108 protein-coding genes, 1 tRNA gene and 1 pseudogene (2 of these 110 only partly in view) are annotated in these 110,773 nt (G+C 64.0%); 48 read left to right on the forward strand and 62 right to left on the reverse strand.

The features are described 5' to 3' along the window. The 6 genes in view from QAZ47_RS12470 to QAZ47_RS12495 are tightly spaced (at most 19 nt apart) and all read left to right on the forward strand, a layout consistent with a single transcriptional unit that may run on beyond the window. A protein-coding gene (locus QAZ47_RS12470; RefSeq protein WP_278233442.1) for an SDR family oxidoreductase crosses the window boundary here: on the forward strand, window positions 1-564 show its 3' portion. Its footprint begins 222 nt before the window's first position; the window shows 564 of its 786 coding nt (coding positions 223-786); its start codon lies beyond the left edge, outside the window; the stop codon is at window positions 562-564. Between the two features lie 19 nt (window positions 565-583). Continuing rightward, window positions 584-1,789, forward strand: coding sequence for a CaiB/BaiF CoA-transferase family protein (locus QAZ47_RS12475; RefSeq protein WP_278233443.1), 1,206 nt, complete (start codon window positions 584-586; stop codon window positions 1,787-1,789). Between the two features lie 2 nt (window positions 1,790-1,791). Beyond that, the gene (locus tag QAZ47_RS12480; protein WP_278233444.1) at window positions 1,792-2,574 is read left to right on the forward strand and encodes an enoyl-CoA hydratase/isomerase family protein; all 783 of its coding nucleotides are present in this window, start codon (window positions 1,792-1,794) and stop codon (window positions 2,572-2,574) included. After that, window positions 2,571-3,584, forward strand: coding sequence for a hypothetical protein (locus QAZ47_RS12485; RefSeq protein WP_278233445.1), 1,014 nt, complete (start codon window positions 2,571-2,573; stop codon window positions 3,582-3,584). Before QAZ47_RS12480 ends, QAZ47_RS12485 begins: the two co-directional genes overlap by 4 nt. Next, window positions 3,581-5,368, forward strand: coding sequence for a CoA-transferase (locus QAZ47_RS12490; protein ID WP_278233446.1), 1,788 nt, complete (start codon window positions 3,581-3,583; stop codon window positions 5,366-5,368). Before QAZ47_RS12485 ends, QAZ47_RS12490 begins: the two co-directional genes overlap by 4 nt. Window positions 5,369-5,378: 10 nt before the next feature. Continuing rightward, on the forward strand, window positions 5,379-6,215 hold the full coding sequence (locus QAZ47_RS12495; RefSeq protein ID WP_278233447.1) for an SMP-30/gluconolactonase/LRE family protein: 837 nt from the start codon (window positions 5,379-5,381) through the stop codon (window positions 6,213-6,215). Window positions 6,216-6,337: 122 nt separating this feature from the next. Here the strand turns inward: QAZ47_RS12495 and QAZ47_RS12500 are convergent. Beyond that, window positions 6,338-6,414: transfer RNA gene (locus tag QAZ47_RS12500), tRNA-Met, on the reverse strand. 241 nt (window positions 6,415-6,655) lie between these two features. Here QAZ47_RS12500 and QAZ47_RS12505 point away from each other — a divergent pair. Continuing rightward, complete coding sequence (locus QAZ47_RS12505) at window positions 6,656-7,621, forward strand: Gfo/Idh/MocA family oxidoreductase (protein ID WP_278207054.1); 966 nt, start codon at window positions 6,656-6,658, stop codon at window positions 7,619-7,621. A 55-nt stretch (window positions 7,622-7,676) separates the two neighbouring features. Here the strand turns inward: QAZ47_RS12505 and mnmA are convergent, their stop codons facing one another. Beyond that, window positions 7,677-8,867, reverse strand: a complete 1,191-nt coding sequence (gene mnmA / locus QAZ47_RS12510; RefSeq protein WP_278074397.1) for a tRNA 2-thiouridine(34) synthase MnmA — start codon at window positions 8,865-8,867, stop codon at window positions 7,677-7,679. A gap of 7 nt (window positions 8,868-8,874) precedes the next feature. Beyond that, on the reverse strand, window positions 8,875-9,039 hold the full coding sequence (locus tag QAZ47_RS12515; protein ID WP_278207056.1) for a hypothetical protein: 165 nt from the start codon (window positions 9,037-9,039) through the stop codon (window positions 8,875-8,877). Between the two features lie 98 nt (window positions 9,040-9,137). On the opposite strand from QAZ47_RS12515, the gene QAZ47_RS12520 reads away from it, so the two are divergent. Next, the gene (locus QAZ47_RS12520) at window positions 9,138-9,413 is read left to right on the forward strand and encodes a DUF1153 domain-containing protein (RefSeq protein ID WP_006203587.1); all 276 of its coding nucleotides are present in this window, start codon (window positions 9,138-9,140) and stop codon (window positions 9,411-9,413) included. Window positions 9,414-9,481: 68 nt separating this feature from the next. On the opposite strand, the gene QAZ47_RS12525 is transcribed toward QAZ47_RS12520, so the two are convergent. Then, window positions 9,482-10,408 (reverse strand): NADP-dependent oxidoreductase, encoded by a 927-nt coding sequence (locus tag QAZ47_RS12525; protein ID WP_278233448.1) that lies wholly within the window; start codon window positions 10,406-10,408, stop codon window positions 9,482-9,484. 90 nt (window positions 10,409-10,498) lie between these two features. Between QAZ47_RS12525 and QAZ47_RS12530 the strand changes: the two genes are divergently transcribed. Beyond that, entirely contained in the window at window positions 10,499-10,900 is a 402-nt protein-coding gene (locus QAZ47_RS12530; protein ID WP_347567196.1) for a helix-turn-helix domain-containing protein, read from the forward strand. 83 nt (window positions 10,901-10,983) lie between these two features. Here QAZ47_RS12530 and QAZ47_RS12535 read toward each other — a convergent pair whose 3' ends face one another. Then, window positions 10,984-11,361, reverse strand: coding sequence for a flagellar export protein FliJ (locus QAZ47_RS12535; protein ID WP_278074669.1), 378 nt, complete (start codon window positions 11,359-11,361; stop codon window positions 10,984-10,986). 448 nt (window positions 11,362-11,809) lie between these two features. Here QAZ47_RS12535 and ctrA point away from each other — a divergent pair, with 448 nt between their 5' ends. Then, a complete protein-coding gene (gene ctrA, locus QAZ47_RS12540) occupies window positions 11,810-12,505 on the forward strand; it encodes a cell cycle two-component system response regulator CtrA (RefSeq protein WP_006203583.1) in 696 nt (231 codons plus the stop codon). An 86-nt stretch (window positions 12,506-12,591) separates the two neighbouring features. Here the strand turns inward: ctrA and QAZ47_RS12545 are convergent, their stop codons facing one another. From QAZ47_RS12545 to QAZ47_RS12555, 3 genes are all read right to left on the reverse strand, one after another. Beyond that, window positions 12,592-12,960: a response regulator gene (locus QAZ47_RS12545; RefSeq protein ID WP_278207079.1), complete on the reverse strand. Its 369-nt coding sequence runs from the start codon at window positions 12,958-12,960 to the stop codon at window positions 12,592-12,594. 372 nt (window positions 12,961-13,332) lie between these two features. Next, a complete protein-coding gene (locus QAZ47_RS12550; RefSeq protein WP_278074392.1) occupies window positions 13,333-13,962 on the reverse strand; it encodes a histidine phosphotransferase family protein in 630 nt (209 codons plus the stop codon). Between the two features lie 27 nt (window positions 13,963-13,989). After that, window positions 13,990-14,235: a hypothetical protein gene (locus tag QAZ47_RS12555; RefSeq protein WP_278207080.1), complete on the reverse strand. Its 246-nt coding sequence runs from the start codon at window positions 14,233-14,235 to the stop codon at window positions 13,990-13,992. A gap of 117 nt (window positions 14,236-14,352) precedes the next feature. Here QAZ47_RS12555 and QAZ47_RS12560 point away from each other — a divergent pair, with 117 nt between their 5' ends. Both QAZ47_RS12560 and QAZ47_RS12565 read left to right on the forward strand, forming a co-directional pair. Beyond that, window positions 14,353-14,889 (forward strand): EipA family protein, encoded by a 537-nt coding sequence (locus QAZ47_RS12560; protein ID WP_278074668.1) that lies wholly within the window; start codon window positions 14,353-14,355, stop codon window positions 14,887-14,889. A gap of 140 nt (window positions 14,890-15,029) precedes the next feature. Further along, window positions 15,030-16,178: a hypothetical protein gene (locus QAZ47_RS12565; RefSeq protein WP_278233450.1), complete on the forward strand. Its 1,149-nt coding sequence runs from the start codon at window positions 15,030-15,032 to the stop codon at window positions 16,176-16,178. 42 nt (window positions 16,179-16,220) lie between these two features. Here the strand turns inward: QAZ47_RS12565 and QAZ47_RS12570 are convergent, their stop codons facing one another. From QAZ47_RS12570 to QAZ47_RS12595, 6 genes are all read right to left on the reverse strand, one after another. Continuing rightward, complete coding sequence (locus QAZ47_RS12570) at window positions 16,221-17,018, reverse strand: RNA methyltransferase (RefSeq protein ID WP_278233451.1); 798 nt, start codon at window positions 17,016-17,018, stop codon at window positions 16,221-16,223. A 56-nt stretch (window positions 17,019-17,074) separates the two neighbouring features. Further along, window positions 17,075-17,413 carry a metalloregulator ArsR/SmtB family transcription factor gene (locus tag QAZ47_RS12575; protein WP_278207083.1) on the reverse strand — a complete coding sequence of 113 codons (339 nt, stop codon included), beginning with the start codon at window positions 17,411-17,413 and terminating at the stop codon, window positions 17,075-17,077. A 167-nt stretch (window positions 17,414-17,580) separates the two neighbouring features. Beyond that, window positions 17,581-18,342 carry a HugZ family protein gene (locus QAZ47_RS12580; protein ID WP_278233452.1) on the reverse strand — a complete coding sequence of 254 codons (762 nt, stop codon included), beginning with the start codon at window positions 18,340-18,342 and terminating at the stop codon, window positions 17,581-17,583. Between the two features lie 37 nt (window positions 18,343-18,379). Next, window positions 18,380-19,558, reverse strand: coding sequence for a CaiB/BaiF CoA-transferase family protein (locus QAZ47_RS12585; protein ID WP_278233453.1), 1,179 nt, complete (start codon window positions 19,556-19,558; stop codon window positions 18,380-18,382). Between the two features lie 6 nt (window positions 19,559-19,564). After that, window positions 19,565-20,326 (reverse strand): 3-hydroxyacyl-CoA dehydrogenase, encoded by a 762-nt coding sequence (locus QAZ47_RS12590; RefSeq protein WP_278233454.1) that lies wholly within the window; start codon window positions 20,324-20,326, stop codon window positions 19,565-19,567. A 31-nt stretch (window positions 20,327-20,357) separates the two neighbouring features. Then, the gene (locus QAZ47_RS12595) at window positions 20,358-20,963 is read right to left on the reverse strand and encodes an N-acetyltransferase (RefSeq protein WP_278233455.1); all 606 of its coding nucleotides are present in this window, start codon (window positions 20,961-20,963) and stop codon (window positions 20,358-20,360) included. A gap of 312 nt (window positions 20,964-21,275) precedes the next feature. Here QAZ47_RS12595 and QAZ47_RS12600 point away from each other — a divergent pair, with 312 nt between their 5' ends. Continuing rightward, complete coding sequence (locus QAZ47_RS12600; RefSeq protein WP_278233456.1) at window positions 21,276-22,262, forward strand: glutathione S-transferase family protein; 987 nt, start codon at window positions 21,276-21,278, stop codon at window positions 22,260-22,262. A gap of 99 nt (window positions 22,263-22,361) precedes the next feature. On the opposite strand, the gene QAZ47_RS12605 is transcribed toward QAZ47_RS12600, so the two are convergent. Next, complete coding sequence (locus tag QAZ47_RS12605; protein ID WP_278074383.1) at window positions 22,362-22,865, reverse strand: NUDIX domain-containing protein; 504 nt, start codon at window positions 22,863-22,865, stop codon at window positions 22,362-22,364. A gap of 68 nt (window positions 22,866-22,933) precedes the next feature. Here QAZ47_RS12605 and QAZ47_RS12610 point away from each other — a divergent pair, with 68 nt between their 5' ends. Next, entirely contained in the window at window positions 22,934-23,869 is a 936-nt protein-coding gene (locus QAZ47_RS12610; RefSeq protein ID WP_278207089.1) for a metallophosphoesterase, read from the forward strand. Window positions 23,870-23,874: 5 nt separating this feature from the next. Here the strand turns inward: QAZ47_RS12610 and QAZ47_RS12615 are convergent, their stop codons facing one another. The 4 genes from QAZ47_RS12615 to leuA form a co-directional block, all read right to left on the reverse strand. Continuing rightward, entirely contained in the window at window positions 23,875-24,492 is a 618-nt protein-coding gene (locus QAZ47_RS12615; RefSeq protein ID WP_278207090.1) for a hypothetical protein, read from the reverse strand. 68 nt (window positions 24,493-24,560) lie between these two features. Then, window positions 24,561-25,364 carry an alpha/beta fold hydrolase gene (locus tag QAZ47_RS12620; RefSeq protein WP_278233457.1) on the reverse strand — a complete coding sequence of 268 codons (804 nt, stop codon included), beginning with the start codon at window positions 25,362-25,364 and terminating at the stop codon, window positions 24,561-24,563. Window positions 25,365-25,592: 228 nt separating this feature from the next. Continuing rightward, window positions 25,593-27,380 (reverse strand): tetratricopeptide repeat protein, encoded by a 1,788-nt coding sequence (locus tag QAZ47_RS12625; protein ID WP_278233458.1) that lies wholly within the window; start codon window positions 27,378-27,380, stop codon window positions 25,593-25,595. 194 nt (window positions 27,381-27,574) lie between these two features. Further along, window positions 27,575-29,251 (reverse strand): 2-isopropylmalate synthase, encoded by a 1,677-nt coding sequence (gene leuA, locus QAZ47_RS12630; RefSeq protein WP_278207824.1) that lies wholly within the window; start codon window positions 29,249-29,251, stop codon window positions 27,575-27,577. A 526-nt stretch (window positions 29,252-29,777) separates the two neighbouring features. Between leuA and QAZ47_RS12635 the strand changes: the two genes are divergently transcribed. The 4 genes from QAZ47_RS12635 (at window position 29,778) to QAZ47_RS12650 (ending at window position 33,301) form a co-directional block, all read left to right on the forward strand. After that, on the forward strand, window positions 29,778-30,944 hold the full coding sequence (locus tag QAZ47_RS12635) for an ATP-grasp domain-containing protein (RefSeq protein ID WP_278233459.1): 1,167 nt from the start codon (window positions 29,778-29,780) through the stop codon (window positions 30,942-30,944). A gap of 4 nt (window positions 30,945-30,948) precedes the next feature. Beyond that, the gene (locus QAZ47_RS12640) at window positions 30,949-31,725 is read left to right on the forward strand and encodes a hypothetical protein (RefSeq protein WP_278207094.1); all 777 of its coding nucleotides are present in this window, start codon (window positions 30,949-30,951) and stop codon (window positions 31,723-31,725) included. After that, entirely contained in the window at window positions 31,725-32,039 is a 315-nt protein-coding gene (locus tag QAZ47_RS12645; RefSeq protein WP_278233460.1) for a nuclear transport factor 2 family protein, read from the forward strand. The genes QAZ47_RS12640 and QAZ47_RS12645 overlap by 1 nt, the downstream gene beginning before the upstream one ends. A 161-nt stretch (window positions 32,040-32,200) precedes the next feature. Continuing rightward, window positions 32,201-33,301: a siderophore-interacting protein gene (locus tag QAZ47_RS12650; RefSeq protein ID WP_278233461.1), complete on the forward strand. Its 1,101-nt coding sequence runs from the start codon at window positions 32,201-32,203 to the stop codon at window positions 33,299-33,301. A 46-nt stretch (window positions 33,302-33,347) separates the two neighbouring features. Here the strand turns inward: QAZ47_RS12650 and QAZ47_RS12655 are convergent, their stop codons facing one another. Both QAZ47_RS12655 and QAZ47_RS12660 read right to left on the reverse strand, forming a co-directional pair. After that, window positions 33,348-35,420 (reverse strand): TonB-dependent siderophore receptor, encoded by a 2,073-nt coding sequence (locus tag QAZ47_RS12655; protein ID WP_278233462.1) that lies wholly within the window; start codon window positions 35,418-35,420, stop codon window positions 33,348-33,350. A gap of 239 nt (window positions 35,421-35,659) precedes the next feature. Further along, on the reverse strand, window positions 35,660-37,195 hold the full coding sequence (locus QAZ47_RS12660; protein WP_278233463.1) for an MFS transporter: 1,536 nt from the start codon (window positions 37,193-37,195) through the stop codon (window positions 35,660-35,662). A 147-nt stretch (window positions 37,196-37,342) separates the two neighbouring features. Between QAZ47_RS12660 and QAZ47_RS12665 the strand changes: the two genes are divergently transcribed. Then, a complete protein-coding gene (locus tag QAZ47_RS12665) occupies window positions 37,343-38,230 on the forward strand; it encodes a LysR family transcriptional regulator (RefSeq protein ID WP_278207099.1) in 888 nt (295 codons plus the stop codon). A gap of 29 nt (window positions 38,231-38,259) precedes the next feature. Here QAZ47_RS12665 and QAZ47_RS12670 read toward each other — a convergent pair whose 3' ends face one another. The 5 genes from QAZ47_RS12670 to QAZ47_RS12690 all read right to left on the reverse strand — a co-directional run bounded on the left by QAZ47_RS12670 (window position 38,260) and on the right by QAZ47_RS12690 (window position 41,958). Then, window positions 38,260-39,012 carry an SDR family NAD(P)-dependent oxidoreductase gene (locus tag QAZ47_RS12670; RefSeq protein ID WP_278233800.1) on the reverse strand — a complete coding sequence of 251 codons (753 nt, stop codon included), beginning with the start codon at window positions 39,010-39,012 and terminating at the stop codon, window positions 38,260-38,262. A gap of 46 nt (window positions 39,013-39,058) precedes the next feature. Next, window positions 39,059-40,147 carry an AbrB family transcriptional regulator gene (locus QAZ47_RS12675; protein ID WP_278233464.1) on the reverse strand — a complete coding sequence of 363 codons (1,089 nt, stop codon included), beginning with the start codon at window positions 40,145-40,147 and terminating at the stop codon, window positions 39,059-39,061. 68 nt (window positions 40,148-40,215) lie between these two features. Beyond that, window positions 40,216-40,527, reverse strand: coding sequence for a putative quinol monooxygenase (locus tag QAZ47_RS12680; protein ID WP_278207101.1), 312 nt, complete (start codon window positions 40,525-40,527; stop codon window positions 40,216-40,218). A gap of 139 nt (window positions 40,528-40,666) precedes the next feature. Next, complete coding sequence (locus QAZ47_RS12685) at window positions 40,667-41,452, reverse strand: SDR family oxidoreductase (RefSeq protein ID WP_278207102.1); 786 nt, start codon at window positions 41,450-41,452, stop codon at window positions 40,667-40,669. 71 nt (window positions 41,453-41,523) lie between these two features. Beyond that, complete coding sequence (locus QAZ47_RS12690) at window positions 41,524-41,958, reverse strand: DsrE family protein (protein ID WP_278233465.1); 435 nt, start codon at window positions 41,956-41,958, stop codon at window positions 41,524-41,526. 221 nt (window positions 41,959-42,179) lie between these two features. Here QAZ47_RS12690 and QAZ47_RS12695 point away from each other — a divergent pair, with 221 nt between their 5' ends. The 3 genes from QAZ47_RS12695 (at window position 42,180) to QAZ47_RS12705 (ending at window position 43,958) form a co-directional block, all read left to right on the forward strand. Next, window positions 42,180-43,250, forward strand: a complete 1,071-nt coding sequence (locus tag QAZ47_RS12695; RefSeq protein WP_347566953.1) for a hypothetical protein — start codon at window positions 42,180-42,182, stop codon at window positions 43,248-43,250. Between the two features lie 79 nt (window positions 43,251-43,329). After that, the gene (gene vapB, locus QAZ47_RS12700) at window positions 43,330-43,575 is read left to right on the forward strand and encodes a type II toxin-antitoxin system VapB family antitoxin (protein WP_126098270.1); all 246 of its coding nucleotides are present in this window, start codon (window positions 43,330-43,332) and stop codon (window positions 43,573-43,575) included. Beyond that, window positions 43,572-43,958 (forward strand): type II toxin-antitoxin system VapC family toxin, encoded by a 387-nt coding sequence (locus QAZ47_RS12705; protein ID WP_278233466.1) that lies wholly within the window; start codon window positions 43,572-43,574, stop codon window positions 43,956-43,958. Before vapB ends, QAZ47_RS12705 begins: the two co-directional genes overlap by 4 nt. Before the next feature lie 2 nt (window positions 43,959-43,960). Here the strand turns inward: QAZ47_RS12705 and QAZ47_RS12710 are convergent, their stop codons facing one another. The 5 genes from QAZ47_RS12710 to QAZ47_RS12730 form a co-directional block, all read right to left on the reverse strand. Further along, window positions 43,961-44,908: a cation diffusion facilitator family transporter gene (locus QAZ47_RS12710; RefSeq protein WP_278207107.1), complete on the reverse strand. Its 948-nt coding sequence runs from the start codon at window positions 44,906-44,908 to the stop codon at window positions 43,961-43,963. 5 nt (window positions 44,909-44,913) lie between these two features. Next, window positions 44,914-47,103, reverse strand: coding sequence for an anthranilate synthase (locus QAZ47_RS12715; RefSeq protein WP_278233467.1), 2,190 nt, complete (start codon window positions 47,101-47,103; stop codon window positions 44,914-44,916). 291 nt (window positions 47,104-47,394) lie between these two features. After that, a complete protein-coding gene (locus QAZ47_RS12720) occupies window positions 47,395-48,450 on the reverse strand; it encodes a succinylglutamate desuccinylase/aspartoacylase family protein (RefSeq protein ID WP_278233468.1) in 1,056 nt (351 codons plus the stop codon). 168 nt (window positions 48,451-48,618) lie between these two features. Next, window positions 48,619-49,995 carry an FAD-containing oxidoreductase gene (locus QAZ47_RS12725; RefSeq protein ID WP_278233469.1) on the reverse strand — a complete coding sequence of 459 codons (1,377 nt, stop codon included), beginning with the start codon at window positions 49,993-49,995 and terminating at the stop codon, window positions 48,619-48,621. Next, complete coding sequence (locus QAZ47_RS12730) at window positions 49,992-50,453, reverse strand: DUF4126 domain-containing protein (protein ID WP_278233470.1); 462 nt, start codon at window positions 50,451-50,453, stop codon at window positions 49,992-49,994. The genes QAZ47_RS12725 and QAZ47_RS12730 overlap by 4 nt, the downstream gene beginning before the upstream one ends. A gap of 231 nt (window positions 50,454-50,684) precedes the next feature. Between QAZ47_RS12730 and QAZ47_RS12735 the strand changes: the two are divergent. Then, window positions 50,685-51,240, forward strand: a pseudogene (locus tag QAZ47_RS12735) (sugar O-acetyltransferase). On the opposite strand, the gene QAZ47_RS12740 reads toward QAZ47_RS12735, so the two are convergent. Next, window positions 51,227-52,213, reverse strand: a complete 987-nt coding sequence (locus QAZ47_RS12740; RefSeq protein ID WP_278074363.1) for a helix-turn-helix domain-containing protein — start codon at window positions 52,211-52,213, stop codon at window positions 51,227-51,229. The pseudogene QAZ47_RS12735 and the gene QAZ47_RS12740 sit on opposite strands and share 14 nt — an antisense overlap. Window positions 52,214-52,339: 126 nt before the next feature. On the opposite strand from QAZ47_RS12740, the gene QAZ47_RS12745 reads away from it, so the two are divergent. Together QAZ47_RS12745 and QAZ47_RS12750 are read left to right on the forward strand one after the other, a co-directional pair. Then, window positions 52,340-52,981: a cysteine hydrolase family protein gene (locus tag QAZ47_RS12745; RefSeq protein WP_278233471.1), complete on the forward strand. Its 642-nt coding sequence runs from the start codon at window positions 52,340-52,342 to the stop codon at window positions 52,979-52,981. Between the two features lie 463 nt (window positions 52,982-53,444). Then, a complete protein-coding gene (locus tag QAZ47_RS12750) occupies window positions 53,445-54,764 on the forward strand; it encodes a hypothetical protein (RefSeq protein ID WP_278233472.1) in 1,320 nt (439 codons plus the stop codon). A gap of 70 nt (window positions 54,765-54,834) precedes the next feature. On the opposite strand, the gene QAZ47_RS12755 is transcribed toward QAZ47_RS12750, so the two are convergent. The 8 genes from QAZ47_RS12755 to QAZ47_RS12790 all read right to left on the reverse strand — a co-directional run bounded on the left by QAZ47_RS12755 (window position 54,835) and on the right by QAZ47_RS12790 (window position 65,108). After that, entirely contained in the window at window positions 54,835-56,514 is a 1,680-nt protein-coding gene (locus tag QAZ47_RS12755) for a formate--tetrahydrofolate ligase (RefSeq protein ID WP_278233473.1), read from the reverse strand. Between the two features lie 311 nt (window positions 56,515-56,825). Further along, on the reverse strand, window positions 56,826-57,950 hold the full coding sequence (locus tag QAZ47_RS12760) for a DUF2333 family protein (protein ID WP_278207116.1): 1,125 nt from the start codon (window positions 57,948-57,950) through the stop codon (window positions 56,826-56,828). A gap of 15 nt (window positions 57,951-57,965) precedes the next feature. After that, the gene (locus QAZ47_RS12765; protein ID WP_278233474.1) at window positions 57,966-59,270 is read right to left on the reverse strand and encodes a DUF6638 family protein; all 1,305 of its coding nucleotides are present in this window, start codon (window positions 59,268-59,270) and stop codon (window positions 57,966-57,968) included. A 115-nt stretch (window positions 59,271-59,385) separates the two neighbouring features. Then, window positions 59,386-59,802 (reverse strand): DUF559 domain-containing protein, encoded by a 417-nt coding sequence (locus tag QAZ47_RS12770; RefSeq protein ID WP_278233475.1) that lies wholly within the window; start codon window positions 59,800-59,802, stop codon window positions 59,386-59,388. A gap of 101 nt (window positions 59,803-59,903) precedes the next feature. After that, window positions 59,904-61,814, reverse strand: a complete 1,911-nt coding sequence (locus tag QAZ47_RS12775; RefSeq protein ID WP_278233476.1) for an ATP-binding protein — start codon at window positions 61,812-61,814, stop codon at window positions 59,904-59,906. Window positions 61,815-61,836: 22 nt separating this feature from the next. Continuing rightward, window positions 61,837-62,982 (reverse strand): hypothetical protein, encoded by a 1,146-nt coding sequence (locus tag QAZ47_RS12780; protein ID WP_278233477.1) that lies wholly within the window; start codon window positions 62,980-62,982, stop codon window positions 61,837-61,839. Between the two features lie 34 nt (window positions 62,983-63,016). After that, entirely contained in the window at window positions 63,017-64,105 is a 1,089-nt protein-coding gene (locus QAZ47_RS12785; RefSeq protein WP_278074354.1) for a hypothetical protein, read from the reverse strand. A gap of 391 nt (window positions 64,106-64,496) precedes the next feature. Beyond that, on the reverse strand, window positions 64,497-65,108 hold the full coding sequence (locus QAZ47_RS12790) for a thymidine kinase (protein ID WP_278233478.1): 612 nt from the start codon (window positions 65,106-65,108) through the stop codon (window positions 64,497-64,499). 232 nt (window positions 65,109-65,340) lie between these two features. On the opposite strand from QAZ47_RS12790, the gene choX reads away from it, so the two are divergent. The 5 genes from choX to QAZ47_RS12815 all read left to right on the forward strand — a co-directional run bounded on the left by choX (window position 65,341) and on the right by QAZ47_RS12815 (window position 71,881). Further along, window positions 65,341-66,276, forward strand: coding sequence for a choline ABC transporter substrate-binding protein (gene choX / locus QAZ47_RS12795; RefSeq protein ID WP_278233479.1), 936 nt, complete (start codon window positions 65,341-65,343; stop codon window positions 66,274-66,276). A gap of 220 nt (window positions 66,277-66,496) precedes the next feature. Next, complete coding sequence (gene choW, locus QAZ47_RS12800) at window positions 66,497-67,351, forward strand: choline ABC transporter permease subunit (protein ID WP_278207125.1); 855 nt, start codon at window positions 66,497-66,499, stop codon at window positions 67,349-67,351. Then, entirely contained in the window at window positions 67,348-68,529 is a 1,182-nt protein-coding gene (choV, locus tag QAZ47_RS12805) for a choline ABC transporter ATP-binding protein (protein ID WP_278074349.1), read from the forward strand. Before choW ends, choV begins: the two co-directional genes overlap by 4 nt. A gap of 1,271 nt (window positions 68,530-69,800) precedes the next feature. Next, window positions 69,801-70,670 carry an autotransporter outer membrane beta-barrel domain-containing protein gene (locus tag QAZ47_RS12810; RefSeq protein WP_278233801.1) on the forward strand — a complete coding sequence of 290 codons (870 nt, stop codon included), beginning with the start codon at window positions 69,801-69,803 and terminating at the stop codon, window positions 70,668-70,670. A gap of 173 nt (window positions 70,671-70,843) precedes the next feature. Further along, on the forward strand, window positions 70,844-71,881 hold the full coding sequence (locus QAZ47_RS12815; protein WP_278207126.1) for an MBL fold metallo-hydrolase: 1,038 nt from the start codon (window positions 70,844-70,846) through the stop codon (window positions 71,879-71,881). Window positions 71,882-72,066: 185 nt separating this feature from the next. Here the strand turns inward: QAZ47_RS12815 and QAZ47_RS12820 are convergent, their stop codons facing one another. Further along, window positions 72,067-74,136, reverse strand: a complete 2,070-nt coding sequence (locus QAZ47_RS12820) for a transcriptional regulator (protein ID WP_278233480.1) — start codon at window positions 74,134-74,136, stop codon at window positions 72,067-72,069. A gap of 168 nt (window positions 74,137-74,304) precedes the next feature. On the opposite strand from QAZ47_RS12820, the gene QAZ47_RS12825 reads away from it, so the two are divergent. Both QAZ47_RS12825 and QAZ47_RS12830 read left to right on the forward strand, forming a co-directional pair. After that, window positions 74,305-75,390 (forward strand): pyridoxal-phosphate dependent enzyme, encoded by a 1,086-nt coding sequence (locus QAZ47_RS12825; RefSeq protein ID WP_278074995.1) that lies wholly within the window; start codon window positions 74,305-74,307, stop codon window positions 75,388-75,390. A gap of 83 nt (window positions 75,391-75,473) precedes the next feature. Then, window positions 75,474-76,955, forward strand: coding sequence for an aspartate aminotransferase family protein (locus QAZ47_RS12830; RefSeq protein WP_278233481.1), 1,482 nt, complete (start codon window positions 75,474-75,476; stop codon window positions 76,953-76,955). 22 nt (window positions 76,956-76,977) lie between these two features. Here the strand turns inward: QAZ47_RS12830 and QAZ47_RS12835 are convergent, their stop codons facing one another. The 3 genes from QAZ47_RS12835 to QAZ47_RS12845 all read right to left on the reverse strand — a co-directional run bounded on the left by QAZ47_RS12835 (window position 76,978) and on the right by QAZ47_RS12845 (window position 79,685). Then, the gene (locus QAZ47_RS12835) at window positions 76,978-77,352 is read right to left on the reverse strand and encodes a YciI family protein (protein ID WP_278233802.1); all 375 of its coding nucleotides are present in this window, start codon (window positions 77,350-77,352) and stop codon (window positions 76,978-76,980) included. A 210-nt stretch (window positions 77,353-77,562) separates the two neighbouring features. Continuing rightward, window positions 77,563-78,972: an ATP-binding protein gene (locus QAZ47_RS12840; protein ID WP_278233482.1), complete on the reverse strand. Its 1,410-nt coding sequence runs from the start codon at window positions 78,970-78,972 to the stop codon at window positions 77,563-77,565. Further along, entirely contained in the window at window positions 78,969-79,685 is a 717-nt protein-coding gene (locus QAZ47_RS12845; RefSeq protein WP_278233803.1) for a response regulator transcription factor, read from the reverse strand. The genes QAZ47_RS12840 and QAZ47_RS12845 overlap by 4 nt, the downstream gene beginning before the upstream one ends. 237 nt (window positions 79,686-79,922) lie before the next feature. Between QAZ47_RS12845 and QAZ47_RS12850 the strand changes: the two genes are divergently transcribed. From QAZ47_RS12850 to clpS, 4 genes are all read left to right on the forward strand, one after another. Next, window positions 79,923-80,225: a hypothetical protein gene (locus QAZ47_RS12850; protein ID WP_278074991.1), complete on the forward strand. Its 303-nt coding sequence runs from the start codon at window positions 79,923-79,925 to the stop codon at window positions 80,223-80,225. A gap of 40 nt (window positions 80,226-80,265) precedes the next feature. Then, a complete protein-coding gene (locus tag QAZ47_RS12855) occupies window positions 80,266-80,535 on the forward strand; it encodes a hypothetical protein (RefSeq protein WP_278233483.1) in 270 nt (89 codons plus the stop codon). Window positions 80,536-80,686: 151 nt separating this feature from the next. Beyond that, window positions 80,687-81,016, forward strand: coding sequence for a hypothetical protein (locus QAZ47_RS12860; RefSeq protein ID WP_278233484.1), 330 nt, complete (start codon window positions 80,687-80,689; stop codon window positions 81,014-81,016). Window positions 81,017-81,193: 177 nt separating this feature from the next. After that, window positions 81,194-81,499: an ATP-dependent Clp protease adapter ClpS gene (gene clpS, locus QAZ47_RS12865; RefSeq protein ID WP_040989718.1), complete on the forward strand. Its 306-nt coding sequence runs from the start codon at window positions 81,194-81,196 to the stop codon at window positions 81,497-81,499. 171 nt (window positions 81,500-81,670) lie between these two features. Here clpS and QAZ47_RS12870 read toward each other — a convergent pair whose 3' ends face one another. The 4 genes from QAZ47_RS12870 to QAZ47_RS12885 are packed head-to-tail and all read right to left on the reverse strand — an operon-like array spanning window position 81,671 to window position 88,574. Beyond that, entirely contained in the window at window positions 81,671-83,758 is a 2,088-nt protein-coding gene (locus QAZ47_RS12870) for a hypothetical protein (protein ID WP_278233485.1), read from the reverse strand. A gap of 3 nt (window positions 83,759-83,761) precedes the next feature. Continuing rightward, a complete protein-coding gene (locus QAZ47_RS12875) occupies window positions 83,762-86,578 on the reverse strand; it encodes a DUF4159 domain-containing protein (protein WP_278233486.1) in 2,817 nt (938 codons plus the stop codon). Further along, window positions 86,575-87,570, reverse strand: a complete 996-nt coding sequence (locus tag QAZ47_RS12880; protein ID WP_278233487.1) for a DUF58 domain-containing protein — start codon at window positions 87,568-87,570, stop codon at window positions 86,575-86,577. The genes QAZ47_RS12875 and QAZ47_RS12880 overlap by 4 nt, the downstream gene beginning before the upstream one ends. After that, complete coding sequence (locus tag QAZ47_RS12885; RefSeq protein WP_278207138.1) at window positions 87,570-88,574, reverse strand: MoxR family ATPase; 1,005 nt, start codon at window positions 88,572-88,574, stop codon at window positions 87,570-87,572. Before QAZ47_RS12885 ends, QAZ47_RS12880 begins: the two co-directional genes overlap by 1 nt. 145 nt (window positions 88,575-88,719) lie before the next feature. Here QAZ47_RS12885 and QAZ47_RS12890 point away from each other — a divergent pair, with 145 nt between their 5' ends. From QAZ47_RS12890 to QAZ47_RS12900, 3 genes are read left to right on the forward strand one after another with little or no spacing between them, the layout of a single operon-like run. After that, complete coding sequence (locus QAZ47_RS12890; RefSeq protein WP_278233804.1) at window positions 88,720-89,349, forward strand: DUF1285 domain-containing protein; 630 nt, start codon at window positions 88,720-88,722, stop codon at window positions 89,347-89,349. Continuing rightward, a complete protein-coding gene (locus QAZ47_RS12895) occupies window positions 89,349-89,981 on the forward strand; it encodes a CoA pyrophosphatase (RefSeq protein ID WP_278233805.1) in 633 nt (210 codons plus the stop codon). The genes QAZ47_RS12890 and QAZ47_RS12895 overlap by 1 nt, the downstream gene beginning before the upstream one ends. Continuing rightward, window positions 89,978-91,246 carry a CCA tRNA nucleotidyltransferase gene (locus tag QAZ47_RS12900; protein WP_278233488.1) on the forward strand — a complete coding sequence of 423 codons (1,269 nt, stop codon included), beginning with the start codon at window positions 89,978-89,980 and terminating at the stop codon, window positions 91,244-91,246. Before QAZ47_RS12895 ends, QAZ47_RS12900 begins: the two co-directional genes overlap by 4 nt. Window positions 91,247-91,273: 27 nt before the next feature. Here QAZ47_RS12900 and QAZ47_RS12905 read toward each other — a convergent pair whose 3' ends face one another. The 5 genes from QAZ47_RS12905 to hemF form a co-directional block, all read right to left on the reverse strand. Continuing rightward, entirely contained in the window at window positions 91,274-92,257 is a 984-nt protein-coding gene (locus QAZ47_RS12905; protein WP_278233489.1) for a S8 family serine peptidase, read from the reverse strand. Window positions 92,258-92,359: 102 nt separating this feature from the next. Further along, entirely contained in the window at window positions 92,360-93,040 is a 681-nt protein-coding gene (locus QAZ47_RS12910; protein WP_278233490.1) for a hypothetical protein, read from the reverse strand. A 168-nt stretch (window positions 93,041-93,208) separates the two neighbouring features. Then, a complete protein-coding gene (locus QAZ47_RS12915; protein WP_059188453.1) occupies window positions 93,209-93,394 on the reverse strand; it encodes a DUF1059 domain-containing protein in 186 nt (61 codons plus the stop codon). 392 nt (window positions 93,395-93,786) lie between these two features. After that, entirely contained in the window at window positions 93,787-94,239 is a 453-nt protein-coding gene (locus QAZ47_RS12920; RefSeq protein WP_278233491.1) for a DUF1344 domain-containing protein, read from the reverse strand. A 50-nt stretch (window positions 94,240-94,289) separates the two neighbouring features. Next, the gene (gene hemF, locus QAZ47_RS12925; protein ID WP_278233492.1) at window positions 94,290-95,204 is read right to left on the reverse strand and encodes an oxygen-dependent coproporphyrinogen oxidase; all 915 of its coding nucleotides are present in this window, start codon (window positions 95,202-95,204) and stop codon (window positions 94,290-94,292) included. 120 nt (window positions 95,205-95,324) lie between these two features. Between hemF and QAZ47_RS12930 the strand changes: the two genes are divergently transcribed. Further along, window positions 95,325-95,582, forward strand: a complete 258-nt coding sequence (locus QAZ47_RS12930) for a hypothetical protein (RefSeq protein WP_278207144.1) — start codon at window positions 95,325-95,327, stop codon at window positions 95,580-95,582. A gap of 8 nt (window positions 95,583-95,590) precedes the next feature. Here QAZ47_RS12930 and soxR read toward each other — a convergent pair whose 3' ends face one another. Continuing rightward, a complete protein-coding gene (soxR, locus tag QAZ47_RS12935; RefSeq protein ID WP_278233493.1) occupies window positions 95,591-96,034 on the reverse strand; it encodes a redox-sensitive transcriptional activator SoxR in 444 nt (147 codons plus the stop codon). Window positions 96,035-96,281: 247 nt separating this feature from the next. Then, window positions 96,282-96,740, reverse strand: coding sequence for a tRNA (cytidine(34)-2'-O)-methyltransferase (locus QAZ47_RS12940; RefSeq protein WP_278233494.1), 459 nt, complete (start codon window positions 96,738-96,740; stop codon window positions 96,282-96,284). Between the two features lie 460 nt (window positions 96,741-97,200). On the opposite strand from QAZ47_RS12940, the gene QAZ47_RS12945 reads away from it, so the two are divergent. From QAZ47_RS12945 to QAZ47_RS12960, 4 genes are read left to right on the forward strand one after another with little or no spacing between them, the layout of a single operon-like run. After that, a complete protein-coding gene (locus QAZ47_RS12945) occupies window positions 97,201-97,617 on the forward strand; it encodes a hypothetical protein (protein WP_278233495.1) in 417 nt (138 codons plus the stop codon). A gap of 25 nt (window positions 97,618-97,642) precedes the next feature. After that, the gene (locus QAZ47_RS12950; RefSeq protein ID WP_278233496.1) at window positions 97,643-99,538 is read left to right on the forward strand and encodes an ABC transporter ATP-binding protein; all 1,896 of its coding nucleotides are present in this window, start codon (window positions 97,643-97,645) and stop codon (window positions 99,536-99,538) included. After that, window positions 99,535-101,418, forward strand: coding sequence for an ABC transporter ATP-binding protein (locus tag QAZ47_RS12955; protein ID WP_278233497.1), 1,884 nt, complete (start codon window positions 99,535-99,537; stop codon window positions 101,416-101,418). The genes QAZ47_RS12950 and QAZ47_RS12955 overlap by 4 nt, the downstream gene beginning before the upstream one ends. Before the next feature lie 9 nt (window positions 101,419-101,427). After that, a complete protein-coding gene (locus QAZ47_RS12960; RefSeq protein WP_278207149.1) occupies window positions 101,428-101,739 on the forward strand; it encodes a DUF6665 family protein in 312 nt (103 codons plus the stop codon). 46 nt (window positions 101,740-101,785) lie between these two features. On the opposite strand, the gene QAZ47_RS12965 is transcribed toward QAZ47_RS12960, so the two are convergent. Then, on the reverse strand, window positions 101,786-102,130 hold the full coding sequence (locus QAZ47_RS12965) for a cupin domain-containing protein (protein WP_278233806.1): 345 nt from the start codon (window positions 102,128-102,130) through the stop codon (window positions 101,786-101,788). Window positions 102,131-102,442: 312 nt separating this feature from the next. Between QAZ47_RS12965 and petA the strand changes: the two genes are divergently transcribed. The 4 genes from petA (at window position 102,443) to QAZ47_RS12985 (ending at window position 105,853) form a co-directional block, all read left to right on the forward strand. Further along, window positions 102,443-103,003: a ubiquinol-cytochrome c reductase iron-sulfur subunit gene (petA, locus tag QAZ47_RS12970; RefSeq protein WP_278207150.1), complete on the forward strand. Its 561-nt coding sequence runs from the start codon at window positions 102,443-102,445 to the stop codon at window positions 103,001-103,003. Between the two features lie 16 nt (window positions 103,004-103,019). Beyond that, entirely contained in the window at window positions 103,020-104,324 is a 1,305-nt protein-coding gene (locus QAZ47_RS12975) for a cytochrome b N-terminal domain-containing protein (RefSeq protein ID WP_278233498.1), read from the forward strand. Between the two features lie 29 nt (window positions 104,325-104,353). Further along, entirely contained in the window at window positions 104,354-105,211 is an 858-nt protein-coding gene (locus tag QAZ47_RS12980) for a cytochrome c1 (protein ID WP_278233499.1), read from the forward strand. 96 nt (window positions 105,212-105,307) lie between these two features. Beyond that, entirely contained in the window at window positions 105,308-105,853 is a 546-nt protein-coding gene (locus tag QAZ47_RS12985; RefSeq protein ID WP_278233500.1) for an adenine phosphoribosyltransferase, read from the forward strand. A gap of 162 nt (window positions 105,854-106,015) precedes the next feature. Here the strand turns inward: QAZ47_RS12985 and QAZ47_RS12990 are convergent, their stop codons facing one another. The 6 genes from QAZ47_RS12990 to QAZ47_RS13015 form a co-directional block, all read right to left on the reverse strand. Then, window positions 106,016-106,486 carry a MaoC family dehydratase gene (locus tag QAZ47_RS12990; RefSeq protein ID WP_278233501.1) on the reverse strand — a complete coding sequence of 157 codons (471 nt, stop codon included), beginning with the start codon at window positions 106,484-106,486 and terminating at the stop codon, window positions 106,016-106,018. After that, on the reverse strand, window positions 106,483-106,944 hold the full coding sequence (locus QAZ47_RS12995) for a MaoC family dehydratase (RefSeq protein WP_278233502.1): 462 nt from the start codon (window positions 106,942-106,944) through the stop codon (window positions 106,483-106,485). Before QAZ47_RS12995 ends, QAZ47_RS12990 begins: the two co-directional genes overlap by 4 nt. A gap of 130 nt (window positions 106,945-107,074) precedes the next feature. After that, window positions 107,075-108,049: a magnesium/cobalt transporter CorA gene (gene corA / locus QAZ47_RS13000; protein ID WP_278233503.1), complete on the reverse strand. Its 975-nt coding sequence runs from the start codon at window positions 108,047-108,049 to the stop codon at window positions 107,075-107,077. A gap of 164 nt (window positions 108,050-108,213) precedes the next feature. Continuing rightward, window positions 108,214-109,317, reverse strand: a complete 1,104-nt coding sequence (gene ychF, locus QAZ47_RS13005) for a redox-regulated ATPase YchF (protein WP_278233504.1) — start codon at window positions 109,315-109,317, stop codon at window positions 108,214-108,216. Window positions 109,318-109,504: 187 nt separating this feature from the next. Further along, entirely contained in the window at window positions 109,505-110,227 is a 723-nt protein-coding gene (pth, locus tag QAZ47_RS13010) for an aminoacyl-tRNA hydrolase (RefSeq protein ID WP_278233505.1), read from the reverse strand. Between the two features lie 24 nt (window positions 110,228-110,251). Further along, window positions 110,252-110,773: the 3' portion of a 50S ribosomal protein L25/general stress protein Ctc gene (locus QAZ47_RS13015; RefSeq protein WP_278233506.1), read on the reverse strand. Its footprint extends 123 nt past the window's final position; only the last 522 of its 645 coding nucleotides appear in the window; its start codon lies beyond the right edge, outside the window; it ends in the stop codon at window positions 110,252-110,254.

The raw sequence follows: 110,773 nt of genomic DNA on the forward strand, positions 1-110,773 counted from the left end.
GATGCGGCCGTCAGGAAGACCGGGCACCTCGACGTCCTGGTCAACAACGCCGCCATCGCCATCGGCGGCATGCCGGTGCACGAGATGACCGACGAGCAATGGCACCGGCTGATCGCGGTCAACCTGACCAGCGTGTTCCGCGGCTGCAAATACGCGCTGCCGCACATGATCGCGCAGAAGGCGGGCTCGATCATCAACATGGCCTCCGCGCAGGGCCATATCGGCCTCGACGGCTGGACCGCCTATGCCGGCGCCAAGGGCGCGGTGATGGCGATGACGCGCCAGATGGCGGTCGAGTTCGGCCCGGTGAACGTCCGCGTCAACTCGATCTCGCCCGGCACCATCAACACGCCGATGAACGACAGGCTGATCAAGGAGATCGGCGGCAATCTCGCCAAGGCCTGGGTCAAGATGCATCCGCTCGGCCGCATCGGCGAGCCTTCCGAGGTGGCCGAGGCCGCCGTCTATCTCGGCTCGGATGCGGCCGGCTTCACCACCGGCACCGACCTGCGCGTCGATGGCGGGCTGACCGCCGCGCCGCGCTACGTCCCCGAACTGCTCTGAACACGAAACGAGACATCAAATGAACAAGGCCCTCGAAGGCGTCCGCATCCTCGATTTCAGCCATCTGCTGCAGGGGCCGTTCGCCACGCAGCTGCTCGGCGACATGGGCGCCGATGTCATCAAGATCGAGCGGGCCGGCGCCGGCGACATGTTCCGCGGCATGACCTTCTTCGCCAAATGGGTCGGCGGTTCCGAGAGCCCGAACTTCCTCGCCTGGAACCGCAACAAGCGCTCGATCGCGCTCAACCTGAAAAGCCGCAAGGTGCATGCCGTCATCATGGAGATGGCGAAGAGCGCCGACGTGGTGGTGCAGAACTTCCGCCCCGGCGTGCTCGCCAAGCTCGGCTACGGCTACGAGGATTTCAAGGCCGTCAATGCGCGCATCATCTACTGCTCGGGTTCGGGCTATGGCGAGGAGGGCCCTTATGTCGAGCGCCCCGGCCAGGACATGTTGATCCAGGGGCTCGCCGGGCTGATCGCCAACACCGGCCGCGGCGACCAGGCTCCGGTTCCCGCCGGCGCCGGTCTCGCCGACCAGATCGGCGCCATGAACATGGTCTACGGCATATTGTCGGCGCTCTACTATCGCGAGAAGACCGGCAAGGGCCAGAAGATCGAGGTCAATCTGCTGGCCGGGCTGCTCGCGCATCTCAACCAGGAATATGTCGCCGTGCTCAATCTCGGCGAGGATTTCGTGCGGCCGAATTCCGGCATCGGCCACCCCGGCATGCAGGCGCCGTTCGGCATCTACGAGACGAGCGACGGCGGCTACGTGTCGATCGCCATGAGCCCGTTCAAGACGCTTTACGAGATGCTGGGGGCGCCGCAGCTCGCCGTCTACGACGACCTGAAGACGCTGTTCGACAAACGCGACGAGGTCTTCGAGAAGGTCAATGCCGAGACCAAGAAATTCGCCACGCAGGATCTTTTGGCACGGCTTCTTGCGGCCGACATCTGGTGCGCCGAGGTAAAGGACATCCGCCGCGCGGCGGAAGACCCGCAGGTCACGCATATGGGCATGATCACCAGCTACGATCATCCGCGGGGCGGCAAGGTGCGGGTGGTGGCGCCCGCGGTCAAGATGAGCGAGACGCCCGCGACCATCGAACGGCCGGCCCCGCTGGTCGGCCAGCATGGGCGCGAGATCCTGGCCGAGTTCGGCCTGTCGAAGGACGAGATCGCCGCACTCGAGGCGTCCGGCGACATGACCGTGGAAGCGGCCTGACGATGGGCACCTACCGGACACTCACGGTCGAAATCTCCGGCCGCGTCGCTGTCGTCACCTTCCGGCGCGCCGATCAGCTCAACGCCATGAACCGGCTGATGCAGGGCGAGATCACCGAGGCCTTCGAGGCGCTGTCCGCCGATGCGGACGTCGGCGCGATCGTGGTCACCGGCGAGGGGCGCGGCTTCATGGCCGGCGCCGACATCAAGGAATATGCCGCGCAGACGGCGCCCGAGTTCGACACGTTCCAGGCTGCCGGCATGCGCATGTACGCGGCGATCGAGAGCAACCGCAAACCGGTGATCGCCGCGGTCAATGGCTTCGCCTTGGGCGGCGGCATGGAGCTCGTGCTGTGCTGCGACATCGTGATCGCCAACCAGTTCGCCAAACTCGGCCTGCCGGAGATCAAGCTCGGGCTGATCCCCGGCGGCGGCGGCACGCAACGCAGCGTCGTCAAGCTCGGCCGCAACCGCGCCAATCTTCTGCTGATGACGGGTGCGATCGTGCCGGCTTCCGAATTCGTCGGTGCCGGCCTGGTCAACGAGATCGTCGATGTCGACGCCCTGATGCCGCGCGCGCTGGAATTGGCCGAGATGATCGCCGCCGAGCCTGCCGCCGCGATCGAAGGCCTGAAGGCCCTGACGGCGCATGCGGTGTCGGGCGAACCGGCCGATGGCCTTGCCATGGAGCGCGACATACTGGGCGGCCTCTATCGCAGCGAGATCGGCCAGCGGCGCGTCAAGGAGTTCGCCGAGAGAAGTGTTGCGAAGAAGGCCAGCCCATGAAGGGTGACGATTATCGCGGCCTCGGCTGGGCGCATGGCGCGCTAACCGTCCAGCGGCTCGGCGCGATGCTGGCGCCGGTCACGTTCGTGCTCGCCGACGGGCGTCAGGTTTCGCCGATGCATGTCGCGCCCTGGTCGAACGAACGACAAGCGGAGGCGCTGCCGGGCATTCTGCGCAAGCTGCGTGGCGAATGGCCCTGCGTGCCTTTCGGCTATTCGGTGCCTGCCGAGGGGTGGCCCGAGGCCTGGACGCGTGTCATGGGACCTCCGACGCCGAACGAAGAAATCCATGGCCATAGCTCCAATCATGACTGGACATGGCGCGACAGCGAGCCCGGGTCATTGTCGCTGTCGCTTTCCTACCCCAAGGGGAGTCCGGTCGAGCGCGTCGAGCGAACGGTGAGGCCTGATCCGTCGGCGCCGGCCGTCGACATCGAATTCAGGATCGTCGTCCGCCACGCCTGTCGCCTGCCGATCGGCCTGCATCCGGTGTTCCGGCTGCCGTTCGAGACGGGCGCCGCCACACTGGAGCTCGCCGGCTTCGATGAGGGCCGCACCTATCCGCACGATGTCCAACCCGGCGCGGCACTGTTTGCCAGGAACAAGACCTTCTTCGAGCTGGTAGCGGTGCCGGCGCGCGCCGGGGGGATGATCGACGCCTCCCGTTTGCCCTTGGCCGCCGACACGGAAGAGCTGCTGCAGATCGAAGGCGTCGACGGTATCGCCGCGCTCGCCAACCACGAGGATGGCTACAGGGTGCAGCTATCCTGGCAAAAGGAGCATTTCCCAAGCCTTTTGCTCTGGTACTCCAATCGCGGCCGCAAGGCAGCGCCTTGGAACGGGCGCCACATCGCCATCGGCATCGAGCCGGTCTGCTCGCCCTTCGGGCTCGGCCCCGCGACCGCGCTTGCCGGCAACCCCATCGCGCAATCCGGCATCACGACGGCGCTGGAATTCTCGCCCGAAAAGCCGTTCGTGACCCGCTACCGCATCGAGGCATCCGCGCTGTGACGGATTTCAGGTCGATCTCCCTGGTCAAGTCGAACCGGCCGCAATTCACCGATATCGAGGGGCTGGCGGCGATGGTCGGCCAGGGCGATGCCTTCGGCGTCGGCGGTCATCATTTCGCCCGGCTGCCGGTCGCATTGCTGCGCGCGATCGCCGGGTCCGGCATCAAGGACCTGCGCTACGTCTCCTGGGCCGGCGGGTTGCCGCTCGAGCTGCTGCTCGAAGTGGATGCGGTGGCGGAAATCGACCTCTGCTTTTCCAGCCTCGATATCTTCGGGCTGCCGCCGAGGTTCCGCGCGGTTGCCGAGAGCGGTGCGATCCCCGTTCGCGACTGGACGGCCCTGGCCATGATCCAGGCGCTGCGGGCGGCGCAGCAGAACCTGCCGTCGATGCCGTTCCAGCTTCCTCAAGGGTCCGACATGCTGGCGCGCATGCCGGGTGCGATCGCCAGGCCCGATCCGGTTGCCGGGACCGATACCGGATTTGTTCCGCCGCTGAGGCTCGATACGTTCGTCGTTCACGCCCAGCGCGCCGATGAAAGCGGCAATGTCGAGATCATCGGGCCGCGGGCGCTGGATTTCGCCATGGCGGGCGCTGCGCGGCAAGTGCTGGTCACGGTCGAGGAGATCGTACCGGTCGGGGCGCTGCGGCAGGACGGCCGCCAGAGCATCCTCACCCGCAATCAGGTTTCGGCGATTGCCCTGGCGCCGGGCGGCGCCTACCCGGCCTCGTGCCTGCCATTCTACGTCACGGACTATCAGGCGCTGTCGGAGGCATTCGCGGCCAAGGAGGCTGCCTTGTCGGACAGGCTCCGCCCGCCTTTGGACGGCCCGCCGGAGCGGCTTCGAAAAGCGGCGAAAGTCAGCGCCGAGACAGTGCTGGCGATGCCGGCGCTCGCTCAGGGCAATAGACAAGCATCTGTCGACGAGATCATTGCCGCGCGCATCGCCGCCGAACTCGACAATGAGAGCTTTGCCAGCGCCGGCGCGGTATCGCCGCTCGCCAACGTCGCCTATCGTCTGGCCAAGGCGACGCATGCTCCGGACATGATCGTCGCGACGATGAGCTGCGGCCATCTCGACATTGCGCCGAGCCCGATGGTGCTGTCGCTGATCGAAAGCCTCGATTGCGAGACGGCGGTTGCGCATGCCGGCGGCGACGACACCTACTTGACCTACTACCAGGCGGGCGCGGTGACGCATGAGATCGTCGGCGCGGCACAGGTCGACCGGCGCGGGCGCGTCAACAGCATCGCGCTGCGCAAACCGAGCGGGGGCCCGCTGCGGCTGCCAGGGCAAGGCGGCATGGCCGACGTCGCCAACATGCATCGCGACTACCTGCTCTACGTTCCCCGTCACTCGGTCCAGTCGTTGGTCGATGAGGTCGAGATCGCGAGCTCGGCCCGCGGGCTGCTCACGCCTGCAGAACGCGACCCGATGGGTTATCGCACCGGCAAGGCGCTGGTCTTTACCGATCTCTGCGTCTTCAGGCTCGACCAGATATCGCGGGAATTGATCGTCATCGAAACCATGCCGGGCGTTACGCGCCAGCAGGTCTGCGACGCCACCGGATTTGCCGTGACCTTCGATGCCGATTGCCGCGAGGTGCCGATGCCGTCCAGCGATACGCTCGTTGCCTTGCGAAACCGCGTCGACCCGCTTGGTCTGCGCCGTCTCGAATTCGTCAGTGCGAAGGAGCGCGGCGCGCTGATCGCCGAGATCCTCGCCGCCGATCGCGCCATGGTCGATCGCTGCATCGCCGCGCAGCGATCGCCCGCCGCGAGCTGAGGAGCGTTTCATGGCCAAACCGTTGCTCGACATGTCCGCCGCGCGCGTCTTCTTCGACGGCATCTTCAGCAATCCGCGCGTCGCCCATCCGGAGGGTGTGGCCGTCCACCGCGATGGCTCGATCTGGTGCGGCACCGAAACCGGCGATCTCCTGCGGTTCGCCGCCGATGGCAGTTCGGTCGAGCGCATGGGCGGCACGGACGGCTTTCTGCTCGGCATCGCCTTCGACAGTGCCGGCAACTGTTTTGCCTGCGATCTCAGGCATGCCGCGATCTTTCGTTGGGACGCCGCGACGGGTCGAATGGAACGTTTCGCTGCCGCGGGCATCCGCGTGCCCAACTATCCGGTTGTCGATGAGGCGAGAGGCTGGCTCTTCGTTTCCGACAGTGTCGGCGAGGACAACCGCTCGGGCATCTTCCGCTACGACCTCGAGACGGGCGAGGGCGGTCTGTGGTGCCGGGAGGCCATGTCCTTCGCCAACGGCATGGCCATGGCGCCGGACGGCAACGGCCTTTACGTGGTGGAAAGCGACGCGCCCTGCATCAGTCATGTGCCGATCCTCGGCGACGGCAGCGCAGGGGCTCGGCGGGTCGTCGTCGAAGACGTGCGCAATGTTCCGGACGGCGTCGCCTTCGCGCCTGACGGCTCGCTGTTCATCTCATGTTATGAGCCAAGCCGGATCTATCGCTGGCGACAGGATCGAGGTCTCGAAGTGCTGATCGAGGATCCGGCGGCGACCACGCTGGCGCACCCCACCAACATCGCCTTCAAGGGCGACAAGCTCTACACCGCAAATCTCGGCCGCTGGCACATCACCGAGATCGATCTCACCGCAGTTCCAGGCTGAGCGGCCGGATTAACGTTGAGCCAGCAACCTATTTGAGATCGCGGAGAGAGTTTTGGTGGCGGAGGACCATTCTGGCCAAGACCCACACCAGACAAGATAATCAAATTCGGTGTGGGACGTGATGGTAGCGGAGGAGGGACTTGAACCCCCGACCCCAGGATTATGATTCCCGTGCTCTAACCAACTGAGCTACTCCGCCAGGAGTGACGAAGAGGCTCGAAGAACCGCCCGGGATCGGGCAATTTCGAGGCATTCGCCAAGGTCGCGCGGATATAAGGTTGGCAGGGCAAACCTGTCAAGCTTGGATACGGCCGGCAAGTCGGCATAATCTCGTGCCCGAAAAAAGCTTTGCCTGACAGACACTCAAGCGCATGCGTCGGGGTTGAGTTCGACGGGGCACGTCGTTATGTCTCGGCCATGAAATTCTAGAGTTTGAACGAATGAAGCCGCGCATCGCAGTCCTCGGTTGCGGATACTGGGGCAGCAACCACATCCGCACCCTTAAGGCGCTCGGCGCGCTCCATGCCGTTTCCGACGTCAATCGCGCCCGCGCCGAAGGCTTTGCCAGCGAGCAGGACTGTGAGGCGATCGAGCCGGACAAGCTGTTCGAGCGCGCCGATGTCGACGCCATCGTCATGGCGCTGCCGCCGCAATTCCATGCCGACATGGCGGTGCGCGCCGTCGAGAGCGGCAAGGACGTGCTGGTGGAGAAGCCCATCGCGCTGACGGTCGCGGATGCCGAGCGCTCGGTGAAGGCTGCCGGGAAAAATGGCCGCGTCTTCATGGTCGGCCACGTACTGCGCTTCCATCCCGCCTTCGAGACGCTGAAAGCGCTGATCGACAACGGCGAACTCGGCGAGGTGCGCTATATCCATTCGCACCGGCTCGGCCTCGGCAAGTTCCACACCGAGAACGACGCGCTGTGGGACCTGGCGCCGCACGACCTCTCGATGATTCTCGCCATCACCGGCACCGAGCCGATCGAGGTCAGGGGCGAAGGCGCAGCGCTTCTCGACAATCTCAGCGACTTCGCGCATCTGCACATGCGTTTTCCAAACGGCGTGCGCAGTCATCTCTTCGCCTCGCGGCTCAATCCCTATCGCGAGCGCCGGCTCACCGTGGTCGGCACCAAGGCGATGGCGGTGTTCGACGACGTCGAGCCCTGGGAGCGCAAGCTTGCCGTCTACCGCCACGCCGTCTGGCAGGACAGCGGCCAGTGGGCCTTCACCGCCAACGAGCCTTCTTACGTGGCGGTCGGCGAAGGCATGCCGCTGACACGCGAGCTCGCGCATTTCATGCAATGCATCGAGACACGCGCGGAACCGCGCACCGACGGCGAGGAAGCGATCCGGGTGCTGCGCATTCTCACCGCGGGCACGGTGACGCATAGCGGCTCGCCGGACTGAGCAATCCGCAAGGACAATCCTGACCTGAAGCGCCCGATTGGTCGAAGGGTACCGGCTACTCGGCGGGGATGCGCGCGGGCCGTTGCGCAAGCCTGGACAGCATCGCCTCGGCCTCGGCGCCGCGCTCGGAGCGCTCGATGAAGCCGCCGCCGTAGACTCGCGCCTCGTTGCCGTCGTCGGAATAGAGCACGCAGGCCTGTCCGGGCGCGATGCCGGATTCGCCGTCGACCAGCTCGACCGAGGTCACGCCGTCGTGGTGATGCAGCACGGCAGGGCGCGGCGGCCTGGTCGAACGGACTTTCGCGAAAAGCTCGATCCCGCCTTCAGGGACGTCCGAGAGGGGGCCGTCGCCAAGCCAATTCATGTTGCGCAGATAAATCTTGTGCGTCTCCAGCGCCTCGCGCGGGCCGACCACCACGCGCGCCCGGTCGGCGTCGAGATGGACGACATAAAGCGGCTCGCCGGAGGCGATGCCGATGCCGCGGCGCTGGCCGATCGTATAGCGCAGGATGCCTTCATGGCGGCCGAGCACGCGGCCGTCGATATGGACGATGTCGCCCGGATTGGCGGCCGCCGGCTTCAGCTTGGCGATGATGTCGGAATACTTGCCCTGCGGCACGAAGCAGATGTCCTGGCTGTCCTGCTTGGCGGCGACGGTCAGCCCCATCTCCTCGGCGATCGCCCGCACCTGCGGCTTGGAGAGACCGCCGAGCGGGAAGCGCAGATAGTCGATCTGCGCCTGTGTGGTGGCAAACAGGAAATAGCTCTGGTCGCGGTCGGCGTCGACCGGCCGGTAGAGCGCGCGATGCGCACCATTGGCGCGCGAGCGGATGTAGTGGCCGGTGGCCAAAGCGTCGGCGCCGAGATCCTGCGCGGTGGCCAAAAGGTCGGCGAACTTGACCGTCTGGTTGCAGGAGACGCAGGGGATGGGCGTTTCGCCGGCGACATAGCTCTCGGCGAAGGGATCGATGACCGCCTTGCGGAAGCGCTCTTCATAGTCGAGCACGTAGTGCGGGATGCCGAGCGTCTCGGAAACGCGGCGGGCATCGTCGATGTCCTGGCCGGCGCAGCAGGAGCCGGCCCGGTGCGTCGCCGCGCCATGGTCGTAAAGCTGCAGGGTAACGCCGACGACGTCATAGCCTTCGCGCTTCAGGATGCCGGCAACGACCGACGAATCAACACCGCCCGACATGGCGACGACGACGCGGGTGTTTTCTGGGCGTCCGGGGAGATCGAGGCTGTTCATGGTTCTTTCAATCTGCGTGGCGCTGGCTGCCAATGGCCGGAATATAGGTCAAGCGCACCGGCTGCGCCAGCTTGCCTCCCCAAGCGATCTTTTCGGCGATTTTTCCCGGCAAAATCAGGGCCGGTACCGCGATTGTTTCAAATGCCGAGCAAAAACCTAACGTGACGTTCACGATCCTTACCTAGTCATTAGGGTTCGCTTAGGCAATTTTTAAAGCTGTGGCGGTACTGTGGCGGGGATTGGGTCTTTGAGTTTTTAGTAGAGAGTACGATGACCGATCTGGTTAGACCTAGAGTCAAATACGTTATCGGGCCTGACGGCAGCCCTCTCACGATAGCCGATCTGCCGCCGACGAATACACGGCGCTGGGTTATCCGGCGCAAGGCGGAAGTGGTAGCGGCGGTTCGCGGCGGACTGCTCAGCCTGGAAGAGGCCTGCCAGCGCTACAAGCTCACCACCGAGGAATTTCTCTCCTGGCAGGCATCGATCGACGAATATGGCCTCGCCGGGCTGCGCACGACGCGGATCCAGCAATACCGGCACTAGACACCGGCTGTCGGAGACAGAAAGGGCGCGGAATTCCGCGCCCTTTCATTTTCCGGAGAGTCCTTCGCTCAGACCGTGAGCACGACCTTGCCGATCGGTCGGGTGGCGAGAAAGGCGTGGGCGGCGCCCGCCTGATCGAGCGGGAAAGCCTTCGCGACGTGGGGCGACAGCTTCTTGGCGTCGACCAGCCTGGCGAGTTCGACAAGGCCTTCGCGGTCGGGCGTCACCGACATCCGCTCGACGCGGATGTTGCGCTCCTTTGCCTTCGCTCTCGCGGCATCGGGCACATTGAGCAGCGACACCAGCACGCCGCCATCTCGCAGCACTTTCAGCGACGCTTCGGCATGATCGCCGCCGACGGTCTCCAGCACCAGGTCGAAATTGCCGACCGCCCCGGTGAAATCCTTGCTGGTGTAGTCGATCACCTCGTCGGCACCGAGCGAGCGAACGAAATCAAGCTTGTCCGGACTGGCGGTCGAGACGACATGAGCGCCAAGCGCCTTGGCGATCTGCACCGCCAGATGGCCCACGCCGCCGGCGCCGGCATGGATCAGCGCGCGCTGGCCGGACTGAATGCGGCCGTGGCGAACAAGGCCTTGCCAAGCGGTGAGGCCGGCGAGCGGCAGCGCTGCCGCATGGACATGATCGATGCCGGCGGGCTTGATGGCGATCTCGGCCGCTGGTGCTGCCGCGAGTTCGGCATAGGCTCCGGCCTGTTTGGGAAAGCGCGGCATACCGAACACCTCGTCGCCGGCCTCGAAGGCGCTCACGCCGGCGCCCACTGCCTCGACGGTTCCGGAAATGTCCCAGCCGAGAATGAAAGGCGGCTCGCCAAGCAGCGGATAAAAGCCGCCGCGCACGGCGCCGTCGACAGGGTTTATACCGGCTGCCTTGACGCGAACCAGCACTTCGCCAGCCGCCGGCCAGGGATCGGGCTGTCCGGCGACGAAAAGGACGTCGGGTCCACCGACGGAGTTCTGGATAACGGCACGCATAAAGACCTCCTGTTCGATTGATGTGTCGCTATCATTTGGAGAGTAATATTCCCTTGTCCAGTATGTACCTTTTCGATATATAGGCACCTTATGGATAGTAAAGACGCTCCCTTTGGCTATGACGCCTTCCGGCGCACCTGCCCGTCGCATACCGTGCTCGAGATGCTGGCCAGCAAATGGGTCTACCTAACCGTTTGCGCGCTCCGGCGCGGCCGGATGCGCAATGGCGAGCTGGCGCGCAAGCTCGAAGGCATCACGCCGAAGATGCTGACCCAGACGTTGCGTGTACTGGAGCGCGACGGCCTTGTCCGGCGCGAGATCTATGCGGTCATTCCGCCGCGGGTCGAGTATGAGCTGACCGAACTTGGCCAAAACCTGGCGGGATCGCTCAGTCAGATCCGCTCCTGGGCGGAAGAGCATGCGCCCGACATCAAGGATGCCCGTGCCAGGGCATCGGCGAATCATCGGGACGATATGGCGATTCAGCCTTGAATTGAGAGCGCGGGCAGGATCTGTCCTGGCGCGGCTTCAGGGGCGATGCCGGAGGACCCCGGCGATAGCGGTACGCGCTCGGCTCAGCCGATCATGGCGCTGCGGCCGCCCGCTTCCGCGTCGCGGATCTTGCTGTCGCGCGATTCCAGCATCTCCGCCTTGGAAAGCTCCGCTTCAGCTTCGCCGAGTAATGATTCGGCCATGGTTCGCTGCTGGGCAAGGTCGCCCTGCGAATTCCTGAGGTTGTCGCGGCGCAGGCGTGCCGCCTTGGCGAAGGTCGGATAGGCAAAATGATTGATGTCGGTGATGCCGGCTTTTTTCTCTTCGGCGACGATCTGCGCCTCCAACTCGACGGCCATGCGTTCGAACTCGGCGATCATCATGTCCAGCTGCAACAGCTGGCGCCGCTTCTCATTCACCTGAAACTGCTTCAGTCGAACGAGGTTTTCACGTGACTTCATGACTCGGTACTCCGCAAAACGCACACCTGCATATCGTCCCATCGGCCTTGAAAGGCCCAAGCGTCGCCCGTTTCCCCCGGCTTTCCCCCTACTATAGGAAACAAAGCCCTAAAGATTTTTGCCGGCGGTAACCATTCGTTTACGGGCATTGTTAATCATACGGGCGAGGACTTAAGGCCGGGTAAAAATTCCGGCTGCGGCGGGAAGCGCGGCCTGCGAGTCTCTGGAGTCACTTAGGCTGGCTTATTAATGTGGTACATGAGCGATTTGGGTCCGTGATTCGTTATTAGATTCAAGTGGGTGTAGAAAGGGGTTAAAAAATCTGATATCGTGGTCGGCACGAAATTAGGATTTGTTAACCAGTCGGTGGCACCTTCTGTTCAGGCAATCACTGCTCCGGGTTCCGGACGGGTCGTGACGCGGTCCGGCAGCAGAAAAGGGGAATGAAATGCGTGTTCTGCTGATTGAAGACGACAGTGCAACCGCACAAAGCATCGAGCTGATGCTGAAATCGGAAAGCTTCAACGTCTATACGACCGATCTCGGCGAAGAAGGGGTCGATCTCGGCAAGCTCTACGACTACGACATCATCCTTCTCGATCTCAATCTTCCCGACATGTCGGGCTACGAGGTGCTACGCACGCTTCGCCTCTCCAAGGTCAAGACGCCGATCCTGATCCTCTCGGGCATGGCAGGCATCGAGGACAAGGTGCGCGGTCTCGGCTTCGGCGCCGACGACTATATGACCAAGCCTTTCCACAAGGACGAGCTGGTGGCGCGCATCCACGCCATCGTGCGCCGCTCCAAGGGCCATGCCCAGTCTGTCATCACCACCGGCGACCTGGTGGTCAATCTCGACGCCAAGACCGTCGAGGTCGGCGGCCAGCGTGTGCACCTGACCGGCAAGGAATATCAGATGCTGGAGCTGCTTTCGCTGCGCAAGGGCACGACACTGACCAAGGAAATGTTCCTCAACCACCTCTACGGCGGCATGGACGAGCCGGAACTGAAGATCATCGACGTCTTCATCTGCAAGCTGCGCAAGAAGCTCGACGCCGCGTCCGGCGGCCAGAACTACATCGAGACGGTATGGGGCCGCGGCTACGTGCTGCGCGAGCCGGAAGACATCCGCGTCAGCGCCTGACCTGCGGCAAAACGGTTCGTATAAAAAAGTAATTCAAAACAAAAACCCGGCTCCGGCCGGGTTTTTCGTTTCCGACATCGAAAAGCTCAAGCCGCGGTCTTCAGGAAGCGGAAGCTCTCGAGCAGCTGCGCCCGGTTGAAGGGCTTCAGCAGATAGCCCTGGGCGCCGGCACGTTTCGCCCGCATGATCGAGCCGACGTCGACTTCGACGAGCGAAACCAGGATCTGCGGCTTTACGGGGCTTTCGATGGCGCGGATGCGGCGAATGAGGTCGACCGCCTGCATGTCCGGCAGGCCCCCGTCGACAACGACGACATCGGGCATGTCGGCGGAGCAGATCTCGACCGCATCAAGCCCGGTGGCCGCTTCGGTGACCACGATGTCCGAGCCGCCAAGGATACGCTTGGCGACCTTCCTGATGACGCTCGAATCGTCCACGAACAGGCAGCGCTTCATTTCCGGGTCCTCTTTGCCATCTGCCGAACCGGCAACCTCCGGTAACCGTGGGGCACCATAGAGCAATCTGGTAAAGAAGCCGAAAAGCGGTTAGGTAAAGTTTTTCCAAAGAGGCGCGGCGGACGGGTTCTTCACCGTCAAGCCAATGCTCCGGAAATCGCCGACATTGCTTCATCCGCACTGCAAGCGACAATATCGGCGGAAATTAATACTTGGTCTGCTCTTGGTCGCTGCCTAAAGCGCGTTGCGTTGAAACGGATTCAGGCGGCGCGCTTAAAGCGCGTCGCGATCCCTCGCTCCGTGCGCTTTAAATCTTTGTTTTATGCATGTCCGTTTTTCGCAAAACCGCTGCGCACTTTTGCGCGACATGCATTAGACCGCCGACAGCACGATCTCTTCGGCGGTCGCATGGATCGAGATGGTCATGTTGGCCTCGCGAGCCAGAAGCAGCGTGTAGTAGGGCTGGACCGAATGGGCGTCGATCGGTTCCTCAGGCTTGTGGCCGGAATGCAGCTCGAGGAATTTCGGCGGCACGCGCAGCATCGGGCCGCTGGCCGACAGCGAAAAACGCGGCTCCGTCTCGAGGTTCTCCAGCGTGACCACCAGCTTGCCGCCGCGCGGTATGGCCGCGTTGGCGACGAGAATGAGATTGAGCAGCAGCTTGACCTTATTCTTGGGCAGCAGCGCGCGGGCTCCGTTCCAGACCAGCTCCGGCTTCTCGTTCTTCAAAAAGGCAATGGCCACGGCCTCGGCGTCGCCGGTGTCGATCATCATGCCGGCCGAGCCGGCGGCGCCGAAAGCGATACGGGCAAACTGCAGACGCGCCGAGGCGTTCCTGGCGCTCTGTCGAATCAGTTTCATGGCATCTTCGTCGGCGCCGCCTTCATCGAGCAGTTCGAGGCCGTTGTTTATGGCGCCGACCGGCGAGATAATGTCATGGCATACGCGACTGCACAGAAGCGCCGCCAGATCGGGGGCGGAGAGGGTGAAGAGCTCGGCCATCGGAGAAATCCCTGCTAGTTCACATATTCATGGCCGAGCGACCGATTTTCGCGCCGCCACGCGAATCACGCTCTTTTCCAAGGCCTTCTGAATACACAGCGCCCGCCCGCGCATCAACAAATCCGCGGCCGCGGACGGCAAAAACGGTGCATTCACGCCGGGAAACCGGGGCGAAAGAGGCCGTGTCGGGCCGCCAGCCTTCGAACCGCCATCTTCCTGCGCCAGTTTAATGGTTGAAAAAGGATTACGGCATAGTTTGCCCGTGATAGTCATCTCGAAGCGGCCGCCAAGAGCCGTAGGGGTACGAGGCGTCGGCGAAAGTGCTCCCTGACGGAGATTGGAAGCATGTTTTCCCGATTCTATGACCGGACTCTCGTCCGCGTCCTTGCCATGACGATCGCCCTCATAGGTGCTGTCATCTTCTCAACCTCCGCGTCGCGGGCCCAGGAATATACCGCGCAGGAGATCATCGATTCCGGCCACAAGTTCTTCGGCGCGACGTCAGGCGGTCTCGCCACCGTGGTCGAAAAGATCTTCGCGTCCTACGGCCTGCCAAACGGCTATCTGCTCGGCGAGGAAGGATCCGGAGCGCTGATTGGCGGCCTGACCTATGGCGAAGGCACGCTCTACACCAAGAACGCCGGCGACCATAAGGTGTTCTGGCAAGGCCCGTCGCTCGGCTGGGACTTCGGCGGCGAAGGGTCGCGCGTGATGATGCTGGTCTACAACCTCGACGACATCAGCAGCCTCTACAACCGCTTCGGCGGCGTCGCCGGCTCCGCCTATGTCGTGGCAGGCGTCGGCTTCAACGTGCTGCAGAGCAACAGGGTGCTCATCGTTCCGATCCGCACCGGCGTCGGCGCTCGGCTCGGCGTCAATCTCGGCTATCTGAAGCTTACGGAACGGGCGACCTGGAATCCGTTCTGACCGGGCAGGATTGCCACATCCGTTCGGATAAGCCTGACCGCGACGCGGCATGCTCTTGCCGCGGCGCTGGATTTCCGCCATGCCAAGGTGGCACAGTCGGGCATTGGCGGGTTGCCGCCTCGCATATCGGGTAGTCCACCTTGGTCCAGTCGATCCTGTTCTTCGCACTCGGCTTCCTCTGCGCCGTCTTTCTGGTCTCGCTGATCGCGCCGGCCGTGTGGCGGCGGGCCGTCATGCTGACGCGCAGGCGCCTCGAGGCCTCGATGCCGCTGACGCCCGCCGAGATCCTGGCTGAAAAGGACCGGGTGCGCGCCGAGTTCGCCATGAACACGCGCCGGCTCGAGATGAACATCAAGAGCCTCAAGGAGAAGGTGGCTGAGCAACTGGTCGAGATCGGCCGCGGCCATGAGGCCCTGAAGGGACTGGCGGTCGAGACGAAGGACAAGAACCAGGCGCTTTCCGATCTGCAGGCCAAGAACGCGGAGCTCAGGCAGCGCGAGCAGGAACTGCACAACCTGACGGAAAAGCTGGCGCAGGCTGAGCGCTCCCTGGAGAAGCGGGCGCTGGAGCTGCAAAAGCTCGAGCAGATGTATGACGACGCCAGCTTCTCATCCAGCAACCGCCAGATCGAGCTGGTGGCCCGCGAATCGGAACTGGACAAGCTCGCCAGCGACATTGCGGTGCTGCGCAGCCAGCGCAAGGAGGCGGACCGGCGCAGTCAGGAGCTGGCCGCGGAGGGCAAGGCGGCCAGGGATGCGCTCAAGGCGGAAAAGAAGCGGACAGCCGAGCTGGACAAGAAGGTCGAGCGGCTGCTTGCGACCCTTGCCGACCGCGAGGAAAAGCTCGACAGGCGCGAGAAGGAGCTTGCCCGGATGCGCGAACGCCCAAAGCAAGGCCCCGCGGCAAATGGCGGAACGCACCATGCCGGCGAAGCCGAGGGCATCGACAAGGCCATCGCCAAGCTGGAAGGCGATCGGGAGCGGCTGGAGGCGAGGCTGGCGGCGCTCGCTCACGAGAACAAGCGGCTCAAGACCGATCTTGCCGCGTTCGAAACGGCAAAGCCCGAACAGGCAGGCGACGTGCGCCGCACCGGTGCAGCGCTTCGCGAGCAGATGAACGAACTGGCGGCCGAGGTCGTCAACCTGACGATGAAGCTGGACGGGCCGGATTCGCCGATTGCCAAGGCCTTGGCAGCTTCTCGCGATGGGCGACAGGATGCCGGCGAGCGCGGCATCAGCCTCGCGGATCGTGTAAGGGCCCTGCAGAAGGCCGGCTCGACCGCCAGTTGAGCCAAAGACAGCCAGCGAGCGGAACGACTTGGTCGTTGGCTGCTATCGTCTCGAGAAGTGATGCAGGGCGATGGCCGAAGCGGCGGCAACGTTCAGGCTGTCGAATCCCTCCGCCATGCCGATCCGTACTGTCCGCAGACGGTTGAGCAGGGCGTCAGGCAGGCCTTCGCCTTCCGTGCCGAGATAGAGCGCCAGCCGTGAAGTTCTTTCCGCGGCCCGGATGTCCGTTTGGCCGCGCGGCGAGAGCGCGAACTGGCTGAAGCCCAGCCTGTCGAGCGTTGCAATCAAGCTCGTGGTATCGCCGAAGGAGGCGAAAGGAACCTTCAGCGCCGCGCCGACCGAAACGCGGATCGCCTTGCGATAGAGCGGATCGCAGCAGGTGGAATCGAGAAGCACGGCGTCCGCGCCGAAGGCCGCGGCGTTGCGGAAGATCGAGCCCATATTATCGTGATTGGATATGCCGACCAGAACCACGACCAGCGCGCTTGCCGGCAAGGTTTCAAGCAAAACCTCCGTCGGTCGAGGAGCGCCCCGAACGCCGATCGCCAATATTCCGCGATGCATGTGGAAACCGGCGATCCGGTCCATGACCTCGCCGCCGGCGACATAGACCGGCAAGTCCGCCGGCGCCTTGCGCAAGACGCCTTCCAGGCCCGCCAGCCTGTTTTCCAGAATGAGGGCCGATTCTGCGGAGAAGCGTCCGGCCGACAACAGAAGATCCAGCACCACCTTGCCTTCCGCGACGAAGCGCCCGTGGCGGCCGACGAGATCGCGCTCGCGGATGTGGAGATAGGCGGCGACACGCGGATCCTGCGGGTCGTCGATGGGAATGAAGTTCATGCAGACCTCGCCGGCGAACGATCGTCAGCGAGGTAAGGGGCTTTGGATAGCGCGGGTCAAGCCCCGGCGCGGCGCAACCGATAGGCCATCTGGGACAGATCGCCGTCGCCGAAAATACCTTCCAGCATACGAAGCAATTCGCGCACCGCATCGGACTTGCAGGAATAGTAGATCATCTGGCGATCGCGGCGCGTCTCGACGAGATCGAGCGCTCTCAGCTTGGCCAGATGCTGCGAGAGAGCGGACTGGCTCAACTGGACTTTATCGGCGATGGCACCGACGGACATTTCGCCGTCGATCAGATAGCTGACGATCAGAAGCCGCTTTTCATTGCCCATGAGCGTCAGAAACGCGGCAGCCGATTCGGCGTTGGCGACTAGCTTGCTCGAGATCATAGATGCCCCATGTTTTCTGGCTCATCCAGCCGCCATGGGGGCAATGGTGGCTGATTCCATAGTGTTCAGGTCAGAAAGCGCCGCTGAATCAGCGCTGCAACAAAGGGTAGATCATTTTATCTAAATCTCAAGAGTTGCTTTCGATCTGAGGCGATTAACTTTCGCTACTATGCCTTGCCGGCGGCGCGTCCGGTCTTTGCCATCTCGACCAGCACGGACCGCAACTCGCTGGCGGCGCAGAGGGGTTGAGGGAAGAAGACCCTGCAGACGGCGTCCGCAGAAGCCAGGTCCATGCCGTCGCGATCGAAACCCGTGGCGATCCAGCCATCGCCGTCGGCCCCGCCGAAATGGCGCGCATAGATGCAAAGCGCATCGCGATGGTCGGTGTTCATATGGTCCAGCGCCGACTGTTCACTGGCAGCAAGCTCTTCGACGATCGCGCCGCCGGTGATCAGGTCGGCGCGATCCAGAAGATATGCCTTGCCGAAACCGCCATTTAGACTGGCGCGTTCAGGCTCGAGCCGGAATATCGAGAAGTCGCCAAGCCCGGCATAGAGCTTTGCCTTCGGATTGCGGTTGAGGTAGCGCCGTTCGGCGCCGGCGTGCTCGGCCGAGCCACGCTCCAGCCGCAGCGCCCGGCACACAAGCGTGATGCGCGGATGCGCGAGCGGATCGCCCTTGCCGGGTTCGCCGACGAGCAGCGAGCAGCGCGGGTCGGCGAGAAGCGCGCCGGTATGCGCGGACAGCATCGAGACCAGGATCAGCGGCGCGCCGTCGATGTCGGTCGCCACGCCGACCCGGCTTGCCAGCGGCGCGCCGGTGCCAGGCTCGATCACCGCCAGCGCGCCGAAACGGGCCGAGCGGATCAGCGTCCTCGCCAGCCTGACGGCCTCGGCGTCGGTCTCGCGGATGACATCCTTCCTGGTCAAAGCGCTCCCTGCGATAAGTTGATTTATGCTCTCCGGTTTATTGGCCAAACAGGCCGGACCTGACAAGGGCTTCGATTTCACTTTCACTGATGCCGAAGCGTGCCAACACGCTTGCCGGCTGACGGTCTGCAGCGGTTGGCGCCGAGGCAAGGGTTTGGGAGGCCTGCGAGAAACGTGGCGAAGGGGCCGGCCGCTCGAGCCGGCCGGACCTCACGAAGCTTTGCCTTGCGCGATTGTGAGCGTGATTCCCGGCTTCGGCTAGCGACAGGACCGGAGCGACGCAGGCATCGGTCGGGCCAAAGACGTCGGCCCACTCGTCGCACGTCCTATCTCTGATCTTCGCGGCAATGGCGGCGCGCATCTCGGGCCACGATGTCCTGTCATATTGACTGCCGACAAAACGCCGGTCGAGCGGCAGAAGTTCGGCGAACTCGGCAAAGAATTGCGGCTCGAGGCAGCCGACGGCGACATGCCGGCCGTCCGCGGTCTCATAGGTGTCGTAGAAGGGCGCCCCGGAATCGAGCAGGTTTTCGCCGCGCCGGTCGTTCCAGAGTCCTGCCGCCATGTAGGCATGGATCGGAGCCGCGAGCATCGATGCGCCCTCGACCATCGCGGCGTCGATCACCTGGCCCTTGCCGGTGCGCGAGCGCTGGAAGAGGGCGGCCAGCACGCCGGTGATCAACATCATGGCGCCGCCACCCTGGTCGGCGACGAGGTTGAGCGGCGGCACTGGCGGCGTTCCCTGCCTGCCGATGGCATGCAACAGGCCGGCATAGGCGAGATAGGTGATGTCATGGCCAGCGCGGCGCGCAAGCGGCCCGTCCTGGCCGAAGCCCGTCAGGCGGCCATAGATCAGCGCCGAATTGCGTTCGAGCACGACGTCGGGTCCGAGGCCCAGCCTTTCCATGACGCCTGGGCGAAAGCCCTCGACGAGGATGTCGGCCTTTTCCGCGAGGCGCAGCAGAAGCTCCGCGCCATCCGGACGTTTCAGGTCGAGCTTGAGGATGGAGCGTCCATGGCGGTCGAGGTCGTAGGCTTCCGGCAAGGACAGAAGCGGCTCCCGGGCGTCCGCCCGCTCGATGCGCAGCACCTCGGCGCTCATTTCCGACAGCATCAGGGCTGCGAGCGGCACCGGGCCGAGGCCCGCCATCTCGATCACCGTCAGGCCAGCCAGCGGTCCTGCCTTGGGGGTGGCGCCTGCCTGCGAGGTGGTCATTGCCTTCTATTTCGGCGCCATGCGGATCGCGCCATCGAGGCGAATCGTCTCGCCGTTCAGCATCTGGTTCTCGATGATGTGCAGCGCCAGCGCCGCATATTCCGAGGGCTCGCCGAGACGGGGTGGGAAGGGCACCGAGGCGCCGAGCGAATGCTGCACCTCCTGCGGCATGCCGGCCATCATCGGCGTCTTGAAGATGCCCGGGGCGATGGTGCAGACGCGGATGCCGGAGCGCGCAAGGTCGCGCGCCACAGGCAGCGTCATGCCGACGACGCCGCCCTTGGATGCCGAATAGGCGGCCTGGCCGATCTGACCGTCATAGGCGGCGACCGATGCCGTGTTGACGATGACGCCGCGCTCGCCGCCATCGAGCGGGTCGAGTTTCGCCGCCCGATCGGCGACGAGGCGGATCATGTTGAAAGTGCCGATCAGGTTGATCTCGATCACCTTGCGGTACTGGTCGAGCGGGTGGGGACCATCCTTGCCGATCGTCTTCACACCGATGGCGATGCCGGCGCAGTTGACCAGGATGCGCGGCTCGCCAAGCCTTTTGGCCACCTCGGCAATGGCGGCGGTACCGCTGTCGCCGCTGCTGACATCGCACTGAACGGCGATGCCGCCGATATCGGCGGCAACCTTGGCCGCGCGCTCGATGCCGACATCGAGTATCGCAACCCTGGCGCCCCTGGCGGCAAGGGCGCGCGCCGTCGCTTCGCCAAGACCTGAGCCACCGCCGGCGACGATCGCGATCTGGCCGTTGGGGTTCATGCGGGCATCCTCCGAGAAATTTCAGGTCATGCTACGAAGCACGCTGCTGGGGCGCAACCTGAATGACCGGATCGATCGAGACCTGCGGATTGGCCGGCGCCCGGACCGCGGCCGCAGCCAAGTCCGCGACCCGCGCCGTGTCCGCATGGCAGACCTCGCCGACAAAGCGGGCCACCGCGCCCGGCTTGATTTCGTGGTGAAGAAGCCTGTCGAGATCGACCGGGCGCGGCATGATGATCTGGCCGCGCGGAAAGCGCTTGAAGCCGAGCGGACCGTAGTAAGGCTCGTCGCCGACCAGCATCACGGCCGGAGCGCCAGCCTTCGCCGCGGCTTCGAGAGCGATCGCGACCAGCCGGCGGCCGATGCCGAGATTCTTGAAGGCAGGACGCACGGCAAGCGGGCCAAGCATCATGGCGCGTCCCGCGCCGGCGGCAACGCGCGTCATGCGCACCGAGGCGATCACCGTGTCGTCCTTGACGGCGACAAAGGACATCGAGCGGTCGTGTCCGCCGGATTCGCGGATCTTGTAGGCGGCAAGCACGAAACGGCCGGGCCCGAAGGCCTCATCGTTGATGGCTTCGATTTCAGGATCATGCGCCGGGGTTTCCGGCAGGTATTTCACGTCGGCAAGGCTCATGGTCTTTGCGTTCCGGTATGCGAGGAAAGGTTGCTGCAAGCGGCAGCGTTCGCCAGTCAGCGCTTCATCAAGCGCGGGCGCCCTTTCGTCGTCGGTCGAACCGGATCGAGGCAAAGTCGAACATGGGCGCCTCCGCTAGCATCAATTTTTCCCCGCTGCAATCGGCGCCTTTCACCTTTCTTTTCACTGCTTGACGATCTGGTTCGTCATTTGACGAACTGGTTCGTCGTTTGACGAACTGTTCAGCGGCTGAGGGCTTCGACATTCCGGCCGTTCGCCTAAATGATGTTGGAACCCGCAGGGAGATTTCGCATGGGATTGCTGATCGAGGGCAAGTGGCAGGACCGGTCGACCGTTGCCGACAGCAGCGGCAGGTTCGTGCGCGCGGAAGCGCAATGGCGCGACTGGGTGACGCGCGACGGCACGCCGGCGGAAGGCCGCAAGCGCGGCTTCAAGGCAGAGCCCGGCCGCTATCATCTTTACGTTTCGCTCGCCTGCCCATGGGCGCACCGGACACTGATCTTCCGCTCCCTGAAGAAGCTGGAAGACATCATCTCCGTCTCCGTGGTGCACCACTTCATGGGTGAGAACGGCTGGACCTTCAAGGCGGAGGACGGTGCCACCGGCGACACGCTCTACGGCCTCGAATACCTGCACCAGATCTATGCCAAGGCCGATCCCGCCTATTCGGGACGGGTGTCCGTGCCGGTGCTGTGGGACAAAAAGCAGGAAACGATCGTCAACAACGAGTCTTCCGAGATCATCCGGATGCTCAATTCCGCCTTCGACGAATGGGGCGATGCGAGCCTCGACTTCTATCCCCCGTCGCTGCGGGCGGAGATCGACAAGATCAATGCGCTGGTCTATCCGGCGATCAACAACGGCGTCTATCGCGCCGGCTTCGCCACCACGCAATCCGCCTACGAGGAAGCATTCGGCGAATTGTTCTCAGCGCTCGACACGATCGAAGACCGACTTTCCAAGCAGCGCTATCTGGTCGGCGAACGCATCACCGAGGCCGACTGGAGACTGTTCACCACGCTGGTCCGCTTCGATCCGGTCTATGTCGGCCACTTCAAATGCAATCTGCGCCGCATCGCCGACTATCCGAACCTGTCGAATTATCTGCGCGACCTCTACCAGGTGCCCGGCGTCTCAGGCACGGTCAACCTGCACCACATCAAGGCGCATTATTACGGCAGCCACAAATCGATCAATCCGACCGGAATCGTTCCGGTGGGGCCGGAGCTGGACTATGCCGCGCCGCATGATCGCGGCAGGTTCAGGAAGGCGGCTTAGCGCGGTTCAGTGTTTGATAGAATCGCTGAACCGCTCTAAGTGTTTTTTACGCAATTCCGGACGGAAAACCGCTGCGCACTTTTCCTGGAATTGCTCTAGCTACCAGTAAGCTGAAACGTGCTCGCCGCCGAAAATTTCGGCAATCCGCCGTCGCGTCGCGGGCGTCGTATCTTCCGGCAAACGGTCGAGCGGAAAGAACGCCGCCTCGGCGATCTCATGGTCGGGCTGCTTCGGCCCGGTCTGGCTGAAGGCTTCGATCAGATAGAAGCCGACATGGTCACGGCTGCTGGCGCGACGGTTGAAATGCATCGATTTCAGCACCGGCGAGGCGGTCAGGGCGATATTTCCTTCCTCAGCCAGTTCCCGCGCCAGCGCTTCGATAAGCGTCTCACCCATCTCCACGCCGCCGCCCGGCAGTTGCCAGCCCGGAACGTAGGTATGGCGGATGAGGAAGACGGAATTTGACACCTGGTCATAGACGAGGCCACGCACGCCGAGCGTCATCGGGCGCCGCAGCAGGAAATAGAGGTGGAACAGCCTCGCCCGTAGTCCCGGCCAACCGGTCTGACGAAACGTCTCCTCGAGGTCGGGTGAGCCTGTCATCCGGCAATCCGCGGGCGAACAGCAAACGGTGAGTAGAAAGCCCGGACGGGGTCGCTTAAGAAGGGGCTATGCTCAGGCTCGCACATATTTCCGATGTCCATCTGGGGCCGCTGCCCGATGTAACCTATCGCGATCTCGCGTCCAAGCGCGTGCTGGGCTACGTCAACTGGCAGCGCAACCGCCGCCGGCATATGCATGATGCGGTCATCGACACCATCGTCGCCGATATCAAGGCCAGCGCGCCCGACCATCTCGCCGTCACCGGCGATCTCGTCAACCTGGCGCTCGACGGCGAGATCGAGATGGCAAAGCACTGGCTGGAGACGCTTGGTTCTCCGAACGACGTGTCGGTCGTGCCAGGCAACCACGATGCCTATGTGCCCGGCGCCTTCGACAAGGTCTGCCGGTCGTGGGCGCCGTGGATGACGGGAGACGGCGTGGACAGTCCGGTCGATCGCAATTCCTTTCCCTATCTGCGCGTACGCGGCAACGTCGCGCTGATCGGCGTCACGACGGCGCGGGCCACGGCGCCCTTCATGGCCAACGGCTTCTTCATGGAGGGCCAGGCGGAGCGGCTCGCCAAGATCCTCGACGCCACCGCCAAACAGGGGCTGTTTCGCGCCATCATGATCCACCATCCGCCGGTGCGCGGCGCGGTTTCGCAGCATAAGCGGCTGTTCGGCATCTCGCGTTTCCACAAGGTCATTCGCCGGCACGGCGCCGAGCTTGTCCTGCACGGTCACTCGCATCTGCCGTCGCTGTTCACCATCGGCCCGCGCGGCGCCAAGGTGCCGGTGGTCGGCGTAGCCGCCGCCGGCCAGGCGCCGGGCGGCAAGCATCCCGCCGCCCAGTACAATCTGCTCGAGATCGACGGGGAAAAGGGCAACTGGAGCATCCGCCTGACACGGCGCGGCCTGACCGGTCCGGCACTGCCGCCATCAGATCTCCAGGTGATCGAGCTGGGTGCCGACCTGGCGGCGGCCCGTGAGCTCGTCAAAAGCTGAACTGGTCAGAAGCTGATCTTCATCTGGGCGATGCGATCCCAGAACAGCACGAGCGATACCGCCAGGCCCACCAGGGCGCCGGCGGCGATCAGGCCAAGGCCGGCGAAGAAGGTCGTCCAGCCGTTGCGGCGTGCTGCGGATTGCAGCGGCGGCTCTGCCTCCTGAACCTCGGCGCGATGCAGGCCAGGCACGGCGCTCTCGACCGCCCCTTCCATCATCCGCTGCCGCTCGACGACACGCTCGGCCACATAACGTGTCACGGCATCGGCGACGGGCTTCATGTCGGTCGATTCAGCCAGCACCACGCGGCCGATGCGCGTGTCCTTGAGGAAACGGAAGGTGCGGCGATCCCGTCCCATGGCGACATGGCTGACGGCATCGATCCACAGCCGCGGCTGCAGGCCGGAGGAGACGGCGAAGTCGAAATTGTCCATGTCGGTGGGCACACCGGCAAAGACGGGCGCGAGCTCGGTGGCCAGAAGTTCGAGCCGCATGCGGTGTGCCTCGCGCATGTCGACCACCACGTCGTCGCGGTCGGCAAAGGCGTTCTTGACCTCGCGGATCGCGTCCGCGAGCTTCCGTGACGGCTCGATCGGGGTGACTTTGTCGCCTGCATCCTTCATGGCGGCTGCCTCGCTGTTGGTAAACAGCGAGTTAACACAGTCGCCGGCAAAATGCACTGCGAGATGGGTCAGCTTGCTGCCGCGCCGATAACAGGCCGTTGGCCTTTGCGTCGGCGCCGCATGTTGCGGCGCACGACCTCCGCGATCAGGTCGGGCGCCTCCTCGGCCAGCATGTGGCCGGCCTCCAGCACGTGGTGCAGGTGGAAATGCGCCGGCAGGGTTTCGGCCTGGTCGACGGGCAGGACGGGATCGTCCGTTCCCCAAACCACCATCACCGGCATGCTCAAGGTCGCCAGCCGTTCGCCAGGGATGACACCTTGCCGGTCACCCCTGGTCATCACGGCTGCGGTATCGACAAGGGTCTGCAACTGGCCCGGCCGCTCGCGCATAAGCGAAAGCGCCTCCACCACATGTTCCGGGGGCACGCTCCTCGGCCCCGACATGGCGGCAAGGCATGCACGGATCTCATCCCGGTTGGCTGCGGCGGCATAGCGGCGCAGCAGTGGTCCGTTGATCTCCGGGCCGAAGCCGCCCGGCGCCAGCAAGGTCAGCGAGGCCACCCTCCCGGGATCGGCAAGCGCCATCAATGCCGCGATCGCGCCGCCCATGGAATGGCCAACGAGGTGGACTTTGCCCGGCCGGCGGGCGATCAGATCCGCGAGGATGGCCCGTGCCGCCTGCTTGGCGCCGCCATTTCCGTCATATTCCAACGAGTTTCCATGGCCCGGCAGATCGTAGGCCAGCACCCTTGCACTCGGCGCCAATGCAGAAATCACGTCGCGCCATGTCTCATGGCAGCTACCGAAGCCGTGCAGCAACACGATCGTCTTCGGGCCTGCACCGTATTCGGCGACGTTAAGGGATGGCAGCATGAAATTTATCGGTTACGAAGCAAAAACGAGTGGCAATTCCAAATCGTGGCTGGATGCTCCCTGGCCGAGTCGATAGCTAGTAAAATCTTCGCGACTGGGGCGGTCGGCGCCAAACCAACTGCATAAGCATACTCTAATTTTTTCGTCGTCCTCGTGCTATTGTGGCGATCGGGCAGCCAAGGATCGATTCCGTCGTCCGGTCGACGTGGCGGAGACGGGCTTGCGGCCTCAGCTCGGGTTGCCGATTCCCGCAGAGTGCAAGGACTGCACCAGCCGGTCGGTGAGATCGGCGGGATACTTCCTGTCGACAAAGGTCGCGCGCGGATCGGCGGCGAATTTCGGGAACTCGGCCGTCAATTCGTTGGCCAACTGACTCGCGAGCTTGTCGCGGCCTGAAATCTTGGCGCCGATGAGGCGTGCGGCCAGGTAATGCGATTTTGATGCCGTGGTCCGCAGCGATTCGCTGGCAATTGCGGCTCGCTTCGTGTCGCCTTGCATCAAGGCTCCGAGAAACAGGCCGTAATCCCACCAGGTCGGGTGGCCGCTGAATGTTTCGACGGCGTGGCCGAGGATCGGAGTACCTTCCTGATATTTACCGGCGAAGATCAGGCCGTAGCCGTAGGCGGCGGCCATGCCGAGATCGTAAGGGTTGAGTTCATAGGCCTTGCGCATCCAGCGGATCGCTTCGTCCGTATTGCCGAGACGCGAGCTGAGATAGCCATAGGCGCGATGCGCGTGCGGGCTCATCGGCCCCATCTGAACGGCGCGGTGGGCGAACGACATGGCCTTTTCGAGCGTCGCATCGGGCGGGTAGGCATAGTGGCTGGTGACGGCTTCCAGATGCAGCGAAGCGAGTTCCGAGTAGACGAGCGATGATTTGGTGCCTTCGCCGACCAGCTTCTCCAGACAGCGATACGCGGCTTCGTGCGTCTTGGCGCTCTGATCGAGATAGTAGCGATCGTCGAGCACCAGACATCCGATCTGGCTGGTCTGGATGTCGCTCTGGTCGATGTAGCTGTAGATCGCGCCCGAAGCGGGGACGGTCGAAGTCAGGAGGCTGGCGATATTGCTTTCGACCACGCCAGGCGCGCTTTCGGCTGGGGTCAGGTTGCGCGACAGGAGAACCCGCCCCGTCGCGACGCTCTGCAACTCGATCATGACGTCCCCGGTGGCAGGTCCGGGAATAACATCGAAAACGAAGCTGACCGGATCGGCGGAACTATCGCGCGTGGCGCCGGCGTCGCGTCCGATGAAGTCTATGGTATCGAAGCCGGCGAGACCGGCGCGAAGCGAGGAGGCGACACGAGCGGCCTCGGGTCCGTCGGCCTTGATGGCCAAGTAGATCAAAGGCAAGCTGTCGAATGTTTGCGGAGCGACGCTGCCGGTCGCGCCTGCCGTTTCGACCGGCGCGGCCGAGTCGTCGCCGGGAAGAAAGGCATTGCCCTGGCGGACGACAAGGACACCCAGCATGGCGATGACCAGCACCATGGCGGCCCAGAAGAACCGCAATTGGCGCGTCAGCGACGAGGCGGATTCGGGGACCGCGGGTGTCGCCGTCGACGGGACGGCATCGGCGGGCGAGGCACCGGCGGCCGCGCGATTCTCGAAATGCTCGGCCGATGGCGGAGCAGCCTGGCCACTGTCGGCGGGCTTGGCCTCGGCGGGCAGCCGGATGGCATTCAGCTCGTAGGAAGGCACGTAGCCGCCACGCGGGATTGCGATGCGCACCGGCTCGGCAACCCCCTCATTGGCGAAATAATGATCCAGAAGCTCACGCAGCCGTCCGGCCTGGACCCTGACGACCGCATCGGTCGAGGCGTCGAAATCGCCGTCCTTGCCGAAGACGTCCATGGCGATGGAAGTGCCCTTCAGCCTGTCGCCTTCGCCGGCCTGCTCGCGCTCCACGAGATAGCGTAATAGCCTGCGCGCGCGCTCGGACCGTCCGAACGTTTCGCTGGCAAGCAGTCGCTCCAATGTCTCGCGCACTGCGGGGGCGGCAGGCGTGGCAGGCTCCAAGTGTCGAACCCTTCAAAGTCGGCACAGGTTAGGAACCGATCATATATAGCGCTCGCGCCGGCGCACAAGAATGCTTCTGTTATGCGATCGCGTAAGCCACCGCAAATTTCCCTGCCGGTTAATGAATGGCAGGGAAATCGCGTATGTTTTGCGGCATTGCGCGGCTCGTGAGAGGGCCGCGCGAAATCAAGCGGTCAGCCGGCCTTGCGGCCGAGGATGCGGTTGGCGGCCGAAACCACGGCCTCGAGCGAGGCGGCGACGATGTTGGTGTTTATGCCGGCGCCGAACAGCTTGCCGCCCGGATATTCCATCTCGACATAGGAGATGGCCGAGGCGTTCGAGCCGCGCTGCAAGGAATGCTCGGAATAGTCGAGCACCGACATCTCGACGCCGACATGGCGCGAAAGCGCATCGACGAAGCCGTCGATCGGTCCGGTGCCGGTGCCGGTGATCGTCATTTCCTTGCCGTTGTCGAGGATAACCGCCTCCACCACGCGCCGTCCCTTCACCTCGGTGTCGGGATAAGTCTGATGGTCGAGGAATTTCAGTCGCGCGCCGGGCTGGTCGACATAGGCTTCGAGGAAGCGCTCGTGGATGCGCCTGGCCGGCACTTCCTTGCCTTCGGCATCGGTGATCGCCTGGATATCCTGGCTGAATTCGATCTGCAGGTTGCGCGGCAGGTTGAGACCGTAGTCGGCCTGCAGCACATAGGCGATGCCGCCCTTGCCAGACTGCGAGTTGATACGGATGATCGCCTCGTAAGTGCGGCCGACATCGGCCGGGTCGATCGGCAGATAGGGCACTTCCCACAGCGGCGTGTTGGCCTTGCGCAGCGCCTTCATGCCCTTGTTGATGGCATCCTGATGCGAGCCGGAGAAAGCGGTGTAGACCAGCTCGCCGACATAAGGGTGACGTTCCGGGATCTTCAGCTGGTTCGAGTACTCGTAGACGTCCTTCATCCGGTTGATGTCGGAACAGTCCAGCTCGGGATCGATGCCTTGCGTGTACATGTTGAGCGCGAGCGTCACGATGTCGACATTGCCGGTGCGCTCGCCATTGCCGAACAGCGTTCCTTCGACGCGGTCGGCGCCCGCCATCAGGCCGAGCTCGGTGGTGGCGATGCCGGTGCCGCGGTCATTGTGCGGGTGCAGCGAGATGATCAGCTTGTCGCGGTTGTCGAGATTGCGGCACATCCATTCGATGCGGTCGGCATAGACGTTGGGCGTCGACATCTCGACCGTCGAGGGCAGGTTGATGATCAGCTTGTTGTCGGCCGTCGGCTTCACGATCTCGATGACGGCGTTGCAGATTTCCAGCGCGACCTCGAGCTCGGTGCCGGTGAAGCTCTCCGGCGAATATTCGAAACGGTAGCCGCCGCCGGCCTTGGCCGCCATGTCGGTGATCATCTTGGCGGCGTCGGTGGCGATGCGCTTGATGCCGGCGACGTCCTTTTCGAAGACGACGCGGCGCTGCAGCTCGCTGGTCGAGTTGTAGAAATGCACGATCGGCCGGTGCGCGCCCTTCAGCGCATCGAAAGTCCGCGTGATCAGCTCGGGCCGGCACTGCACCAGCACCTGCAGCGACACATCGTTCGGCACGCCGCCCTCCTCAATGCACCAGCGGGCGAAATCGAAGTCGGTCTGCGAGGCTGACGGAAAGCCGATCTCGATCTCCTTGAAACCCATGTCGAGCAGCAGCGCGAACATGCGCGCCTTGCGTTCGTGGCCCATCGGGTCGATCAGGGCCTGGTTGCCGTCGCGCAGGTCGACCGAGCACCAGATCGGCGCCTTCTCGATCGCCTTGGACGGCCAGGTGCGATCGACGAGGTTGACGGTCGGATAGGGCTGATATTTGCGGGCGGCGTCGGGCATGTGCCCGGGCGCTCGCGCGTCCGTTTCGGCCTCGCCGGCGCGGATTGCTTCTCTTCTGTTCATCGTCGTTTCTCCCGGCGGCTCGTGGGACCGCCCTCAGGCGGATTGGTGCCGAGCGGCGCCTTTACCAAAGTTTCGTTCGCTTGATGTGACTTGCCAATCTGGCCAAGGAGCATGCGCCTCGAGCGGCGGTTTTCGACCGCCGGGCGCTCCTTCAGCGGACCCGGCGATCGCCGATAAGGCCGAGAAGAAGCAGGGTCGAAGCAAGCGCGCGCACGGTCTCGCCGGCAAAGCCGGGGCGAGGAGAAGCGACGGAGCGGGTGCGCGTGGTCATGCCGGCTCTCTTACAGGAGCGGGCATCTGGAGGCAAGTGCCGGTTCCGGCTTTAAGTCTTTGGTTTCATGCATGTCGTTTCCCAAAACCGCTGCACATTTTTGGGCGACATGCCATCGGCGCGGCTCTTCCCCGCCCCCGGCAAATGCGCCACACTCGTTCCCGGAGACCTGATCTCAGGGGGAGGCAGTGCATGAATTTCGTGTTCTTCTCGCCGCATTTTCCTGCCAACGGCGCCGATTTCTGCGACCGGCTGAAGAAGGCCGGCGCCACCGTGCTCGGCATCGGCGACGCGCCCTATGAGACGCTGAGTGGGAAGCTCAAGGAAGCACTGTCGGAATATTACCGCGTCGCGGACATGGAAGACTACGATGCCGTGTTCCGGGCGATGGGACATTTCATCCACAAATGGGGTCGCATCGACCGCTTCGAATCGCTCAATGAGCACTGGCTGGAGCTTGAGGCCAACATCCGCACTGACTTCAATATTTTCGGCACCAAGCTTGATTTCGTGAAGAATTTGAAGCGCAAGAGCCGCATGCGCGCCTTCTTCCGCAAGAGCGGCGTCGAAACCATTCCACAGCGCAAATGCTCGGACCGCGCCGGGGCCATGACCTTCATCCGTCGCGTCGGCTACCCGGTGGTGGTGAAGCCGGATTCAGGCTCCGGCGCCTCGAACACGTTCAAGATCTCCAACGCCAGCGAGCTCGACCAGTTCTTCAAGGACAAGCCCGAGGGCGTGACCTTCGTCATGGAGCAGTTCATCGAGGGGCTGGTGGTGACCTTCGACGGCCTCGTCAACCGCGACGGCGAGGTGGTGCTGGCGGCGAGCCATCGCTACGACCAGAGCATCATGGACGCGGTCAACAACGACCGCCATATGAGCTACACCTGCTTCCCGGAGATCAGCCCGGCGGTCGAGGAGGCGGGCCGCAAGATCGTGAAAGCGTTCGACGTGCGCGAGCGCTTCTTCCATATCGAGCTGTTCGAGACCAGGGACAAGCGCATCATCGCGCTCGAGGTCAACATGCGTCCGCCAGGCGCCTGGATGACGGACGCCATCAACTATACCTTCGACATCGATGTCTATGCCGCCTGGGCCGACATGGTGGTGAAGGACGCGGCCGGTGGCCCGTACAAGGGCAAGTACTTCACCGCCTATGCCAGCCGCAAACGCCATATCGACTATTTGCACAGCCATGAGGACGTGCTAGCCGCCCACGGCGACAAGATCGTCCACCACCAGGCCATCGAAGAGGTTTTCAGCCGCGCCATGGGCAACTACGCCTACCAGATGCGTTCCAAGGACCAGAAGGCGTTGCGCCAGGCGGTCGACTACATCCACGCGGAAAAGGCGTGAGGCGATGGACGTTTCCTATCACAAGGGTCATGCCCGCAACCTCGGCCGCGACATGGAATACAAGCGCTACGGCCATGCCGGGCGCCCGGTTGTGGTGTTCCCGACCTCGCAGGGGCGCTTCTACCAGTTCGAGGATTCGGGCGGCGTCGGCGCGCTCGCCGAATTCATCGATACCGGCCGCATCCAGCTGTTCACGCTCGACGGCATCGATTCGGAATCCTTCTTCGACAAGCATGGCGATCCTATCCACCGCATCGCCCGCCACGAGGCCTATTTCCGCTATGTGCGCGAGGAGGCGCTGCCGGAACTGCAGTCGGTTGCTGCCAAGGCCAATGGCGGACGCATGTTAAAGCCGCTGTTCTGCGGCTGCTCGATGGGCGGCTATCATTCCTCGAATTTCGTCTTCCGCTTTCCGGAACTGGCGAGCGGCGTGATCTCGCTGTCCGGCGTCTACTCCACCCGCGACTTCTTCGGCCGGGCGCTGGAGGGCAGCATCTATTTCAACTCGCCGCTCGATTATCTGCCGGGCATCGTCGACCAGCGGCTGCTCGGCCGATTGAGGGCGCTGCGACTGATCTTCTGCTGCGGGCAGGGCGCCTGGGAAGAGCGCATGCTTGTCGAAACGCGCGAACTCGAGCAGGTGCTGCGCGACAAATCCATTCCGGCCTGGGTCGACTATTGGGGCGGCGACGTCAGCCACGACTGGCCGTGGTGGCACAAGCAGCTCGTCTATTTCTTCGGCCGTTGGCTGGACGACGACCTGATGCACAGGATCGATTGATGGCCGCGCCCGAGCCCATCCGCCGTTTTGTCGAAGCCACCAATGCCGGCGACATGGAGGCTTTTCTCGATACCTTCACGGCCGACGCCTTGCTCACCGATTGGGGCCGCTCCTTCCGCGGGCGCGAGGGGATCGCGCGCTGGAACCAGACGGACAATATCGGCGTGCGGTCCTGCCTCGACATAGTGCGCATCGTGCAGTCGGATGGCGCCTACCATGTGCGCATCAAGGTGGCCGGCAACGGCTTCAACGGCGAAGGCGACATGACCTTCAAGCTGGACGGCGACCGGATCGCGAGCCTGGTGATCGCCTGACGTCGCCTTGCGGGTATCCACCGGCGTCCGGCTGCTCAAAATATGACAATTATAGTCATCTTTTTCTGGAAAAGGCCCTGATGCTGTGGCATGCCTGCCAGGACGATGGCGTCGGCCTGTGATGGCCGTATCGCCACAACCCCTTGTCGAAAGGCATGGCGATGGTCCAGCTCAGCGCGCAAACCCATATCCGCAACGATGCCATCCGGGCGGTCATGGACAGGCTGCGCGCCGAGCATGGCGACTGCGAGATCGATGGCGGCGTCGCGGATCAGTGGGAGCTCCGCATGGATTACGGCTCGCTGCGCGCCGCCTTCGAAGACGGCGGCATGCTGATCCGGGTCTCGGCGCGAGACGAGACCTGCCTGTCTTACATGAAGATGATCGTCGCGGGCCATATCGCCGGGCAGCTCGGGACCACCGACGGCCTGCGCTGGCAGGGCGACGGCAACGATGCCGGCACGCCTGTCTTCTTCCGCGAGATCACAGTCAAGTCCTCGACGCGGCTGTCGCCGCATATGCAGCGCGTGCGCTTTTTGGGTCACGACCTCGGCCGCTTTGCCCATGGCGGGCTGCATGTGCGGCTGCTGCTGCCACCCGCCGGACGGCAGCCGGTGTGGCCGGTGATGGGCGCCGACGGCATGATCGTGTGGCCCTCGGGCGAGGATGCGCTCACGGTTCGCGTCTACACGATCCGGGCGCTGGACGTCGCGGCCGGCTGGCTCGACATCGACTTCGTGCTGCATCCCGGCACCGAAACGCCGGCGGCCGCTTTCGCGCAGGGCGCGCGGGCGGGCGACGTCATCGGCATGATTGGCCCCGGCGGCGGCGACGTGCCGGAAGCGCAAAACCTGCTTCTTGTCGGCGACGATACGGCGCTTCCAGCCATCGGCAGGATGCTGGAGGAGCTTGCGCCGTCGATCCGCGCCGAGGTCCTTGTCGAAGTCGATGGTCCGCAAGACCGGATCGCGCTGGCGGGGGACGACAACGTCACCGTCCGCTGGCTTTACCGGCACGGCGGCGAGGCCGGCTGCGCAGGTCTCTTGCCAGCGGCGCTGCGCGAGCGCGGCCGTGTGGCCGACGATCTCTATGTCTGGGCAGGGTGCGAATTCGCCGACTTCCGCGAGATCCGCAGGATCGTGCGCAAGGAGTGGGGCCTGCCGCGCGACCGGCATCTGGTCACCGCCTATTGGCGCCGGAGCTCGCAAGGCGAGGAGGGGGGCGGCGAGGAGGGGGGCGGCGAGGAACGGGACAATACATGAATATGGATTTGTCCTCGCCGCCCGGTTTTCAACAGTCAGCGATGCCTCAGAAGCGGTAGCGCAGGCTGCCGAACAGCGAGCGGCCTTCGTCGCGGTAGCAATAGCCGGCCGAGCAGATCGTCCGCTGGTTGTCGAACAGGTTCTTGGCGTTGACCTGCAGCTTGACGCCCTCGAGCTTCGGATTGCGGTAGCCGAAATCATAGGACAGCGAGGCGTCGACGAAGGCGCGTGCATCGTTCTTGAAGGTGTTGGTGTCGTCGCCGTAGCTTGCCCCGGCAAAGCGCACGCCGGCGCCGAGCCCAAGCCCGGCAAGCATGCCGCTCTCGAACTGATAGTGGCCCCAGAGCGACAGGATGTGGTTCGGCGTCGCCGAAAGCTCCTTGCCGACCGTGCCTTCCGCGCCGCGTTCGATCTTCATGCGCAGATAGGTGTAGGAGGCAATGACGCTGAAGCCGTTGTCGAGCGAGGCATTGGCTTCCAGCTCGACGCCGCGCGAGTTGAGATCGAGCTGACGCTGCTTGTTGATGCCGGTCGAGGCGTCGAAGACGACGCCATCCTTCTGGTCGATGTCGAACAGCGCGGCGCTGACGGTCGCGTTGTAATCGGGGACCTCGTATTTGACGCCGATCTCCTTCTGCGTCGCGATGGTCGGGCGGGCGACATGAGTGACGTCGCTGTCGATGTCGTCATAGACGAAGCCGATGTTGGGCGAGAACGAGGTCGAATAATTGACATAGGGGATGATGCCCCATTCGGTGCGGTAGGAGAGGCCGATGCGGCCGGAGAAGGCGCTGTCCTTCTGCTTCGACCGGCTGAAATCGGCGGCGGTCGAGGTGGTGTCGACCCAATCATAGCGGCCGCTGGTGAACAGGGTGAAATCGTTCCACTCCATCTGGTCGTGCAGGTAGACGCCGAGCTGGTTCATCTGCTGGCCCCCGGAATAGGGAACGGCTGCCGACTTGATGTCCTCGACCGAGACATAGGAGAGCCCGCTGCCGGCGTCGTAGTCCGACCAGGCATAATCGATGCCGCCGACCGCGGTGTGCCGCACCGGGCCGGTGTCGAATTCGAGCTGCGCCATGTTGTCGACGACGAAGTTCTTCATCTTCTCGGTGTAGTGACCCCAGTAGCGCTGCAGCGGCTGGTCGGCGCCGACCAAATAGTGGCCGCTATATTCGATATCGCTGTCGACGGCGTCGTAGCGCAAGTTCTGGCGCACCGTCAGCCAGTCGTTGACGCGGTGCTCGAACTCGTAGCCGATGCGGCCCTGGTCCTGGCTGAAGTCGTTCCAGGCCGGGTCGCCTTCGTAGACGTTCGACAGCACGCCATAGGCCGAGTTGTAGAACGCCGCGGTGCCGCCGGTGACGGACTTCGAATATTCGCCGAGGATCGTCAGCTTGGTGTCCTCGTCCGGCTTGAAGGTGACGGCCGGAGCCAGATAGAGCTTGTCGTCCGGATAGGCGGGCAGGTCGGTATCGCTGAGGCGGCCGAGGCTGGTGAAGCGATAGAGGATGCTGCCGTCATCGTTGACCGGCCCGGAGGCATCCAGCGCCGCCTGGAAGCGGTTGTGCTCGCCCGCCAGCAATTCGATCTCGCGGAACGGCTCGTCCTTGGGCCGCTTGGTGACGACGTTGACGATGCCGCCCGGGCCGCTGACGCCATAAAGCGAGGACGCCGGCCCTTTCAGAATGGTGACGCCCTCGATGCCGTAAGGCTCGGTCTTGAACCAGGCCGAAGGCCCGTTGTACTGGCGCAGCCCGTCGCGGAACATGCCGTTATAGAAGGCCTGGAAGCCGCGCAGGAAGAAGGCGTCGTAGCGAGTGTCGAAGCCGAAGCTGTTGGGATTGGCGCTCGCCGTATAGCCCAGCGCATCGTTCAGCGTGCGCGGCTTCTGGTCCTCGATCTGCTTCTGCGTCACGACCGAGACCGCCTGCGGGATCTTGACGATCGGCGTGTCGACCTTGGTGCCGATGCGGTCCTTCTTGGCGACGTAGCCGTCCTGCACCAGGATCTCGTTGCTTTCGGCGGTCACCTCGATCTTGCCGAGAACAGCGCCGTCTCCATTGTCCTGCGCAGCGGCCGGCGGCGCTTGGCCAAGCACGGCGGAGGCCGCCAGCATTGATATTCCCCAGCGCCATGTAGTCGACCGCTCGCCCATTAACTTGTCTCCGATTCTCATGTTTATTGCGCTCTCGCGCTCTCAAATATGAGTAACTGAGTCAAGTATTTTTTATACCCTAGCCGAACTCGATGACGTCATATGCGTCAGACAGGTCGGTCGTGGTTGCGCCTCCCCATAACGATACAGGTCGGCGCCCGCCGAAGACGACTGGAAGGGCGCCGCATCTTGGGCGGCGGCTAGCCTTCCTGGCAGGCCGGGAGAGGCGCGACGTCTTGTTCCGGCGCCGATCCGCGACGCAGGCCGAGGAAGACGACGATGGCGGTGAGGAAGGTGATTGTCGCCAACACGACGAGCAGCCGGTCGAAAGCCGCCTCGTAGGCATGGATGAGAACGCTGGCGTTAGCCGTCGGCAGATGTTGCGCCGTTTCGCCGATATTGCCGGTTGCAAGCAGCTGCGCCGCCGCAGCCGCCAGGGCGGGCGAAGCCAATCCTTGATTGCCGAGCTGGGTGGCGGTGAAACCCGACAGCGCCGCCATGACGATCGCCAGCGCCACGCCCTCGCTAGCGACGCGGGTGGTGTTGAAGATGCCGACCGCCATGCCCGCGCGCTCCTTCGGCACGACGCTGACGGCAAGACCGTCCATCAGGCCCCAGGGCAAGGCGATGCCGATGCCGATCAAGACCAGCGGGGCCACCAGCGCGCTGTCCACCGCGGGAACACGACTGAGCCAGACGAGGCCGGCGGCTGCGACAAGCAGGCCGATACCGCTGATCGTGGCCGGAGCGACCCAGCGCGCCAACTGGCCGGCAAGCAGCGGCAATATCAGCAGCGGCCCGGAGAGGCAGATCATCAACTGCCCCGCCTTGATCTCGCTCATCCCCTCGATGCCGATGAAGCGGATCGGCAAGAGCACGAGCAGGACGACAAAGGCGTAGGCAGGCGCGGCGGCCAGGAACTGGACGCCGACGAAACGCGGGAAGCGAAACAGGGTCAGGTCCAGCATCGGTCGGCGCACGCGTCGCTCGACAATGACGAAAGCGACAAAGCAGATGGCGGCCATGCCGAGAAGCGCGACGACGACGGGGTCCGTCCAGCCGTTCTGCGGTGCCTGCAGCACGCCATAGGTCAACGCGGCGAGCGCTATGGTGAAGGTGCCAGCTCCCGCCCAGTCGAGCCCGGCCGCATCCGGGTCGCGCGATTCGGCGACGGTGCGCAGGCCGAGGGACGCAGCAGCAACCGCGAGCACCGCCACCAGAAGGAAGATCGCGCGCCAGCCGAAAGCGTCGATGAGCAGGCCGGAGGCAACCGGGCCGAAGGCGAGGCCGATGCCGAAGCTGGTGCCGAGGAAGCTGAAGGCGCGCAGCCGCAACTGGCCGTCGAATTCCTGAGCAAGCGCAGAGGCGCCGCCGGCGAAAGCGGCAGCACCGCCTATGCCTTGCAAAGCCCTGAAAATATCGAACCAGACGATGTCGGGCGCAAGTGTGGCGCCCATCGCGGCAAGGACATAGGTGGCGAGGCCAGCGAGGAAGATCCGCTTGCGGCCATGGTTGTCGGCCAGTGCTCCGGCCGCCATCAGGCTGGCGCCGAAGGTAAGCATGAAGGCATTCGTCACCCAATTGAGTTCGATCGGGCTGCCGCCGAGGTCGGCGGCAATGCGGGAAAGCGCCACGGCGGGGCCGGTGAAGCTCAACGGCATCGTCATGGCGGCGAGACAAACCGACAGCAGCACAAGCCATCTGCCGGCGGAGCCGGTTATGGTCATCGAAGTCATGGATCTTCCTATCTGAGGCGGGATTTTCCGGCACGCCGCGGATTGGCGGCGCCGATCGCAACGACAAGATAGGGCGGCGACATTTCCGGCAAAATAGTATTAAATCTCCGATCATACCGGAATGAAACGCTCGAATGGATTCACGCGATGGATCGCCTCAACGGCCTTCTGGCTTTCGCCCGCACCGCAGAGCTCGGCAGCTTTGTCGCCGCCGGCCGGGCGCTGGGAATCTCGGCATCCGCCGTCGGCAAGAGTGTCGCCCGACTCGAGCAGGAGCTCGGGGTGCGTCTCCTGCAGCGCAGCACGCGACGCATAGGTCTGACCGAGGAGGGCAAGCTGTTCAACGAACGCGTGCGCCGCATCCTCGACGACATCGACGATGCCGAGGCGATGCTGTCGCGGACGCGCGAGACGCCGCATGGGCGGCTGCGCGTTTCGACACCGATCGTCACCTATCATCTGCTTTTGCCGGTGCTTTCGGAATTCATGGCGCGATATCCGGAGATCGAGCTCGATATCGATTTCAACGATCGCATCGTCGACATCATCGAAGAGGGCATCGATGTCGCGATCCGAAGCGGCGAGTTGCCCGATTCACGATTGGTATCGAGGCCGGTTGCGCCCTTTCGCATGATCTTATGCGCGGCCGCTTCCTACCTCGACCGCCATGGCACGCCCGGCACGCCAGCGGATCTCGCAGCGCATTTCGGCATACACTTCCGCTTTCTCAACAGCGGCAGGTTGCTCGACTGGCCGTTCATTACCGGGAGCGCGGCACCACAGATACGCTCGATGCTGACCTGCAACAACATGGAGGCATTGAAGGGCGCCACGATCGCTGGTCTGGGCATCGCCTGCATGCCCGATTTCCTGGTGCGGGGGGCGCTGCATGAGGGAACGCTGCGCACCGTGCTTGACGACCATGTCGACGGTCGCGGCCAGTTCCGCATGCTGTGGCCATCCAATCGCCACCTCTCGCCGAAGGTTCGCGTCTTCGTCGATTTCCTCCCCGAGCGGCTTGCGGCCGGACGGTAGGTTTCGCCGGGCCAAGGCTGCGACGATGGTCAGTAGGTCGCGCGTCCGCCGGAAAGGTCGAAGGTGGCGCCGGTGGTGAAGGAATTCTCGTCCGACAGCATGAAGGCGACCATGGCGGCCGCCTCCTCCACTTCGACGAACCGGCCGCGCGGCACCTTGCCCAGCATGTAGGTCACCTGGGCCTCGGTGAGCTGTTCGAGGATACGGGTGCGGGCGGGCGAGGGCGTCAGCGCGTTGACGGCGATGTCATGTCCGGCGAGTTCCTTGCCGAGCGACTTGCTCAGCGCCAGGACGCCCGCCTTGGCCGCCGAATAGGCGGCTGCGTTGGGATTGCCTTCCTTGCCGGCGACGGACGCGACGTTGACGATGCGGCCGTAGTTTCGGTCGATCATGCCGGGCACCAGGCGCCGGCAGCAGTAGAAGACGCCGTTGAGGTCGATATTGACGATCTGGCGCCAGGCAGCGGGGTCGTAGTCCACCACGGTCGCCGCCGGTCCGGCGATGCCGGCATTGTTGACGAGGAGATCGACGGATCCAAGCGCGCGCTCGGTTTCGGTGGCGGCGCGGTCGACGGCCTCGATCTGCGACTGGTCGCAAATGAAGGTTTCGACGCGGCCAAGCGGTGCAAGCTCGGCGACGGCGCTCTTCATCGCTGGCAGATCGATGTCCCAGATGGCGACGCTTGCGCCCGACGACAGCAGGCGCCGGGCAACCGCAAGGCCGATGCCTTGTGCGCCGCCCGTCACGACGGCGACGCGGCCAGAGAGATCAACGGCGTTCAAACGGCGGTTCATTGGCTTCTTCCTCCCCTTGCGTTGATACTGCGGATCAGTCCTTCACGTTTCGCGCCACCAGCTTGGCGACGCTTGGACCAATGAGCAGCACGACGAGGAAACGGGCCGACTGCAGCGCCATGACGAAGGAGATGTCGACGTTCTGCGCCGCGGCGGCGATGATGGCGACGCTGTCCATGCCGCCGGGGCTGGTCGCGAGATAGGCGGTCAGCGGGTCGATGCCGAGCACGCGGCTGATGACGAATGCCAGCCCGCCGCAGAATGCGATCAGCGCCACGATCGAGGCGATGATCTGCGGCAGGGCGCGCGCCGCATGACGCAGGATCGGCCGGGTGAAGTTCAGTCCGATCGACCAGCCGACCATGGCGTAGCTGATTGCGAGCAGCCAGGGCGGCAGTTGCATCGGCACGCCGAAGCCCAGATGGACGACGGCGCCGAAGATGAAGGTGCCGAGGAAGAAAGGCGAGGGCAGTCTCAGCTGCCTTCCGAGCAGGCCGCCGACGATCGCGATGCCGATGGTGGCGGCGAAGGCCACGGGATCGATCGGCGGAAACCACACGACAGGCGGCACTTCGACACCCGATGTGTCGACCCACATCTTGGCGACCAGCGCCGCCGTCATCGAGACGAAGATGACGCGCAGATATTGCATGAAGGCGACGAGTCGCTGGTCGGCGCCGAAGGCGCCAGCCATCAGCACCATGGCGGTGGCCGCGCCCGGCGAGGAGCCCCAGACGGCGGTGGTGCCGGGCAGGATGCGCCAGCGGCTGATCAGCCAGCCAAGCAGGCTCGAGGCCGCGACGGTGGCGATCACCGCAACGAGGAAGAGCGGCCATTCGACATAGAAGACCGGAAAGATGTCGGCCGAGATCGAATTCGCCACCAGGCAGCCGACCACTGCCTGGGCGGAACCGAGCAGCAGTCGGGGCACACGCACCGTGGCGCCGTTGGTGCCGGCCAGGATCGCGGCCATCATCGGGCCGATCAGCAGCGCCGCCGGCAGGGCGGCCAGCTCCAATGCACCGGCAAAGAGCAGCGAGAACACCACCAGCGCCAGCCACTGCTGTGGCGCGCGCAATCGCGCCATGCGTTCAACGGGTGGTTGCTCTGGTGAAGAGTCCATGTCCGGCTCTTAGACCGGGCGCGGACAAATGCGAACCCGCTTGTCGAAGAAATTCCTTGTCCAGGCCGTCAACTGGACTTTTCCGGTGCAGGAAGGCCGAAGCCGCCGACCGGATGGGTCTCGACCTGGAATTCGAAGCCGGCAATGAAGGGACGCGCCTTGGCGATCGCCGCCTGGACTTCCGGCAATTGCAGCGAGGCCTTGTGGCTCGCCTGGTCGGTCCACACTTCGGTGACCCAGATCGCATCGGCATCCACGGGGTCGGTGGCGATTATGTAGCTCAGGCAACCAGGCAGGGCCACGGTACTTTCACGCAGCACGTCCATGACCGCGTCGCGCTGGCCGCGTGCTGCCCGCATCTTGCCGATCAGTCCGAACATTCCCTGTCTCCCTTTCAGCGCTTGGCGTTTGGCCAAACGCCAATTGCTTCAATCTCATTCATGCATGTCGTTTCCCAAAACCGCTGCGCGCTTTTGGGCGACATGCATTAGGTTGCGCGAAGAGTATGCCGGTCTCGGCTCACTGCATCAACTGGCCGCCATTGACCTCGATCACCTGGCCGATGATGTAACCGCTCAAGAGGTCGGAGGACAGGAACAGATAGGCTCCGACGCAATCCTGCGCCGTTCCGGCACGGCCCTGAGGTATGGTGGCAACCATGGCCTTCATCTGCTCGGCACTCGAATAGCGTTCATGGAACGGCGTCAGGATCGTGCCAGGCGCCACGGCGTTGACGCGGATGCCGAAACCGATCAGCTCCTTGGCCATGCCGCGCGTCACATTCGAGACGAAGGCCTTGGACGAGCCGTAGAGGCCGGCGCCGCCGCCGGCGCCGTTGCGCGCGGCGATCGAGGAGGTGTTGATGATGAAGCCACCCTGGCGCTTCAGCCAAGGGATCGCCTTGCGCGAGGCGGTCAGCACCGATCGCGCGTTGAGATCCATCACCGCGTCATAGTGAGCTTCTGTCTGGTCGGCATAGGCAACGCGGCCGAGCATGCCGCCGGCATTGTTGACGAGCCCGTCGAGCCGGCCGAAATGTTGCGCGCTCTGCTCGACCACGCGCTCGACGTCGGCGGGAACCGAAAAATCGCCCTGGGTCAAAAACACTTCGCCGCCGCCCTCGCGGATGGTCTTGGCCAGCGTTTCGGCTGCTTCCCGGCTCGAATTGTAATGCAGTGCGACGCGGCATCGTTGCGCGGCGTAAGCGAGGGCGAGCGCGGCGCCGATCCCGGTCGAGGCGCCGGTGACCAGCACTGCCTTGCCGGCAAGGTCGGGAATGACAAGTGCGGTCGGGTTGGCTGGCATGTCGATACCTCCGGGATTTGCGCGGGCAATTGGTAGACGCTTGCCGGCCAGGCGTTCAAGTTCAAGCGAGATCAGGGCCGGAGATAGACATAGCCCTGACGCTGCAGCTCCGCGAGTTTGACGACGCCGCCCTTGTCGGCGACCTGGAAGCCTTCGAGCAGATCGGCCAGCGTGATGTCCATACCCTGCATGGTGTTGCCACAGGCCTGCGGCACGAGCCCCTGCTGGACGAGGCCGGCAAACCGGCTGGAGGTCGCGCCGGACGCGCTCTTCGTCTTGAAGGCGGCAAGGGCCGGACCATGCACGACCAGCACGATCTCGACATTGCCGCCGGTGCCCTCATAGTGGTTCTTGATATTGCCGAGGACGAAATTGACCTTGTCGGCGTCGCTGAGGTGATAGGCGACCTTCAGCCGTTCCCCGCCCGTGGCGGCAGTCGCCTGGCGCAGACCGAAAAGGCCGGCCGCTCCGGCAAGACCGGCGCGGAAAATGTCACGGCGCAGCATCCCGTATCCTCCTCTGCCGCCGGCTTGCACGATTGGCGTGGCCGAGGCTGCGGACCTGGAGCGTTTCACCGTTTCAGGGAAACGGCGAACCGCTCTATCCCCTTGTTTCGACGCAATTCCGGACGGAAAACCGTTACACACTTTTCCCTGGAATTGCTCTAGACTAGCATAAATCTCGGTCACGTCCTGTCGGTGCTAGGAGGGATCACATGACGTCGTGGATGGTGGGGGGCGCGGCGCTGGGGGCCGTGTTGTTTCTTGTCGGCGAGGCGACTGCCGACGATGCTCTCAAGCTCACCGAATTGAGCCCAAATGGCGCCGATGCCTGCTTCGGGCGCGTCTATGATGCAGCCCATCTCAAGGCGCATCCGCACCAGAAGGTGGCACGCATCTTCTTCTATTACGGCCACGACCCGGTTAGCCGGCCGAACGAGGAGCCGAGCACCATGTCCGACGCCGCCTATAACGGCTTTCTCACCACCACCGTGCGCGGTGCCAAGAAGCCCGACTGGGCAGCCGGCTGGTGCAACAAGGAGGATCCGAGCGACAAGGCGAGCGGCATCCGCTGCGGCATGGAATGCGACCGCACGCTGGCCTCCCTCAAGGTCGACGACAAGGGCCGGCTGATCCTCTCCAACCTGCAGCCCGACGTGTATCTCGACGCCGGCGCGGAGGAGGATCTCGGCGAAGCGGAGTACAACAAGCAGGCGCTGGGCAGCGAGGACGACAATTTCCGTCTGGATCCGATGCCGGCTGACACCTGCAAGGCGGAGTTCGCGCGCATCGATCCGATCGATCCGGCGCTCGGGCCCCCGCTGCGTGAGCGATTGAAGCCCGACCAGGCCTTCTGCTACGGCCGCGACTACGATGACGCGCATCTGAAATCGCATCCCGGCCAGATGACGCAGTCGATCCGCGTCTTTCGCGGTCCGATCGAGCTCGCTTCCTTCGCCACCGGCGGCGACGCCGCCAACTGGCCCGACGGCGCCGACATCGCCATCTCGGTGACGACCAGGCAGAAGAGCGCCAAGGTCACGCAGACCTATTCCTGCCAGGGCGAGGCCGACCAGTGGCGGTGCTCGGCAAGCTCGAAGATGAGCGACTTTGCCTGCGACATCTCGCAGAAGGAAATTTTTCTCAAGCGCGGCGCCGGCGGCACGATGATGCTGGCCAACCCCAACAATGCGCTTGCCGTCGTTGACCTCTGCTCGAAGGCGGCGGACGGCAAGACCAAGTCCGACGACAAGGTCTATAGGCTCAATCCGATGCCGCAGTCGGCCTGCGCGCCGTGAGACATTTCGGGACGGATCGCCTTGTCCACATCGGTGCGATGATATATATTTTTGCTACATATCATAGGATTTGCTGGCGATGAACAAAGCAAAAATATTCTGGTCAGGCCGCTCGCAGGCTGTACGCCTGCCGAAGGAGTTTCGCTTTGAAACTGACGAGGTTTCGATCCGTCGTCATGGTCAGACTGTCGTTCTTGAACCTCTTCCCCAGGATTGGGCCTGGCTTGATCAGGTGATCGGGACACTTGACGACGATTTTGTCGATGCGGCGGAGGAAAGGGTAGAGGAGCAAAAACGGCCAGCTCTCGGCGACGTCTTCAAGTGATCTATCTGCTCGATACCAATGCTGTCATCGCCGTCATGAAGGGCGATGATGATTTGCTGACAGTGCTCAAGCGAAACAAGCCTCAAGATTTCGCGCTTTCGGCAATTGTCGTGCACGAGCTCTATTATGGGGCTTACAGAGGCCAGCGAACGGAAGAGAATCTCGCACGGCTGGACGCGCTTTTGTTTCCGGTACTCGAATTCGATCGGGAAGACGCGCGGCACGCCGGCGAGATTCGGGCGATGCTGGCGACATCGGGAACTCCAATTGGTCCCTTTGATGTACTTATTGGAGGCCAGGCACGTGCCCGCGGCCTGACGTTGATGACGCGGAATGTTCGCGAGTTCGAACGGATCGGGGGTCTGGCGATCGAGACTTGGTGAGTTCACGCGAAAGGCACCGCGGTGGTGCCCTTCGGCAGCTTCGCCTCGTCGTCCGGCTCGACATGGATGGTAACGCGCACGGAGGGGATCTCGGCCTTCAGCGCATCCTCGATCCGGTCGCAGATGACATGGCTGGCGCCGACCGTCATGTCGGCATCGACGACCAGATGGAACTCGATGAAGGTGGCGCGGCCGGCTATGCGCGTCTTCAGGTCATGCACCTCCATCGCGCCCTTCGAATTGGCCGAGATGATGTCGCGGATCTGCATGTGCTCTTGGGTGTCGACGGCGCGGTCCATCAGTCCATTCATCGACGAGCCGATGACATGCCAGCCCTGCCAGAGGATGTTGAGCGCGACGATCACGGCAAGCGCCGGATCGAGGATCTGCCAGCCGGTGAGGACGGCGCCGACAAGGCCGCCGAACACACCGAGGGACGTCACCACGTCGGTCATGATGTGCTGGCCGTCGGCGACCAGAGCCGGCGACTTCGCGTTCCGGCCTGAGCTGATCAGGATCCATGCCCAGATCGCGTTGATGATCGTCGCCACTCCGTTGACGGCAAGACCCGTCCAGGGCTGTTCCAGCGGGGCGGGGTGCTGCCAGGATCGCCAGACTTCGTTGAGAATCAGGAGGGCAGCGACGACAATCAGCACCCCTTCGAGCACGGCCGAGAAGTATTCGGCCTTGTGGTGGCCGAAGGGATGGTCCTGGTCGGCGGGCTTGTAGCTGACCTGGATCGCCCAGAAGGCGGCGGCCGAGGCGATGACGTTGACGATGGATTCCGCCGCGTCCGAATAGAGCGCGACTGAGCCTGTGATGTACCAGGCGGCGACCTTGAGAGCGAGCACGACGCCGGCGACGACGATCGACCAGAAGGCCAGCCTTGCCACCTTCTGTCTGGTCGCGGCTTTCACCGCGGCTGCCGTCGTGTCTTCCGTTGCGGCCATCGTTGCTAGGCAGCCTTTTCCTTGGCCTTGCGCGGCAGATGCGCAACGATGTTCTCGATGATGCGCATGCCTGCATTGTGGCCGAGCGTCATGATCGATTCCGGATGGAACTGCACGGCGGCGATCGGCTCCTTGCGATGCTCGAACGCCATGATGATGCCGTCCTCGGTCTCGGCCGTGACCACGAAACCGTCGGGCAGGCGCACCGGATCGGCGAAGATCGAATGATAGCGGCCGACCGTCACCTCCTTGGGCAGCCCCGAGAAGATGATGCCGGGCTTGGAGACGCGGACGCGCGACGGCTTGCCATGCATCGGGATATGCAGCTGCCTCAGCTCGCCGCCATAGGCCTCGGCCAGCGCCTGCAGACCGAGGCAGACGCCGAAGATCGGCAGGTCGCGGCTCCTCGCCCTTTTGATGGTAGCCGCGCAGTCGAAATCCCTCGGCGTGCCGGGGCCGGGCGACAGTACGACGAGATCCGGCTTCAGCCGCTCGAAGACCTCCTCCGGCACCGGCGTGCGCACGGTCGAGACATTGGCGCCGGTCTGGCGGAAATAGTTGGCGAGCGTGTGGACGAAAGAGTCCTCATGATCGACGAGCAGAATGTTCACCCCGTCGCCGACGCGCGCGGTGGTGCGTTCGGCGCCGGTGGCGTTGCCGGTCTTGGCGTCGCGGATGGCGGAGAGCATGGCGGATGCCTTCAATTCGGTTTCGGCTTCTTCTTCCTCGGGAACGCTGTCGAAAAGCAATGTGGCGCCGGCGCGCACTTCGGCGATGCCGTCCTTGATGCGTATGGTGCGCAGCGTCAGCCCGGTGTTCATGTCGCCGTTGAAGTTGACCATGCCGATCGCGCCGCCATACCAGGCGCGCGGGCTCTTCTCGTTCTGCTCGATGAAGCGCATGGCCCAGAGTTTCGGGGCGCCGGTGACGGTGACCGCCCAGGCATGCGACAGGAAAGCGTCGAAGGCGTCCATGCCTTCGCGTAAGCGCCCCTCGATGTGGTCGACGGTGTGGATCAGGCGCGAATACATCTCGATCTGGCGGCGGCCGATGACGCGCACCGAGCCGGGCTCGCAGACGCGCGACTTGTCGTTGCGGTCGACGTCCGAGCACATGGTAAGCTCGGACTCGTCCTTTTTCGAATTAAGCAGCTTCAGGATCTGCTCGGAGTCGGAAATAGCGTCGTCGCCGCGCTTGATGGTACCGGAGATCGGGCAGGTCTCGACGCGGCGGCCATTGACGCGCACGAACATCTCCGGCGAGGCGCCGATCAGATATTCGTTTTCGCCGAGATTGATGAAGAAGGAATAGGGGGAGGGGTTGATCGTCTTCAGCTTACGGGAGATGTCGGCGGGCTGGGTTTCGCAGCGTTCGTAAAACATCTGACCGGGCACGACCTCGAAAAGGTCGCCGCGCTTGAAGCTCTCCATGGCCAGGCGCACCAAATTGGCATATTCACCCGGCTCGTGGTCACCGCGCGGCGGGATGCGGTCGGCGGTCCTGAACGGCTCGGCGGCGCCTTCGCGGGTCAAGCCCTCGGTCGAAAAACCCTCGCCGGAATAGTCGTAGCGGTCGGTCCAGGCCCTGGTCGAATAGTGGTCGACGACCAGGATCTCGTCGGGCAGGAACAGCACGAGGTCGCGCTGGCTCTCTCTGCGCTCGAGCTTGTAGTCGACCGGATCGAACTGGAAGGCAAGGTCGTAGCCGAAGGCGCCGTAAAGGCCGAGATTGGCGTCTTCGGCGGTCTTGAAGAGCGCGGTGATGGCGCGCAGGACGGTGAAGACGGACGGAACGCGGCTGCGCTCCTCCTCGGTGAAGACACGGCCGGGCTTGGCGACATCGAGACGGATGAGCCTTTTGGAGCTCTCGGCGATCGACACTTCGCTGAGCTGGCCAAGCGCTTTGCCGATCACCGGCAATAGCACCTCGCCACGGGCGTTCAGCGCCTCGATGCGCATGGCGCGGCCGCGTGCCGAGATCACCAGCGGCGGGTCGATGATGGCCGTGTCCCAGCGCGTGTAGCGGCCCGGATATTCGTAGTTCGAGGAAAACACTGCGCCGCGGCGGGAATTCAGGCCTTCGACATAGGCGTCGATCGCGCCTTCGTAAGGCCTGTCATGGCGCTCGCGGGTGATCGTCACCCCACCCGCGGTGACGAAGCGCTCCGCTCCGTTGTCCAGAACTTTAATCGTCATTGCCGTCTCCATCAGCGTTTTGGGCAACGGACCCGGGAATGGCTTGAAAAAACAAATGGCCGCCCGGACATTCCGTTGCGGCCACCCTCTTCTTTACGCACACGCGTTCGAACTGGCCGCTGTCAGCGAGCCCACCACCAAACGGTCTTGTTCGAACGCATGTTCATGGCGACTCCCATAGCGGCGAATGAAGGCCTGCGCAACTGGATTTCATGCGGATGGTGAAAGCCGCAGGCCTTTGTTTGACGCATGTCGTTCTCCCAAAACCGCTGCGCATTTGGGCGACATGCATCAGTCCTCCAGCGTGCCGGAGCGCGCGTCGGCGCTCTTCTTGTCGCCGGCGAGCTTCAAAAGGTCCTCGCCGGCGCGGATGATGCGGCGGGAACGCCTGGTCAGGATGAAGCCCGATTGCGGCGCGAACACTCCGGTGTGGCCGCCGACTTCGCCAGGCGCATTGACGATCGTCGCCAGCCTGTCACCTTTCTTGACGCGGTCGCCGGGCTTGACGTCGTAAAGGATGGCGCCGGCCTTGGGCGAGGGCATCATGTCGATGTTTTCCAATGGCACGACGGCGCTGCTGAAACTGCTCGCCTTCGGAACGGAAGCATCCTGAATGACGCCGCGCGTCACCAGCAGGCGGTAGAGGCCTGCGGCATCCGACCCGGCCAAGGCGGCGTCGACGTCCAGCATGCCGCGATATTCGACCGTGGTGACGACGCGGCGGTCGAAACGCGCGACGCTCGGCGGCACGTTCTGGTAGGGCATGATCGAGGCGCCCTCGAAGGTGCCGCTGCTGTCCTCGCTCCACAGCACGACGGCATCGGCGCCCATGGCGGCCGCGCAGTCGGCCATATGCGGCCACAGGCTGGTGTGGACGTAAAGATAGGCAAGGCCCTCGTCGTCGCAGTGGAGATCGAGCACTATGTCGTTGCCGAGCGAAAGCTCGACGAGCTGGTTCTTCAGCCGGCGGTCGGCGCCGCCAAGGCTGACGTCCGGCAACAGCTTGGCATCGGGTGCCGCAAGCAGCGGAAAAGAACGATTGAAGTTGGTGCGGGTGCCGAGATTGAAGCGGCCCTGATGCTCGCCGAAATGATACTGGGCGCGGCCGATCGGATTGGCCCACGGCACCACGGTGACGGCGCCCCTGATGCGGCCTTCCGCTTCCGCCTTCGCAAGCATCGGCATCAGAGCGTCGATGGCGACGACGCCCGGCAATTCGCCGGCATGGAGCGCCGCCTGCAGATAGGCCCAGGGTGCTGCCTTGTCCGTGCCGTCGAAGCGGAAAACCGGGAATTCGTATGCAACGCCTTCGCTGTCGCCGGCGATGCGCTCGATCGTCTTTTGCATGAAGTGCCTCCGATGTGAGGCCAGACATGCATGTTTGCGGTTCGGCTGTCGAGTGGTCCAGCAGCGCCGGGCGTCGGCGCAGCGCAGCCGTTCGGCCGGCTGGGTCCGCAGCGCAGTGCGCGGTTGAGCGCCAGCGCAGCCCAGCGGCTTGAAGCGGCTTGTCCAGCCTCAGGCGAGCGGCTTCAGTTCCTGGGCGATGGTCGGCAGAAGTTCCGAGACATTGGGGTGGATGTGCATGGCGCGCGCCAGCGTCGAGATCGGCGCCTTGGCGTACATGAGGTCGAGCACCGAGTGGATCGCCTCGTCGCCGCCCGGGCCGAGGATCGAGCAGCCGAGGATTTCGCCGGTGTCGGCATCGGCCAGGATCTTCATGAAGCCCTGCGTCTCGCCCTTTTCGACGGCGCGGCCGACACGGGTCATCGGCCGCTGGCCGACGAGCGCTCGGCGGCCGGATTTCTTCACCGCGGCCTCGGTCATGCCGCAGCGGCCGAGTGGCGGATCGACATAGAGTGCATAGGCCTCGATGCGGTCGCTCACCCGGCGCGGATCGTTGTCGAGCAGGTTGGCGGCGACGATCTCGTAGTCGTTGTAGGAAGTATGGGTGAAGGCGCCCTTGCCGTTGCAGTCGCCCATCGCCCAGATTCCGGGCACGCTGGTGCGCAGCTGGTCGTCGACGACGACGTAGCCGCGCTGGTCGACTTCGACGCCGGCCTTGTCGAGGCCGAGGTCGTCGGTGTTGGGGACGCGGCCCAAGGCCAGCAGCACATGCGAGCCGACCGCCGGCGGCTTGCCGGCGGAGAAGGTCACGGCGATGCCGTTGCCTATCCTGGCGAAGGCGATGTCGTCGGCGCCGACATGGACGGCAATGCCCTCGTTTTCGAGGATCGACTGGATGGCGGCCGAGACATCCTCGTCCTCGCGGCCGGTCAGCCGCGGCGCTTTTTCGATCACCGTGACCTCGGAACCGAAACGGCGGAACATCTGCGCGAATTCGAGCGAGATGTAGCTGCCGCCGACGACGACGAGATGGCTGGGCAGCACATCGAGATCCATCATCGAGGAATTGGTGAGATAGGGGACGTCGTCGACGCCGGGAAGGTCGGGCACCGATGCGCGCCCGCCGGTGTTGAGGAAGATTTTTGGCGCGGTCAGCAGATCGTCGCCGACGCGCACGGTGTTGGCGGATACGAAGCGCGCATGACCACGGTAGAGCGTGCATTTCTCCATGCCCGCGATCCAGGTCTCCAGCCCAGAGCGGGAAGCGCCCGACACCTTGTCCTTGCGCGCCTTGATTGCCTTGTAGTCGACGCCGACCGGGCCGGAGAGGGTCACGCCATAGTCGGCGGCGCGGCGGGCAAGATGGGCGGCATAGGCGCTCGCCACCATCGTCTTGGTCGGGATGCAGCCGGTGTTGACGCAGGTGCCGCCGACCAGCTTGCGCTCGATCAGCGCTACGCTCATGCCGGCCGCAGTCAAGCGGCCGGCGAGTGGGGTGCCGGCCTGACCTGCACCGATAATGATGGCGTCGAAGACCTTCGCGCTCATGCGACCGCCGCCACGATAAGCAGGCCGCCGATGATCGCGACCGCGTCCTCGATGAAGGCTGCGGGTGGGTCCTTGCCGAACGCGGCTGCCAGTCTCGAACGGGCTTCCGCGCCGCCCAGCGTGCCGATGACCGCGCCGATCGCGCCAGCAATGAGGCCGCCGATGGTCGCGCCGGCGGTCGCGCCGATCACCGCGCCGGTGAAGGCGCCGATGACGATGCGGGCGCCGAACTGCTGCGGCACCTTGCGGCTCGGCGTCGACGGCAACTGGTCGGTGACGAGCTCGACGATCGCCAGGATGGTGAAGATGCCGACAGCGATCCAATGGCCCATGAAGCTCGCCCAGGTGCCGGCGACCGGCAGCCAGCCGAGCCAAGCACCCCACGCGACTGTCGCCGGCGCCGTCATGGCGCGTAGGCCGGCAACCCCGCCAATCAGCAATGCAAGAATGTAAAGCATGATCGACCCCCTCAAATCCGGGACCTCGCACGGCCCCGAGACGTAAGGCTAGCATAGGCCGGGCTTTTGGCCACGGCTTTTCCCTAAAGCGCGTGGCGATCTTTCAGGTTCGCTCCATGCGCTTTAGGTTTTTTGATTTTACGCATGTCTCCGAAACCGGTTCCCACTTTCGGGAGACATGTTTCAGGGGCGAATTGTGCTTTGGCAGCAGGCAGCATCGGAGGAGCGGCCATGACGACAAGCGAGCGCATGAAGATGGCGGCGGGCGAATGGTACACTTGCCTCGACGCGGAGCTGGAGGCCATGCGCGTCGCCGCGCGCGACGCGGTGTTCGAGCACAACGGCCTGTCGCCCCGGCAGCGCGGCGACATAGGCCCGGCCTTGCGGGCGCTGCTGGGCGGCGCGGGCGAGGGCGCGCATCGAGAGAGGATTCCACTGCGCCTACGGCTTCAACCTGTTCCTCGGCGATGGCGTCTTCCTCAACACAGGCTGCACCATTCTCGATACCGCGCCGGTGCGCATCGGCAAGGGAGCCATGCTTGGTCCCAACGTGCAGATCTACTGCGCCGAGCATCATCGGGAGGCCGCTGGGCGGCTTGCCGGACTGGAGATCGCCAAACCGGTGACGATCGGCGACAATGCCTGGATCGGCGGCAGCGCGGTGATCCTCGCCGGCATCAGCATCGGCGAAGGCGCCATCGTCGGAGCGGGCGCGGTGGTGACGCACGACGTGCCGGCCAACATGACAGTGGTCGGCAACCCGGCGCGGGTCGTTACAAGAGGCTGAGTGCGTCCGATACCTGAGCGCTTCGAGAGAACTCGCGCCGATATTGCATCGGCGAGGTCCTGAGCCGCGCGGCGAAATGCTGCCGCAGCGAAGTGGCGCTGCCGAAGCCGGCCTCGAAGGCCACCATATCCATCGACTTGTCCGTCTGTTCCAGCAGCCGCTGCGCCAGCGCCACGCGCTGGCCGGCCAGCCAGTCGCCGAAGCTGGTGCCGGTCGACTTCTGGAAGCGGCGCGTGAAGGTGCGGCGGGTAAGGCCCGCTGCTTCGGCGACGCTGTCCAGGCTGTGCGCGTCGCCGAGCGTCGCCCGCACCTCGTCCAAGGCCTTGGCGAAGCGGTCGGCGGTCGGCGTCGGCGCGAGCGGGCGTTCGATGAACTGGGCCTGTCCGCCTTGCCGATGCGGCGAAAGCACGACGTGGCGGGCAAGCCGAAGCGCCGCCTCGGCGCCATAGCGGGCGCGCACGATGTGCAGGCAGCAGTCCAGCCCGGCGGCGACGCCGGCTGAGGTGACGATGTCGCCGTCGTCGACATAGAGCACGTCGGCGTCGACGGCGATATCGGGATGAAGGGTCTTGAGCTGATCTGTATAGGCCCAGTGCGTGGTCGCCTTGCGTCCCGCCAGCAGTCCGGCGGCGGCAATGGCGAAGGTGCCGAGGCACAGGCCCACGATCAGCGCGCCACGTTCGTGTGCCCGTTCGAGCGCATCCTTGAGCGGAGCGGCCAGAGGCGCGTCGAGATCCTTCCAGCTGGGGATGATGACGATGTCGGCTTCGTCGAGCGCCGAAAGATCATGCGGGACCGAGATGGTCAAACCGGCATCGGTATGAATTGGCCCTTGTTCGGCCGCGCAAACACGGAAGTCGAAGCGCGGCAGGCCGAGCTTGGTACGGTCCGCGCCGAAAACCAGGCATGGCACGGAAAGATGAAAGGGGCTGATGCCGTCGAATGCGACGGCGGCGATGATCGGATTGTGCATGGCAGACACCATTGGGTTGCGGCAACAGTGTCCCAATTCTTTCGAATAATGTCAACTGGGCCACTTTCTGCGAGTGGATATCCGGCCTAGCTTTGCGCCCATCAACCCGTTCGAAAGGAAAAAGCCATGTCAGCATCAGCCACCCAGCCGCGCCGCGCGCTCGTCGTCGTCGATGTCCAGAACGACTATGACGGCTGCAATCTCGCCATCCAGCATCCGCCCTTCGCCGACAGCGTCGCCAATGTGGCGCGCGCCATGGACGCCGCCACTGCTGCCGGCATCAAGATCGTCGTCGTCAAGCAGATGGCGCCGGAATCAGCGCCGTTCTTTGCCAAGGGCAGTCATGGCGGCGAATTGCATCCCGAGATCGCGAGGCGCACGCGCGACCATTATGTCGAAAAGACGCTGCCTTCCGCCTTCACCGGCACGGACCTCGAGGACTGGCTGCGCGCCAACCACATCGATACGATCGCGGTCGTCGGCTACATGACGCATAATTGCGATCTGTCGACCATCATCCATGCCGTGCACATGGGCTTTGCCGTCGAATTCCTCTCGGACGCCAGCGGTTCGGTGCCTTACGCCAACAGCGCCGGCCACGCGTCAGCCGAGGATATCCATCGGGTGGTGAGCGTCGTGCTGCAGTCGCGCTTCGCCGCCGTGCTGAAGACCGCCGAATGGATCGATTGCCTGAAGACCGGCCCCCTGCCGGAACGTGACACCATCTATGCGTCCAACCAGCGGGCGCTGGCACGCAACGCCGCCTAAAGCGCGTCGCGATCTTTCAGATTCGCGCCATGCGCTTTAGGTTTCCGATTTGACGCATGTCTTTGTCCCGAAACCGGTTCAGCAACAGGCGCCGCGGCGATGCGGCGCCTGTTGCTTTGGCATGAAAATTCATGAGGCGCGTGACCCACTTCACAGAAGTCCAGCCGGCACTTCCAGAGAGTGATGCCGCATTGGTAAGCGCGGTTGGCCGGGGGCTGGATTGGAAGCGCGCATTGCACGAACCGTGGTTGTCCTGACGCTTGCCGTCGGAGCCGCGCTGTTGCCGTGGCCCGCCTTCGCGCAAGTTCCTCCACACGCGCCAGGGACCATCTGCTTCACCCAGTTCTTTTGGTGCTGGGCGCAGCCGCCCGGGCCTCCCGGATATCCATGCGGGTGCCCGTCGCAATATGGCTACGTGCCCGGGGTTCTGGGCTAGCGACGCGATGAGTGAGAGCCGACGTCGATGACCGCTCCTGTTGATCCTCTTGTGACCGGGCTGCTGAAAGACGCGAAGCTGGTGGCGGACTATGGTCGCTATGGGGTCTTCAAGGACAATTCGCTGTTCGCGGCCATTGGCGATGCCGAGAAGCTTGGCGATGTGACGGCCAGCCAGCCGGCGGTGGTCAATCTCCAGAAGGTCTTGAACGACTGTTCGGGTGTCGTGCCGTTTTCCACGCTGGCGGCACTTCGTTCCGGGTGGTCGCCTGGCGACACTTCGCGCAGGGCCGCGATAGCAACCTATTTGCTGGTGGCGCTGTCGGTGATCCTGATGGTGATCACAGGCAAGATGACATATGTCTACAACAGGGGCGTCTACTTGAGCGCCGAGCTGCAAGACATAAACAAGGACAATTTCAGCGTTCGCTTCGGCCAGGCGGTGCGCCAGGTCTGGACGACGCAGAAGCAATTGCGATCGGCCGCATCGGGCGGCCTGTCGCAAAGCGACATAAATCTTCTTGAGGATGTCTACTACAACGCCGAGGACAGCCTTCATTTGCTCGACCAGCGGTTCGTCACCCTTTGGGCGAATTCCCAAAGCTTCATGACCCGAGAGGCGCGTTTCCCGATCTGGGGGATGCAATCGGCCTATTGCAAGGTGCAGTCGCTGGTAACCGCGGGCGCGGCGGGCAATGGTGGTCAGACCTACGATCCGCAGCAGGCGATCACAAACCAGCTTTGCAATCAGGAGGTGGCGTCGGCAAAGTCGGAATATGCGGGACCGGTGGGCGGGGCACCGGGAGGGGGAAATCCAGCTTGCGCGCAACCCGGCACTCCCGCTGGCAAGGAGCCTGGCGGCGCCGCGTCGGCAGGCGCAAGCCCCAAGCTCGATGCGAACAGCGAGTATGAGGAGGCCACCCGCAGTCTTCAGTGCAGCGGCGTGATCACCCTTACCCCCAGTTCAATTTACATGATGACCGCGCAGATAGGAGGCCTCAACGCCGTCTTGAGCCCCTATGCGCTCTGGATACTGCCGGCACTTTACGGAAGCCTGGGCGCCATCATGTTTCACATGCGCATGATCCTGAACCCGCTGCTGCCTAACCCGACATTGGCGCGACTGGTTCACAGGGTCGTCCTGGGAGCGCTGGCGGGCATGGTGCTGGCCTGGTTCTTGGGGCCTGACACGAAGCTTGGCGGTCAGGCTTCAGCGATAGGCTTCAGCCTGTTCACCTTCGCCTTCCTGTTCGGCTTCAGCCTGGATATCTTCTTCACCCTCCTCGACCAGTTCGTCAGCACGTCGGTCGCAGGCATCAAGAAGTTCGGTTCCTCGACGGCGGCTTGAGGAATCCGGGCAAGCAAAAAGGGCGCCGCGGCAGCGCGGCGCCCTTGGTCATTCTCAGCTCGAAGAATGTTTAGAACAGACCCTCGATCTGACCCTGTTCGTTGAGGAAGATCTTTTCCGAGGACGGCGCCTTGGGCAGGCCCGGCATGGTCATGATCTCGCCGCAGATGATGACGACGAAGCCGGCGCCGGCCGAAAGCCTCACCTCGCGCACCGGCACGGTGTGGCCGGTCGGCGCGCCGCGCAGGTTCGGGTCGGTCGAGAAAGAGTACTGTGTCTTGGCCATGCAGACCGGCAGGTTGCCGTAGCCGGCCTGCTCCCAGGCATGCAGCTGGTCGCGGATCGACTTGTCGGCGATCGCCTCGTCGCCGCGGTAGATGCGCTTGACGATGGTGTTGACCTTCTCGAACAACGGCATCTCATCGGGATAGAGCGGCGAGAACTGCGAGGCGCCGGATTCGGCGATCTCGACCACCTTCCTCGCCAAATCCTCGATGCCGGCGGAGCCTTGCGCCCAGTGCCTGCACAGGATCGCCTCGGCGCCCTGCGCCTTGACGAAGTCCTTCATCGCCTGGATCTCGGCCTCGGTGTCGGTGGTGAAGTGGTTGATCGCGACCACCGCCGGCACGCCGAACTGCTTCACGTTCTCGATGTGGCGGCCGAGGTTGAGGCAGCCCTTCTTGACCGCCTCGATGTTCTCCTTGCCGAGGTCTTCCTTCTTGACGCCGCCATTCATCTTCATGGCTCGCACGGTGGCGACGATGACGGCGGCGGCCGGCTTGAGGCCTGCCTTACGGCACTTGATGTCGAAGAATTTTTCGGCGCCGAGGTCGGCGCCGAAGCCGGCTTCGGTGACGACATAGTCGGCAAGCTTGAGCGCCGTCGTGGTGGCGACGACCGAGTTGCAGCCATGCGCGATGTTGGCGAACGGACCGCCATGCACGAAGGCCGGGTTGTTCTCAAGGGTCTGCACCAGGTTGGGCTGGATGGCGTCCTTCAGAAGCACGGCCATGGCGCCGTCGGCCTTGAGGTCGCGGGCATAGACTGGCGACTTGTCACGGCGGTAGGCGACGATGATGTCGCCGAGACGCTTCTCGAGGTCCTTGAGGTCGGTGGCCAGGCACAGGATCGCCATCACTTCCGAGGCGACGGTTATGTCGAAGCCTGCCTCGCGCGGGAAGCCGTTGGCGACGCCGCCCAGCGAGCAGATGATCTCGCGCAGCGCCCGGTCGTTCATGTCCATGACGCGGCGCCAGGCCACGCGGCGGATGTCGATGCCGAGCTCGTTGCCCCAATAGATGTGGTTGTCGATCAGCGCCGAAAGCAGGTTATGGGCGGTGGTGATGGCGTGGAAATCGCCGGTGAAGTGGAGGTTCATGTCGTCCATCGGCACCACCTGGGCGAGGCCGCCGCCGGCCGCTCCGCCCTTCATGCCGAAGTTCGGGCCGAGCGAGGCTTCGCGGATGCACACGACTGCCTTCTTGCCGATGCGGTTCAGGCCGTCGCCGAGGCCGACCGTGGTGGTCGTCTTGCCTTCGCCGGCGGGAGTGGGGTTGATGGCGGTGACCAGGATCAGCTTGCCGTCCTTGTTACCCTTCACCGACTTGATGAACTCGGCCGAGATCTTCGCCTTGTCGTGGCCATAGGGCAGCAGGTGCTCGTACGGGATGCCGATCTTGGCGCCGATCTCCTGGATCGGTTTCTTGTTAGCGGCGCGCGCGATCTCGATATCGGACTTCACTTCGGCCATGACGGCTTTCCTCTGAAATGAGCGGTGGAGGGGAGGGCTTCGATCGCTGCATGATCGAAACGCCGCCCGGACGCAAGGGCATGTTCTAACCCTCTCGCTGTCACGGCGTCAACTTTCATGCAACTATGTTTCCTGTGAAGAAAGTTTACTGTTCCCGGGCCGACCTTGCCAGCGTCTTCGGCGCCCGGTCGTTGCGCCGTATAGAAGCCAGAGCGGGTGTCGCTCCGCCGTCTCAAAACAGCCGTGCAATACGCGAAAAGCGACAGAGGCGACGGCGCAAATCCGCCAGCCCCAACTGTCGGCTGGTCAGGCTATTGGGTCAGCACGTTGCTGATCTCGACCATGTTGGAGCGCACGCGCAGGACATAGAAGCCCATGGTCGTCAGATGCGTCGGCAGGAGCCAGCCGTCCTCGCGTCCATTGGCGATGATGAAGGGCTGGATGCGCAGCGCCGAGACGAACTGCGCGTCCATCGTGTCCCATAGGTTCTGCAGGTGCTTTTCCTTGATCACGCCCTCGAAGTCTGCCTGAGCGCCCTTCATCAGCCCGTAATAGGCATAGAGCTGGCCGTAGGCGAACCAGAAGCGATCGTCGGCGCGGAAGTCGAACCAGCCGTCATTGTGGTTCTCGGCGCGCTCCTTGAGGATCGCCGAGGTCGAGCCGATGTCGCTGGCGATACGGTCGATATATTGCTTCAGATTGTCGGCGCGGGCGTCAAACGTCGCCTGGCAGGTGGCCAGCCGCGCATTGAAGGAGCGCAGTTTGCGCACCGCGTCGCGATAATAGCTCGGCGTCGGCGTCTTCGGGCCGAACGGGTTCAAGCCGAAATACCATGTGTATTCGTCGAATTGCAGATTGCCGCGCGCGTCCTGCAGGTCGCTGTCGATCTGCGAGGTCGTGCGCACGCGTCCGAGATTGTCGGCAAGCTCGGTCGCGGTGCGCCGCACCGCCTGGTTGATGCCACGCTGGAAAGAGGCCTTGTTGTCCATCCATGGCGTGTGGTCCCAGTCGATGCCGAACAAGCCGAGCTTGTAGAGGATCATCGACGAGATCCAGGCATTCTGGTTGACATTGAAGTCGGTAAGATCGGCCGCCACCTGGGCGATCGCCGAGTTGCCGCAGGTCTTGGCCGTGTCGGTGCCGGCGCCGGCAGAAACCTGCTCGCCGGCCGACACGTTGCGCGTCTCGAAGGTGTATTTGTCGGGATAGTTCGGCTCGAAATTGTTCCACCACTGGGTGGCATAGAAGAAATTGGCGTAAAGGCCGATCAGCACCAGGATGGCGAGGCCCACCACCGCCTTCAGGATCCAGCCGCGCTGCCCGTACCAGCGGCCGACCCACATGAACGGCCACAGGATGATGCCGACGACGAAGCCGATGCCGCGGCCGATCCATTGGAAAATCTGGGTGAAGAAATTCACGATCGGATCAAGCATGGCTCTCGTCACCCCTCAGTCAGTCAAGCCGTAAAGGCGCGCGCGGAACGCCGCCTTGTCCTTCAAATATGTGGTTTTCAGAACGTCCACAACATGCGATCGCCAGGCGTCGCTGAAGCCGTCGAAGTCCCGGTAGAAGCCCGGTTTGTTGAAGACGTAGCGCGAGACGAAGTCCTGCGGCACGAAATCCGAGATCAGCTGGTTGGTAAGCCAGGCATCGGGATGATCGGGCCTGGCGCGCACGACCAGGAAGCGCTGGCGCGGCGGAACGTCCTCGACCTTGAGATGGCCGAACTGGGCGATTTCGCGCTTGGCGGCGTTGAGGAACGGGAAGTTGCCGTCGCTGGCAATCAGGTCGGCATGGCCGTGGATCCAGGTCTGCAGCCAGACCTTGTCGACATCCGTCAGGTTGCGGTTGGGCTCGGCGTCGCGGATCAGCGCCCGCACCACCATCTCGGCGCGATGCTCGAGATAGCCCGAGGCCTCGATCCAGGAGGCGCGCGGCAAGTCAAGGCGACCGGTGGCGGCGAGGAAACGGAACACCTTGTCGGCGTCGTTGATCGACAGATAGCTCACCTGCCACGGCCGCGAGCGGCGGAAGCCCGGTGCTGCCGGGTCGCAGATCACCGTCGTCATATCGGGATCGACAAAGACGTAGAGCCCGCCGAAATGGCTCGTCCAGTAGGCGTTGTGGCGGAAGATCACCTGGTCGGGGACAAGCGCGTTCTCGCGGATGTCGCCGCAGACCTTGGCGAGATCGACCATGCGCTCGAGCATGGCATTGTTGCGCCAGGCGTCGGGCTCCTGTTTCAGTCGGTCAACAAGCTTGCCGAGCTCGGCCGCCTTGCCCAGCACGTCCTCGGCCGACAGCACCTTGAATTCGACCTGGTTGATCGAAAGCAGATCCTCGATGTCGTTGACCTTGGGAACGGAGTCCTCGATCTCGCCGTAGATGACGTCCTTGATGGTCAGAGCGTCGATGGCGCGCTGGTTCTTGGACATGAATTCGAACATCAGCTGCGAGGTGTTGGAAAAGGCGGTGTGCACCACCGGCAGGTCGATCTGCGACGGCGTCAGGATGATGAAGCGGCGGTTGACCTCGTTGGGATCGAGATAGTCGTAGTCGCCGCATTCCTCGGCCACCTCGGGCGAAAAACCGGTGCGGTCGATCTGGAAGCTCGTCAGCTTGGTGGGCTCGAGACCGAAGGCGACGAGCGCCTTGTTGTAGCGCTGGACGAGATGCGGCTCGTCGACAGCGAGCAGCCTGCCGTAGATCAGCTCGTTGTCGCGCAGCAGGTCGGGCTTTTTGCTAGGGGTCATTTGGGCGACCCAGTGAGATTTTCCTGTGTGGGCGAAGGATGGAGCGCCAACGTTGGCGTCCCCCTCTCCCCGTTCTTCACGGGGAGAGGGTAAGGGTGAGGGGCGGCGCGAACGGTCAAGGATATGTCTCCCCATAACCTTCGGCGGCAATAAATCGAAGGTCATTTGTATCGATTTGGCGCTCTAAACGCTGCTCGACGGCCGCCAGTTTGGTCTCAAGCACCGCCTCCCTGTCCTTCAAAACGTCGACGTTCCAAAAGCGGAGGACGGACCAGCCGGCTGACACCATGAAGCGATCGCGAATCTGATCATGTTTGTTCGCGATATGCTGGCTCCCATCAACTTCGACAACAAGCTGGCATTCCCTGCAGGCAAAGTCAGCGAAATACCTGCCTATGGGGAACTGCCGCACGAATTTGTAGCCATTCAATCTGCGATCACGCAGCTCGTGCCAAAGCGCGCCTTCGGCATCGTTGTCTGACTGGCGCAATCGCCGTGCTCGCTTCGTCGTCTCGATTACCGGTCCACGCATGCGCTGCCCCTCACCCTTACCCTCTCCCCGTGAAGAACGGGGAGAGGGGGGCGCCAGCGTTAGAGCTACGTCTTTCAGCACACGTGGGCAGCGAAGCAACATCAAGCATTCCACAGCCCCTTCTTCTTCAGCTCCTCCATCTCGCGTGCCGCACGCTCGCGCAGGCGCGCGTCGCGCAGCAGCTTCTCCACCGCGGCGGCGTCGGACTTGTCGGAGTAGCGGAATTCGGAATCGGCGTAGCGGTTGATCTCCTGCATGACCATCTCCATCGAGAACGGGCCGCGCAGTTCCTCGATCATCGCCTTCTTGTCGTCGTAGCTCTTGTGCATGAAGGCTTCCGGCTTCTCGAACCAGTCGTCCGGCAGCTCGATGTCCATGGCGCGCATCTTTATGGCGTCGGTGACGTTCTTGATGGCGCGGCCGGTGAAGCGCGGTTCGGCGTCCTTGATCATGTGCAGGTAGGTGCCGATGTCGGCCATGGTTTTCGGCGCGCCGTTTTCCTTCATGTAGCGTTCATAGACCTTCGTCAGCCCGTCTTCCTGCGGCTTCTCGTGCTCCTCATAGGCCTCGGCCACGGCGCGCTGGATTTCTTGCGCCGCGTAGAGCTTGTGGTCGCCCAGCGGGATCTTGTGGTTCTTGCCGGCAAGCAGCACGAAGATGTCGATGTAGTCGTCGCGGGTCTGCGGGCCGTCGACCAGCCAGCGGGCGCCGGCGCGCTGGCGCAGCGCATCGTCGACATTCTCGGGATAGTTGGAAAACATGCCGAAGGAGCAGTTGCCGCGCACTACGGTGGAAGCACCGGCAAAGGCGTCCATCAAGACGCCGGTGATCTCCTGCTGGCCGGCGGACGCGCGGTCGTCGGAGCGGCGCGCCGCGACCTGGTCGATGTCGTCGATGGTGCCGAAGCCGATGGTTCGCGGATTGAGCACGTTGTTGATGAACTGGCGGCAGTTCTGGCCCGACTTGCCCTGATAGGACGAGATCTGGTCGACGCCGAAATTCTCGTAGACGAAGGGATAGCCGGCGACCTGGCAGTAGCCGTTGACGAGACCGGCGATCATCTGGATCAGTGTCGTCTTGCCGGTACCGGGCGCGCCGTCGCCGATGAAGGTGAACAGGAAGCCGCCGAGCTCGACGAAGGGGTTCAGCTCGCGCTCGAAATCATAGGCCATCAGCATCTTGGCCAACCTGACCGACTGGAATTTGGCGATGTGGTTGCCGACGACTTCTTCCGGTTTCTTGAAGGTCATCACCAGCGGCTTGGCACGCTTGCCGGGCGCCACGTCGAAGCCGTCGAGGGTGAAGTCGTCGACGTCGATGCGGATATGCGCGTTCTCGAACGGGCCGATGCCGTCGAAGCGCCCCTTACGGGCCAAGAGTCCATCGATGGCGACACGGGCAAAGGCACGCGCCCGCGTCATCAGGTCGGCGTCGTCCTTCGAACCGGCAATCGCCTTGTCGAGCCCGGCCACGATCGACTTCACCGCATCCTGCGGCGTGTCGAAGAGGAAGTCGGGTTCGGGACTATCGTTCGGTGCCTCGCCGTCACTGTCGATCAGCTGGAACAGGTAGGAGGCGAAGCTGAAGGCCGAAACATAGGCCGCGGCCGACAACAGTCTCTTGAACCTCGCAGCCTCGTCGCCTTCGAGCGGAGCCCGGGCGTTCTTCGCCTGCAGGCTTTCGAGATCGGAACCCTCGGCAAAGACATCCGATATGGCCAGCGCGACGGCCAGGCCGCGGCGGGCGCGGAACAGAAGCGTGTGCTGCGGGATGCTCATCAACTGGTCGTCGGGATGGATCGCGGTGACCGTCTTCGAAAGCTCGACTTCGCGCGTGCGCCGCACCGAGCCGACCGATACGGTCGAGACGAAGCGCCGGTTGGTGCCGGCGAGCGCGGTGCCGGATTCGCGCGCGGGATCCTCCAGCACGACGATGCGGGTGATGAAGCTCTGCGCGGTGGCGCGGTGCTTTTCGATTGCCGCTTCCGAGATCGTGGTCAGCCCGGTGTCCATGAAGGATGCTCCGCGGTTGAAATCAGACGTCGCTGATGACCTGTCCGTTCGACAGGATGTGGACCTTGTAGCCGGAAAAGATCTTCTGCGCCTCGCCGGCAGCGTATAGCGCCTGATAGGCCTCGTGCGGGATCAGCGCGTGGTTCTCGTAGCTCGACACGCCCTGGCGCGCGGCTTCGAGGTCGTCGGTGTTGATGAAGAATTCCTGCGTCGTCTTCTCGCTGGAGAACAGGCCCTTGCGGCCGGGCTTCTCGCCCTTGGAAAAGACCTCCTGGATAGTCCAGGTGAGCAGCCAGGCGTTTTCAGGCTTGCGCACCTTGGCCAGGACCTCCGTCACCGTCGAATTGTTCTCGGTGATCCCGGCCGAATAGAAAGGTCCAAGCACGACGCGCCGCAGCTGCTTCGGGTGCAGGGGCTCGAAATCCTTGTCGAGATTGACGGCGATCGTCGCCGGCGACAGCGTGTAGGCCGAATTCTTCTCGGTGAAATCGTCGAAGCGGTGGGCAAGCTCGGGATTGAGCAGGCCGTCGACAGGCAGCGGAATGTCGACCCGCTCATTGAGTTTGCCGTTGCCGTCGACCAGCTGGCGCACCATGCTTTCGGAGGAGTCCTCCACCGTCACCATATAGACGAGCGGCAGGTTGGCGCTGCCGTCGAACGATGCCCAATGGACGAGATAATAAGGCCGCATGGTCTTCGGATTGACCGAGACCTTCGCCGTCTGTGCCAGGATGAAGGGACCGAAGGTCGCCTTGCTCCTGACGTCCTCCAGATAGAGCCGCTCGGCCATCGACTTCTGCAGCGCCGCTGGAAATTCCTTGTGGCGCAGGATGAAGTCGGCCATCTCCTCGCGCAGCTCGCCGGCCTGCGGGATGTTGGCTAGGCGGCTGTCGGCCTGGCGGCGGTCGTTCTCCAGCTCGAGCAGGTTCTGGAACACCGGGTAGCCGCTATCGGCGCGCGAAATGCGGAACGTGTCCATGAAGCCCAGCCGGTTGCGCCAGCAGGCAAAGGACTTGTCCAGCCGGGCGATGTATTCGGCGACGATCTTGGCGACGATGCCATGCCGGTAGAGCGGCGAGCGATCGTCGCGCATGAACACTTCCAGCCCGCTCAGCGCCGACGTGATGGCGGAGAAGTAGCGCACCGCAGCTTCGTTTTCGGGGGTCATGGCGCTGCCCTGGAGAGGAATGCCGGCACGCCGCCTACTGCTGCACGTAATTGGCGGCGTTGTGCTTCTTCATCACCTCGTCGAAGCGGCGGGCGAAGGCATCGTCGGCGAGCTTCTTGCGGCGCTGGATGTCGGCGCTCGCCACCATGTTCTTCTCGTGCATCTCGAGCAGATCGCCGATGTGCTTCTGCGAGGCGGCCCCGATGCCGGCCATCGTCTCTTCCGCCGTGTTGTCGACCTGGCTGCCCAGCGTGTTGATCTTGTGGGCGACGTCCTGCTGGGCGGCCGTCTTCAGCGAGTCTTCCAGCGCTTTATACAGGACGATGCGCTGCTCGGTGTCGATGGTGAGCTTGTTGATCAGCGTCGACTGCGCGGCGATCTGGTTGTTGAGGGAGTCCACGAATGTCTGGAACATCGAGGTATAGCGTTCCAGCGTCTGGCTTTCGGCGAGCAGCTCCTGCTCCTTGGCCTGCTTCTCGTTGTATTCGGTCGCCATCTTCGAGCGCTCGCCCTCGAGCTCGGTGCGCTCCTTCTGGGTCGTCGAGGCGGCGATCTTGTTCTCGATGTCGAGCAGCATCGGGTTGAGCTCCTCGATGCGCTTCTGCACCGCCTCGAGATTGGCCATCGTGGTCTTGCGGCGCTCGATCACCTGCGACAGGCTGGTTTCGGAGGTCTTGTAGCGCTGGTCGAGAATCTGCTTCTGGGCTTTCAGGATGCCGACGATGGTGTCGGATTTCGCCAGCAGTTCCTGCAGATTGCCGGCGAGCGACATGTTGCGCACGCGGTCGGTGCGCATGCGCTGCTTGCGCTGCGCGGAGAACACACCGACGAAGTTTTCCCAGCCGGTGTAGTTCTTCATGCTCTCGAATTCGGCGCCGAAGACGTTGGTGGCGTCCTCAAGCCCAATGATCAGGTCGGCAATGTTGCCTTCCATGACCTTCTGCTGCTTGAGCACGTCCTCGATGCGGGCGTTCTCGATGTCGAAATTGGCGTCGCCTATCTTCTTGTCGGCCTGGGCGAGCGTGTCGAGCACGCTGCCGGACTGCTCGATCTTGGTGCGCATGTCCTCAACGACCTGCTTGGTCTTGGCAATTTCGGCATCGAAATTCTGCAATGTCGCCATAGGGGCCTCCCGCATCGGCATCCGGTTTCGTCGCACGTGGCGGCGAATATATGTGGGGGCCCCAGAGATTGAAAGAAGGAAGACAAGCAGAGGCGTTAAAACAAAAGAATTGGTCAGGCCCTTGAAAGACAAGGCAAGCATGCCAATCGCGAGTAATGCGCCTGGCCTTCAAGCAGCTTCAGCTTCTATGCCTTAAGCTCTTGTTTTCGCGGCGACCGGCATCGGCCGGAGCGGCGGGGCCAAACTCTTGCGGCAAGTCGCGGCAGATCATTCGATCGTCGGCCGGTCTATCGCCAGGCGGCGCCTCTCGGAATGCCGATCAGGCTTCGGATCGGCCCTGAGTAGGCAGAGGGGTGGCAACCGGTTACCGACTGTCGGCAGGCTCTCCGCTTCAGTTGCGGGCGAAGCCGATGAAGTCGTCGGGTGCCGCCCTGCCCATTTCCTCTTCCCAATGGCGGCGGCAGAGCGAGACATAGACGTCCTTGCCGATCGCCACCTGCTCGCCCTGCCTTGCCACCTTGCCGTCGGGACCGAGGCGTACCACCATCGTCGCCTTGCGGCCGCAGCGGCAGATGGTGCGCACCTCGCGCAGGTCGTCGGCGATGGCAAGCAGCGCGCGCGAACCGGAAAACAGCTTGCCCTGGAAATCGGTGCGCAGGCCGTAGCACATGACAGGGATGTTCAGCCGGTCGGCGATGCGTGCGAGCTGCCAGACCTGCTCCTCCTCGAGAAACTGCGCCTCGTCGACGAAGATGCAATGCACGGTCGTATGCTCGTGATGCTCGGCAACGCGGGCATAGAGATCGTCGCCGTCGCGGAACATCTCGGCCTCAGTCTCAAGGCCGATGCGCGACGAGATCAGCCCCTTGTCGCCCTTGCGATAATGGCCGGCGACGAAAAGCATCGTCGTCATGCCGCGTTCGCGATAGTTGTAGGACGCCTGCAGGAGCATGGTCGTCTTGCCGGCATTCATCGTTGCGTAGTTGAAGTAGAGCTTTGCCATGTGGGTCTTTAAGCCCACTTGTCGCAATGCGGGGAAGGGGGCGCCTGCTCCTTCCACCAAAAAAGCGCTTGCTTCGGAAAAGACGCTGCATGTCGCTGAATGGCCAGCGCGCGCCGTTCATCGTGATGTGGCCCCGCTTGAAACCACTTCAAAATGGTGTTTGGCTGACGGAACAAGGCGGTCGCAAGAACCGTGACTTCGAGCCGCCTCGAATTGCAATGGGAGAAAGTTGATGTCGCGTATGAAATCTTCCGTCGCCGGCCTCGGCCTGGCGGCGCTTCTGTCCACGACCGCCGCCTATGCCGGCGACCCGGCGAGCTGCAAGGCCGTGCGCCTGTCCGATGTCGGCTGGACCGACATTCAGGCGACCACGGGGCTGGCCTCGGTGCTGCTCACCGCGCTCGGCTACGAGCCGCAGGTGATCCAGCTTTCGGTGCCGGTCACCATGGCTTCGCTGAAGAACAAGGACCTCGACGTCTTCCTCGGCAACTGGATGCCGTCGATGACCAACGACATCAAGGACTACACCGCCGACGGCTCGGTCGAGACGATCAGCACCAATCTGACCGGCGCCGGCTACGGCATCGTCGTGCCGACCTATGTCGCCGACGCCGGCGTCAAGACGCTGACCGATCTCGGCAAGTTCAAGGACAAGTTCAACGGCAAGATCTACGGCATCGAGGCCGGCAATGACGGCAACCGCATCATCCTCGACATGATCAAGAACCCGGCCGACAACCTCGCCGGCTTCGAGCTGGTCGAATCGTCGGAGGCCGGCATGCTGACGCAGGCCGAGCAGTCGATGAAGAACAATGAGTGGATCGCCTTCCTCGGCTGGACGCCGCATCCGGTGATGGGCGCCATGAAGATCACCTATCTCGACGGCATGGGCGACAGCGGCTTCGGCGCCGCTACCGTCTACACCAATGTGCGCAAGGGCTACACCACCGAGTGCCCCAATGCCGGCAAGTTCATCGCCAACCTGAAGTTCAATCTCGACATGGAAGGCGAGATGATGGATGCGATCCTCAAGGGCGGCGACGCCCAGACGGTCGCGACCGACTGGCTGAAGAAGCATCCGGACGCGATCACTCCCTGGATTTCCGGCGTGACCACCTTCGACGGCGGCGATGCCGCCGCGGCCATCAAGACCGCGCTCGGGAGCTGAGCCGGCTTTGAGTCCGGCATGATCTCCGAAAAAGGGCAGCCACTGGAAAAGGCTGCCCTTTTTCTTAAAGCGCCGCGCTGAAACGGGTTCAAGCGACGCGCTTTAAGTCTCTGTTTTTGCGCATGTCATTTTCCCAAAACCGCCGCACGCTTTTGGGTGACATGCATTAAGCTGCGAGACAATGACCGTACGGCAAGTGCGGCGAAACCGAGAGGGGAAGATGGATCCGATATCGAAATTCCTTACTGACTACAAAATCCCGATCGGGCCATGGGGCAAGGCCTTCTTCGGCTTCCTCACCGACAATTTCGATACCGTCTTTCGGGCGTTCTCAAACGGCCTGAATTTCATCCTCGACGGGGCGGTGGACCTCCTGCTGATGGTGCCGCCGGTGCTGCTGGCGCTGGTCATCGCCCTCGTCGCTTGGCTGTTGCAGCGCTCGCGGCCGCTCGCCATCGGCGTCTTCATCGGCCTGATCTTCATCATCAACCAGAACCTCTGGAAGCAGACGGTGCAGACGCTGGTGCTGGTGGTCGCGGCAGCCGCCATGGCCATGGCGATCGGCGTGCCGCTCGGCATCTGGGCCGCGCACAAGCCGAAGGTCTACCGCGTCATGCTGCCGGTGCTCGACCTGATGCAGACGCTGCCGACCTTCGTCTACCTGATCCCGGTTCTGACGCTGTTCGGGCTCGGCAACGCACCCGGCCTTATCGTCACCATCATCTTCGTCATCCCGACCGCAGTACGACTCACCCACCTCGGCGTGGTTTCGGTGCCCACGGCGATCATCGAGGCGGGTGAGGCGTTTGGTGCCACCAAACGCCAGCTCCTATGGAAGGTGGAGCTGCCGTCGGCGCTGCCGACGATCATGGCGGGGCTGACGCAATCGATCATGCTGTCGCTGTCGATGGTGGTGTTCGCGGCGCTCATCGGCGCCGGCGGCCTCGGCACCGAAATCAACCGCGCGCTCGGCTCCCGCCGCATCGACCTCGGACTTGAGGCCGGCCTCGCAATCGTCGTGCTCGCCATCGTGCTCGACCGGATGACGCGCATCGGCGTGGGAGGCAAGAAATGACCGTCGCGGTTGACTTCAGGAATGTCGATATCGTCTTCGGCGCCGATCAGGCCGGTTCGCTTGCGCTGATCGACAAAGGCGCCACCCGCGCCGAAATCCTCGAGAAGACCGGCAACGTGCTGGGCTGCGCCGGGGCCAATCTCACGGTGAATGAAGGCGAGATTTCCGTGCTGATGGGCCTGTCGGGCTCCGGCAAGTCGACGCTGCTCAGAGCCGTCAACCGGCTCAACGTCGTGTCGCGGGGACAGGTGTTGGTCAATGACGGCGACCGCACCGTCGATGTCGTGACCTGCGACGAAGCGACCTTGCGGCGGCTGCGCCAGAAGCAGGTGGCGATGGTGTTCCAGCAGTTTGGCCTGCTTCCGTGGCGCACCGTCGAGGAAAATGTCGGCTTCGGCCTCGAGCTTGCCGGCGTGCCCGATGCCGAGCGCAAGGCGCGGGTCCAGAAACAGCTGCAACTCGTCCATCTCGACCAATGGTCGAAGAAATACGCGCATGAGCTTTCGGGCGGCATGCAGCAGCGCGTCGGCTTGGCGCGTGCCTTCGCCACCGAGGCGCCGATCCTGCTGATGGACGAGCCGTTCTCGGCGCTCGACCCGCTGATCCGCACCAAGCTGCAGGACGAGCTCCTGCAGCTCCAGGCGGAGCTGAAGAAGACCATCATCTTCGTCAGTCACGACCTCGAGGAGGCGCTGAAGATCGGCAGCCACATCACCATCATGGAAGGCGGCCGCATCGTGCAGACCGGCGCGCCGGAGGACATTGTGCTGCGTCCGGCCAACGACTATGTCCGCGACTTCATCGCCAACGTGAACCCGCTTTCGGTGCTGACGGCGTGGAACGTGATGCGCGACCGTCGCGATCTGGAACAGGGCGAAGACGGCTGGGTGTGGCTCGACCGGCGCAAGACGACGCGCTTCAAGATCGACGAGCATGGCCTGGTGGCGGCGGCCGAACGCGACGGGAAGCCGGCGGTATGGGTGTCCTGTGCCGATGTCGAGCGCCAACCGGAGGAAGGGGCGCAGGTATTCTGGGCCAATCCCGGCACGCCGCTGAAGACGGTGATGCTGGCCATGCATCGTTCGCAGACCGCCCCGGTGGCACTCTTCGACGAAGGCTCGCGCTTCGTCGGCGCGATCGGCATCCGGGACGTGCTGAGCGCGGTGCTCAGGCGGTAGGCATTTTTCGCACGCGTCCAAACAGAAGTTTGGGCGCCGCCTCAGGCTTGTTTTTCGCGTTCGCCGAGCGCAGAATCCTTTCGTTGCGTGCCCATGCGCCAAGGGGGGTGATACCGACGTCGCATAGAGGGCTTTCCGGCGCGATCGCGCTGTCCAGTCTCGCCGCGGTCTCGCTTGGAAGCGGCACGGCGCTTTCCCAAAGTTTTGTCATCGGCAGTGGCACGACGGTCGGCCAGCAGACAATGACCGGCGCGGGCGAAACCGGCGTCGTCAGCCCAGCGGGAGCGATCGAAACATCTGGCGCCGGCATCGATGCGGTTCGGATGTTCGGCCCGGCGCAGACGTTCACCAACCATGGTCTGGTCGAAACGTCGGGCGGCGGCGCCATCAATGTGAACTCACAGGGCCTGGACGCGACGATCCTGAACGACGGCACCATCCTGGCAATAGGCGATGCATCGATCGGCATCCTGTCCGCGAGCGGCAACGCGCATATCGTCAACAACGGCACGATAGAAGCGCTGGGTGTCGCCACTTACGGCATCATCAGCAACGCGCCCGGCGGGCGTGTGGACAATCACGGCTTCATCGGCGTTGCCGGCACGGCGGCCGCGGGCATTATCGGCGCCGGGCCGGACCTGATGGTTTCCAACAGTGGTTCGATCGAGGCTTTTGGCATCGCCGCAGCCGGGATCATCTGGCAGAATGACGGCCTGCGGGTGGACAATTCCGGCTCGATCACCGTGTCCGGTTTGGCCTCCATCGGCATTGGCGCCGGCGGCAGCGATGCCGCCATCGTCAACAGCGGCGCCGTCGGCGTTTCCGGCACGGGCGCGACAGGAATCGGGACCCTGTTCGGCAATGCCACGATCACCAATTCCGGCTCGGTCGTCGTCGACGGCGTGAGCGCAGTGGGCATCGCCGCGCTGGGCAGCAATTCCGTCATCACCAATTCCGGCCGCGCCCTCAGCGACCAGAGCGCCGCAATCTTCTTCGGCGCGCCCGGCGCCACGCTCAATCTTTTGGGCGGGACGGCCATACAGGGACCGATCGTTTTCTCCGGCGGCGACAACACCGTGAGCTTCGGCCCCGCGCTGAACGCTGTCATGAGCTTCGCCGGATCCGGCCTGCCGCAGACCATTCTGACCGGCGGCAGGCCGTTCGTGACGAGCGGCGACAGCGTGGCGGTGGTCGACATCACCGGGTTTGCGAGCAGCGCGCCACTGATCCAAGATCTTGCCGATGCCATAGCCGAGGTCGTCGAAGCGCGCATGCCCGATCCGAACGGCGAGATATTCGCGCCGCATAACGGTCAGGACGCCTGGATCTCCACGTTTGGCGCGATACGCTCCCAGGGCGGCTCCGGCGCGTCGGCCGGATTCAGCGAGGCGCTGGGCGGCGCCGTCGCCGGTGCCGAGAGGCGCTCGGGCGACGGCTTCCTGGGCGGTGTGCTTCTGGGAGGCGCTGCCGGATCGACAGAGGTCGACGACGACGCGCAGGAGATCGTCCATCGCAGCGTGTTTGCGGGCGGCTATCTGGGCTACGACGGAGGCGCGCATTTTGCCGAGGCGACGTTCGTTGCCGGCGTGCTTGAGGAGCGGAGCCGCCGCCGTGTCGCGAACAACCTGGTGCTCGGCGTCGAGACGGCGCGCGCCGATTTCAACGGCGTCTTCGTCAGCCCTTCGGTCACGCTCGGCATGCGGCTGCCGATCGCGGCCGGCACGCTGATGCCGAGCGTTCGGCTGCGTTACGTGGGACTGTTCGTCGACGATTACGCGGAGACCGGTTCGGACGGCGATCTCGCGGTCTCGCGGCGCGACGTCAACGTGTTCGATGCGCGCGGCCAGCTCGCGCTGGCTTTGGCCCCCGTCCGCACGCGGAGCCAGAAATGGCAAACCACCCTTCGCGCCGGGATCGATGCGATAGCGCAAGACAGCGACGACCTGTCGGCGACGCTTCTCGGCCAGGACATCTCTTTTGCCGCCGGCGGCAGAAAGACGGTGCTGCGCGGCTTTGCCGGCGCGGACGTCGCGGCGGAGGTGGGCGCCGGCATGACCCTGAACGCCGGCTTCGAGGCCGGTTACGGCAGTGACGATGCCTTCACCATCCGGGGCCAAGCGCGCCTCAGCAAGGCTTTCTGAGGGACGAATCTCGGCACGACATTGATGGTTTTCATCTCGTGGCTCTGGGAAGGTCGTCTACCGGAACATATATTTTTCGAAATCCATTCCGATTCCAGTCACCGATGCAGTAGAATATTACTGCAAGCGCGCGCATGACGTGCGCGATGCGAAAACGCAGCGGGGTAGCAAAAATGATCTTCCGCCAGCTCTTCGATTCCGTTTCCGGCACCTATTCCTATCTGCTCGCCAGCCGGCGCGGCGGCGAGGCGCTGATCATCGATCCGGTGCTGGAGAAGGTCGAGCGCTACCTGCAGCTGGTCAACGAGCTCGACCTCAGGCTGGTGAAGGCGGTCGACACGCATCTCCATGCCGACCACATCACCGGTCTCGGCGCGCTGCGCGACAAGACGCATTGCGTCACTGTGATGGGCGAGCAGACCAAGGCCGACGTCGTCTCGATGCGGCTTGCCGACGGCGACAAGCTTGCCATCGAGGGATTGGCGCTCGACGTCATCTACACGCCCGGCCACACCGACGATTCCTACAGCTTCATGCTGCCGGACCGGGTCTTCACCGGCGACACGCTTCTCATCCGAGGCACCGGCCGCACCGACTTCCAGAACGGCGATCCGCGCCTGCAATACGAGTCGATCTTCGGCCGTCTGCTCAAGCTTCCCGACGAGACGCTGATCTTCCCGGCGCACGACTACAAGGGCGAGACCGTGTCGACGATCGGCGAGGAAAAGGCCTTCAACCCGCGCCTACAGGTGAAGTCCGTCGACGAGTATGTCGACATCATGAACAATCTGAAGCTGTCCAATCCGAAGATGATGGACGTGGCCGTGCCGGCCAACATGCGGGTGGGGCTGCATCAGGACGACATCGCCAGCCGCGGCTGGTCGTTGACAGCCGAGGAGGCGCTGGCGCTGGTCGGGCGGCCCGATGTGGCGCTGATCGATCTGCGCGAGCAATCCGAACGGGAACGCCATGGCGTCATCCCCGGCGCGATACATCTGCCCTACGCGCGGCTGCAGGAGAACATCGCTCCTGGCGGCATGCTGCATGAGCTGGCGAAATCGACCAGCAGGCAGATCCTGTTCTACTGCGCCTTCGGCGAGCGCTCGGCGATGGCCGTGCAGGCGGCGCAGGATGTCGGGATTTCGAGTGCCCGCCACATACAGGGCGGCATCGATGCGTGGCGGAAGGCCAGCGGCCCGCTGATGCACTAGCCATGTTGATATTCAGGTGATGCCGGCCTGCAAATGCCGGTTTCCTGCGCTTCCGGTGCTCACGTACTTGAAGTACGCTCCGCTCCGGTTCTCGGAAACCAACATTTTCGGCCCGGCCTGACCTGAATCTCAACATGCCTAAGGTGTGCCAATATTGAGCTGATGTCGGCCTGCAATGGCCGGGCTCAATGCAAGCCGATAAGCTTGGCGCCGTTGCGGAACAGGGTTTCCGCGTCGCGATCGAAGCGGAAGGTGGCGATGAAGTCGTCGGCGCGGTAATCCGGCAGGGTCTTGCGGATCGCGGTCGCAAAAGTTCGCGCCTCGTCCGGGCGGCCGGCCAATGCCAGGCAGTGCGCGGCGATGGCCAGGATGATGACATGGGCATTGGGCCTGGCTGCCGCCTTCAGCGCCCACTCGGCGGCTTCACTGAACTGTCCCAGCCGCGCATGCGCCATGGCGCGCGCGCCCATCATGCCGAACAGCAGAGGATCGAACGGGCTGAGATGACGCGAGTGATCGGAAGAGCCGATCGCCGATTGCGGATCGCCCGACTGCGAATGGACGAAGGACAGCGCGTAGTGGCCGAGCGCGAAGTTCGGGCTGAGGTCGACGGCCTTCGCCAGTTCGAGCAGCGAGCCGTCCTGGTCGCCGCGCAGCCACAGTGCGCGGCCCATCGCCCAGTGCGCCGCGGGGTTGCGGTCGTCGACCAGAAGGCCGTGGCCGGCGCTTTCGAAGGCCAGCGCCGACTCGCGGTCGCGATCGCCCCAGCGCTGGAAGGCGTTCTGCCAATGGGTGAAGGAGAGGCCGGCATAGGCGCGGGCGAAGGTCGGGTCGAGTTTCAGCGCGTCGGCGAAGAAATGCTGCGCCAGTTCGTTTTCCTGACGGGTGAAGCGGTACATGTGCCAGAGGCCTCGATGATAGGCCTCCCAGGCATTCAGCGAATTGGGCGCCTTCAGCATCGCGCGGTTGCGCTCGACGGCGGCGATCTCCGCGGCGATGGAGGAGACGATGCTGTTGCCGATGTCGTCCAGGACCGCGAAGACGTCTTCGGGCTTGTGCTCGAAGGTTTCGGTCCACACGATCCTCGCCGTGCGAACCTCGGCCAGCTCGACCGAGACCACGACCCGGCCGGGCAGGCTGCGGACCGAGCCGGTCGCCACATAGTCGACGTTGAGCCGGCGTCCGGCGTCCTCCGGCGCAATGTCCTTCTCGGCCAGAGCGAAGACCGAGCCGCGGGCGATGACGAAGAAATCGCGCAGCTTGGCGAGACGCGTGATGATGTCGTGGGTCAGGCCGTCGGCAAGCCCGCCGCGGAAATTGCCGGCGCCGGTGCCCTCAGCAAAAGGCATCACCGCGAGCGAAGCTCGGCGCATCGCTGTCGCGTCGGGGTCCACTGGGGCAATTGGTGCCGGGGTCGCCGCGAACGGCATGGACCGGGCGCATGGCGTCGCACCGGAGTGGCGGGCTCTTATTTCCTGCCACGCCTCGCGCAAGGCTGCGAAATCCAGCTCCTCGGAATGAAAGAGCTCCGCCGCGGTCGCAAGATGGTCTTCGGCTGCGCCGATCTGTCCGCGCCGCGCAAGGTTTTCCAGCAGCGCCACATGCGCGCGCCCGTCGAACGGCGCGAGCTCCAGCCATTTGTCGATATAGGCGGCCGCCTCGTCGGCTTCCGTCGGGAGGAGACCGATGATGTGCTCCAGAACTGCGACATGGCATGCGCCGAAACGGCGGCGCTGCGCGATTAGCCAACTGGTGAAATGCGGGCTCCGATCGAGCTCCAGCCCGTCAAGAAAATCGCCTGCGAAGAGCTGCGCAAGCGCCCGCAGGCGTTCGAGGCCGAGCGTGTCGATGCCTTCCGCTACCGCCGCGGCTGCCTCCAGAGCATCGATGCGCATATCCGCAGAGCGAAGCGCCACCGTGTCGCCCTCGGTCTCGACCCGGCGCAGGTCCGGTTCGTCGAGCGCGGCGCGAAGCTTGCTCAGACACCAGCGAAGCTCACCGCGCGGATCGTTGGGGACGTCCCAGAGCAGCTCGCAGAGCCGGCTGCGGCTGACGGGGTGTGGCGCGAGCGCAAGATAGGCAAGCAGTGCGCGCAGCTTGCGCGAGGAAGGCAACTTAACGGGTTCGCCGTCACGGGAAATCGTCAGTTGCCCAAGCAGCCGCACGCACAGGCCGGCGGCGGTGTCGTTCAGGCTCGATCGGGTGGATTCCACGTATGTTTCCACGCTCTCTCCAACGCTGACCAGCTGGTCCATGTTCTATCACCAAAGACGACAGGAAGCATCTGGCAGCCCAGCCATGCCGGAATGCCGCCGCTGCCGCATTTGCGGCAGGTCAAGCAACGTAGCGCGGCAAGGTGTCGAAACCGCGCCGCCGAAGCCGCCGGTTTGTAACCGGCGCGTGAGACATCGAGGAGAAGAGCCATGTTGCACCAATTGAAAATAAGGACGACGGCCGGCCGAGGCCGGCTGTTCGACAGCATTCTCGACACGGTCGGCGACACGCCGGTCATCCGCATCAACAATCTCGGCCCGGCGCATGCGACGATCTATGTAAAGGCCGAATTCTTCAACCCGGCAGCCTCGGTGAAGGATCGGCTGGCGCTCAACATCATCGAGGAAGGCGAGCGCAGCGGCAAGCTGAAGCCCGGCCAGACGGTGGTCGAGGCGACCAGCGGCAACACCGGCATCGGCCTTGCCATGGTCTGCGCGCAGAAAGGCTACCCGCTGGTGGTGACGATGGCCGACAGCTTCTCCATAGAGCGCCGCAAGCTGATGCGCATGCTGGGCGCCAAGGTGGTGCTGACGCCGCGTGCCCAGAAGGGGTTTGGCATGTACAAGAAGGCGGTGGAACTCGCCGAGGCCAATGGCTGGTTCCTGGCGCGCCAGTTCGAGACGGAAGCCAATGCCGCCATCCACGAGGCGACCACGGCGCGCGAGATCATCAACGATTTCGCCGGCTCGAGGCTCGACGTGCTGGTCACCGGCTATGGCACCGGCGGCACCGTCGCGGGCGTTGGCCGGGTGCTGCGGCGCGAAAGGCCCGATGTGCGGATCGTGCTTGCCGAGCCTGCGAACGCGCAGCTCATCGGAAGCGGCAAGCGCCAAGAGCGCGGTGCCGGCGGTGCGCCGGCCGCCAGCCATCCGGCCTTCGAGCCGCATCCGATCCAGGGCTGGACGCCGGACTTCATCCCCAACGTGCTGCAGGAGGCGATCGACAAGCGCTATTATGACGAAGTGGTGCCGATCGCCGGTCCGGAAGGCATCAAATGGGCGAAAGCCCTGGCGCAGCAGGAAGGCATCTTCACCGGCATCTCCGGCGGCGCCACTTTCGCCGTGGCGCGCCAGATCGCGGGAACCGCTCCGGCCGGTTCGGTGATCCTGTGCATGCTGCCCGACACCGGCGAACGCTACATGTCGACCCCGCTGTTCGACGGCATCGAGGCGGAGATGGACGCCGAGGAGATGGCGCTGTCGCGGTCGACGCCGAGCTGTCAGTTCGAGGCCTGAAGACAATCGCGGCGCCGCTGTCCATTCGACCGGCGGCGCCGCATGTCGATCCAGGAAATGGGATGCCTCTGGGGGAGGAGCGGATGGACACCTTGCAGGAAACAGCGCTGATGGACGAGACGCTCGATCCGCCGGATTGGGCCGAGATGCAGGCCCTGTCGCACCGGATCGTCGAGGAGGCCGTCGCTTATCTCAAGGATGTCCGGGATCGTCCGGTGTGGCGCGAGATGCCGGCCGAGGTGCGCGCCTTCTTCTCGGCACCTTTGCCGCGCGAGCCTGCGTCCATCGCCGACGTCTACGGCGATGTTGCCCGCAACGTGATGGCCTATCCGATGGGCAACATTCATCCGCGCTTCTGGTCCTGGTTTATGGGCTCCAGCAATTTCACCGGCGCGCTCGGCGATTTCCTGGCGGCGATCCAGGGTTCGAATCTCGGCGGCGGCAACCACGCCGCGGGCCTGATGGACAGCCAGGTGGTCGACTGGTGCAAGGAGATGGTGGGCTTTCCGGCCCAGGCCAGCGGCACGCTGGTGAGCGGCGGCTCCATGGCCAACATCATCGGGCTGACCGTGGCGCGCAACGTCAAGGCGGGCGTCGATGTTCGCGAAAGGGGTGTCGGCGCCATACCAAAGCCGTTGCGCTTCTATGCTTCGGACCAGGTCCATTCCTGCCATCGCAAGGCGATGGAAGCGCTCGGTCTCGGCAATCGGGCGCTGCAGCGCGTCTCGACCGACGCCAATTTGCGCATTGACGTCGATGCGCTCAAGGCGGCCATCGCGGAAGACCGCGCGGCGGGTTTCAAGCCCGCTTGCATCATCGGCACCGCCGGCTCCGTCAACACCGGCGCGATCGACGACCTGCAGGCGCTGGCCGCGCTGGCAGTGGAAGAGGACCTCTGGTTCCATGTCGACGGCTGCATCGGCGCGCTGATCGCAATCGCACCTGAAAACGGATCGCTCGTCGCCGGCATCGAGCAAGCGCATTCGATCGCGCTCGATCCGCACAAATGGCTGCATGCGCCGTTCGAGGCGGGCTGTGCGCTGGTTCGCGATCCTTCTGCCCACCGCAGCACCTTCGCGGTCACCCCGGAATATCTGGAATCGACGCCGCGCGGCCTCGCATCAGGGCCATGGCTGCACGACTACGGCCTGCAGACATCGCGCGGTTTTCGCGCGCTCAAAATCTGGATGGCGCTCAAGGAGCACGGGGTGGAGAAGTTCGGGCGCCTGATCGACCAGAACATCGCCCAGGCGGGCTATCTCGCGCGCCTGATCGAAGCCGAGCCGACGCTCGAGCTGACGGCGCCGACCACCATCAACATCGTCTGCTTCCGCCGTCGCCTGGAGGGCGCATCGGAGGAACGGCTCAAGGCATTCAACACCGAAATCATGCTCAGGCTGCAGGAAGAAGGCATCGCCGCCTTGTCCGATACCACCGTGCGCGGCCGTCACTGCCTGAGGGTCGCGATCACCAACCACCGGACGCGGCGCGAGGATCTCGATCTGTTGGTGCGCGAGACGCTTCGCATCGGAAAGGAAATCGAGGCTGCGGCGGTATCGGTTTGAGGGAGTGGCCTGGAGAAATATCTCAGCCGGCTGCCAGAGGCGCGCCCGGCAGATAGAGCATGATCGGCCGGATCTCGTAGACGGCCGTGGGATTGACACGCTTGAGGTCGCGCGCCACCGCTACCGCCTCGTCCTGGTTCGCACAATCCAGCACGTAGAGGCCGAGCAACTGCTCCTTGGTCTCGGCAAAGGGACCGTCGATCACCATGCCGTCGCCCGGACCGCGCAGCGTGACGGCTTTCGCGGTATCGCCCAGCCTTGCCGCCGGCCCCAGCTTGCCGGCGCGGGTCAGCCTGTCGTTCATATCGAGCAGGTCTTTCATGAGGGCCGCATCCTCGTCGGATGTCCAGGACTGGACGGTTTCTTCGACGTGATAGGCAAGTATCGCATAGAACATGGTTCGGTTTTCCTCGTGCTTGACCCCGAAATCGGAATCGATTTTTGCTTCGCCGGCCTTCGGTTCGGAAAGGATCATGCACCAAATTGAAGCGCTACTGCGTCCTTTGCGCGTCCAAGAGGACGCGCGGCGCTGTAGGGCGCGCCGCACTATCACAAGGATGGCGCGGCTGATCCAGTCCCGGAGCCAGCCGGAAAAGCGCCTGCTGACTCAAGCTGCCAGCGGCAGGCGCAGCTCCGTCAGCAGGCCGCCGCCCGCATGGTTGGAAAGTTTAATCTCGCCGCCGGCACCGCGGGCGATGTTGCGGGCAATGGTGAGGCCGAGGCCGAGGCCGCCGGTCTGGCGGTTGCGCGACTGTTCGAGGCGCACGAAGGAGGCGAACACCTGATCCAGCTTGGCCTGCGGAATGCCGGGACCTTCGTCGCGGATGGTGAGGGTGACCGTGTTGCCCGACCGCCGCACGCCGATATGCGCCTTCTTGCCGTAGGTGACCGCGTTCTGGACGAGATTGGTGATGCAGCGGCGCAGCGCCACCGGACGCGCGATGCAGACCAGGCCGCGCGATGGCCTGGCGTCCTCGTCGAACGAAGCGCCTTCGAATGCGTCGGCAACCGACTCCACCAGCGACCAGAAATCGATCCGTTCGGCCTTTTCTTCCGTGACCTCGAATTTGGCGAAATCGATCACCGAGCTCGCGATGCTTTCGATGTCGGCAAGGTCATGCGCAAGGGCTTCGCGTGCCTGCGATTTGCGCAGCAGCTCGAGGCGCAGCCGCATTCGGGTCAGCGGTGTGCGCAGGTCATGCGCCAGTGCCGCGGCGAGATATTCGCGGTCCTCGACATAGTCGCGCAGGCGCATCTGCATGGCGTTGACCGCCTTCGCAGCGGCGCGGATCTCGCGGCTGCCGGTCTCGGCGATAGGCGGGCTTTTCAGGTCGTTGCCGATGCGGTTCACCGCGGTTTCCATCATGCGGTAAGGCGCCGTCAGCCGGCGCAGCGACCAGATCGACATCACGACGATCAGTCCCGCTATCAGCGAATAGAGCGGCAGGCTGTCCCAACTCAGGATCGGCCCTGCCGGTGTAATCGGCTCGGTGAAGTTCAGCCACTGGCCGTCGGAAAAGCGCAGCGATGCCGTCAGCTTGTCGCTCTGGGCAAAATCCGCGGCCAGCACCAGAAGATCGCGCTCGACCTGGCCGACGTCCTTGTTCATCACCCGTCCGTCCGGAACATCGGCTTCCTGAGTTGCCGGGTCGCGCCGCACGCGCGCGTCGGTGATGCCGAACTTGGACAGGCGGCCGACCAGGATGTCCTCCAGCTCGGCAAGCTGGTCATCGCCGGCGATCGAGGAGGTGACCGCGGGGGTGTCTGAGACAGTCAGCGCATAGGTGGAATTGAACAGACCGGACGCGGTCGCCTTGCGCCCCTCGGGCGTGGCGTCATGCATCAGCTGCACCAGCGAATAGGCGCGGTCGTTCAGCCGGTAGAGGTCGACGATGTCGTTGGCGGCGGCGCGGTCGCGCGCCACGATATAGAGGGTCGCGACCTGGCTGATCATCAGGCCGGCGATGACGATGAGCAGAACCCAGACGGGCAGGGTTTGCGGCAGGAAGCGTCTCATTCGAAGGTCGTTTCGGGCAGAAACTGATAGCCGCCGCTGCGCACCGTCAGAATGAGCTTCGGCGTCTTCGGATCGTCCTCCATCTTGCGGCGCAGGCGGCTCACCAGGATGTCGACGCTGCGGTCGAAGCTGTAGCCGGTGTCGCCGCCGGACAGCTCGATGAGCTGCTCGCGGGTGAGCACGCGCTGCGCGCTCTTGACGAAGGTCTGCAGCAGGTTGAACTCCGCCATCGTCAGCTCCACCCGGACATCGTCGGGCGCCGTCAGCCGGCGGCGCGAACAATCCATGGTCCAGCCGGCAAAATGGTAGATCTGCTTGCCGGCAGGCCGGCGCGGCTCGGCGGTGCCGTTGCGTCTCAGCACCGCCCGGATGCGGGCGAGCAACTCGCGCGGATCGAAGGGTTTGGGCACATAGTCGTCCGCGCCCATCTCGAGGCCGACGACGCGGTCCGTCGTCTCGGTCACGGCGGTCAGCATGATGATCGGTGTCGTGTAGTTGGCGCGGATCTCGCGGCAAAGCTCCAGTCCGCTCTTGCCGGGCAGCATCACGTCGAGAACGATGAGGTCGACCTGCGCCCGGCGCAGGACCGCCTCCATCTCGGTGCCGTCGGCGGCGACCGTGGTGCGCAGTCCCCGCTTCTGGAAGAATTCCTGAAGCAGGTCCCGTATGCCCTTGTCGTCATCGACGATCAGTATGTGCGCGTCGGATTTCACGAGAACCCTGTCGTTTGCGTTTGCCAAGCCGTCCTTCGACGATCACCCACACGATAGAATTCGGGCCACATCTTGGCCAGTGGCGGTAGCGGCGGACGGGTTTGCCCTCCCAGAAACAATCCAGAAACAAAATTCTACAGTTGGGAAAAACTCGTGAAAAATTTCAAGGGCATAACCGGTGCCGTGGCGGTCAGGTCATCGGCTGCGACGCGAGTTTCCGAGTAACGGACAAGACCAATGCAGAGGTTCTGGATCAGCGTGATGGGTGCTTTGCTCAGCATGTCGCTCATCACAGCCGCGGCCGGTGCCTCCACTGCAAAGGTGGCGCCGCTGACCCGGACCGAGCGCTGCACCAATCTCAGCCGTCAAGTCGACGAAGCTCTCGAAACCCATGCCGCGGCAACGCAGGTCACCGCGGCGAAGGCACTTCAAAGAAAGGGAAACCGGTTCTGCGCCAACAAGAAGCAGGCACAGGGAATCCGGATGCTCGCGAATGCTTTGAAGCTGCTTGGAGTGACACCGGTCGACCCGGCTCAGTGACGCTCACCTCCTCGACCCGCATGAAAAAGGAAATGAAGCCATGAAGAAGTCCCTCCTCTCCGCCCTCGGCCTCGCCGTTGCTCTCGCCTTCTCGATGCCGGCTCTCGGCAACGCCGCGGCCACGACGACCGCTGCTCCGGCTGCCACCACCACGACCACGACCGCTCCGGCTGCCACCGCTCCGGCGAAGGCTGCTCCGAAGAAGGTTGCCGCCAAGAAGGCCTGCAGAGTGACCAAGACGCACAAGTGCCCGGTCAAGAAGTCTGCGAAGATGGCTCCGGCGAAGGCTCCGGCGAAGAAGAAGCCCTGATCCAGGCTTCGCACGTCACCTTTTCAAAGCCGCTCCAGCCTGTTTCGGCTGGGGCGGTTTTCTGGCGGCCGAAGCCGAGCACCGGCAAGCTCCCGCCGCGACAACCTGATCCTTAACCCGATCGCAATGCCGGTGCTGTAGGACAATCCGCATGAAGAAGCGGCTTTCGTCCCGAATGCGCTCGCTGACCCTCGGCGGCCTGGTTGCCACCGCGGCGGCAAGAGCGTTGATCATCCTCAAAGCCAGCCCAGTGCCGGACCCCGCCAGCGGCAGGACCGAGCCGGAGCTTTTCGCGCCGGCGATCTCATCGAGCTTCGACTACATCACGCCGGCACAGAGCTGGATCCTGATCGTGCTCACTGGCGCGACGCTGATCGGTTTCGCCGCCTGGATGGTCACCGCGTTCATGGAACGCGATTCCGACATGGACGATGGCGGCTCCGGCAGATCCCGCACAACGATGCGCCGGCAGGGCCGTTGAACCGCAAACAACGCTTTCCCACATAAGGCCGAGCGTCCGCCCGCCGCCACCGCGGGCAAATGGACGAAAGCTTCCTTGCATGACAGAGTGCAAGCGAGGCGACTTCCACGCAATTCCGGATGGAAAACCACCAACCGCTTTCCTGGAGTTGCTCAGTTCCCAAACCGGCGAATTCCGATGCCTGAAACTGTCCTCAAACCGCGTACCAAGACGCAGCCGAAAACCGAGCGGCCAAAGCTCTACAAGGTCATCCTGGTCAATGACGATTTCACGCCGCGCGAGTTCGTGGTGACCGTGCTCAAGGGTGAATTCAAGCTCAGCGAGGATCAGGCGCATCGTGTGATGATCACGGCGCATACGCGCGGCGTCTGCGTGGTCGCCGTCTTCACGCGCGACGTCGCCGAGACCAAGGCCGCGCGGGCAACCGATGCCGGCAAGGCCAAGGGCTACCCGCTGCTGTTCACGACCGAGCCGGAAGAGTAGGGCTCTCCTTTCCTTCTCCCTTGCGGGAGAAGGTGGATCGGCGCAGCGCCGAGACGGATAAGGGATGCTCCAGCCGGACGGCAGCCTACCCCTCACCAGGATTGCCATCCGATTTGCGAAGAGCAAATCGGGGCAATCCGACCTCTCCCACAAGGGGAGAGGTAAAAGGCGTTACCGCCCTTCGCGATACCACATCGAGCCGATCGCCAGGAGCAGCAGGCCGAGGCCGACGAAGCCGCCGAACAGCGGCACGCGCGAAACGGCCTTGAGAGTGCTGTCGTCGGTGGTGCGGAGCCCAATCCAGTCATCGCCAGATGCCGCGCCCGAGGAGCGGATCGGCACGATGGAAGGCAGCGCCACACCGCCGGCAAGACTGCCAAGCATGGACGACGGCGCGAGCCGGCGCACACTGCCGCCGGTCGCATCCGCCGGCGCCTTCAGCCTGTCCTCCGTGGAAACGACATCGGAGAACTCCGGCGCGTTGATCGGGCCGACATGGGCAAGCGCGGTGAGATCGCCATTGCCCACCTGATAGAGGCCGATCTCGCTGGTCTGCAGGCTGCCCGTGAAAATCCCCGGCTCGGATTTTTGCAGCTTGACCGTCATCGTCTTGCCGGAAGGCGTGATCACCTGGGCGGGGCCGGGATCGTCGCTCATCGTCTGGCGCCGGATCTCCAGCACCATGCCGCGACCGTCGGCGGTCAGCCGCTCTTCTTCCAGTTCGGGTTCCTTCATCAGCCAATGGGCGATGCGGCGATAGAGCTGGACATGCGGCCCGCCGCCTTCGAAGCCGCGCGCCCACAGCCAGCCCTGGTCGGAAAGCAGCATGCCGACCCGGCCTTCGCCCTTGCGGTCGAGCACAAGCAGGGGTCGGTCGTCGGCCCCTTTCATCACCACCTCGCCCTCGGGATTCTTGACGCCGATGGTGCGGAACCAGCGGCTCCAGTGCGGCGGCTCGGTAGCGGAGCCATCGAGCCCGCGCGTTACGGGATGGCGCTGGCCGAGATCGGTGAGACGCGGATAGAAGGCCTTGTCGACGACCTCGCCGCTGGGCATCGCCGGCAGGGCCGACATCAGCGGCGTACGGGCAATAGAGCTTTCGCCGGCATATTCGGGGCCGGCGGCGATCAGCAGCGCGCCGCCCTTTTCGACATATTCGGAGATGTAGTCGTAATAGAGGATCGGCAGCACGTCGCGGTGCTGATAGCGGTCGAAGATGATCAGATCGAAATCCTTGATCTTCTCGACGAACAGCTCGCGCGTCGGGAAGGCGATCAGCGACAGCTCGTTGATCGGCGTGCCGTCCTGTTTTTCCGGCGGACGCAAAATGGTGAAGTGGACGAGGTCGACCGACGCGTCGGATTTCAAAAGGTTGCGCCAGGTGCGCTCGCCGGCATGCGGCTCGCCGGAGACCAGCAGCACGCGCAGATGATCGCGAATGCCGTCGACCAGCGCGATGGCCCGGTTGTTGGCGTCCGTCAACTCGCCCGGCTCGTGATCGATTGAAAGCTGGACGATGTTGCGGCCGGCGTTGGGAATGGTGACCGCAAGCTTCATCGGCTGACCGATGGTCGCATGTTCGACCGAGGCCTGCTCGCCATTGACCGAGACCCGGACATCGACCGGGCCGCCCTGGCCCTCGGTCGAGATGACCCGATAGGTCATGTCGAGCGGCTTGCCGACGAGACCGAAGCGCGGCGCGTTCTCGAAACGGATGCGGCGGTCCTTTTCATGCTCGTTGCCGGTGATCAGCGCATGCAGCGGCGCGTTGAAGTCCGGCGCGCCGGCCGGCGCGTCATGCACCTCGCCGTCGGTGATCATGATCGCGCCGCCGATGCGCGAGGGCGGCACGTCGCGGAAAGCGCTTTCCAGTGCGCCGAACAGCCTGGTTTCGGTGCGCTCGTCGGCAGCCTCGGACTTGCCGGCATCGACCACGCGAACGTCGAATTGCTTGAAACGGCCGAGGCGCTGCTGAAGGCCAGTCAGGGCCTCGTCGGTCTGCTTGTTGCGGTCGCCGATGTCCTGGCTCTGGCTGCGGTCGACGATAACGGCAACGACGCTCTTCAGCGCCTCGCGCTCCTCGTCGAGGAAAACGGGATTGAGCAGCGCGGCACCCAGCGCCAGCAGGGCGATGAAGCGCAGGACCGAGCCGCGCTGGCGGAACCACAGGCCGGCGAGCGCGAGCAGCAAGAGCGGCACGACGACAAGCCCGAACAGCGGCCAGGAAACGAGCGGCTCGAAGGAGATCGACCAGTTCATGAGCTACTGCCCCAGCCGTTCGAGCAGCACTGGCACGTGCACCTGGTCGGATTTGTAGTTGCCGGTCAGCATGTACATCATGATGTTGACGCCGGCGCGGAGCGCATAGACGCGCTGCATCGGATCCGGCGGCACGGTCGGCAGCATCGGATCGCCGTTTTCGTCCACCGCCCAGGCGCCGGCGAAATCGTTGCCGGTGATCATGATCGGCGACACGCCGTCGCCGGTGCGCACCGGACGGTTCTCGGTGTTGCTGGCATCGAGCGAGGTCTCGACCCAGAGCGGGCTGCCGTTGAAGCGGCCGGGAAACTCGGGAAGGATGAAGAAGGATTTCGTCAGCACATGGTCCGACGGCACCGGCTCCAGCGGCGGTACGTTGAGATTGGCGAGGATATCGCGCAGCCGCTCGGTGGCCGGGCTTGCCGAGCCGGCGCCGATGCCGTTGGAGAACTGGTCGCGCGTGTCGAAGAGAACCGTGCCGCCTTGCTGCATATAGGCATCGATGCGAGCGATCGCAGCTTCGCTGGGCATCGGCGCGGTGGCGTCGATCGGCCAATAGATCAGCGGATAGAAGGTCAGCTCGTCCTTGGAGATGTCGACGCCGGCCGGCGGGCCGGGCTCCAGCGCCGTCTTCTCGACCAGGAAGCGGGTCAGGCCTTCGAGGCCGGCGCGGCTGATCGAATCGACGCCGGGCTCGCCGGTGATGACATAGGCGATGCGGGTTTTCGATATGTCCTCGATCGCCTGGGAATCGCTGGGCTTCGAATCGTCCGCACGGGCAAGATCGGCATGGCCGATGAGACCGCCGAACACGATCAGCACGGCAGCAGCGGTCGCTGCGGCTCGGCGCGGCCGGCGCGACAAGAGCCCGCCCATCCATAAGACGGCAAGCGTGTCGAGCACCATCAAAAGGAGGGCCGCCGTGACCAGCGGGCCCTTCAGGTTCTCCGATTCGTCGAAGGCATAGGGGATGGCGCTCACCGGCAGCGAGACCTGCGGCTGAGCGAGCGGCGTGAAGGTGCTCGAGGCGTTGAGCAGGTTGTGGGCGAAGACGCCGGTCTCCGAGCCGTAGAGGCCCGGCGGGTTCTCCAGCGTCACCGGCAACGGGCCGGCGCCCGGCACCAGCGGCCGCGCGTCCGGCGTCGGCGGCACCAGCGTGCCGTCGGCGCCGATCATACGATAGGGCGCCAATGACGCGGCGGCGGCCTCGGCATTGGCGACCGCGGCGCCCTGGTTGCGCGACAATTGCACGACGCGCCTCAGCATCTCGACGAAGCTGCCGGAGATCGGCAGGTTCGACCAGGTCGCTTCCGGCGTGATGTGGAAGAGCACCAGCGTGCCCTTGTCCTTCTTCATGCCCGTGACCAGCGGCGTGCCGTCGGCCAGCGTCGCCCAGGTACGTTCGACGATGTCGGGCGTGGGTTCGGCCAGCACCTGCCGGCTGACCGTCACCTCGGTCGGCGGCGCGAGATCGGCGAAGGGTCCATTCTTCGGGAATTCGGTGACCTGCTGCGGCGTCGTCCAGGACAACGCGCCGCCCAGCGCGCGTTCGCCGCTGCGCAGCCGGACCGGCAAGAGGTCGTCATCATTGCCGGCGGCGGCCAGCCTTGAACCGGCAAAGCGCACCAGCGTGCCGCCATTGTTCACCCAGTCGACCAGCCGTTGCCGGACCTGTTCGGGAATGTTGCCGACATCGGCCATGATGATCATCGCCGGCTTCTGGTCGAGAAGCTGCGGGATGGCGTCGGCCAGATCGGCGCTCGACGGTTCGACCAGATCGGCGAAGGGCTGCAGGGCGCGGCGAATGTAATAGAGCGGCGAAAGCAGCGGCTGCGCCTGGTCGGCCTCGGCCTGCGACAGCAGTCCGACACGGCGGCGCTTGGAACTCTCGTCGAGCACGCGCACGGCCCCAGCCTGGTGCGCGCCGTCGAGCGCGACCGAGGCGAAGTCGTTGCGCAACTCGAAGGGCACCGTCATCGTCCCCGTGGCCGTGGTTTGACCCGGCGCGAAGGTCAGCGTCGCGTCGGAGATGCGGCGGCCCTTGTCGTCGAAGGCGCCGGCGGTGACCTGGGCCGGCGCCGGATCGCTGGGCGCGCGAATAGCGGTCAGCGCGAAGCCGTCGACCTGGTTGTCGGCGCCGATCAGGCCGGTCAGCGAAAGCCGGTCGGACGTGGCCCAAACCAGCCGTGAGGCGTTTTTTTCCAGAAGCGTCTTGAACGCCGCTTCATCGCCATTGGCGGCAAGGCCATCGGCAAGGACGGCGACGCTGGCGCCCGGCAGGCGCTCCAATGCTGCGGCGACGCGGGCATAGACGGCAGGGCGGTCGGTCGGGATCGGGCGCGGCTTTGCCGCGCGCAGGCGGTCGAGCGCGGCCGATGCATCGAAGGGGCCGATCTCGGCATTCGGCTTCTCGGCGGTGAAGGCGATGACGACCGGCACGCCGTTCGAGCCGGCATCGGCGATCAGCCGCTCGGCGGTGGCGACCCGCTTGCCCCAGTCGGCCGCGCTTGCCCAGTCATTGTCGATGACCAGCGCCAGAGCCGAGCCTTCCGCCGGCAGCTTTTCGCGCGGATTGAAAACCGGCTCGGCGAGCGCGGTGACGACAAGGGCGGCCATCAGCAGGCGCAGCAGCGTCAGCCACCAGGGGCTCTGATGCGGCGTCTCCTCGCGTCTCAGGACGCGGGCGAGGATCCGCAGCGGCGGAAAGACCTCGGTCTGCGGCCGGGGTGGCGTCAGTCTCAGCAGCCACCAGATAACCGGCAGGGCCAGCAGACCCCACAGCACCATCGGCGCGCCGAAGGAAAGCGGCAGCCAGCTCATCCGACCGCCTTTCCGGCATGACCGCCGCTGGCGGTCAGCCCAGTATAACCGCCGCCGGCAGTCAACCCTGCACGACTGCCGCCAACAATCAGCCCCGGACGGCTGCTATCGGCGGTCATCGCCATGTGGACGCGTACGAGCGCTTCGGAAGCGAGGCGGTCGGTGTGGTTGACGGTGAAACTCCAGCCGAGGCGCTTGCACCAGCCGGCCAGTTCCTGGCGGCGGGCGGTGTAGAGCAGGCGGTATTCGTCCTTAAGTGTCTCGGCGCGGCCGGCGGTCAGCTTGTCGCCGGTCTCGGGATCGGTGAATTCGGTGCGGCCGGCATAGGGAAAGGTCTCCTCGGCCGGGTCGGCGACCTCGATCAGATGCGCGCGCACGCCGTGGCGTGCGAGCACGTCGAGCCATGCCACCGTCTTCTCGACCGGATCGAGGAAATCGCTGACGATGACGATGTCGCAGAAGCGGCGGATGGCCGAGAAATCAGGCTTGGCGGGCAGCTCGCCGGCATGGCTGAGCTGGGCCGCGATGCGTTCGGCGCCATTGCGGGCGGTGAACGGGTCGGTGAGGCCCGGCCAGGCGATGCGCTCGCCGCTGCGCGACAGAAGCTCGGCCAGGGCAAGCGCCAGCACCAGCGCGCGCGACTCCTTGGAAACGCCGGCCCCCGCCGACTTGTAGAGCATGGAGGGGGAGGGGTCGGACCAGAGCCAGACGGTATGAGCCGCCTCCCACTCGCGGTCGCGCACGTAGGTGTGGTCGTCACGCGCCGAGCGGCGCCAGTCGATGCGCGAGGAATCGCCCTCGACATAGGGGCGGAACTGCCAGAAATTCTCGCCGATGCCGCGCTTGCGGCGGCCGTGCCAGCCGGCGATCACCGTGTTGACGATGCGGCGCGCCTCGACCAGCAGGTCCGGCACCAAAGAGGCCCGCAGCCGGCCACGGGCGAGCGCGTCGCGCGTCGCAACCGGTGCCTGGACCTCGCCTATTCGACCCATCAGATGCCTTTTGCCAGTTTCGCCACCACGTCGCGCACAGAGGTGCCTTCGGCGCGGGCAGCGAAAGTCAGCGCCATACGATGCTGCAGCACCGGCTCGGCCAACGCACGGATATCGTCGACCGACGGCGCCAATCTTCCATCATATAGGGCGCGCGCCCGGGCGCACAGTGTCAGCGCCTGGCTCGCGCGGGGACCCGGACCCCAGGCGACGTGCTTGTCGGTGTCGGCATCGCCCTGACCCGGGCGGGCCGAGCGCACCAGCCTGAGGATCGCCTCGACGACGCTTTCCGGCACCGGCATGCGGCGGATCAGCGTCTGGATTTCCTTCAGCCTGGACGGCTGCAGAACGTTGTCGGCCTTGGCCTCCTCGACACCGGTGGTTTCGAGCAGGATGCGGCGTTCGGCCTCGATATCCGGGTAAAGGATGTCGACCTGCATCAGGAAGCGGTCGAGCTGCGCCTCCGGCAGCGGATAGGTGCCTTCCTGCTCCAACGGGTTCTGTGTCGCCAGCACATGGAAGGGCGAAGGCAGATCGTAGCGGGCGCCGGCGATGGTGACGTGGTATTCCTGCATCGACTGCAGCAGCGCGGACTGGGTGCGCGGCGAGGCGCGGTTGATCTCGTCCGCCATCAGAAGCTGGGTGAAGATCGGCCCGGAAATGAAGCGGAAGGAGCGCTTGCCGAACTCGTCCTGCTCCATCACTTCCGAGCCGAGGATATCGGACGGCATCAGGTCGGGCGTGAACTGGACGCGGCGGGAATCGAGGCCAAGCACGATGCCAAGCGTCTCGACGAGCTTGGTCTTGGCGAGGCCCGGCACACCGACGAGCAGCGCGTGGCCGCCGGCAAGCAGCGCCACCAGCGTGCGCTCGACGACGGCTTCCTGGCCGAAAATCACGCGGCCTACGGCGTCGCGGACCTTCGAGATGTCGGCCAGCGCCTTCTCGGCTTCCTCGATCATCGCCTTGTCGCTCAACGGACTTTCCTTGATCATCACGCTCATGCCGTTCGATCCTTGTGGTTGGAAACACCGGCCTGCACTCTCAAAGTCGCAGAATGCTGCGATTCGGCCTCGCCTGGCGCCTGCGATTGAACTTAAATCACAGACTTAGGCTGACAAGCGAAACAACAGTGACTATTTCGTGACCATGACCGATCATTCCGGACATAGCGAGCAGAGCCTGACCGGCGCCACGGAGGCGCGTGGGCTGGAAGCGCTGATCTCGCGAGCGGCGCGAGCCGGCAAGGGACCAGCCCCCGTGGAACGCTGGAATCCGGACTTCTGCGGCGATCTCGACATGGAGATCAAGGCCGACGGAACTTGGTTCTATCTCGGCACGCCGATCGGGCGCATGCCGCTGGTGCAGCTGTTTTCCAGCGTCTTGCGCAAGGACGCCGACGGCAAGACCTATCTGGTGACACCGGTGGAGCGAGTGGGGATCCGCGTCGCCGACGCGCCCTTCGTCGCCGTCGAGATGAACGTGTCGGGGAGAGGCGACGAGCAGGTCATCACCTTCCGCACCAATGTCGGCGACGTCGTCACCGCCGGGCCAGGCCATCCGCTTCGCTTCGTCGACGAGGACGCGACCGGTGGGCTCAAACCCTATGTGCTGGTGCGTGGGAGGCTGGAGGCCTTGGTGGCGCGACCGGTGATGTATGAGCTGGTCGAACATGGCGAAAAGATCGATATCGACGGCAAGGCGATGTTCGCCGTCCGCTCCGGTGGCGAGGTCTATCCGATCATGCCGGCCGAAAAACTCGAGCGGCTCAGCGCGTGATGGACCAGGTGTCGCCTGTGCCGTTCTCTATCGCGGATTTTCGCGCCCGTGCCGCGGCGCAGGCAAAGGTGCTACCGGGCGACGAGTTCGGCGATCACCGCTTCAATCCCGGCCACCCTAGATTGAAGCACATGAAGCCGCTGCGCGACGCCGCAGTGCTGATCCCGGTCATCGATCACGCCGATGGCGCGACCGTGCTGCTTACCAAGCGCGCCGAGAGACTGCGCAGCCATTCCGGCCAGGTGGCTTTTCCCGGCGGCACCATCGATCCGACCGATCCTGGCCCCGAGGCCACCGCGCTGCGCGAGACATTCGAGGAGATCGGCCTCGACCGCGGCCACATCGAAATCATCGGCCGGATGCCCGACTATATCTCGGGCAGCGGCTATCGCATCGTGCCGGTGCTTTCCGTGGTGCGGCCGGGCTTTTCGCTGACGCTCAATGCCGACGAGGTCGACGCCGCCTTCGAAGTGCCGCTGCGCTTCCTGATGGACCCCGTCAACCACGCGCGCGACAGCCGCATGTGGAACGACCTCGAATGGTTCTTCTACGAGATGCCCTATGGCGGACAGCGCATCTGGGGCGTCACCGCCGGCATCATCCGCACGCTCTATGAAAGGCTCTATGCGTGAGCGCCGAGGTGTCTCTAACAGGCCGCGCCGACTGGCTCGGCGAAAAGCATCTGCAGAAGCTGCTTGCCGCGCTGAAGGAGGGCGGCGAGGAGGCGCGCGTGGCCGGCGGGGCGGTGCGCAATGCGCTGATCGGCCAGCCGGTCGCCGATATCGACGTCGCCGCGACGACCCTGCCAGAGGAAACGGTCCGCCGCGCCGAGGCTGCCGGCTTCAAGACGGTGCCGACGGGGATCGAGCATGGCACCGTCACGGCGATCGCCGGCGGCAAGGTCTATGAGGTCACGACGCTCAGGGCCGATATCGAGACCGACGGCCGGCGGGCGAAAGTGACCTTCGGGCGTGACTGGAAGCTTGACGCCGAACGGCGCGACTTCACCATCAACGCGCTCTATGCCGAGGCCGACGGGACGGTCGTCGACCTTGTCGGCGGCGTCGCCGACATCGAGGCACGGCGGCTGCGCTTCATCGGCGAGGCGGAAGCGCGTATCCGCGAGGACTATCTGCGCATCCTGCGCTTCTTCCGCTTCTTTGCCTGGTATGGCGACGGCCGGCCCGATGCCGAGGGCTTGAAGGCCTGCGCCAGGCTGAAGGACGGGCTCGGCAGGCTTTCGGCCGAGCGCGTCTGGTCCGAATTGAAGAAGCTGCTTTCGGCACCCGATCCCTCGCGCGCCCTGCTGTGGATGCGCCAGGCCGGCGTTCTCACCGCCGTGCTGCCGGAGAGCGAGAAGTGGGGCATCGACGCCATCCACGGGCTGGTCAGGACCGAAAAGGATCTCGGCTGGGCAGCCGATCCGCTGCTCAGACTGGAGGCAATGGTTCCACCGGATGCCGCGCGCATGAAGATACTTGCCGAAAGGCTGAGATTTTCGACCGGCGAGGGCGAACGGCTCAAACAATGGGCGCTGACGGCTTCGCCGGAGCCCAAGACCACCGAGACGGAACTTTCGAAAAAGCTCTATTTCGGTGATCGCCAAGGCTTCCTCGATCGGCTGCGGCTCGCTCTCGCCGCCGCGCGGACGCGCGCCGTCGAGGACAATCAGGCCATGGTGGAAGCCGGCGGCTTCTCGCGCCTGCTCGGCTTCGCCCTGAAATGGGAAAGGCCGACCTTTCCGATCAAGGGCGCCGACCTGACCGAACTCGGCGCGTCGCCCGGCCCGAAGCTTGGCGCCACGCTGAAAGAACTCGAGAAGGAATGGGCGGATTCCGGGTTCATCCTGGATCGCGGCGCGCTGCTCGAACGCGCCGCGAAGGCTCTCGAGGGTTAAATCGATCGGCCGGTCGATCGGTGCCGTTCAATGGATCGCCACAGGGGCCAGGGCGCGCGACAGGCTTGCCTCGCCCTTGCCGTAGACGGCTGGGTTGTAATTGACCAGCGTGTCGGTGCGGGCCGTGTTGAGCAGGTCGTTGGTGATCTGAACCGGTGTCGCGCTGGTGAATTTGCTGCCGATGATCGCGGCGTATCCCGAGATGATGGGCGCAGCGAAGGACGTGCCGTAAAGGCCGGTCTTATTTCCTTCGACGCCGACCACGAGGAAGTGGCTCTGCACGGCGGTGTTGGAGCCGGCATAGTTCGAATACCAGGCAAGCTGAGCCTTGTTGGCTGTCGTGCCGTTTGTCGACAGCGCGCCGACAAAGATCGCTGTCGGTTTGCCGATCAGGGCGAGATCGAGATAATCCTGCTGGCCGCCCGTGACGCCGCCGACGGCGACGGAGTCGTTGCCGGCCGCCTTCGAGACAATGGCCGATCCCTTGGTGGCGTAGGAGATGATCGAGGACTCCTCCGGTGCCCAGCCGATCTGGTTCACGCCGTAGCCGGCGCTGGCATACATGCCGTAACTGAGGTTGAGCACGTTGCGGCCAGCCGCCAGCGGGACGGTCGAGCCCGTCGAAAAGTCCTTGGAGCGGATGGTCGCTGCAGGCGCGATCATGCTGGCTTCCTCGCGCGTCCATTCGCCGTGCCGCAGGGTCTGCACGCCGATGCCGAAATTACCGGAGAAGCGGGATGAGCTGCTGAAGTCGTCGACGATGGTGATGGTGACGCCCTGGCCCTTGTAGCCGGCGGCCCATGCGGCGCCGACATCGGCGCTCATCCAGCTCTGTACCGCCTGAGTCGTTGCCTTCACGACCGGGATCTTTGCGCTTACGCATATGGACCCGCCGCCGTGGCACAGCGCAGCCGTCTCTTCCGCGTCGGGAGCTTCCTGCGCTGACGCCATCGATGCCGGCAGAAGGACGAGAGCCGCGGCAATGCCGAATTTCCAGAAATTACCAGACATGGTCTTACTCCCGGTCAGACAGAAACGAGGATGGCAGGAACGAGAACGGACGGTCGCCAAGTTCGGGAGCAGGAAGATTTCTCATGCACGGCATCCCGGCGATCAGAAAGTAACACGGTAGTTGAGCCACAGGCGCAGCCTTTCGGGTGTAGCGTTAACCAGATATTTCAGCGTTTCCTCAGGCGCCGTCTCGCCGGCCGCGAGCCGGCAGTTGACGCTGTAGGTGCCCAGGTCCCCGTAGTCGGCCACGCAAGGCCTTTCGGTCAGCTTGCCGCCGAAGGTCGAGGTAACAGAAAGGGACAGCGTGCTGTTCAGGCTCGGATGAGTCTGGGTGAGAAAACCGAGTTTGAGGCTCGGCGCTATGCGGTATTTCTTCGCTTGTTCGCCGGTCCCAAAGCCCCACAGAATGCCGCTGTTTTCGGTAAGCTGCGTCAGAAAATCGACATGCATGTCGACCCAATTGGCATGGTACCACCGATTGAACGAGACCCAGCTTCCGTCTTGCAGGTCGTAGCCGCCATTGCCGAGCCCTCTCGCGCGCTCACTGAGCGGCGAGCCCTGGTGGATATCGACGAGCGACGTGGTCATTTCCTGAGCGGCCGCCGGTGATGCGCCGAGGAACGCGCAAAACAGAAGCGCCGCTGCGCGGGAACCGCTTCGATTGTCGGATCTTTCGCGCATGCGCGAGGCACCTCGTCCCACCAGACCCGGCCAGCGCCAGGTGGCGACGGCTCCTCGGACAGCCGCCTGTGACCGGATCATGCGCGCGACGATCGCATGCATACCGTTACCGCGGGGTTATCCAAGCCGATACGAATATAAGTTTTGCTTGAATTCAGAGAAGCCGACCATCGTCGGCGGCCGGGACGCAAATAGAGCGAGATGCGCCCGAATGCTGCATCCCGCTCGCCGTCCCTGTTGGTGGTCGTGCGAAATCCGCGAGCGGATGCTTCAGGCCGCGTCGCGGACCTTCTGGATGCGGGAGCGGATCGCCTCGATCATTGTCTCGCGGATAATGGTTTCACCGTGGGTCTCGCGCATGTGCTCGACGGCACGGCGCATGACCTCCGCTTCCTCCTCGGCGCGCGTGTGCCAGTCACAGCCTGGAACGAGTGTCCCGCATTGGAATTCCTTCATGGGTTTTCCTTTCCTCGCTGCGGAGCGGTTCGGCTCTGACCACTCCAGTCATTGTTTTTACGCAATCCCGCATGGAAACCGCTGGGCACTTTCCCTGGAATTGCTCGAGTGGACAACCATAACACATGTCGCCGACTTCGGTTGCATCAAGAGTCGTGCCGTCCGGAGCGGCCGGACGAAGCGCTGAAACCCAAAAAGGCGGAGCAGTGCTGCTCCGCCTCCTTGCTGCCCGATCTTGCTTAAGCCGCGTCGAGTTCAAGCGGATTCAAGCGACACGCTTCAAGTCCTTGTTTCGATGCATGTCGTTCTCCCAAAACCGCTGCGCACTTTGGGCGACATGCATTGATCCGCGCGAGCCGTCACTTCATGATCTTGCCAAGGCCGCAAGGCCGTCACTTCATGATCTTGACGGCCTCGGCAATCTTGTTCTTGCCGCTCATATCCCAGGAAACGCGGACCTTCTCGCCCGGCTTGATGCCCGGATCCTTGAAGGCCTTCGACAGGGTGAAGGTCGATCCATTGTCCAGAACAAGGCTCATGGCCGTTCCATCAAAGCTCTTGACCGTGCCCGTGGTGTGCTTGACCGCGGCGAACGCGGCGCCACCGGAGGCGATAAAGGCAGCGGCTGCTGCCGTCACGATAAGCTTGCGCATGGCATGCTCTCCTGGAATGCGGGCACCCGTATGGGAAGGCGCCCTCTTGATCAGGGCCGTCCGGTCGCGTCGGGTCGCGGCCCATGGGAGACGAACCGCCGGCGCTTCCCGGCCCGGCAACCTTAAATAGATCAATTTTTTCAAAAGGATATTAGACGAAAAAGAAATCGGCGCCGCCACATTGCGCGCCAAGATTCGGCGAATGGGACCTCAATGCGGCCAGCGCCTCGCTCACCGGATTGTTACGGCCATTTTACCTCCGGCGGCAGGCTGGAGAGGATCGAGGCGACATTGCCGCCGGTCTTCAGGCCGAAGATGGTGCCGCGATCGTGAAGCAAATTGAATTCGACGTAGCGGCCGCGCCGGATGAGCTGTTCGTCGCGGTCGCCATCGGTCCAGTTCTGGTTGAAATTGCCCCGCACCAGGTGGGAATAGACGACGAGGAAAGAACGCCCGACATCCTGGACGAAATTGAAGTCGGCGTTCCAGCCGCCCTTGTCCTCGCCCGAATGCAGCCAGTCGAAGAAGATGCCGCCGATGCCGCGCGCCTCGTTGCGGTGCGGCAGGAAGAAGTACTCGTCGCACCACGCCTTGAATTTCGGATAGTCGGCCACGGCGGCGTTCTTCTCGCAGGCGAACTGCATGGCGCGATGGAAGGCGAGCGTATCAGGGTCGTCCTGGGTGCGGCGACGGTCGAGCACCGGCGTCAGGTCGGCGCCGCCGCCGAACCAATGGCGCGTGGTCACGACCATGCGCGTGTTCATGTGCACGGCCGGCACGTTGGGGTTCCAGGGGTGGGCGATCAGCGAAATGCCGCTTGCCCAGAAGCGCGGATCCTCTTCGGCGCCGGGGATCTGCTTGCGGAATTCGGGAGAGAATTCGCCGTAGACGGTCGATGTGTGCACGCCGACCTTCTCGAAGACGCGGCCGCGCATCATCGACATCGTGCCGCCGCCGCCTTTGCCCTCGTCGCGCTCCCAGGCAGTCTTCTCGAAATGCCCGGGCGACCAGGATGATTGCGGTCCGGTGAGTTCCTGTTCGATCTGCTCGAATGTGGCGCAGATGCGCTCGCGCAGCGCCTCGAACCAGAGGCGGGCCTTCATCTTCTTCTGTTCGATGTCGTCCGGCAGGCCCACCGCAATGTCGGGTCGTTCCAATTCCGTCTCCAGTCCGGGCTTGCTTGCCCGACAAATGACTCGTTTTTTCTGCGCGCGATCCCTAATCTCTTAAAGGGAAGGGTCAAGTCCCGTCTGACCAAGGTGCAAGGGAGTTCCTTCATGCGCACCCCGGCAAGACCGCCGCTGGATGGCTTGAGGAAGAGGCTGGAGCGCTCGCGGGCCGAGCGTGAAGGAGCGCCGCGCGACGGATTCCTGCGCGAGACCTTCGTGCTGCCGCGCCCCGCCGCGCGCCTCAAGGCGAAGGAATGGTTCGAACGCTTCCCCAAGCAGGCCTACTGGACAGAGATCGAAAGCTGGTTCGAACGCCCAGGCGACGTCATAGAATTCACCATGCGGCGGCTGCCGGCGGCGGATTGAGCAAATTGTCAGGGCACCAGCAGCCGTCTGGCTCCAGTGCCCTCCCTGGCCAGCCGGTCTTCCTTGTTTCGGAGCGGACACTTGTCGATCGACATGCAGCCGCAGCCGATACAGTCCGTCAGCCCGTCGCGCAGCTTCTTCAACTGGCTGATCTTGTGATCGAGCCCGTCGCGCCAAGCCGTTGAAAGCAGATTCCAATCCTCGCGCGTCGGCGTGCGGCCTTCGGGCAGGGACTGGAACGCCGCGGCGATCTCGGCGAGCGAGATGCCGACCTCCTGGGCGACACGGATGATCGCCACCCGCCGCAGCACGTCGCGGCCGTAGCGGCGCTGGTTGCCTGCCGTGCGATGGCTGCGGATCAGCCCGCGCGCCTCGTAGAAGTGGAGCGCCGAAACCGCCACGCCGCTGCGCATTGCCACTTGGCCGACCGTCAATTCCCGTACCGGAGCCATCTCGCACTTTCCGCTTGACCTCAAGTTAGGTTGAGCTTGTAGCGAACAAACGTTGATAGGGCAAATGCAGGAGAAGGCGATGTGCGCCTGGGTGAGAATCGCTGATTACCCTCCCCCTTGTGGGGAGGGTCGTGGAGCGGCGGCGCGTAGCGACGCCGCGGAACGGGGTGGGGGTACTTTGTGGCCTTCGACCCCCACCCGGCAAGCTCCGCTTGCCACCCTCCCCACAAAGGGGAGGGTAGGGATCCTATCCGATCTGGCGAAGCGCTTCGCCAGCGACCATCGCGACGGACAAGGCGACGTTGATGCTGCGCGCGCCTTGCCGTATGGGAATGGTCAGTCGCGCGTCCGCCGCCTGGTGAACCTCTTCCGGCGCGCCGGCGGATTCGCGGCCGAACAAAAGGATATCTCCGGAAGCGAAAGCGAAATCGGTGTAGGCGGTCTCTGCCTTGGTGGTGAGCAGCACCAGCCGACGCGCATTCGTCTGGCGCCAATCCTCGAAGGCGTGCCAGTCGGCATGGCGGGCAAGCGCCGCCATTTCGAGATAGTCCATGCCGGCCCGTTTCAGCGCCCGGTCGGAGAGCGGGAAACCGGCCGGCTCGATGATGTCGACGCCGAGATCAAGGCAGGCGTCGAAGCGCAGGATTGTGCCGGTGTTGCCGGCGATATCCGGCTGGTAGAGCGCGATGCGGAGACGGTCGTTCATTTCCGCATCCTTCTAATAAGTGGCATATCGGCCACAGGCCGCTCCAGCTTTTGGCGATTTCTGGACTGGCGGGTGGCCATTTTCTGCGAAGTCGAGTATAAGCCGCCCATCGTCAACCCGAACGGAAGGAGGGGGACCACATGATGACCATGCACTTCCAGCTCCTTTCCGGGCAGCTCCTCTCCGGGGCTCCAGTATGCCCAGCGGCGGTTTCGGTACGACGATTCTTCTGACACTTTAAGACCTCATCGCACCGATTCCCGCCGAACCAGTTTTCGGCTTTCGAAGGAATCTTGCGATGTTTTTCAAACTGCCAAAGGGGCGCCGCGCCCCGCCTCAACATGCCCGGACCGACGTCTCCAGCCGCGTCCCGACCGAGGCATTTTGCGCCTCCGGCCGAATGCCGGAGGTCGAGTTCGTATCACCCTTTTTAATGCATTTGCACATGGAGGACGGACCGATGTTCGATCCATTCAGAATACCCGGCTCGAGAAGCCTGCACGAGCGCAAGATGGCGACCTGGGCGTTGCTGATCGGCGAGACCTATTCGTCGGCGGTGCATGCCGAGACGCGCCGGCGACCGCATCGCGGCATGCTGCCGGATGTCGATTTCTCGCGCGCCGTGCCCGATCCCGGCCGGCCTTCGCTGGTGCGCCGCATCGCGAGGATGTTCCGGCCAGCCGGCAAAACGCGGGCCGGCGACAGCTTTTCGTCGGGAAATTCGGGACCGTCAGGATCCTCTGGCGAGCCTGTCGGCGAAAAGCCAGCGACACCCTATATTGCGCGAAGCAGGGCTGGCGATACGGATGAGTCCGTATCGCCGGCCCGTCGCGCCGCGCGGCCGATGAACCTACCCCATCAATCCCGCGCCGCGTGAGCGCATGGACAGTCGAGTGCCTGGAATGTTCCGCTGGTTTGAAAAGAGGCTCGATCCGTTTCCCGCCGCGGAGCCGGTCGAGCCGCCGAAGACGCTGGTTGCCTTTTGCGTGCACTACACACGCGGCGTCTGGCCCTACATCGCCGTGGATGCAGTGCTGGTGGCGGCGATCGCTATCACCGAAGTGTGGATGTTCGGTTTCATGGGCCGCATCGTCGACTGGCTATCGGCGCAGAACCGGGAAACCTTCCTGCAGACCGAGAGCTGGAAGCTGGCCGGCATGGCTTTCATCGTGCTGTTTGCGCTGCCCGGCACGGTCTGGGTGCGTTCGTTGTTCAATCAGCAGACGATGATGGGCAACTATCCGATGCGCATCCGCTGGCAGGTGCATCGCTACCTGCTGAAACAGTCGATGGCTTTCTACCAGGATGAGTTCGCCGGCCGCATCGCCACCAAGCTGATGCAGACCGCGCTCGCCGTGCGCGACTGCGTCATGAAGGTTATAGACGTCCTCAACTACGTCATCGTCTACTTCCTTGGCATGCTGTTCATCGTCGGCTCGGCCGACATGCGGCTGGCCGCACCCTTGGGTGTATGGCTGATCGGCTATATCGCGCTGCTGCGGTATTTTATTCCGCGGCTCGGCAAGGTCGGTGAGGAACAGGCCAATGCACGTTCGACCATGACCGGCCGCGTCGTCGACAGCTATGCCAACATCCAGACGGTGAAGCTGTTCTCCCATGCGCGCCGCGAGGCGGCCTTCGCTCGGGAAGGCATGGCGGGCTTCCTCGATACCGTCTACCGCTCGATGCGCCTGGTGACGGTGCTCTACGGCCTGCTCTACATCCTGAATTCGCTGCTTTTGTTCACCGTCACGGCGATCTCGCTGTGGCTGTGGCTCGCCGATGCGGTGACGATCGGCGCCGTCGCCGTGGTGATAGGCCTGGTGCTCAGGATGTGGGGCATGTCGCAGTGGATCATGTGGGAGATGTCGGGCCTGTTTGAGAACATCGGCACGGTGCAGGACGGCATCCAGTCGATCTCGCTGCCGCGACTGGTCGAGGACAGGCCGGGCGCCAAGGACATCGCCGTCAGCCAGGGCGAGATCCGCTTCGAGGACATCCGCTTCCATTACGGCAAGCAGAAGGGCGTCATCGAGAACCTGTCGCTCGCCGTGCAGCCCGGCGAGAAGGTCGGCATAGTCGGCCGCTCCGGCGCCGGCAAGTCGACGCTGGTCAACCTCCTGTTGCGCTTCTACGACCTGGAAGGCGGCCGGATCCTGATCGACGGCCAGGAGATCGCCGGGGTAAAGCAGGATTCGCTGCGCGCGCAGATCGGCATGGTGACGCAGGACACCTCGCTGCTGCACCGGTCGGTGCGGGAGAACATCCTCTACGGCCGACCCGACGCGACGGACGAAATGCTGCTCGAGGCGGCGCGGCGGGCGGAGGCGCTCGATTTTATCGAAGGGCTTTCGGACCACAACGGCCGCAAGGGTTTCGACGCCCATGTCGGCGACCGGGGCGTCAAATTGTCCGGCGGCCAGCGGCAGCGCATCGCCATTGCCCGCGTTATGCTGAAGGACGCGCCGATCCTCATCCTCGACGAGGCGACGTCGGCGCTCGATTCGGAAGCAGAGGCGGCGATCCAGGAGAACCTCTACAAGTTGATGCAGGGCAAGACCGTGATTGCCATCGCACATCGGCTTTCGACCATCGCTGCGATGGACAGGCTCGTCGTCATGGACAAGGGCCGCGTCATCGAGGAAGGGTCCCACGAGGAGCTCGTCGCCAAGGGCGGGCTTTACGCCCAGCTCTGGCAGCGCCAGTCGGGCGGCTTCCTGCTCGACGACGCGCCTGCCGAGGCCGCCAACGATGCAATTGCCCATGACTTTGGGGCCAAGGGTGAAGCCGCGGAATGATGAAGGCCGTCTATCGCTGGTTCGAAAGCTGGGTCTACCCGTTCCGCGAGCCCGCGAATCTTCGGCCACCTGCCAGCGTCCGCGGCTTTCTTTGGCACTATGTCGGACAGGCGAAGCTCGCCTTCTTCGCCATGCTGATCATCGGCGGCATCGCGCCGCTGGTCGAGGCTGGACTGTTCTACTTCGTCGGGCGACTGGTCGATATCCTCGACCAGCTTCCCGGCGAACGCAGCTGGCACGCGCTTTGGGCCGCCGCCGGGCCAGAGCTTCTGTTCATGGGCGCGGTGGTGCTGATCATACGCACGCTGGTGGTCGGCCTTTCGGCGCTCGTCGACGAGCAGACGATCACGCCGGGCTTCTACAGCCTGGTGCGCTGGCAGGCGCACAGGCATGTCTCGCGCCAGTCCTACGCCTTCTTCCAGAACGATTTCGCCGGGCGCATCGCCACCAAGGTCTGGCAGGCGGGGCAGGCAACCGGCGACCTGATGGAGAGCTTCATCGAAGTCGTCTGGTTCATGATCGTCTACACGGTGACGACGCTGGCGTTGGTAGCTAGTCTCGACCTCCGGCTGGCGGTGCTGGTGGTGACATGGATCGCCGCCTTCGCCTGGCTGGCCAGGCTCTACTTGCCGGCGATCCGCAAACATGCCGAGGCGACCGCCGAGGCCGGCTCGATGATCACCGGCCGAATCGTCGATTCCTATTCCAACGTGCAGACGCTGAAGCTGTTCGCCGCCGACGGCGACGACCGCTATATCCGCAGCGGCTTCGGCATCTATCTCGACGCGCTGCGGCCGTTCACGCGCCGGCTGACCGGCGTGCGCATGGCGCTGACGACGCTTTCGGGCATCATGATCACGTCGATTGCGGTCCTTGCCGTCTATCTCTGGGTGGAAGGCTCGATCACTGTCGGCGCCGTCGCTTTCACGCTTTCTCTCGTCCTGCGGCTCAACATGCTGCTCGGTCGGGTCATGATGCAGCTCAACAGCATCCTCAGGAATCTCGGCGTGCTGGAGAATTCCAAGGCGCTGATCTCGCAGCCGCTCGGCCTGACCGACGCCCCCGGCGCCAAGGAGCTGGTGGTTGCGGGAGGCCGCATCGATCTCAAGAACGTCGCCTTCCACTACGGCAAGGGGGCAGGGGTCCTGGATGGCATCGATCTCGTCGTGCGGCCGGGCGAGAAGGTCGGGCTGGTCGGTCCGTCTGGAGCCGGCAAGACGACTTTAGCCAATCTCATCCTGCGCCTCTACGACCTCGAGGGCGGCAAGATATTGATCGACGGCCAGGATATCGCCGGGGTGACGCAGAATTCGCTGCGCGCCAATATCGGCGTGGTCAGCCAGGATACGGCGCTGTTCCATCGCTCGCTGCGCGACAACATCAAGCTCGGCATGCCGGACGCGACGGATGCCGAGGTGATCGCCGCGGCGCGCAAGGCCGAAGCGCACGACTTCATCATGGGCTTGCGCGACAATCGCCAGCGGGCCGGTTACGAGGCCTACGTCGGCGAGCGCGGCGTCAAGCTCTCCGGCGGCCAGCGCCAGCGCGTGGCGATCGCCCGCCTCTTCCTCAAGGATGCGCCAATCCTCATCCTCGACGAGGCGACCTCGGCGCTCGATTCCGACATCGAGGCGGCGATCCAGGAAAACCTGGTAAGGCTGATGGAGGACAAGACCGTCATCGCCATCGCCCACCGGCTCTCCACCATCGCCGCGCTCGACCGGCTGGTCGTGCTCGACGGCGGCCGCATCGTCGAAGAGGGCACGCATGACGAGCTGGTGGCGCTCGACGGTCTTTATGCGCGGCTCTGGAAGCGGCAGTCCGGCGGCTTCCTGTTCAATGAGGAAAGCGTGCTGGAAGAGACGCGGCCAGCGGAGTAGAACGCAGCCATGTCGGTCAGAATGCCCACCAATTTCGGACGAAGCGGCGCGCAGGACAACGCGCTCGACCTGCTCGGCCACGAAATCCTCGCCGAAAAGGCGGCCGCCCTCGGCCGCGCCGGCCAGCGCGTCGAGGAGACGCTGGCAAAGCTGCGCGCGAGCGGCGAGGGCGGGGATCGCAACCGGCTGCTCAAAGAGGCAGCGGAAGCCGTCCATGGCTATTTCATCCAGCGCGAGCTCTGCGGGCTGCGCAAGCATGACGCCGTGATCCGCGAATACGACATCCCGAGGGCGGTGCTGGTCAGGCTCGGGGCCAGCTAGGCGGCAATCGATCCAGGGACAGGTCTGGCCCTATCGAGCGGCCGGATCACTCCAGCCATTCGGTGATGAAGCTGCCGTTCTCGTGGATGTCCGTGGTCTCGAGCGGACCGGGACCGAGATTGGTGAATTTGTGCGGCGTGTCGGGCGGCACGATGAGAATCTGGCCGGCCGAGGCCTCGATCTGCCGATCGCCGACCGTGAACAGGCCGGTGCCGGAGCGGATGATGAAGATCTCCGCATAGGGATGCTTGTGCAGGCGCGGGCCGCCGCCGATATCCGGCACGTAGTTGAAGATCAGGCAGCTTCTGGAGCCGAAGGCGCCGCATTGCAGCTCGCCTTGCCAGCGGTCCGGGGCTTCCGCCCATTTGTCGCGGTCGATGACATGCGCCATGGCTGGAGAATAGACGGTGCCAGCGGCCGATGTCGAGGCGAAGCTGGGCTCGATTCCGGCCGCGATTTTCCGCTGTTTTGCCGCGTCCGGCGGTCCGCCGGCGAAGCGTCCGGCCGGGCCGCGCCGCATACCCGCGACAATCTGCCCTTGTGCCTCCACCCGTCTGGACAAAAACAGGCTTCACGCATAAACCGAACTCCAAATGCCGGAGGAATTCGCTAGCCTGTTCGCCATGCGCTGTCGGGCCGGCGCGATTGAGCGGGGACAAGGCTCGGCCGCCGGCACGGAAAGAGGCGAAAGGATCAGGCACCCGTGAGCGCAACCGAAATCCACGATCCCAACCGTCGCGATTTTCTCTATATCGCCACAGGCATGGCCGGTGTGGTCGGCGCCGGGGCCGTCGCCTGGCCGTTCATCGACCAGATGCGCCCGGACGCCTCGACGCTGGCACTGGCCTCGGTTGAGGTCGACGTCTCCTCGCTGCAGCCCGGCAGTTCGCTGGTCGTCAAGTGGCGCGGCAAGCCGGTCGTGGTACGCAACCGCACCGAGAAGGAAATGAAGGACGGTGAGGCGGTCAGCCTCAACGACCTCAAGGACCCGATCGCACGCAACGCCAACCTGCCCTCAGACGCGCCGGCGACCGACGCCAACCGCGCCACGCCCGGCAAGGAAGCCTGGATGGTGATGGTGCAGGTCTGCACCCATCTCGGCTGCATCCCGCTCGGCCAGGAAGGCGATTTCGGCGGCTGGTTCTGCCCGTGCCACGGTTCGCAGTACGACACCGCCGGCCGCATCCGCAAAGGCCCGGCACCCGAGAACATGGCGATCCCGGTCTACCAGTTCATTTCCGACACCAAGATCCGCATCGGCTGAGGCAGGGGATATTTCGATGAGCGAGGGACACTCCACCTACACGCCGAAGACCGGCATCGAACGCTGGTTCGACGCCCGCATGCCGCTGCCGCGGCTGATCTATGACAGCTTCGTCGCCTACCCGGTGCCGCGCAACCTCAACTACATGTGGACGTTCGGCGGCATCCTGTCGATCATGCTGGCCGCGCAGATCCTGACCGGCATCGTGCTGGCCATGCACTACACGTCCGACACCAATCTCGCCTTCGATTCGGTCGAGAAGATCATGCGCGACGTGAACTCGGGATGGCTCTTGCGCTATCTCCATTCCAACGGCGCCTCGTTCTTCTTCGTCGCCGTCTATATCCACATCTTCCGCGGGCTGTTCTACGGCTCCTACAAGGCGCCGCGCGAGCTGCTGTGGATCCTCGGCTGCATCATCTATCTGCTGATGATGGCCACCGGCTTCATGGGCTATGTGCTGCCTTGGGGACAGATGAGCTTCTGGGGCGCCACCGTCATTACCGGCTTCTTCAGCGCCATTCCGCTGGTCGGCAACTGGATCCAGGAACTGCTGCTTGGCGGTTTCGCCGTCGACAACCCGACGCTGAACCGCTTCTTCGCGCTGCATTACCTCTTGCCGTTCATGATCGCCGGCGTCGTCGTACTGCACATCTGGGCGCTGCATGTCGTCGGCCAGTCGAACCCGACCGGCATCGAGGTGAAGTCGAAGACCGACACGGTCGCCTTCACGCCTTACGCCACCATCAAGGACGCGTTCGGCATGATCGTGTTCCTGTTCCTCTTCGCCTACTTCGTCTTCTACCTGCCGAACTATCTTGGCCACCCGGACAACTACACGGTCGCCAACCCGCTGAAGACGCCGGCCCACATCGTTCCGGAATGGTACTTCCTGCCGTTCTACGCGATCCTGCGCGCCATCACCTTCAACATCGGGCCGATCAATTCCAAGCTCGGCGGCGTGCTGTGCATGTTCGGCGCCATCGCCATGCTGTTCCTGGTGCCGTGGCTCGACACCTCCAAGGTGCGCTCGGCGGTCTACCGGCCCTGGTACAAGCTGTTCTTCTGGCTGTTCGTGGCCGACGCCATCCTGCTTGGATGGCTGGGCTCGCAGCCGGCGGAAGGCAGCTACGTGTTCATGGCGCAGATGGCGACGCTGTTCTACTTCGCCTTCTTCCTGGTCATCATGCCGGTGCTCGGCCTGATCGAGACGCCGCGCCGCCTGCCGAACTCGATCACCGAGGCGGTGCTGGAAAAGAAGAACAGGGGAGCTGGCGGACATCCGGCGGGCGCGGTTATGGCGCCGGAAACCAAGGGCTGAGCGATAAAGAGAATCCAAGGGGATTTGGCATGAAGAAGATTCTCACCTCGCTGGCCGTGCTCGGCTTTCTGGCGGCAGGCGTTGGAGTCGCCATGGCTCAGGAGGGACACGCCGAAGCCGCGCCGACGCATTTCCCGATCAACGAGCCGAAGGAAATGAGCTGGAGCTTCGCCGGCCCGTTCGGCACCTACGACAAGGCCCAGCTGCAGCGCGGCCTCAAGGTCTACAAGGAAGTCTGCTCGGCCTGCCACTCGATGAATCTGGTGGCGTTCCGCACGCTGGAAGGCCTCGGCTACTCGGATGCGCAGATCAAGACGCTTGCCGCCGAATACACCATCCATGACGGCCCGAACGATGCCGGCGACATGTTCGACCGCCCCGGCAAGCCGTCGGACCATTTCCCGGCACCGTTCCCGAATGAGCAGGCCGCTGCTGCCGCCAATGGCGGCGCCGCGCCGCCCGACATGTCGCTGCTCGCCAAGGCGCGCGGCGTCGAGCGCGGCTTCCCGCGCTTCATCTTCGACATCTTCACGCAATATGCGCAGGGCGGCCCGGACTACATCCATTCGCTCCTGACCGGCTACGACCAGACGCCGCCGGCCGGCATGGTGATCCCGGAAGGCACGCACTACAATCCGTACTTCCTGTCCGGCGTGTCGCTGAAGATGCCGAAGCCGCTCTCGGACGGCCAGGTGACCTATGACGACGGCTCGCCGCAGACGGTCGACCAGTATGCCCGCGACGTGTCGGCCTTCCTGATGTGGGCCGCCGAGCCTCACCTCGAGGAGCGCAAGAAGACCGGCTTCCGCGTGCTGGTGTTCCTGCTTCTGTTCGGCGCCCTGGTCTACATGACCAAGCGCAAGGTGTGGGCCGACGTGGCGCATTGAAGCGCCTGGCTTCCAGAAAAAAGCGTGGGCGCCGAAAGGCGCCCTTTTCTTTTCGGCCACTTGCCGGCAAAACTGTGCGGCAACGGATCAACCGCCATGAAATCCTCCCTCGAAGACACGCTGCTTGCGGCCATCCGGACCATTCCGGATTATCCCAAACCCGGCATCCTGTTTCGCGACATCACCACGCTGCTGAGTGACGCGCGCGCCTTTCGCCGCGCCATCGACGAGCTGGTGCATCCCTACGCGGGGCTGAAGATCGACAAGATCGCCGGCATCGAGGCGCGCGGCTTCATCCTGGGTGGCGCGGTAGCGCATCAGCTTTCGGCAGGGTTCGTGCCGATCCGCAAGAAGGGCAAGCTGCCCTTCGAAACGGTGCGCGTCGCCTACAGCCTGGAATACGGGCTGGACGAGATGGAGATGCACAAGGACGGTGTTTCGCAGGGCGAGAAGGTGATCGTGGTCGACGATCTGATCGCCACCGGCGGCACGGCGGAAGCGGCGGTGAAGCTGCTCAGGCAGATCGGCGCCGACATCGTCGCCGCCTGCTTCGTCATCGACCTGCCGGATCTCGGCGGGCGCCGGAAGCTGGAAGCGCTCGGCGTGCCGGTCAGGACGCTGATCGGCTTCGAGGGGCATTGAGCGGTCTTCCCCTTCTCCCCTTGTGGGAGAAGGTGTCGCCGAAGGCGACGGATGAGGGGTGTTCCAGGGAAAGCCAGCGTCTCACTCCGCTGGAACACCCCTCATCCGTCTCGGCGCTGCGCGCCGATCCACCTTCTCCCACAAGGGGAGAAGGAAGAGGCGCTACTCCACCTTCACCAGCACGGCGCTGTCGAACTCGATGACCTTGTCTCCGGTCGAATCGAAGCCCTCCGAGCGCAGCGTGAGCAGGCTCCAGCCGGGGCGCCCGGCAAGGGGACGGTGGGCAAGAGCCGTGCGGGTGAAGGTCACTGTCTCGCCGGCATAGACCGGTTTCAGCCATTTGAGGTTGCGGAAGCCGGGCGAGGGGCCGAATTCGGGCTGCGGACCGGGGCCGGTCCAGCGCACGCCCTCGGTCTCCATGCGCTTTTCGAGATTGTATTTCATCCAGGTGGCGGCGGTGTGCCAGCCGGAGGCGCAGAGACCGCCAAGCACGCTCTTCTTCGCCGACTCCTCGTCGACATGGAAGACCTGCGGATCGTATTTGCGGGCAAACGCCTTGATCTCTTCCGCGCCGAACTTATGCGAGCCGAGGGTGACGGTTTCGCCGATGAGGAAATACTCGTCCAGGGTCACGCGACGGCCTCGCGGGTCAGGAACATGCCGGTGTTCTCGAGCTCGAAGACGCATTCGCCGCGCTGATTGAAGAGCTCGCTGCGCATGCTGACGAGCCCGAGCAGAGGCCTCGATTTGGACCGGCGCTTGGACAGCACGGTGACCTTGCCGGTAAGCCGGTCGCCGGCCAGAACCGGCTTCTTCCATTTCACATGTTCGATGCCCGGCGAGCCTTGCGAGGTCGAATCGAGCAGGAAGGCGTCGCATAGCATGCGCATGAACATGGCGCAGGTGTGCCAGCCCGAAGCCGAAAGGCCGCCCAGGATGCTGGCCTTGCCGGCCTCCTCGTCGAGATGCATCGGCTGGGCATCGAATTCGCTGGCGAATTCGACGATCTCGGCCGCGCTCACATGCTTGCTGCCAAGGTCGAGCGAGGCGCCCTCGACGAAATCCTCATAGGCCCAGGTCTTTCCGGTCATGATGTCTTTCCGGTCATGTCGGCAATCCGGCTGACGAACGCGTGATCCCCAAGGTCGGGCATCCCGGATGAAGGCCCGAGCCAATTTGGTCAAGTCCTTTCTGGTGAGCCAGTTGTTCCGGCCGGCCGTGTCAGAGCCAGCCGCGCCGGCGGAAATACCAGAAGGGCAGGATCGCGGAGACCACCATCAGGCCGATGGCGAAGGGGTAGCCGAACTCCCATTTGAGCTCGGGGATGATGTCGAAATTCATGCCGTAGATCGAGGCTACCAGCGTCGGCGGCAGGAAGATGACGGCGGCGACCGAGAAGATCTTGATGATGGCGTTCTGCTCGATAGAGATCATGCCGAGCGTGGCATCGAGCAGGAAGGAGATCTTCTGCGACAGGAAGGTGGCGTGGTCGGCAAGCGACAGCACGTCGCGCGACAGAGTCTTGATGCGCGCCCGCACGTCCTTGCTCATCTTGGTCTGGGCCGCGACGTGGGCGAGAAAGCCGGCCAGACGCTGCAGCGAGATCAGGCTGTCGCGGACGGAGGAAGCAAGATCCTCCTTGCGGCCGATGCCTTTCAACAGCTCCTGGAAATCGCGGTTGCGCTTCGACGCCTTGGTCGAGCGCGCCTCGAAAATGTCGCGCGAGATCGCCTCGACATCGCGGCCGGCGCGCTCGAGGATGTCGGCGAGACGGTCGACGATCGCTTCCAGCAGGCCGATCAGGATGGTGTCGCCGCTGGTGCAGCCGGTCGCCACCTTTTCGGCGCGCAGCGGGAAGGTCTTGAAGGCCTTGGGCTCGTGATAGCGGATGGTGATCAGCCGGTTGCCGGCGAGCGCGAAGGTCACCGGCGACATCAGCGGCTCGTCGACCTCGGTCTGCGCCGGCAGCACGGCGGTCATGAAGTAGCCGCCGTCCTCGACATAGAGGCGGCTCGATATCTCGATCTCCTCCATCTCCTCGCGGGTCGGGATGGCAATGCCCAGCCAGCTCTCGATGGTGGCCTCTTCGTCCTTGGTCGGATTGAAGAGATCGGCCCAGACGACCCTGTCACCATCCGTGGTGAGATCGTCGGTGACGCGCAGGCGATCATTGTCCACGACGAAGGCCTTGATCATCGCCGGGTCTCCCTTGCTGGACCAAAGAGATTTCGTTCGAAGCGCCGTCAGGATGCAGGGGCTTCACGGCCGTCAGCACGGGCCGCTTAGCCCCGCTGCATCACAAGGTCAAGACAGGTGCCTCCGCAGGCCGGAGGGCATGGCCGACGCCAGCAACGGCGATATCACGTGTTGAACTTGAACAGCATGATGTCGCCGTCCTGGACGACATATTCCTTGCCTTCGTCGCGCGCCTTGCCCGCCTCCTTGGCCGCCGCTTCGCCGCCCAGCGTGACGAAGTCGTTGTAGGAAATCGTCTGGGCGCGGATGAAGCCACGTTCGAAATCGGTGTGGATGACGCCGGCCGCTTGCGGCGCCTTATCGCCTTTGTGGATCGTCCAGGCGCGCGTCTCCTTCGGCCCGACGGTGAAATAGGTGATCAGATGCAGGAGCTCGTAGCCAGCGCGGATCACCTTGTTGAGGCCCGGCTCGTCGAGACCGATCGAGGCAAGGAATTCCATTTCCTCCTCGTCGGAAAGCTGAGCGACTTCCGCCTCGATCGCCGCCGAGATCACCACCGTGCCGGCGCCCTGCGCGGCGGCCATTTTCTCCACCGCCCTGGTGTGCTCGTTGCCGGTCGCGGCATCGGCCTCGGCGACGTTGCAGACATAGAGAACGGGATGCGAGGTGAGCAGGTTCAGTCCCTGCAGGATGCGCAGATCATCGGCGCCGATGCCGTTGAGCAGGAAGCGCGTGGGCTTGCCGGCCTGCAGCAGCTCGAGCGCCGCTTCCATCATCGGCAGCACGGCCGTTGCTTCCTTGTCCTTGCCGGCGGCGCGCTTGCGGACCTGGACGATGCGGCGCTCGAGGCTTTCCAGGTCGGCGAGCATCAGCTCGGTCTCGACGGTCTCGGCGTCGGCAACCGGATCGATGCGGCCTTCGACATGGGTGATGTCGTCATCCTCGAAGCAGCGCAGCACGTGCACGATGGCGTCGACCTCGCGGATGTTGGCGAGGAACTGGTTGCCCAGCCCTTCGCCCTTGGAGGCGCCGCGCACCAGGCCGGCGATGTCGACGAAGGAGATGCGGGTCGGGATGATCTCCTTCGACTTGCCGATCGCGGCGATCTTCTGCAGGCGCGGGTCCGGCACCGCCACCTCGCCGGTGTTCGGCTCGATGGTGCAGAAAGGATAGTTGGCGGCCTGCGCGGCGGCCGTCCTGGTCAACGCGTTGAACAGCGTCGACTTGCCGACGTTGGGCAAGCCAACGATGCCACATTTGAAACCCATGTTCTTACGGTCCTATCGGGAATTCGAGATTTGGTGAGGGCTATGGGCGAAAGCAACGACGAACGTCAAGCCCCATGCCCCTGATCGTGACGGAGGCCAGAGCGCGTCGCGTTGAAACGGAGTCGGACGCTGCGCTTTAAATCCTTGTTTTGATGCAGTTCGCCCAAAACCGCTGCGCACTTTGGCCTTAGTCCTTGCCGAACAGCTTCTTCAGCATCGCGGCCATCGGTCCGCTTTCGGGAACCTTCGCCGGCGGCTGCTGCGGGCGGGCCTGGCGGATATGGCTCTGTTGTTTCGGCGCCTTGGGCGGCGGCCGGTCGTCGTCGCCGGTCGGCACGAGCTTGTCGCGCAGCGCCAGCGTGATGCGGTTCATGAAGGAGTTGTCGTCGCCCTTGGCCAGCAGGCCGGCGTCATCGGCGATCGCATCGAGCAACACGTCGAGCCATTCACGGTCGGCCTTGGCGAAATCGCCGAGCACATGGCCGTGCACCATCTCCTTGACGCCGGGATGGCCGACGCCGATGCGCACGCGGCGATAGGCATTGCCGACATGCTGGTCGAGCGAGCGGATGCCGTTGTGGCCGCCCGAGCCGCCGCCCACCTTGACCCTGACCTTGCCGGCGGCAAGGTCGATCTCGTCGTAGAAGACGGTGAGGGCGGATGGTTCGAGCTTATAGAAGCGCAGCGCCTCGCCGACCGACTGTCCGGACAGGTTCATGAAGGTCTGCGGCTTGATCAGCAGGATCTTCTCGCCGCCGAGCGTGCCTTCGGAGATCAGTCCCTGGAACTTCTTCGACCAGGGCGAAAAGGAATGGCGGCGGGCAATCGCGTCCGCCGCCATGAAGCCGACATTGTGCCGGTTGTTTTGATATTTCGCGCCCGGATTGCCGAGGCCTGCAAAGACAAGCATCGTCGCCTCCAGACGCGGAAGAGATTACTTCTCTTCGGCGGCAGGGGCCGCCGCTTCCGGCGCTTCCGCCTCGGCCGTCTCTTCCGTCTCCGGCTTCATCGCCGCGGAACCGGCAATGGTCGCGATGGTGAAGTCGCGATCGGAGATCACCGGCTTGACGCCGGCTGGCAGGGTAACCGCCGAAATGTGGATCGAGTCGCCGATTTCGGTGCCGGTGAGATCGACGGTGATGAAATCCGGGATCGCATTGGCCGGGCAGTGGAACTCGACTTCGTGACGCACGATGTTGAGCACGCCGCCGCGCTTGATGCCGGGCGACTTCTCTTCGTTGATGAAGTGGACGGGCACGTCGACATTGACCTCGGTGTCCTTGCCGATGCGCAGGAAGTCGACATGGACCGGGAAGTCCTTGACCGGATCGAGTTGGAAGTCCTTCGGCAGGACCTGAATCTTCTTGCCGTCGACATCGATCGTGGCGATCGTGGTCAGGAACCCGCCGCCGTGGATCTTGTAGAAGATGTCCTTGTAGTTGAGCGCAATCGCCAG

The sequence above is a fragment of the Mesorhizobium sp. WSM4904 genome (assembly GCF_029674545.1).
Classification (GTDB): Bacteria; Pseudomonadota; Alphaproteobacteria; order Rhizobiales; family Rhizobiaceae; genus Mesorhizobium.

Excerpts from the sequence above, each read along its gene's own strand:
- QAZ47_RS12475 (WP_278233443.1), top strand. The coding sequence starts at position 584 with ATGAACAAGGCCCTCGAAGGCGTCCGCATCCTCGATTTCAGCCATCTG.
- QAZ47_RS12480 (WP_278233444.1), top strand. The coding sequence starts at position 1,792 with ATGGGCACCTACCGGACACTCACGGTCGAAATCTCCGGCCGCGTCGCT.
- QAZ47_RS12485 (WP_278233445.1), top strand. The coding sequence starts at position 2,571 with ATGAAGGGTGACGATTATCGCGGCCTCGGCTGGGCGCATGGCGCGCTA.
- QAZ47_RS12495 (WP_278233447.1), top strand. The coding sequence starts at position 5,379 with ATGGCCAAACCGTTGCTCGACATGTCCGCCGCGCGCGTCTTCTTCGAC.
- QAZ47_RS12505 (WP_278207054.1), top strand. The coding sequence starts at position 6,656 with ATGAAGCCGCGCATCGCAGTCCTCGGTTGCGGATACTGGGGCAGCAAC.
- mnmA (WP_278074397.1), bottom strand. The coding sequence starts at position 8,867 with ATGAACAGCCTCGATCTCCCCGGACGCCCAGAAAACACCCGCGTCGTC.
- QAZ47_RS12520 (WP_006203587.1), top strand. The coding sequence starts at position 9,138 with ATGACCGATCTGGTTAGACCTAGAGTCAAATACGTTATCGGGCCTGAC.
- QAZ47_RS12525 (WP_278233448.1), bottom strand. The coding sequence starts at position 10,408 with ATGCGTGCCGTTATCCAGAACTCCGTCGGTGGACCCGACGTCCTTTTC.
- QAZ47_RS12530 (WP_347567196.1), top strand. The coding sequence starts at position 10,499 with ATGGATAGTAAAGACGCTCCCTTTGGCTATGACGCCTTCCGGCGCACC.
- QAZ47_RS12535 (WP_278074669.1), bottom strand. The coding sequence starts at position 11,361 with ATGAAGTCACGTGAAAACCTCGTTCGACTGAAGCAGTTTCAGGTGAAT.
- ctrA (WP_006203583.1), top strand. The coding sequence starts at position 11,810 with ATGCGTGTTCTGCTGATTGAAGACGACAGTGCAACCGCACAAAGCATC.
- QAZ47_RS12545 (WP_278207079.1), bottom strand. The coding sequence starts at position 12,960 with ATGAAGCGCTGCCTGTTCGTGGACGATTCGAGCGTCATCAGGAAGGTC.
- QAZ47_RS12550 (WP_278074392.1), bottom strand. The coding sequence starts at position 13,962 with ATGGCCGAGCTCTTCACCCTCTCCGCCCCCGATCTGGCGGCGCTTCTG.
- QAZ47_RS12555 (WP_278207080.1), bottom strand. The coding sequence starts at position 14,235 with ATGACTATCACGGGCAAACTATGCCGTAATCCTTTTTCAACCATTAAA.
- QAZ47_RS12560 (WP_278074668.1), top strand. The coding sequence starts at position 14,353 with ATGACGATCGCCCTCATAGGTGCTGTCATCTTCTCAACCTCCGCGTCG.
- QAZ47_RS12570 (WP_278233451.1), bottom strand. The coding sequence starts at position 17,018 with ATGAACTTCATTCCCATCGACGACCCGCAGGATCCGCGTGTCGCCGCC.
- QAZ47_RS12575 (WP_278207083.1), bottom strand. The coding sequence starts at position 17,413 with ATGATCTCGAGCAAGCTAGTCGCCAACGCCGAATCGGCTGCCGCGTTT.
- QAZ47_RS12585 (WP_278233453.1), bottom strand. The coding sequence starts at position 19,558 with ATGACCACCTCGCAGGCAGGCGCCACCCCCAAGGCAGGACCGCTGGCT.
- QAZ47_RS12590 (WP_278233454.1), bottom strand. The coding sequence starts at position 20,326 with ATGAACCCCAACGGCCAGATCGCGATCGTCGCCGGCGGTGGCTCAGGT.
- QAZ47_RS12595 (WP_278233455.1), bottom strand. The coding sequence starts at position 20,963 with ATGAGCCTTGCCGACGTGAAATACCTGCCGGAAACCCCGGCGCATGAT.
- QAZ47_RS12600 (WP_278233456.1), top strand. The coding sequence starts at position 21,276 with ATGGGATTGCTGATCGAGGGCAAGTGGCAGGACCGGTCGACCGTTGCC.
- QAZ47_RS12605 (WP_278074383.1), bottom strand. The coding sequence starts at position 22,865 with ATGACAGGCTCACCCGACCTCGAGGAGACGTTTCGTCAGACCGGTTGG.
- QAZ47_RS12610 (WP_278207089.1), top strand. The coding sequence starts at position 22,934 with ATGCTCAGGCTCGCACATATTTCCGATGTCCATCTGGGGCCGCTGCCC.
- QAZ47_RS12615 (WP_278207090.1), bottom strand. The coding sequence starts at position 24,492 with ATGAAGGATGCAGGCGACAAAGTCACCCCGATCGAGCCGTCACGGAAG.
- QAZ47_RS12620 (WP_278233457.1), bottom strand. The coding sequence starts at position 25,364 with ATGCTGCCATCCCTTAACGTCGCCGAATACGGTGCAGGCCCGAAGACG.
- leuA (WP_278207824.1), bottom strand. The coding sequence starts at position 29,251 with ATGCCCGACGCCGCCCGCAAATATCAGCCCTATCCGACCGTCAACCTC.
- QAZ47_RS12635 (WP_278233459.1), top strand. The coding sequence starts at position 29,778 with ATGAATTTCGTGTTCTTCTCGCCGCATTTTCCTGCCAACGGCGCCGAT.
- QAZ47_RS12640 (WP_278207094.1), top strand. The coding sequence starts at position 30,949 with ATGGACGTTTCCTATCACAAGGGTCATGCCCGCAACCTCGGCCGCGAC.
- QAZ47_RS12645 (WP_278233460.1), top strand. The coding sequence starts at position 31,725 with ATGGCCGCGCCCGAGCCCATCCGCCGTTTTGTCGAAGCCACCAATGCC.
- QAZ47_RS12650 (WP_278233461.1), top strand. The coding sequence starts at position 32,201 with ATGGTCCAGCTCAGCGCGCAAACCCATATCCGCAACGATGCCATCCGG.
- QAZ47_RS12655 (WP_278233462.1), bottom strand. The coding sequence starts at position 35,420 with ATGCTGGCGGCCTCCGCCGTGCTTGGCCAAGCGCCGCCGGCCGCTGCG.
- QAZ47_RS12660 (WP_278233463.1), bottom strand. The coding sequence starts at position 37,195 with ATGACTTCGATGACCATAACCGGCTCCGCCGGCAGATGGCTTGTGCTG.
- QAZ47_RS12665 (WP_278207099.1), top strand. The coding sequence starts at position 37,343 with ATGGATCGCCTCAACGGCCTTCTGGCTTTCGCCCGCACCGCAGAGCTC.
- QAZ47_RS12675 (WP_278233464.1), bottom strand. The coding sequence starts at position 40,147 with ATGGACTCTTCACCAGAGCAACCACCCGTTGAACGCATGGCGCGATTG.
- QAZ47_RS12680 (WP_278207101.1), bottom strand. The coding sequence starts at position 40,527 with ATGTTCGGACTGATCGGCAAGATGCGGGCAGCACGCGGCCAGCGCGAC.
- QAZ47_RS12685 (WP_278207102.1), bottom strand. The coding sequence starts at position 41,452 with ATGCCAGCCAACCCGACCGCACTTGTCATTCCCGACCTTGCCGGCAAG.
- QAZ47_RS12690 (WP_278233465.1), bottom strand. The coding sequence starts at position 41,958 with ATGCTGCGCCGTGACATTTTCCGCGCCGGTCTTGCCGGAGCGGCCGGC.
- QAZ47_RS12695 (WP_347566953.1), top strand. The coding sequence starts at position 42,180 with ATGGTGGGGGGCGCGGCGCTGGGGGCCGTGTTGTTTCTTGTCGGCGAG.
- vapB (WP_126098270.1), top strand. The coding sequence starts at position 43,330 with ATGAACAAAGCAAAAATATTCTGGTCAGGCCGCTCGCAGGCTGTACGC.
- QAZ47_RS12710 (WP_278207107.1), bottom strand. The coding sequence starts at position 44,908 with ATGGCCGCAACGGAAGACACGACGGCAGCCGCGGTGAAAGCCGCGACC.
- QAZ47_RS12715 (WP_278233467.1), bottom strand. The coding sequence starts at position 47,103 with ATGACGATTAAAGTTCTGGACAACGGAGCGGAGCGCTTCGTCACCGCG.
- QAZ47_RS12720 (WP_278233468.1), bottom strand. The coding sequence starts at position 48,450 with ATGCAAAAGACGATCGAGCGCATCGCCGGCGACAGCGAAGGCGTTGCA.
- QAZ47_RS12725 (WP_278233469.1), bottom strand. The coding sequence starts at position 49,995 with ATGAGCGCGAAGGTCTTCGACGCCATCATTATCGGTGCAGGTCAGGCC.
- QAZ47_RS12730 (WP_278233470.1), bottom strand. The coding sequence starts at position 50,453 with ATGCTTTACATTCTTGCATTGCTGATTGGCGGGGTTGCCGGCCTACGC.
- QAZ47_RS12740 (WP_278074363.1), bottom strand. The coding sequence starts at position 52,213 with ATGCACAATCCGATCATCGCCGCCGTCGCATTCGACGGCATCAGCCCC.
- QAZ47_RS12745 (WP_278233471.1), top strand. The coding sequence starts at position 52,340 with ATGTCAGCATCAGCCACCCAGCCGCGCCGCGCGCTCGTCGTCGTCGAT.
- QAZ47_RS12750 (WP_278233472.1), top strand. The coding sequence starts at position 53,445 with ATGACCGCTCCTGTTGATCCTCTTGTGACCGGGCTGCTGAAAGACGCG.
- QAZ47_RS12755 (WP_278233473.1), bottom strand. The coding sequence starts at position 56,514 with ATGGCCGAAGTGAAGTCCGATATCGAGATCGCGCGCGCCGCTAACAAG.
- QAZ47_RS12760 (WP_278207116.1), bottom strand. The coding sequence starts at position 57,950 with ATGCTTGATCCGATCGTGAATTTCTTCACCCAGATTTTCCAATGGATC.
- QAZ47_RS12765 (WP_278233474.1), bottom strand. The coding sequence starts at position 59,270 with ATGACCCCTAGCAAAAAGCCCGACCTGCTGCGCGACAACGAGCTGATC.
- QAZ47_RS12770 (WP_278233475.1), bottom strand. The coding sequence starts at position 59,802 with ATGCGTGGACCGGTAATCGAGACGACGAAGCGAGCACGGCGATTGCGC.
- QAZ47_RS12775 (WP_278233476.1), bottom strand. The coding sequence starts at position 61,814 with ATGGACACCGGGCTGACCACGATCTCGGAAGCGGCAATCGAAAAGCAC.
- QAZ47_RS12780 (WP_278233477.1), bottom strand. The coding sequence starts at position 62,982 with ATGACCCCCGAAAACGAAGCTGCGGTGCGCTACTTCTCCGCCATCACG.
- QAZ47_RS12785 (WP_278074354.1), bottom strand. The coding sequence starts at position 64,105 with ATGGCGACATTGCAGAATTTCGATGCCGAAATTGCCAAGACCAAGCAG.
- QAZ47_RS12790 (WP_278233478.1), bottom strand. The coding sequence starts at position 65,108 with ATGGCAAAGCTCTACTTCAACTACGCAACGATGAATGCCGGCAAGACG.
- choX (WP_278233479.1), top strand. The coding sequence starts at position 65,341 with ATGTCGCGTATGAAATCTTCCGTCGCCGGCCTCGGCCTGGCGGCGCTT.
- choW (WP_278207125.1), top strand. The coding sequence starts at position 66,497 with ATGGATCCGATATCGAAATTCCTTACTGACTACAAAATCCCGATCGGG.
- choV (WP_278074349.1), top strand. The coding sequence starts at position 67,348 with ATGACCGTCGCGGTTGACTTCAGGAATGTCGATATCGTCTTCGGCGCC.
- QAZ47_RS12810 (WP_278233801.1), top strand. The coding sequence starts at position 69,801 with ATGCCCGATCCGAACGGCGAGATATTCGCGCCGCATAACGGTCAGGAC.
- QAZ47_RS12815 (WP_278207126.1), top strand. The coding sequence starts at position 70,844 with ATGATCTTCCGCCAGCTCTTCGATTCCGTTTCCGGCACCTATTCCTAT.
- QAZ47_RS12820 (WP_278233480.1), bottom strand. The coding sequence starts at position 74,136 with ATGGACCAGCTGGTCAGCGTTGGAGAGAGCGTGGAAACATACGTGGAA.
- QAZ47_RS12825 (WP_278074995.1), top strand. The coding sequence starts at position 74,305 with ATGTTGCACCAATTGAAAATAAGGACGACGGCCGGCCGAGGCCGGCTG.
- QAZ47_RS12830 (WP_278233481.1), top strand. The coding sequence starts at position 75,474 with ATGGACACCTTGCAGGAAACAGCGCTGATGGACGAGACGCTCGATCCG.
- QAZ47_RS12835 (WP_278233802.1), bottom strand. The coding sequence starts at position 77,352 with ATGTTCTATGCGATACTTGCCTATCACGTCGAAGAAACCGTCCAGTCC.
- QAZ47_RS12840 (WP_278233482.1), bottom strand. The coding sequence starts at position 78,972 with ATGAGACGCTTCCTGCCGCAAACCCTGCCCGTCTGGGTTCTGCTCATC.
- QAZ47_RS12850 (WP_278074991.1), top strand. The coding sequence starts at position 79,923 with ATGCAGAGGTTCTGGATCAGCGTGATGGGTGCTTTGCTCAGCATGTCG.
- QAZ47_RS12855 (WP_278233483.1), top strand. The coding sequence starts at position 80,266 with ATGAAGAAGTCCCTCCTCTCCGCCCTCGGCCTCGCCGTTGCTCTCGCC.
- QAZ47_RS12860 (WP_278233484.1), top strand. The coding sequence starts at position 80,687 with ATGAAGAAGCGGCTTTCGTCCCGAATGCGCTCGCTGACCCTCGGCGGC.
- clpS (WP_040989718.1), top strand. The coding sequence starts at position 81,194 with ATGCCTGAAACTGTCCTCAAACCGCGTACCAAGACGCAGCCGAAAACC.
- QAZ47_RS12870 (WP_278233485.1), bottom strand. The coding sequence starts at position 83,758 with ATGAACTGGTCGATCTCCTTCGAGCCGCTCGTTTCCTGGCCGCTGTTC.
- QAZ47_RS12875 (WP_278233486.1), bottom strand. The coding sequence starts at position 86,578 with ATGAGCTGGCTGCCGCTTTCCTTCGGCGCGCCGATGGTGCTGTGGGGT.
- QAZ47_RS12880 (WP_278233487.1), bottom strand. The coding sequence starts at position 87,570 with ATGGGTCGAATAGGCGAGGTCCAGGCACCGGTTGCGACGCGCGACGCG.
- QAZ47_RS12885 (WP_278207138.1), bottom strand. The coding sequence starts at position 88,574 with ATGAGCGTGATGATCAAGGAAAGTCCGTTGAGCGACAAGGCGATGATC.
- QAZ47_RS12890 (WP_278233804.1), top strand. The coding sequence starts at position 88,720 with ATGACCGATCATTCCGGACATAGCGAGCAGAGCCTGACCGGCGCCACG.
- QAZ47_RS12895 (WP_278233805.1), top strand. The coding sequence starts at position 89,349 with ATGGACCAGGTGTCGCCTGTGCCGTTCTCTATCGCGGATTTTCGCGCC.
- QAZ47_RS12905 (WP_278233489.1), bottom strand. The coding sequence starts at position 92,257 with ATGTCTGGTAATTTCTGGAAATTCGGCATTGCCGCGGCTCTCGTCCTT.
- QAZ47_RS12910 (WP_278233490.1), bottom strand. The coding sequence starts at position 93,040 with ATGCATGCGATCGTCGCGCGCATGATCCGGTCACAGGCGGCTGTCCGA.
- QAZ47_RS12915 (WP_059188453.1), bottom strand. The coding sequence starts at position 93,394 with ATGAAGGAATTCCAATGCGGGACACTCGTTCCAGGCTGTGACTGGCAC.
- QAZ47_RS12930 (WP_278207144.1), top strand. The coding sequence starts at position 95,325 with ATGCGCACCCCGGCAAGACCGCCGCTGGATGGCTTGAGGAAGAGGCTG.
- soxR (WP_278233493.1), bottom strand. The coding sequence starts at position 96,034 with ATGGCTCCGGTACGGGAATTGACGGTCGGCCAAGTGGCAATGCGCAGC.
- QAZ47_RS12940 (WP_278233494.1), bottom strand. The coding sequence starts at position 96,740 with ATGAACGACCGTCTCCGCATCGCGCTCTACCAGCCGGATATCGCCGGC.
- QAZ47_RS12945 (WP_278233495.1), top strand. The coding sequence starts at position 97,201 with ATGTTCGATCCATTCAGAATACCCGGCTCGAGAAGCCTGCACGAGCGC.
- QAZ47_RS12950 (WP_278233496.1), top strand. The coding sequence starts at position 97,643 with ATGTTCCGCTGGTTTGAAAAGAGGCTCGATCCGTTTCCCGCCGCGGAG.
- QAZ47_RS12955 (WP_278233497.1), top strand. The coding sequence starts at position 99,535 with ATGATGAAGGCCGTCTATCGCTGGTTCGAAAGCTGGGTCTACCCGTTC.
- QAZ47_RS12960 (WP_278207149.1), top strand. The coding sequence starts at position 101,428 with ATGTCGGTCAGAATGCCCACCAATTTCGGACGAAGCGGCGCGCAGGAC.
- QAZ47_RS12965 (WP_278233806.1), bottom strand. The coding sequence starts at position 102,130 with ATGGCGCATGTCATCGACCGCGACAAATGGGCGGAAGCCCCGGACCGC.
- QAZ47_RS12975 (WP_278233498.1), top strand. The coding sequence starts at position 103,020 with ATGAGCGAGGGACACTCCACCTACACGCCGAAGACCGGCATCGAACGC.
- QAZ47_RS12980 (WP_278233499.1), top strand. The coding sequence starts at position 104,354 with ATGAAGAAGATTCTCACCTCGCTGGCCGTGCTCGGCTTTCTGGCGGCA.
- QAZ47_RS12985 (WP_278233500.1), top strand. The coding sequence starts at position 105,308 with ATGAAATCCTCCCTCGAAGACACGCTGCTTGCGGCCATCCGGACCATT.
- QAZ47_RS12995 (WP_278233502.1), bottom strand. The coding sequence starts at position 106,944 with ATGACCGGAAAGACCTGGGCCTATGAGGATTTCGTCGAGGGCGCCTCG.
- corA (WP_278233503.1), bottom strand. The coding sequence starts at position 108,049 with ATGATCAAGGCCTTCGTCGTGGACAATGATCGCCTGCGCGTCACCGAC.
- ychF (WP_278233504.1), bottom strand. The coding sequence starts at position 109,317 with ATGGGTTTCAAATGTGGCATCGTTGGCTTGCCCAACGTCGGCAAGTCG.
- pth (WP_278233505.1), bottom strand. The coding sequence starts at position 110,227 with ATGCTTGTCTTTGCAGGCCTCGGCAATCCGGGCGCGAAATATCAAAAC.